At 45.9% G+C, this 115,343-nt stretch carries 99 protein-coding genes, 2 other RNA genes and 2 pseudogenes (2 of these 103 cut by a window edge); 16 read left to right on the top strand and 87 right to left on the bottom strand.

The genetic code is table 11. The features are described 5' to 3' along the window. Positions 1-227 carry the final stretch of a basic amino acid/polyamine antiporter gene (locus Ami103574_RS12865; RefSeq protein ID WP_163067370.1) on the top strand. 1,225 nt of this gene lie to the left of the window's left edge, so 227 of the gene's 1,452 nt are visible here — the last part of the coding sequence; its start codon lies beyond the left edge, outside the window; it ends in the stop codon at positions 225-227. A 134-nt stretch (positions 228-361) separates the two neighbouring features. Here Ami103574_RS12865 and carB read toward each other — a convergent pair whose 3' ends face one another. The 11 genes from carB to Ami103574_RS12920 all read right to left on the bottom strand — a co-directional run bounded on the left by carB (position 362) and on the right by Ami103574_RS12920 (position 16,438). Then, entirely contained in the window at positions 362-3,538 is a 3,177-nt protein-coding gene (carB, locus tag Ami103574_RS12870) for a carbamoyl-phosphate synthase (glutamine-hydrolyzing) large subunit (protein ID WP_163067371.1), read from the bottom strand. Further along, positions 3,538-4,629 (bottom strand): glutamine-hydrolyzing carbamoyl-phosphate synthase small subunit, encoded by a 1,092-nt coding sequence (gene carA / locus Ami103574_RS12875; RefSeq protein ID WP_163067372.1) that lies wholly within the window; start codon positions 4,627-4,629, stop codon positions 3,538-3,540. The genes carB and carA overlap by 1 nt, the downstream gene beginning before the upstream one ends. Before the next feature lie 308 nt (positions 4,630-4,937). Continuing rightward, positions 4,938-5,855: a hypothetical protein gene (locus Ami103574_RS12880; RefSeq protein WP_163067373.1), complete on the bottom strand. Its 918-nt coding sequence runs from the start codon at positions 5,853-5,855 to the stop codon at positions 4,938-4,940. A 152-nt stretch (positions 5,856-6,007) separates the two neighbouring features. Next, positions 6,008-8,617, bottom strand: coding sequence for a cation-translocating P-type ATPase (locus Ami103574_RS12885; protein ID WP_163067374.1), 2,610 nt, complete (start codon positions 8,615-8,617; stop codon positions 6,008-6,010). A 96-nt stretch (positions 8,618-8,713) separates the two neighbouring features. After that, positions 8,714-9,877: a THUMP domain-containing class I SAM-dependent RNA methyltransferase gene (locus Ami103574_RS12890; protein WP_163067375.1), complete on the bottom strand. Its 1,164-nt coding sequence runs from the start codon at positions 9,875-9,877 to the stop codon at positions 8,714-8,716. Between the two features lie 163 nt (positions 9,878-10,040). Beyond that, complete coding sequence (gene mreB, locus Ami103574_RS12895) at positions 10,041-11,063, bottom strand: rod shape-determining protein (RefSeq protein WP_163067376.1); 1,023 nt, start codon at positions 11,061-11,063, stop codon at positions 10,041-10,043. Between the two features lie 89 nt (positions 11,064-11,152). Beyond that, positions 11,153-12,088, bottom strand: a complete 936-nt coding sequence (locus Ami103574_RS12900; protein WP_163067377.1) for a bactofilin family protein — start codon at positions 12,086-12,088, stop codon at positions 11,153-11,155. A gap of 44 nt (positions 12,089-12,132) precedes the next feature. After that, complete coding sequence (locus Ami103574_RS12905) at positions 12,133-12,996, bottom strand: polysaccharide deacetylase family protein (RefSeq protein ID WP_163067378.1); 864 nt, start codon at positions 12,994-12,996, stop codon at positions 12,133-12,135. A 163-nt stretch (positions 12,997-13,159) separates the two neighbouring features. Then, positions 13,160-15,010: a hypothetical protein gene (locus Ami103574_RS12910; protein ID WP_163067379.1), complete on the bottom strand. Its 1,851-nt coding sequence runs from the start codon at positions 15,008-15,010 to the stop codon at positions 13,160-13,162. 285 nt (positions 15,011-15,295) lie between these two features. After that, positions 15,296-15,748 (bottom strand): hypothetical protein, encoded by a 453-nt coding sequence (locus tag Ami103574_RS12915; protein WP_163067380.1) that lies wholly within the window; start codon positions 15,746-15,748, stop codon positions 15,296-15,298. A gap of 159 nt (positions 15,749-15,907) precedes the next feature. Then, entirely contained in the window at positions 15,908-16,438 is a 531-nt protein-coding gene (locus tag Ami103574_RS12920; RefSeq protein ID WP_163067381.1) for a YcxB family protein, read from the bottom strand. Positions 16,439-16,615: 177 nt separating this feature from the next. On the opposite strand from Ami103574_RS12920, the gene spoIIID reads away from it, so the two are divergent. Next, positions 16,616-16,873, top strand: a complete 258-nt coding sequence (gene spoIIID, locus Ami103574_RS12925; RefSeq protein WP_163067382.1) for a sporulation transcriptional regulator SpoIIID — start codon at positions 16,616-16,618, stop codon at positions 16,871-16,873. 151 nt (positions 16,874-17,024) lie between these two features. On the opposite strand, the gene Ami103574_RS12930 is transcribed toward spoIIID, so the two are convergent. Continuing rightward, complete coding sequence (locus tag Ami103574_RS12930) at positions 17,025-17,903, bottom strand: GGDEF domain-containing protein (protein WP_163067383.1); 879 nt, start codon at positions 17,901-17,903, stop codon at positions 17,025-17,027. 156 nt (positions 17,904-18,059) lie between these two features. Between Ami103574_RS12930 and Ami103574_RS12935 the strand changes: the two genes are divergently transcribed. Continuing rightward, complete coding sequence (locus tag Ami103574_RS12935) at positions 18,060-18,305, top strand: helix-turn-helix domain-containing protein (protein ID WP_163067384.1); 246 nt, start codon at positions 18,060-18,062, stop codon at positions 18,303-18,305. 464 nt (positions 18,306-18,769) lie between these two features. Further along, the gene (locus tag Ami103574_RS12940; protein ID WP_163067385.1) at positions 18,770-19,783 is read left to right on the top strand and encodes a threonine aldolase family protein; all 1,014 of its coding nucleotides are present in this window, start codon (positions 18,770-18,772) and stop codon (positions 19,781-19,783) included. A gap of 185 nt (positions 19,784-19,968) precedes the next feature. Here Ami103574_RS12940 and Ami103574_RS12945 read toward each other — a convergent pair whose 3' ends face one another. Then, positions 19,969-20,568, bottom strand: a complete 600-nt coding sequence (locus tag Ami103574_RS12945; protein ID WP_163067386.1) for a HutD/Ves family protein — start codon at positions 20,566-20,568, stop codon at positions 19,969-19,971. A 366-nt stretch (positions 20,569-20,934) separates the two neighbouring features. On the opposite strand from Ami103574_RS12945, the gene Ami103574_RS12950 reads away from it, so the two are divergent. After that, positions 20,935-22,032 carry an HD-GYP domain-containing protein gene (locus Ami103574_RS12950; protein ID WP_163067387.1) on the top strand — a complete coding sequence of 366 codons (1,098 nt, stop codon included), beginning with the start codon at positions 20,935-20,937 and terminating at the stop codon, positions 22,030-22,032. Positions 22,033-22,092: 60 nt separating this feature from the next. On the opposite strand, the gene epsC is transcribed toward Ami103574_RS12950, so the two are convergent. The 6 genes from epsC to Ami103574_RS12980 all read right to left on the bottom strand — a co-directional run bounded on the left by epsC (position 22,093) and on the right by Ami103574_RS12980 (position 28,199). Next, on the bottom strand, positions 22,093-22,995 hold the full coding sequence (gene epsC / locus Ami103574_RS12955) for a serine O-acetyltransferase EpsC (protein WP_246213149.1): 903 nt from the start codon (positions 22,993-22,995) through the stop codon (positions 22,093-22,095). Positions 22,996-23,224: 229 nt separating this feature from the next. Continuing rightward, the gene (gene rbsB, locus Ami103574_RS12960; protein ID WP_163067388.1) at positions 23,225-24,133 is read right to left on the bottom strand and encodes a ribose ABC transporter substrate-binding protein RbsB; all 909 of its coding nucleotides are present in this window, start codon (positions 24,131-24,133) and stop codon (positions 23,225-23,227) included. Positions 24,134-24,205: 72 nt separating this feature from the next. Next, positions 24,206-25,174, bottom strand: a complete 969-nt coding sequence (rbsC, locus tag Ami103574_RS12965; RefSeq protein ID WP_163067389.1) for a ribose ABC transporter permease — start codon at positions 25,172-25,174, stop codon at positions 24,206-24,208. Next, positions 25,171-26,667 carry a sugar ABC transporter ATP-binding protein gene (locus Ami103574_RS12970; RefSeq protein WP_163067390.1) on the bottom strand — a complete coding sequence of 499 codons (1,497 nt, stop codon included), beginning with the start codon at positions 26,665-26,667 and terminating at the stop codon, positions 25,171-25,173. Before Ami103574_RS12970 ends, rbsC begins: the two co-directional genes overlap by 4 nt. Positions 26,668-26,679: 12 nt before the next feature. Next, the gene (rbsD, locus tag Ami103574_RS12975; protein ID WP_163067391.1) at positions 26,680-27,087 is read right to left on the bottom strand and encodes a D-ribose pyranase; all 408 of its coding nucleotides are present in this window, start codon (positions 27,085-27,087) and stop codon (positions 26,680-26,682) included. A 68-nt stretch (positions 27,088-27,155) separates the two neighbouring features. Next, positions 27,156-28,199: a LacI family DNA-binding transcriptional regulator gene (locus tag Ami103574_RS12980; RefSeq protein ID WP_163067392.1), complete on the bottom strand. Its 1,044-nt coding sequence runs from the start codon at positions 28,197-28,199 to the stop codon at positions 27,156-27,158. 161 nt (positions 28,200-28,360) lie between these two features. On the opposite strand from Ami103574_RS12980, the gene Ami103574_RS12985 reads away from it, so the two are divergent. Together Ami103574_RS12985 and Ami103574_RS12990 are read left to right on the top strand one after the other, a co-directional pair. Beyond that, positions 28,361-29,623: a YibE/F family protein gene (locus Ami103574_RS12985; RefSeq protein WP_163067393.1), complete on the top strand. Its 1,263-nt coding sequence runs from the start codon at positions 28,361-28,363 to the stop codon at positions 29,621-29,623. Further along, positions 29,617-30,369 (top strand): YibE/F family protein, encoded by a 753-nt coding sequence (locus tag Ami103574_RS12990; protein WP_163067394.1) that lies wholly within the window; start codon positions 29,617-29,619, stop codon positions 30,367-30,369. The genes Ami103574_RS12985 and Ami103574_RS12990 overlap by 7 nt, the downstream gene beginning before the upstream one ends. Before the next feature lie 18 nt (positions 30,370-30,387). Here Ami103574_RS12990 and Ami103574_RS12995 read toward each other — a convergent pair whose 3' ends face one another. The 30 genes from Ami103574_RS12995 to Ami103574_RS13140 all read right to left on the bottom strand — a co-directional run bounded on the left by Ami103574_RS12995 (position 30,388) and on the right by Ami103574_RS13140 (position 64,177). Further along, positions 30,388-31,218 (bottom strand): class I SAM-dependent methyltransferase, encoded by an 831-nt coding sequence (locus Ami103574_RS12995; protein WP_163067395.1) that lies wholly within the window; start codon positions 31,216-31,218, stop codon positions 30,388-30,390. 346 nt (positions 31,219-31,564) lie between these two features. Next, on the bottom strand, positions 31,565-32,266 hold the full coding sequence (locus tag Ami103574_RS13000) for a cysteine hydrolase family protein (RefSeq protein ID WP_163067396.1): 702 nt from the start codon (positions 32,264-32,266) through the stop codon (positions 31,565-31,567). 143 nt (positions 32,267-32,409) lie between these two features. Next, positions 32,410-33,756, bottom strand: coding sequence for an APC family permease (locus tag Ami103574_RS13005; RefSeq protein WP_163067397.1), 1,347 nt, complete (start codon positions 33,754-33,756; stop codon positions 32,410-32,412). A 342-nt stretch (positions 33,757-34,098) separates the two neighbouring features. After that, the gene (locus tag Ami103574_RS13010; RefSeq protein WP_163067398.1) at positions 34,099-35,487 is read right to left on the bottom strand and encodes a sigma-54-dependent transcriptional regulator; all 1,389 of its coding nucleotides are present in this window, start codon (positions 35,485-35,487) and stop codon (positions 34,099-34,101) included. Beyond that, the gene (locus tag Ami103574_RS13015; protein WP_163067399.1) at positions 35,480-37,774 is read right to left on the bottom strand and encodes a sensor histidine kinase; all 2,295 of its coding nucleotides are present in this window, start codon (positions 37,772-37,774) and stop codon (positions 35,480-35,482) included. Before Ami103574_RS13015 ends, Ami103574_RS13010 begins: the two co-directional genes overlap by 8 nt. Positions 37,775-37,810: 36 nt before the next feature. Further along, complete coding sequence (locus Ami103574_RS13020) at positions 37,811-39,121, bottom strand: dynamin family protein (protein ID WP_163067400.1); 1,311 nt, start codon at positions 39,119-39,121, stop codon at positions 37,811-37,813. A 253-nt stretch (positions 39,122-39,374) separates the two neighbouring features. Beyond that, complete coding sequence (locus tag Ami103574_RS13025) at positions 39,375-39,857, bottom strand: MarR family winged helix-turn-helix transcriptional regulator (RefSeq protein ID WP_163067401.1); 483 nt, start codon at positions 39,855-39,857, stop codon at positions 39,375-39,377. Positions 39,858-39,871: 14 nt separating this feature from the next. Continuing rightward, entirely contained in the window at positions 39,872-41,410 is a 1,539-nt protein-coding gene (locus tag Ami103574_RS13030; protein WP_163067402.1) for a DHA2 family efflux MFS transporter permease subunit, read from the bottom strand. 13 nt (positions 41,411-41,423) lie between these two features. Further along, positions 41,424-42,083: an HlyD family secretion protein gene (locus Ami103574_RS13035; RefSeq protein WP_163067403.1), complete on the bottom strand. Its 660-nt coding sequence runs from the start codon at positions 42,081-42,083 to the stop codon at positions 41,424-41,426. A gap of 15 nt (positions 42,084-42,098) precedes the next feature. Then, positions 42,099-42,947 (bottom strand): efflux RND transporter periplasmic adaptor subunit, encoded by an 849-nt coding sequence (locus Ami103574_RS13040; protein WP_163067404.1) that lies wholly within the window; start codon positions 42,945-42,947, stop codon positions 42,099-42,101. Positions 42,948-43,186: 239 nt separating this feature from the next. Beyond that, positions 43,187-45,802, bottom strand: coding sequence for a DUF4127 family protein (locus Ami103574_RS13045; protein WP_163067405.1), 2,616 nt, complete (start codon positions 45,800-45,802; stop codon positions 43,187-43,189). Positions 45,803-45,858: 56 nt separating this feature from the next. Continuing rightward, on the bottom strand, positions 45,859-47,013 hold the full coding sequence (locus Ami103574_RS13050; protein WP_163067406.1) for a toxic anion resistance protein: 1,155 nt from the start codon (positions 47,011-47,013) through the stop codon (positions 45,859-45,861). A 95-nt stretch (positions 47,014-47,108) separates the two neighbouring features. Next, positions 47,109-48,365 carry a 5-bromo-4-chloroindolyl phosphate hydrolysis family protein gene (locus Ami103574_RS13055; RefSeq protein WP_163067407.1) on the bottom strand — a complete coding sequence of 419 codons (1,257 nt, stop codon included), beginning with the start codon at positions 48,363-48,365 and terminating at the stop codon, positions 47,109-47,111. Between the two features lie 362 nt (positions 48,366-48,727). Continuing rightward, positions 48,728-49,561: a bifunctional DNA-formamidopyrimidine glycosylase/DNA-(apurinic or apyrimidinic site) lyase gene (gene mutM / locus Ami103574_RS13060; RefSeq protein ID WP_163067408.1), complete on the bottom strand. Its 834-nt coding sequence runs from the start codon at positions 49,559-49,561 to the stop codon at positions 48,728-48,730. A 104-nt stretch (positions 49,562-49,665) separates the two neighbouring features. Next, complete coding sequence (locus tag Ami103574_RS13065) at positions 49,666-50,340, bottom strand: hypothetical protein (RefSeq protein ID WP_163067409.1); 675 nt, start codon at positions 50,338-50,340, stop codon at positions 49,666-49,668. 384 nt (positions 50,341-50,724) lie between these two features. Continuing rightward, a complete protein-coding gene (locus Ami103574_RS13070; protein WP_163067410.1) occupies positions 50,725-52,593 on the bottom strand; it encodes a heavy metal translocating P-type ATPase in 1,869 nt (622 codons plus the stop codon). Positions 52,594-52,879: 286 nt separating this feature from the next. Beyond that, positions 52,880-54,313: an MFS transporter gene (locus Ami103574_RS13075; protein WP_246213150.1), complete on the bottom strand. Its 1,434-nt coding sequence runs from the start codon at positions 54,311-54,313 to the stop codon at positions 52,880-52,882. A 205-nt stretch (positions 54,314-54,518) separates the two neighbouring features. Continuing rightward, on the bottom strand, positions 54,519-54,842 hold the full coding sequence (pylSn, locus tag Ami103574_RS13080; RefSeq protein ID WP_163067411.1) for a pyrrolysine--tRNA(Pyl) ligase small subunit: 324 nt from the start codon (positions 54,840-54,842) through the stop codon (positions 54,519-54,521). 195 nt (positions 54,843-55,037) lie between these two features. After that, a complete protein-coding gene (gene pylD / locus Ami103574_RS13085) occupies positions 55,038-55,850 on the bottom strand; it encodes a 3-methylornithyl-N6-L-lysine dehydrogenase PylD (RefSeq protein ID WP_163067412.1) in 813 nt (270 codons plus the stop codon). A 38-nt stretch (positions 55,851-55,888) separates the two neighbouring features. Continuing rightward, positions 55,889-56,731, bottom strand: a complete 843-nt coding sequence (gene pylSc, locus Ami103574_RS13090) for a pyrrolysine--tRNA(Pyl) ligase large subunit (RefSeq protein WP_163067413.1) — start codon at positions 56,729-56,731, stop codon at positions 55,889-55,891. 64 nt (positions 56,732-56,795) lie between these two features. Continuing rightward, on the bottom strand, positions 56,796-57,806 hold the full coding sequence (locus Ami103574_RS13095) for a uroporphyrinogen decarboxylase family protein (protein ID WP_163067414.1): 1,011 nt from the start codon (positions 57,804-57,806) through the stop codon (positions 56,796-56,798). A 433-nt stretch (positions 57,807-58,239) separates the two neighbouring features. Continuing rightward, entirely contained in the window at positions 58,240-58,452 is a 213-nt protein-coding gene (locus tag Ami103574_RS13100; RefSeq protein WP_163067415.1) for a hypothetical protein, read from the bottom strand. Positions 58,453-58,629: 177 nt separating this feature from the next. Continuing rightward, a complete protein-coding gene (locus Ami103574_RS13105; protein ID WP_163067416.1) occupies positions 58,630-60,228 on the bottom strand; it encodes a histidine kinase N-terminal 7TM domain-containing diguanylate cyclase in 1,599 nt (532 codons plus the stop codon). Between the two features lie 147 nt (positions 60,229-60,375). Beyond that, positions 60,376-60,747, bottom strand: a transfer-messenger RNA (tmRNA) gene (gene ssrA, locus Ami103574_RS13110). A 16-nt stretch (positions 60,748-60,763) separates the two neighbouring features. Beyond that, positions 60,764-61,003, bottom strand: coding sequence for a permease of phosphate ABC transporter (locus tag Ami103574_RS13115; RefSeq protein ID WP_163067417.1), 240 nt, complete (start codon positions 61,001-61,003; stop codon positions 60,764-60,766). A 195-nt stretch (positions 61,004-61,198) separates the two neighbouring features. After that, positions 61,199-61,492 carry a hypothetical protein gene (locus tag Ami103574_RS13120; RefSeq protein ID WP_163067418.1) on the bottom strand — a complete coding sequence of 98 codons (294 nt, stop codon included), beginning with the start codon at positions 61,490-61,492 and terminating at the stop codon, positions 61,199-61,201. A gap of 23 nt (positions 61,493-61,515) precedes the next feature. Next, entirely contained in the window at positions 61,516-61,983 is a 468-nt protein-coding gene (gene smpB / locus Ami103574_RS13125) for an SsrA-binding protein SmpB (RefSeq protein WP_163067419.1), read from the bottom strand. 91 nt (positions 61,984-62,074) lie between these two features. After that, on the bottom strand, positions 62,075-62,584 hold the full coding sequence (lepB, locus tag Ami103574_RS13130; RefSeq protein WP_163067420.1) for a signal peptidase I: 510 nt from the start codon (positions 62,582-62,584) through the stop codon (positions 62,075-62,077). Positions 62,585-62,651: 67 nt separating this feature from the next. Further along, a complete protein-coding gene (gene lepB, locus Ami103574_RS13135; RefSeq protein ID WP_163067421.1) occupies positions 62,652-63,161 on the bottom strand; it encodes a signal peptidase I in 510 nt (169 codons plus the stop codon). 11 nt (positions 63,162-63,172) lie between these two features. After that, positions 63,173-64,177, bottom strand: coding sequence for an RluA family pseudouridine synthase (locus Ami103574_RS13140; protein ID WP_163067422.1), 1,005 nt, complete (start codon positions 64,175-64,177; stop codon positions 63,173-63,175). A gap of 196 nt (positions 64,178-64,373) precedes the next feature. On the opposite strand from Ami103574_RS13140, the gene Ami103574_RS13145 reads away from it, so the two are divergent. Continuing rightward, a complete protein-coding gene (locus Ami103574_RS13145) occupies positions 64,374-64,832 on the top strand; it encodes an MltG/YceG/YrrL family protein (RefSeq protein ID WP_163067423.1) in 459 nt (152 codons plus the stop codon). A gap of 88 nt (positions 64,833-64,920) precedes the next feature. On the opposite strand, the gene Ami103574_RS13150 is transcribed toward Ami103574_RS13145, so the two are convergent. Beyond that, on the bottom strand, positions 64,921-65,202 hold the full coding sequence (locus Ami103574_RS13150; protein WP_163067424.1) for a hypothetical protein: 282 nt from the start codon (positions 65,200-65,202) through the stop codon (positions 64,921-64,923). A gap of 122 nt (positions 65,203-65,324) precedes the next feature. Between Ami103574_RS13150 and Ami103574_RS13155 the strand changes: the two genes are divergently transcribed. Continuing rightward, entirely contained in the window at positions 65,325-65,762 is a 438-nt protein-coding gene (locus Ami103574_RS13155; protein WP_163067425.1) for a hypothetical protein, read from the top strand. Between the two features lie 80 nt (positions 65,763-65,842). Here Ami103574_RS13155 and fba read toward each other — a convergent pair whose 3' ends face one another. From fba to Ami103574_RS13175, 4 genes are all read right to left on the bottom strand, one after another. Further along, positions 65,843-66,772, bottom strand: a complete 930-nt coding sequence (gene fba / locus Ami103574_RS13160) for a class II fructose-1,6-bisphosphate aldolase (RefSeq protein ID WP_163067426.1) — start codon at positions 66,770-66,772, stop codon at positions 65,843-65,845. Positions 66,773-66,929: 157 nt separating this feature from the next. After that, positions 66,930-69,176 carry a carbohydrate-binding domain-containing protein gene (locus Ami103574_RS13165; RefSeq protein WP_163067427.1) on the bottom strand — a complete coding sequence of 749 codons (2,247 nt, stop codon included), beginning with the start codon at positions 69,174-69,176 and terminating at the stop codon, positions 66,930-66,932. 80 nt (positions 69,177-69,256) lie between these two features. Further along, complete coding sequence (locus tag Ami103574_RS13170; RefSeq protein WP_163067428.1) at positions 69,257-69,937, bottom strand: DUF4956 domain-containing protein; 681 nt, start codon at positions 69,935-69,937, stop codon at positions 69,257-69,259. Beyond that, positions 69,930-70,670 carry a polyphosphate polymerase domain-containing protein gene (locus Ami103574_RS13175; RefSeq protein WP_163067429.1) on the bottom strand — a complete coding sequence of 247 codons (741 nt, stop codon included), beginning with the start codon at positions 70,668-70,670 and terminating at the stop codon, positions 69,930-69,932. The genes Ami103574_RS13170 and Ami103574_RS13175 overlap by 8 nt, the downstream gene beginning before the upstream one ends. A 321-nt stretch (positions 70,671-70,991) precedes the next feature. Here Ami103574_RS13175 and Ami103574_RS13180 point away from each other — a divergent pair, with 321 nt between their 5' ends. Then, positions 70,992-71,507, top strand: coding sequence for a ferritin (locus tag Ami103574_RS13180; protein WP_163067430.1), 516 nt, complete (start codon positions 70,992-70,994; stop codon positions 71,505-71,507). A gap of 82 nt (positions 71,508-71,589) precedes the next feature. Here Ami103574_RS13180 and Ami103574_RS13185 read toward each other — a convergent pair whose 3' ends face one another. The 3 genes from Ami103574_RS13185 to uvrB all read right to left on the bottom strand — a co-directional run bounded on the left by Ami103574_RS13185 (position 71,590) and on the right by uvrB (position 78,118). After that, positions 71,590-73,023, bottom strand: a complete 1,434-nt coding sequence (locus Ami103574_RS13185) for a nicotinate phosphoribosyltransferase (protein ID WP_163067431.1) — start codon at positions 73,021-73,023, stop codon at positions 71,590-71,592. Between the two features lie 198 nt (positions 73,024-73,221). Next, a complete protein-coding gene (gene uvrA / locus Ami103574_RS13190; protein WP_163067432.1) occupies positions 73,222-76,065 on the bottom strand; it encodes an excinuclease ABC subunit UvrA in 2,844 nt (947 codons plus the stop codon). 76 nt (positions 76,066-76,141) lie between these two features. Continuing rightward, entirely contained in the window at positions 76,142-78,118 is a 1,977-nt protein-coding gene (uvrB, locus tag Ami103574_RS13195) for an excinuclease ABC subunit UvrB (protein WP_163067433.1), read from the bottom strand. Between the two features lie 527 nt (positions 78,119-78,645). Between uvrB and Ami103574_RS13200 the strand changes: the two genes are divergently transcribed. Together Ami103574_RS13200 and Ami103574_RS13205 are read left to right on the top strand one after the other, a co-directional pair. Next, positions 78,646-80,052 (top strand): citrate/2-methylcitrate synthase, encoded by a 1,407-nt coding sequence (locus Ami103574_RS13200; RefSeq protein WP_163067434.1) that lies wholly within the window; start codon positions 78,646-78,648, stop codon positions 80,050-80,052. A gap of 98 nt (positions 80,053-80,150) precedes the next feature. Next, positions 80,151-80,819 carry a prepilin peptidase gene (locus Ami103574_RS13205; RefSeq protein ID WP_163067435.1) on the top strand — a complete coding sequence of 223 codons (669 nt, stop codon included), beginning with the start codon at positions 80,151-80,153 and terminating at the stop codon, positions 80,817-80,819. A 27-nt stretch (positions 80,820-80,846) separates the two neighbouring features. Here the strand turns inward: Ami103574_RS13205 and Ami103574_RS13210 are convergent, their stop codons facing one another. The 7 genes and pseudogenes from Ami103574_RS13210 to Ami103574_RS13240 form a co-directional block, all read right to left on the bottom strand. Continuing rightward, positions 80,847-81,722: a helix-turn-helix domain-containing protein gene (locus Ami103574_RS13210; RefSeq protein ID WP_163067436.1), complete on the bottom strand. Its 876-nt coding sequence runs from the start codon at positions 81,720-81,722 to the stop codon at positions 80,847-80,849. A gap of 82 nt (positions 81,723-81,804) precedes the next feature. Next, positions 81,805-82,446 (bottom strand): TetR/AcrR family transcriptional regulator, encoded by a 642-nt coding sequence (locus Ami103574_RS13215; RefSeq protein ID WP_163067437.1) that lies wholly within the window; start codon positions 82,444-82,446, stop codon positions 81,805-81,807. 97 nt (positions 82,447-82,543) lie between these two features. After that, positions 82,544-83,494, bottom strand: coding sequence for an HlyD family secretion protein (locus tag Ami103574_RS13220; RefSeq protein ID WP_163067438.1), 951 nt, complete (start codon positions 83,492-83,494; stop codon positions 82,544-82,546). Between the two features lie 15 nt (positions 83,495-83,509). Beyond that, positions 83,510-84,516, bottom strand: a pseudogene (locus Ami103574_RS16060) (ABC transporter permease). Next, positions 84,513-85,250: an ABC transporter ATP-binding protein gene (locus Ami103574_RS13230; protein WP_163067439.1), complete on the bottom strand. Its 738-nt coding sequence runs from the start codon at positions 85,248-85,250 to the stop codon at positions 84,513-84,515. The pseudogene Ami103574_RS16060 and the gene Ami103574_RS13230 overlap by 4 nt, the downstream one beginning before the upstream one ends. 166 nt (positions 85,251-85,416) lie before the next feature. Beyond that, positions 85,417-88,962, bottom strand: a complete 3,546-nt coding sequence (gene nifJ / locus Ami103574_RS13235) for a pyruvate:ferredoxin (flavodoxin) oxidoreductase (protein ID WP_163067440.1) — start codon at positions 88,960-88,962, stop codon at positions 85,417-85,419. 587 nt (positions 88,963-89,549) lie between these two features. Beyond that, a complete protein-coding gene (locus tag Ami103574_RS13240) occupies positions 89,550-89,816 on the bottom strand; it encodes a pro-sigmaK processing inhibitor BofA family protein (RefSeq protein ID WP_163067441.1) in 267 nt (88 codons plus the stop codon). 91 nt (positions 89,817-89,907) lie between these two features. Between Ami103574_RS13240 and Ami103574_RS13245 the strand changes: the two genes are divergently transcribed. Continuing rightward, the gene (locus tag Ami103574_RS13245; protein WP_163067442.1) at positions 89,908-90,168 is read left to right on the top strand and encodes a DUF2508 family protein; all 261 of its coding nucleotides are present in this window, start codon (positions 89,908-89,910) and stop codon (positions 90,166-90,168) included. Here Ami103574_RS13245 and recR read toward each other — a convergent pair whose 3' ends face one another. The 4 genes from recR to ffs all read right to left on the bottom strand — a co-directional run bounded on the left by recR (position 90,169) and on the right by ffs (position 93,134). Further along, entirely contained in the window at positions 90,169-90,768 is a 600-nt protein-coding gene (gene recR / locus Ami103574_RS13250; RefSeq protein WP_163067443.1) for a recombination mediator RecR, read from the bottom strand. It abuts the gene before it with no gap. 36 nt (positions 90,769-90,804) lie between these two features. Further along, complete coding sequence (locus Ami103574_RS13255; protein WP_163067444.1) at positions 90,805-91,167, bottom strand: YbaB/EbfC family nucleoid-associated protein; 363 nt, start codon at positions 91,165-91,167, stop codon at positions 90,805-90,807. Between the two features lie 81 nt (positions 91,168-91,248). Then, the gene (gene dnaX / locus Ami103574_RS13260) at positions 91,249-92,934 is read right to left on the bottom strand and encodes a DNA polymerase III subunit gamma/tau (protein WP_163067445.1); all 1,686 of its coding nucleotides are present in this window, start codon (positions 92,932-92,934) and stop codon (positions 91,249-91,251) included. Between the two features lie 100 nt (positions 92,935-93,034). Beyond that, positions 93,035-93,134, bottom strand: an RNA gene (gene ffs / locus Ami103574_RS13265) — signal recognition particle sRNA small type. 198 nt (positions 93,135-93,332) lie between these two features. Here ffs and Ami103574_RS13270 point away from each other — a divergent pair. Further along, positions 93,333-93,893, top strand: coding sequence for a DNA-3-methyladenine glycosylase I (locus Ami103574_RS13270; protein ID WP_163067446.1), 561 nt, complete (start codon positions 93,333-93,335; stop codon positions 93,891-93,893). Between the two features lie 55 nt (positions 93,894-93,948). On the opposite strand, the gene Ami103574_RS13275 is transcribed toward Ami103574_RS13270, so the two are convergent. The 5 genes from Ami103574_RS13275 to Ami103574_RS13295 form a co-directional block, all read right to left on the bottom strand. Beyond that, a complete protein-coding gene (locus Ami103574_RS13275; RefSeq protein ID WP_163067447.1) occupies positions 93,949-94,632 on the bottom strand; it encodes a hypothetical protein in 684 nt (227 codons plus the stop codon). A gap of 80 nt (positions 94,633-94,712) precedes the next feature. After that, complete coding sequence (locus Ami103574_RS13280) at positions 94,713-95,717, bottom strand: AIR synthase family protein (protein ID WP_330587074.1); 1,005 nt, start codon at positions 95,715-95,717, stop codon at positions 94,713-94,715. An 88-nt stretch (positions 95,718-95,805) separates the two neighbouring features. Beyond that, positions 95,806-96,696, bottom strand: a complete 891-nt coding sequence (locus Ami103574_RS13285) for a hypothetical protein (RefSeq protein ID WP_163067448.1) — start codon at positions 96,694-96,696, stop codon at positions 95,806-95,808. Positions 96,697-96,733: 37 nt separating this feature from the next. Continuing rightward, a complete protein-coding gene (ligA, locus tag Ami103574_RS13290; protein ID WP_163067449.1) occupies positions 96,734-98,800 on the bottom strand; it encodes an NAD-dependent DNA ligase LigA in 2,067 nt (688 codons plus the stop codon). Positions 98,801-98,875: 75 nt separating this feature from the next. Next, entirely contained in the window at positions 98,876-101,167 is a 2,292-nt protein-coding gene (locus Ami103574_RS13295; RefSeq protein WP_163067450.1) for an ATP-dependent helicase, read from the bottom strand. A gap of 342 nt (positions 101,168-101,509) precedes the next feature. Between Ami103574_RS13295 and Ami103574_RS13300 the strand changes: the two genes are divergently transcribed. Together Ami103574_RS13300 and bioB are read left to right on the top strand one after the other, a co-directional pair. Continuing rightward, positions 101,510-102,382: a YitT family protein gene (locus tag Ami103574_RS13300; protein ID WP_163067451.1), complete on the top strand. Its 873-nt coding sequence runs from the start codon at positions 101,510-101,512 to the stop codon at positions 102,380-102,382. 151 nt (positions 102,383-102,533) lie between these two features. Further along, on the top strand, positions 102,534-103,511 hold the full coding sequence (gene bioB, locus Ami103574_RS13305) for a biotin synthase BioB (RefSeq protein WP_163067452.1): 978 nt from the start codon (positions 102,534-102,536) through the stop codon (positions 103,509-103,511). A 57-nt stretch (positions 103,512-103,568) separates the two neighbouring features. Here the strand turns inward: bioB and Ami103574_RS13310 are convergent, their stop codons facing one another. The 14 genes and pseudogenes from Ami103574_RS13310 to Ami103574_RS13375 form a co-directional block, all read right to left on the bottom strand. Then, the gene (locus tag Ami103574_RS13310; RefSeq protein WP_163067453.1) at positions 103,569-105,143 is read right to left on the bottom strand and encodes a hypothetical protein; all 1,575 of its coding nucleotides are present in this window, start codon (positions 105,141-105,143) and stop codon (positions 103,569-103,571) included. Then, positions 105,136-105,849, bottom strand: a complete 714-nt coding sequence (locus tag Ami103574_RS13315) for an ABC transporter ATP-binding protein (RefSeq protein WP_163068012.1) — start codon at positions 105,847-105,849, stop codon at positions 105,136-105,138. Before Ami103574_RS13315 ends, Ami103574_RS13310 begins: the two co-directional genes overlap by 8 nt. Before the next feature lie 22 nt (positions 105,850-105,871). Further along, the gene (locus tag Ami103574_RS13320; protein ID WP_163067454.1) at positions 105,872-106,414 is read right to left on the bottom strand and encodes a helix-turn-helix domain-containing protein; all 543 of its coding nucleotides are present in this window, start codon (positions 106,412-106,414) and stop codon (positions 105,872-105,874) included. A 421-nt stretch (positions 106,415-106,835) separates the two neighbouring features. Next, positions 106,836-107,120 carry an ethanolamine utilization microcompartment protein EutM gene (gene eutM / locus Ami103574_RS13325; RefSeq protein ID WP_163067455.1) on the bottom strand — a complete coding sequence of 95 codons (285 nt, stop codon included), beginning with the start codon at positions 107,118-107,120 and terminating at the stop codon, positions 106,836-106,838. Positions 107,121-107,156: 36 nt separating this feature from the next. Further along, positions 107,157-108,647 carry an acetaldehyde dehydrogenase (acetylating) gene (locus Ami103574_RS13330; RefSeq protein WP_163067456.1) on the bottom strand — a complete coding sequence of 497 codons (1,491 nt, stop codon included), beginning with the start codon at positions 108,645-108,647 and terminating at the stop codon, positions 107,157-107,159. A gap of 405 nt (positions 108,648-109,052) precedes the next feature. After that, positions 109,053-109,316: pseudogene (locus Ami103574_RS16100) on the bottom strand (BMC domain-containing protein); the annotation flags it as partial. 16 nt (positions 109,317-109,332) lie between these two features. Next, positions 109,333-109,599 carry a EutN/CcmL family microcompartment protein gene (locus Ami103574_RS13340; RefSeq protein WP_163067458.1) on the bottom strand — a complete coding sequence of 89 codons (267 nt, stop codon included), beginning with the start codon at positions 109,597-109,599 and terminating at the stop codon, positions 109,333-109,335. Then, a complete protein-coding gene (locus tag Ami103574_RS13345) occupies positions 109,577-109,897 on the bottom strand; it encodes a BMC domain-containing protein (protein ID WP_163067459.1) in 321 nt (106 codons plus the stop codon). The genes Ami103574_RS13340 and Ami103574_RS13345 overlap by 23 nt, the downstream gene beginning before the upstream one ends. Positions 109,898-109,957: 60 nt before the next feature. Then, positions 109,958-110,659 carry a hypothetical protein gene (locus Ami103574_RS13350; protein WP_163067460.1) on the bottom strand — a complete coding sequence of 234 codons (702 nt, stop codon included), beginning with the start codon at positions 110,657-110,659 and terminating at the stop codon, positions 109,958-109,960. Positions 110,660-110,669: 10 nt separating this feature from the next. Continuing rightward, positions 110,670-111,116, bottom strand: a complete 447-nt coding sequence (locus Ami103574_RS13355; protein ID WP_163067461.1) for a EutP/PduV family microcompartment system protein — start codon at positions 111,114-111,116, stop codon at positions 110,670-110,672. Then, positions 111,113-111,466, bottom strand: coding sequence for a BMC domain-containing protein (locus Ami103574_RS13360; protein WP_163067462.1), 354 nt, complete (start codon positions 111,464-111,466; stop codon positions 111,113-111,115). The genes Ami103574_RS13355 and Ami103574_RS13360 overlap by 4 nt, the downstream gene beginning before the upstream one ends. A 25-nt stretch (positions 111,467-111,491) precedes the next feature. Next, positions 111,492-112,283, bottom strand: coding sequence for a glycyl-radical enzyme activating protein (locus Ami103574_RS13365; protein WP_163067463.1), 792 nt, complete (start codon positions 112,281-112,283; stop codon positions 111,492-111,494). After that, the gene (locus tag Ami103574_RS13370) at positions 112,283-114,832 is read right to left on the bottom strand and encodes a glycyl radical protein (protein WP_163067464.1); all 2,550 of its coding nucleotides are present in this window, start codon (positions 114,830-114,832) and stop codon (positions 112,283-112,285) included. Before Ami103574_RS13370 ends, Ami103574_RS13365 begins: the two co-directional genes overlap by 1 nt. Positions 114,833-114,846: 14 nt before the next feature. Beyond that, a protein-coding gene (locus tag Ami103574_RS13375) for an MIP/aquaporin family protein (RefSeq protein WP_163067465.1) crosses the window boundary here: on the bottom strand, positions 114,847-115,343 show its 3' portion. Its footprint extends 280 nt past the window's final position; 497 of the gene's 777 nt are visible here — the last part of the coding sequence; the start codon falls outside the window, past its right edge; its stop codon occupies positions 114,847-114,849.

Here is a 115,343-nt window from a genome sequence, read left to right on the forward strand (position 1 = left end):
TCGGTACAATTTATGGTGCGTGGTTACTGTATGCCAGCGGAGTCACTTACATTCTGATTTCTTCTTTGCTGTACGGTCCTGGTATCCTCTTGTATCTGTACACCAGAAAAGAACAGAAGGTTGCCCTGCTGCCTTCCGTAGCCGACAAAGCTACATTTGTCATCATGGTTTCGGCTTTCCTTCTGTCTATCGTTATGCTGTACAACAAAACCATTCAACCATTCTAAGGTTTGATTGCTCAAACCGCTGCACATAAAAAGAGGCCCTTCCAGTACTGCCGGAAGGGCCCCTTTTATCTTCTCTGTAAATGGACGTGCGATTTCTTAAACCATGAAATGCGTTCTATTGCGTTCTCCTCTTATTAACCTAAGACACAGTAATCCAGCTGAGTCCCAGCTGCCTTTAACCCTACCGCTGTCATAAAGGCCTCTGCCGTATCCATACAGGTCAGCACCGGCAAACCATGCTCAATTGCTTTTCGCCGCAGCATGAAGTCCTCTCGCTCCGGCCGGTTAGCCACACTTGGCACATTGATGAAAATTTGAATCGCCTGGCCAATCATGCCTTTTGCTTCTTCCGCCTCCAAAGGCACCGCCTCAATACCATTTTCAACAAAATACGAATGAGTCCAAGGAGAACAGTACAGTTGATACCCCTGCTCCCGGTACATCTTTACCACTTTCAGCGTATACGCCGTCCGCTCCGTATCCCGCAAAGCAAAGTATACACCACCCTGAATCGGTATACGAATGTTGGCCGCTAGAAAGCCCTTGTAAATCGCCTTGGACAGCTCTTCGTCAATGCCCAAAACTTCTCCGGTGGACTTCATTTCAGGCCCCAGGGTTACATCCACATCAGTAAGCTTAGCCCCAGAGAATACAGGAACCTTTACTGCATACTTGCCGGACTTCTTGTAGAGGCCTGTACCATATTCAAACTGATTCAGCTTTTTCCCCAGCATGGCGGAAATGGCCAGCTTAATCATAGGCACCCCGGTAACCTTGCTAAGAATCGGCACCGTTCTGGAGGCTCGAGGATTCACCTCAATCACATAGACCTTTTGTCCATCGAAGGCATACTGGATATTCACTAGTCCCAGCACATTCAACGCCTTGGCTATGCGCTCCGTATAATCCAACACCGTATCAATAGTGGCCTGTGATAAGGTATGTGGCGGATACACCGTCATGCTGTCTCCCGAATGGACACCGGTCCGCTCGATGTGTTCCATGATGCCTGGAATCAAAATATCTTCTCCGTCACAGATAGCGTCTACTTCCATCTCCTTGCCTTGGATATACTTATCGATGAGAACTGGATGTTCTTTGGTCAAAGAAACGGCTTCTCTAAGGTATTTACCTAACTCCTCGTCGCTGTACACCACCTGCATGGCCCGGCCTCCTATAACATAGGATGGCCGCACTACTACTGGATAACTCAGCTGCTTCACCACTTTAAAAGCACTATCCTCATCCGTGACCGCACAACCCTCCGGGGTAGGAATACCCAGCTCCTGGAGCAAGTCGTTAAACTTTTCCCGGTCCTCTGCCAAATCAATGGATTTAAACCCCGTGCCCAGCAACTTGATACTCCGCTTGTGAAGCTGCTCCGCCAGATTTAAAGAGGTCTGTCCGCCAAACTGAAGCACCACGCCGTAAGGCCTTTCCTTTTTGATGACATTCATGACATTGTCCACGTGAAGGGATTCAAAATACAATTTATCTGATGTATCAAAATCCGTACTTACCGTCTCTGGATTATTATTCATTAAAATGGCCTCATAGCCTAATTCCTTGATAGCCCACACACCCTGTACGCAGCAATAATCGAACTCGATACCTTGTCCAATACGAATTGGACCTGAACCAATGACCAGTATCTTCTTATTAGCGGATATGCAGCTTTCATCCTCCCCTTCATAACAGGAATAATAATATGGGGTCACCGCATCGAACTCACCCCCGCAGGTATCTACCACTTTATAGACCGGATAAATATCGTTATAGACCCGCATATCCTGGAGTACCTCCCTGGACGTGCCAGTCAGCGCTAAAATTTCCACATCCGTGAACCCCATGCTTTCGGCATCCAGCAGCAGTTCTGCGTCCAGCTCCCGGCTGGCAAGAGTCTTTTCCATGGAAATAATATTTTGAATCTTATTCAGGAACCATCGGTCAATCTTGGTCTTTTCAAAGATTTTTTCTATATCATAGCCTCTTCTCATGGCTTCTGCCACACAGAAAATCCGTTCATCATCGCAGGCTTCTAGCTTTTTAATCAGTCGCTGGTTTTCCAACTTGGTAACGAAAGGTACCCGCAAGCCATTACATTTCACTTCCAGGGAAGTGACGGCTTTCAGCAAAGCACTTTCAAAGGTTCGGCAGATGGACATGACTTCGCCGGTGGCCTTCATCTGGGTTCCCAACTTTCTAGAGGCATTACCGAACTTGTCGAAAGGCCATTTAGGGAACTTCACCACACAATAATCCAAAGTTGGTTCAAAACAGGCACTGGTGCTCTGGGTCACATAGTTTTTTAGTTCGTCTAGATTGTACCCTAGAGAAATCTTGGCCGCAATCTTGGCGATGGGATAACCCGCTGCCTTGGAAGCCAGTGCAGAGGACCGACTTACCCGAGGATTAACCTCGATAACGATGTATTCACTGGTGATGGGATTCAAGGCAAACTGTACGTTGCAGCCCCCTTCAATCTTTAGGCTTCTGATGATTTTAAGAGAGGAGTCTCTCAGCATTTGATATTCTTCATCTCGCAGGGTCTGAGTCGGTGCCACCACAATGCTGTCTCCTGTATGGACACCCACCGGGTCTAGATTTTCCATACTACAAATGATGATGCAGTTATCCTTAGAGTCCCGCATCACCTCATACTCCACTTCCTTCCAGCCTGCTACAGACTTTTCCAGCAAAATCTGGCCGATGGCACTGCTTTCCAGTCCCCGCTGACAGTAGAGCTCCAGCTCCTGATCATTGCTGGCAATGCCTCCCCCAGTGCCTCCTAGGGTGAAAGCCGGACGAATAATCACCGGATAGCCAGCCTCTTGTACGAATTTCTGACATTCCTCCAGAGAGGTCGCAATAATGCTCTTGGGGATAGGTTCTCCGATTTCCAGCATCAAGTCTCGAAACTCTTCTCGGTCCTCTGCCTTGCGTATGCTATCCTTATTGATACCCAGCAGCTCAATCCCCAATTCTTGGAGCACACCTTTCTCGTCTAACTCCATAGCCAGATTGAGACCAGTCTGGCCCCCAAATCCAGCCAAAATCCCATCAGGCCGCTCTTTCTGCAAAATCTGCTGCATGGCCTCTTCCGTCAAGGGTTCCATGTATACGGTATCCGCAATGCCCCGGTCGGTCATAATCGTCGCCGGATTGCTGTTAACCAGAACCGTATGAATGCCTTCTTCCTTAATGGCCTTGCAGGCTTGGGTTCCCGCATAGTCAAATTCGGCGGCCTGTCCGATGATAATGGGTCCTGATCCGATGATTAACACTTTCTTCAAGTAGTTCTTCTTTGGCACTATAGCACACCGCCTTTCATCATATTCACAAATTTATCAAATAAGTACTGGTTATCGTTAGGCCCTGGGGAAGCCTCCGGGTGATATTGCACAGAGAATATGGGCAGATCTCGGTGTCTCATGCCTTCTACAGTGCCATCGTTAAGATTAATGTGAGTCACTTCCATCCCCTTTAAGATAATACTATTCGAATCCACGGCGTATCCGTGATTTTGAGAGGTAATGTAAGAACGATTGGTTTCCTTGTCGTAGACCCCATGATTTGCGCCTCGATGTCCATACTTTAATTTATAGGTCTTGCCTCCTGCGGCCAAGGCCAGCACCTGATGGCCCATGCAGATGCCAAAGGTAGGCACCGTGCCCATGATTTCTCTGGTGACAGCAATCGCCTCTGTGGCCTCCTCCGGGTCCCCCGGCCCATTTGTCAAAAAAATACCCTCTGGTTTCATGGCCAAAATTTCTTCGGCTCCTGTACCATAGGGAAATAAATGCAGCTCACAGCCACGGCTGTTCAAGCTCTCTAAAATACTTTTTTTTACACCGAAGTCCAACACAGCCACCCGCTTCTTGATGCCTTCCATGCTATCAGGAGCGGCTATGATCCGCTTTTCCTTGATGGATACCGCCTTCATCCAATCGTTGCGGAGCGCCGTCTCCTGACAGATTTTCTTAGCCTCCTCTACGGTGATGCCTTCTGTGCTGATAACACACTTGATCGTTCCTTCTTTACGTATTTTTTTGGTGATGCTCCGGGTGTCCACCTTCCAGATACCGGGAACTTTCATCTGCTTCAGCCACTGATCTATGTTCATGACGCTGTTGGCGTTGGAGGGGGTAAAGCATATGTCCTTTGCCACCAATCCGAAAGCATAAATCCCATCTGCTTCATTGTCTATGAGGCTGATTCCATAATTCCCGATGAGGGGATACGTCATGGTGATAATCTGACCCATGTAAGAGGGGTCCGTCAGAGTCTTCTGATACCCGGTCATGCCGGTGTTGAAAACCAGCTCGCCCACTCTGGTAGCCTCATATCCGAACCCTTTTCCTGTGATGACCGTTCCGTCTTCCAAATATAACAGCGCTTCCATGTTACGACCTTTCCTTTCCTGATTTCTCTGTACTTTTCAATAGCTTTTTCTTTTCCTGCACAATGCTTCCAATAATTATACTTTTTTTATTATTTTTATGCAAGCATTATTTATTATTTTTGAATAAAATTTGGCGCTAGCATAATTTTTTACCATCTCAATACTCATTGAGATTAGCACCTATGCTTCATACGCTAAAAAGACTGTAGACAAGTTTTTTCCTTATCTACAGTCCGATTTCCAAGTAGCGTAAACTTCTTCCAGCATTTATATATTCACAATACTATTTTAATTTGCTGTTTCATTCGCTATTGCGGGGTACCCTCTTGAGAAATGACTTTTCCCGTATTTAAATCTATTTTTAATACGATGTAGCGTTCTCCAGTCATATCCACTTTTCTACAGCCAATTGAAAAGAGATTACCTGTTATAGCGGGGTCTGAATCTACAAAAGCTCCCTTTTCATTCTTTTTCATATTGAAATAAAAATCTCCTTGAATTTGATCCACCAAGCTATATTCTTGTTCCAACTGCCCACGTTTTCGTATCACAAGTTTATAATTATTATCGAAAGTCGTTGTGGGATATCCTACGTAATATTCTTTGCCGTAATAATAATCCATACCTGTTGCCCGAGGCAGTGTCGCACCAATTACTTTGTCAGAAATAACCGGGCGGAAAGGATTACCGCTTTCAATTTGCAGGCCAGTCTTTTTATCATAGGAGTACTTCCAGCCAAATTCTTCAACAGCAAACCTCCATGTCAGCGGGAAATAGGTGATACCACGAAAGTTCAAAATGGGGTAGGATTCGTTCATGTTATTCAGATATCTTTGAGGATTTGTCGTATTTAACGCCAGACCATACTCGGCAACTGTGGCGGTCCCGGTTTTCTTATTTAAAGTCTTCGTTGAAATAATACTCAATTCTGTAGCCGCCGAATCGGCTACACCAACAAACAAAACGCCTTTATTACCATAACTGCGGCTTTTTTCATACCAATTGGCCTTTACTCCTAAGAATCTTGCATAGTCATAGGCCATCGGAAAATAGGTAATATCCTTGTATAACAGTAAGGGGAATTGATTATACTTACTCTCCATTGCCTGTCCATTAATAATAACCGGGAACTCTGGAATCGTAACTGTCACAGATTTAGCATATGCTATGGTTGGAAACAGTAGCATACATAAAATACACATTGGCACAATGGATTTCATTTTCACGTCGTATTCCTCCTGAAATTTTCTGAGCTTGCCTATATTTTTATGGTATATCAAATTTTATTTACTGACAATCCCTTTCTATCATCTGATGCAAAAAAACGCAGCCAGATTGGCTGCGCTTTTTAAAGCATAGAGTTTAAATTTATTTTATCTTATTTCACTTCATTCGTTTTTCTCTGGGTCAGCTCCCGAATAACCCGGCTTAACTGAATCAGCACGGTAGGTGCCAGCGCACAGCCGACAACATAAGTCAAATTACCCTGGGACAAATCCACCGTCTGGAACAAACTCTGGAGGGGATCAATCAGCAATACGGCAAACAATAACAACGTGCCCAGGGCAAATGCCCCTAAGCTATATACGTTGGTCAACAGGCCCATCTTAAAGATTGACTGCTTGCCTCTGGAGTTAAACCCGTGCCACAGTCGAGCGAAACAGAGAGTTGCAAAAGCCATGGTTGAAGCGGTGGCCGTGCTGATAGTCAGTCCTTGATAATAAGCGGCCAAAGTAAATGCAGCGATAAGCAATCCCTGTATGCCGATTTCTGTAAGAAAGTTCTTGGTTAAAATTGGCTCATCACTTCTGCGCGGAGGTTCCTGAAGCAAATCTGCTTTTGGTTTTTCCATGCTGATGGCAATAGCCGGCAGACTGTCTGTTATCAGGTTGATAAACAACAGGTGCACCGCCATAAACGGAATAGGCAACGCCATCAAGGAAGTATAAACCACTGCCAATATGCCCGAGGTATTGCCTGACAACAAGAATTTGATTGAATTCTTAATGTTAGAATAAATATTCCTGCCGTTAGCGATAGCCTTGACAATAGTCGCAAAATTATCATCTGTTAAAATCATTGAGGCCGCATCCTTGGATACGTCCGTTCCCGTTATGCCCATAGCCACACCAATATCTGCTTTTTTCAAAGCTGGTGCATCGTTAACGCCGTCTCCAGTCATGGCCACGATATGGCCCTTCTTCTGCCAGGCATCCACGATACGAATTTTATGAGCTGGAGTTACTCTAGCATAGACGGCAATTTCAGCTATATCTTTATCTAACTGCTGGTCAGATATTTCGTCCAGCTCCATGCCGGTCACGGCTCGCTGGCCCGGTCTCAGGATGCCCACCTCTTCGGCAATAGCTGAAGCGGTAACCTTGTGGTCCCCTGTAATCATTACCGGCATAATTCCTGCGGTCAAGCAGTCTGCAACAGCCGCTTTAGACTCCTCTCGAGGCGGATCCTGCATAGCCATCAGACCAATAAAGGTAAAGTCCGTTTCATCTCCTAATTCCAGGGTTTCTTTATTCAGCTTCTTCTGGGCAAAAGCCAACACCCGCAACCCCTTTTCGGAGTAAGCATGGTTCTGTTCCTGTGCTAATTGAATATCCTCCTGAGTGATAGGCCGTTCCTGGCCATTGCTGTAAATAAAAGAGGCTTGGTGAAGCATGGCATCTACAGCACCTTTAGTAAGCATCACCAGCTCACCACCAATCTGCTGGAGCGTGCTCATAAGCTTCCGATCGGAATCAAAAGGCAGCTCGGCTATTCTTGGATAGCGGCTGCACAACTGTGCATAGTTCTCTCCGTGTTCCTTCAAATAGTATTCCACCAGAGCCGTCTCTGTGGGGTCCCCTAAGACTTTTCCATCAGTCACCGAGCTGTCATTGCATAACAGAGCACTCAGCAGCAGACGTTCCTTGGAATCTTCCCCTTTTCCTGCCAGAAACAAGTCTCTCACAGTCATCTTGTTTCTCGTCAACGTTCCCGTCTTATCCGAGCAGATAATAGATACGCAGCCCAAGCTCTCTACTGCTTTCAGGTTCTTCATGATGGCGTTCTCTTTAGCCATCTTGGAAGTTCCCAGGGCCAGAGAGATGGTCACGATAGAGGACAGCGCCTCAGGAATGGCCGCCACCGCCAGAGCCACGGCAAACATCAGAGAGTCCAGTAAATCCATACCTCTGTAGATGCACAGGCCCAATATGCCGGCGCAGATAATCAGGATAATAAAAGACAACTTCTTGCCAAAGGCGTCCAGGCTGACTTGTAACGGAGTCTTCCGTTCTTTCGTCTCGTTCATCAGCTGAGCAATCTTCCCCAGCTCCGTGTTCATACCAATGCCCGTAACAACTGCCAGGCCTCTGCCATAGGTCACCTGCGTGCCAGAGAACACCATGTTATCCTGATCCCCCAACACCACATTGCCTTCAATGGCATCCGTGATCTTGCTAACGCTTTCCGTCTCTCCTGTCAAGGAGCTTTCGTTGACCTGCAAGGAATAGCTCTCCAAAAGCCGCCCATCTGCCGGAACCACATCTCCAGCTTCCAGCACCAAGATGTCTCCTACCACGATGTGGGCTGCTTCGATACCCCGCCGATGTCCGCCTCGCATAACTTTAGCCAAGGGAGATGACAATTTCTTCAAGCTGTTTAAAGACATTTCTGCCTTAAAATGCTGAGCTGTGCCCAACACAGCGTTCAGCACAATAACCACTAGAATGACCAAGGTACTCTCCAAATCTCCCGTAAAAATGGAGACGGCCGCCGCCACCAGCAGAATCAACACCAATAAATCCTTAAATTGAGAAAAGAACACGCTCAGAACCCCCTGCCGGCGTTCTTCTGCCAGCTGATTCAGCCCATACTTCTCTTCATTTGCTTTGATCTGCTCTTCATTTAGTCCTTCTTTGGAGGAATTCAGCTGTTCCAGCGTCTCCTCCGTACTCATTTTATAGAACATGTCTCGCACCCCAATCTTCATAATATGTTCTCTGTTAGTATGCTTATTTCGCCATATTCTATGCTATTTTCCAGCTTCTATCAACGTCTCCAATGTTAATGCACTGTTAATTCGTTGTTAATTTTCTTCTTTTTGGTTCTTCTCTTCTTCTTTCTTGACCTTGGCTCCGTGGAATTGATAATAGCAGACTTCCATGTTTCCATTGTACAGCTTTCTCCGTCGGTCAGCCATCCGCCCAAATATCTGCTTTTCTACGGTCTTGTCTGGCGTAATCATAAACAGAGACCAGCTGGGATTTTGCTTCATAAAGCTTTTAAACTTATTGAAAATTTTCCGAATCTGCTCCTTCTCCCCAATCCGCTCTCCATAAGGCGGGTTGGTGATAATAACGCCGCTCATTTCTGTAGCCTCCAACTCTGACACGTTCATCCGCTTAAATTCAATACAATCCTCTACTCCGGCATCCGCAGCATTTTCTCTGGCAGCCTCAATAGCCGCCGGATCAATATCATAGGCCTGAATCCGAATGTCTTTATCTTGCCGAATTTCCTCAAAAGCCTTTTTGCGCTCTTCTTTCCACAGTTTTTCATCAATGGCTTGCCAGCCTTCCGCAGCAAAGCGGCGGTTGAGACCTGGCGCAATATTTCTCTCCAGCATGGCTGCCTCGATAGGAATCGTACCTGATCCACAACAAGGGTCCACCAGCAAACGGCCTTCCCGCCAGAAAGATAACTGTACCATAGCCGCCGCCAAGGTTTCCTTAATAGGTGCTGTCACAGCACTCTGACGGTACCCTCTCTTGTGGAGACCCACCCCCGTCGTGTCTAGGGTAATGGTTGCCCGGTCCTTCAGCAAAGTTACCTTCACCACGTATTCTGCTCCGGTCTTTTCAAAACGCTCTACCCCATAGTTTTCTTTGAGTCGTTCGATAATGGCCTTTTCTGAAACGCTTTGACAGCTTCTCATGCTGAACAGCTTGGACTTTACAGAAGAACAATTCACCTTAAAATTCCCGTCCGCCGGTATCCACTCTTCCCAAGGGATGCCTTTGATGGTCTGAAAGAGATCTTCAAACTCTAAAGCTTCAAATTCAGCCATCTTGACCAGTACGCGGTCCGCACACCGCAGCCACAGGTTGGAGCGGACGATGGCCCGCTCATCGCCCATATAAGTTATTTTTGCATCTTCTGCCTTCAAAATCTTGTAGCCCAGCGCCTCAATCTCGCGCTTTACAACAGCTTCCAGCCCAAAAGTGGCTGTGGCAATCAATTCCAGTTTCATGTATCCCTCCGCATTTCTTTCTTGTGTACTTCCGTGGCTCGACCCTGTTTCTTATTCTCTCGCTTTCTTTTTCGTTGCGAGTTTCTTTGTTTTCATTCTTTCACATTTTTCTTCATTTGACAAGAAAAAAGCCCTCCTTTTGAGAGCTTTTTCCTGCTGCGCTTTAAAAGTTAGAGCGCTTTCTATTCAATTGATTGGTTTCCATAAATTCTAGAGAATCCAGGGCCTCGCCGGTACCGATGGCCACACAGGACTTCGGATCCTCTGCGATACGTACCTCAATACCTGTCCGTTCCTGAATTCGTTTGTCAATACCGTACAGCAGAGCTCCGCCTCCGGTGATAACAATGCCCGAGTTACTGATGTCCGCTGCCAGTTCCGGCGGTGTCCGCTCCAGTACCGAGTGAACGGCCTCAGAGATGGTCTGTAAAGGCTCTTCCAGAGCCTCCATCATTTCCGCAGAAGAAACCTCGATGGATTTTGGCAGACCGCTGACCAGATCTCGGCCTCGGCATTCCATCGAAATAGGTTCTTCCCTCTGATAAGCCGTACCGATGGTCATTTTCAGTTCTTCCGCTGTCCGTTCGCCAATGTACAGCTTGTGAACCTTACGCATATATTTTACGATGTATTCGTCAAATTTGTCTCCAGCAATTTTTACAGAAGAGCTGGCCACGATACCTCCCAGGGAAATCACCGCAATATCTGTGGTTCCTCCGCCGATATCTATAACCAAAACCCCGTCTGGTTTGGCAATATCCAGCCCCGCTCCGATAGCCGCTGCAATTGGCTCTTCCATCAGATAGACATCCTTACCGCCTGCCTGAGTAGCCGCCTCCCGCACCGCACGTTTTTCCACTTCTGTTACACCGCTGGGTACACAGACCATGATCCGCGGCCGGAAGAAACGACTGTTTCCACAGGTTTTCTTAATAAAATATTTCAACATGCGTTCCGTCACATCGTAATCAGAAATAACACCGTCACGCAACGGACGAACAGCTACAATATTAGCCGGCGTCCGCCCCAACATCTGTCTGGCCTGTTCCCCTACAGCCAAAATCTCATTGTTGTCCTGATTGATAGCTACTACAGAAGGCTCGTTGAGAACCACGCCCTTCCCTTTGATATAAACTAAAACATTGGCCGTACCAAGGTCAATTCCAACTTCTGACGAAAATCCCACTTGATTTCTCCTTTCAATTTAAAACTGCTCTTTAAGCAATGATCACTAAAGAGCAGCACAATAGTCTTCATTTTATGCTGTGCAACAGGTCAACTGCCTACGATCTGGCCAAAGATGCTGTCCTCTTCATTCTTAGAGAAATTGGTGTTGATGTAACCCTGCATTCTCGCACCGTACTGTACATAAAAGTTAGATACTGTAATATTTCCGACAACCACCGAGTTTGATAGAAACTCACCATTGCCCCCAATATTCACTTCGCCCTTTATTTTACCGTCTACTCGGGTGTTTTGGGCAGCAACATCTCCAACCAGCAGCGTGTCCTTATCCATCAGCAAAGCCCCCTTGGAATTAATATTTCCTTTGATTTGGGCCCCCTCCAGAAGGATATCTGTTGCTTCAATGTCACCTTGAACAAAACCCGATACACCTACATTCTTTGTCGTATCAATTTTGCCCTTAACTTTACCGTTTAATTCAATGTTTTCAAAAGATTTTATATTTCCTTCCACCACCGTGTTTCTCGTAATGATGGTGGTTCCTACTTCACCGTCCCCATAAGGTTCTTCCGGACCTGGCCCGATGGTATTTCCAAAGTTTCCGCCGCCGCCGAAACCGCCATTTCCATTGCCGGTCCCCCTAGGCGGCTCTCCATTAAAGGCACCAGAGAAGCTGTTTTGAGCAGACTGGCTAAAACCTGGTCGTTCATAAAAGGCTGGTTCCTCACCGCCGGAATTGCTCCACTGTGACTGGTATGTATCATTTCCTAAGCCTGGTTCTGTGCCCCCATAGGTTCTTCCGCCCACGCTCTGAGTATTAGGTGCACTCTGCTTGAAAGCCTGACTGAAATCCTGATTTAAGCGGTCGTTGCCAACCGGTTCCATTGGAGTCTGACGATCAGCCATATAACCTCCGCTGCTTTCCGGTGCTTCGACAGTCTCTTCGTCGATTCTTCCTTTATCCTGAGAAGAGTCTATTCCCAGAATTTCTCGCATCGCTTGGCTAAAATTTCCTTTATTACTCATTTTTGGCGCCTCCAATAAATTTCCTGTAATATCTATCTACCGTCTTAAAAGGTGATGGGTTGAACATCTGCTGTCAGCGTTTCAAAGGCATATCCATTTTCTTTATAAAATCCAATGATTTCCTTTAAGGCTTCACAGGCGCTGCTATTGCCGTTATCATGCATAAGCACCACACACGTATCCGCTCTTTTGGGCAGGCGGGTCCCTTTGGCTACCATAGCCTGTGCTGATATATTGGCCGAACCATCATCGGCACAGACATTCCAGTCGAAGTAGACCAGCCCCCTGGCCTCCACTTCTTGAATCAAATCCTTGTAATTATCCCTGTCAAAATCATTGATGCTGCCGCCAGGAAACCTTAAGATCGATGGAGCCTGTCCGGTCACCTGAAGAATTCGATTGTAGGACTGATTAAAATCGGCCACATAGCTTTCCACCGAAGCGTACAGCGTATTGTAGCTTCCTCTTGTAGAAGTGAGCACCCCGATAGCATGTCCGGCATCATAGGCTTTTTTAATGATGCTGTCCGCCGTCTGCTTTTCGCTGGTGTTAAAGAAGAAAGTGGCTGGCACTTGTTCCTCCTGCAACAGCTCTAAAATGGCATCGGTATTTCGCGAAGAACCATCGTCAAAGGTCAAGTAGACTACGTTCCCCTTTTCAGCATTTTTTTGCGCCGACACAGCAGGGTTCGTCGTGGTGTTTTCCTTTTCCATTCCCGACTGAACCACCTTCTGCTGGTCCGTACTAGAACTTATGGCAGGCAAATTCTGCTCTTCCTTTGGAGGGCTGCCCCAAAGATCCAGGGCACTGCCGATGAAAAAAGTTAGTAAACCTGCTATAATCATGATGATAGAAAGAGCTGTAAATATAATTAAACGTTTATAAAAAGCAACACTTCTTTCTTTCATATACACTCTTTCCTTATCTGAATTGTAAACATATACTAGAATAGTATCACAAATTGTTGCAGAAAACAAGAGATGTTTTTGCACCGTTCCCCACTGTTGGCAAGGTTTTTGCTCCCTCGCCCCCCTGCTCTGACGGTCCTAGTTTTATCAACATTCCCAGCCCTTAATTCTGCGTCGAATTGTACTCCTGTAAATGCTTATTATAAGCAGCTACCTTTTCGTTATGCTGGGTCAGCAAGTCATTATATTCAGCCCTCTTGTCCACCAGCTGCTGGGCATAAGTCTCGTCGCTGTTGGTTTCGTAATCCCGAGTCAGCTGTGCAATATCCGCATTGAGCTCCGACATCTTGGCTTCCATATCATCAATTTCGGTCTTTTCCGTCTTGAGTGTCTCTTCCAACGCCGCGGCCTTTGCGGAAGAGGCTGCTGCATCGTTCAGCTCAGAGGGGATGTCACTTTTAGTAAATTCGTGAATCAGCACCCCTACGGAAGAAACCGTCAGCACCAAAATAATTACAATGGCCCGAACCCACTTTTTCATGCTCTGCTTGTATTCCCGGTTCAATTCTTCAATCTTATCCCGCATCTCCTGCTCGTGCTTGCGTTGAAGCTCCTCAATGGTGCATCTTAGTTTTACGGTCTCAGCCTCCGCTTCTGCTGCTGCTTCCTCCATAACCCGATCAATGAGCGGTACATCTTCCTCCTCATCCTTCACCAAACGCAGCTCGTTGTTGAGCACGCCTTGAATGACCTCTTTATAGTCAATGCCTGTGCGGACATTTCGCTTAAAAAATTCCTTTCTGCGTTCCTTTTCCAGAGCTTCTAGTTCTCCCAGTTCTGCCGGGGGCGCTAAACTTTCATCCATCAGCACCGGGTTGCCCATCAGGGTAGAAGCCGCATGGGGGGCCATCCTAGTCTGTTCATCCTGCTTGATAAGCTTGCTCAACGTGTTAATCTCTCCGGCGATATAATCATCTGCAAACAGCTGATTGAACAGCTGGTACAGATTCAAACTCTCGTGGTACATGCCCGCATTGCTGAGAATCTTGGACACCACGATGAACTTGCCGGAAAACATCATCCGAAGCTTCGTGTTTACCGGATGATCTTCCGGTATAATGTCGTCTACCAGAACCCGAAACTGGGGCGCAATAGTATTGATGATGTAGTTGCAGGCGTTGGTGATAGCTAGCTTCTCCTCCATGGAACTGGCACTAACCCCGGTAACTTTCGCTAAAAGAACATTGTTGACATAATCGGACTCCTTGACAAACCAACGTTCCATCTTTTCGTATACCTGATTTTGTATCCTGGAAAAAGACAACTGTGGCTTCTGCACCGTTGCCAGCAGCTTGTGTATATGGATGATCTCCTCTAAAACCACTTTGCTGTTGGCGCCGCCTAAAAGTTCCCGAATTGGATAAAGGATATTATCCTTAAACTCGTTATATAGAAAGGCCATCTTGTTGTTATCGATGGCTTCAATCTTATTGCCGCTAAAAAATCCCCAGAACCGACCAACAGACACATTTAGAAGCTCGTTAATCAGATTCAGCATGATGGTCCACTGTTGAGCCATCGTGAAATTTCTATCAAAAATACATAAAAAAATGTACTGGGCTAAAAAGGAATTGTAATCTGTGGAATTAATGCTCTGAGGTTTGCTGAAAAACTCAATAAAGTCTCCCTTGTTTCCCAACCTGGAAGCAATTTCCGCGTCAGAGAACCAGAAGATTTTATACACATAGCTGTCGGCATTTTCCAAGGCCCAATTCATATTCTGTTCCGTCCGCTCCGGGGGGCCCAGCTTAGTCTTGTCAAATTTTGGTTTATATTTATCCGGGGCGCTTTCCCACTGTTGGTAGATGTCCCGCAGTTCCGCTTCAGTGCAATAGGTGGAAGCACCCAGAATTCTGTACGGATTATTGATGATCATATTGAAGTTGTCGCTGTAATCTTCACTTTTCTTTACATTAGCCATTAACGCATCGTATGGAGATTGTTTGCTCGCCACAATGATCCTCCTTTCTGCTCTCCTGAGTTTCCTTCCTATAATTTTAAAATATTTTGTTAAAATATGCTATACTAAAGTTGTAATTTTTGTAACTTTAATTTGAAATTGATATAGATAAAAGAACCTTGCCAGAAAACAGGTGGAAAATCTTGTGTTTTTGCAAACAGAGCCGAAGCCGCGGACTGTTGTCCACGGCTTCGGCTCTCCTATCGTCCTTCCGTTCTGCTGCTTGCCGCCTTTTCAGCGGCTAAATCCGAAAGCATATGCTGTAATTTCTGGCAAAGCTTATTTGTCCTGCTCTGCCTCTTCTTCTAAATCGGTGTCCTCTTGATTGCTTTCTACCTGGCTGTCATTCATGACTTCATCAGCAGCTGTGCCTTCTTCCTGATTTTCTAACTCTTCGTCAACAGCTTCTTCATCATCCGCTTCACAGGCTGCTCCTGCTGCTATAACAGACAGTTTTTTATTGGCAGCTCCTAAGCCCACCAGCGCACAGGTTATACCACCATACATGCCCAGTGCCTCAAAGATACTCGGCAGCAGCTGAGATGGAATCATACTGGACATAACCATCGCCGCTGGATAACCCTGCATCACATACTGATCTACCGTGGTCTTAAACACGTAGACATTGGCTGCCAGCATACCTATTCCCAGCACGGCCACCAGTGCCGCTACTACGTACAATAGCTTAGAAATAAAACATTTTCCCTGTTCCCCTTTTTTCTTACCTGTCATAAAAATAAATCTCCGTTTCTACCATTTCCATGGTTCTTATTAAAATTGCATGTTTTCACATAATATCATTTTACTGCTTTTTTGTGTTGAATGTATGAACAATTAATAAATTTTATGCAGTCAGTAATATTCCCTAAAGGATCAAGCCGCAACAACTTTTTATATTTTTTTATACCGGCCCTTAAATTTGTCCAGGATAAAGGTTCTGAAAGCCTCCTCCTTTCCCTTTGGCAAATCTTCCTTTCGTAAAACAGTGGCCGCATTAGAGCTGTAGTAGAATATGTAATAGCTCTTGGATTCAATCAGCTTGTAGAATTTTCCGTAATCGCGCTTGCTTTTTCCGGCTTCCATATCAGCTTCTGCCTTGAGGTGAGTATTATAAAAGCTTATGTGTGTCCAGCCGCCAAACAACCGACGGGAATCAGCCTTAACCTGCTGTCGATACCGAAGCTCAATGCGCAGGCAGATGGCAGCAAAGCCAAGGCTGAACAATAAAACGCTGAAAAGAGCAAACTTCCAGGCATTCATGGATATGCCTGCAGAAGCCATCATAAAAGAACCGCACACTGCCAGGCCCAGCATCAGTAAAAAAGTCTTGTAGTCTCTCCGAAAGGCGGCAATATAGAGGAATTTTTTGTAATCCTCTTTCTCCATGGTGGTGTCCACTTTAAAAAGAATGTTTTTATCCATCGTCTCTCCCTTGTATACAAATAATTTACGGCAACTCCGCATTCCATCATAGCTTTTATTTTACCATGCAAGCTTTTAGAAAACAATCCTCATACTTGTAAATTCTTCCGCATATATTGTGATATCGAACTCATTAGATCGAATCCAATAAATGATAGGGGCGGTGAAGTATTTAATATGAAGGATTACATAGAAGAAAGAGTCCTGGAACTGGCCAGGTATATTCTCGATACAAATGCTACAGTCCGGGCGACTGCCAAGAAGTTCAGGGTCAGTAAGAGTACAGTGCACAAGGATATTACCGAAAGGCTCCATGAGATCAATCCTGGTCTCGCCGCAGAGGTAAAAGCTGTCCTCGACACCAATAAGGCCGAACGGCATATCCGTGGAGGTCTAGCCACTAGAGAAAAATATCATTCCAAATCCTCCAAATAGAATGGAAACCTTTTGTATGGCGCCTGCCGGGCATTCGCACTGCAAGTGTGGTTCGGTGTGCAAACAGGAGAGGCTGTTTAACAAATTTATGGTTAAACAGCCTTTTCGTTGCCTTTATTTTATTACCTGTCTATAGGTACGTTTACTTTAGTCATTCGCCGTATATGCGAATCCGGTGCTTGCCATCGGCCTTCGACCGATACTGTGCTTCGTCTGCCCGGCGATACAATTCCTCAAAATTTTGGCCATGCTCTGGAAAAAAAGAAATGCCCATGGAACTGAGCACCTGGACTGCGTCTTCCTCTTCCAGCCACTGAATCTCCAATTGCCTGAAAATAAGGGATAATTTTTGATGAAAGGCCTCCGGAGATCCTACATGAGGAATAAATATAGCAAATTCATCGCCTCCCATGCGTCCCACCACATCCTCCCGATCCAGCACCTGCTCCAAGGTACCCACCACGCCTGTCAACACCTGATCGCCCATGTGATGACCATACTGGTCATTAAACCGCTTAAAATCATCCAAGTCGATCATAATGAAGGCGGCTTTTTCCAGCCTTTCTCGCAACAGTTTTTGGACAAGTTTTTCAAAACCTCTGCGGTTATAGGCTTTCGTCAGGGGATCCCGCAGTGCTTGTTTTTTCAAGAACATAAGCTTGATGATGTTGCCAATCCGCTTTCGCAGAATGGTTTCTTCGCAAGGCAAAAACAGGATATCTGCCACCTCCAGCTCTGCCATCTTGGCCGCCAGCCGCTTTTGACCAGGCCGGCAAGTCAGCACAAAAGCCATCATTTCATCTGTCTGAAAATGCCGAAGCTTTTGCTCCAGAAAAGCGCAGTCCTTTTCTGAGGAAGGAACCGCCTCCACAATCAGCTTCACCTGTCTTCTATATTTTTCCAGTGTCTGCTCTTCCTTTAAAATTTCCGCCGATTCTACTAGATAGTCATCTCCGAAGGTCTCTGTCATAACCTTCAAAAATGCCCGATCTTCACAGACGAGCACAAACTTTTCTTCGTTCTCTACCATCAAAAATTTCCCCAACTGAACTCGACTTTTATTTAAATACCATTGCATTTTTGACATATACGATGTGTCATTTCATTTATCATTATATCATATAATTTTTGTATTCACAATGTATTTTGGAAATTGTACTGGATACACTAAAATGAGGAGGAAACCATGTATCGCACAAGAAATCACAATGGCACCAACAATATTTGCGGCCAAAAAATCCGTGCGTTCCGGAAAGAACAGCCCATACGGTATTCTCAGCGGATGCTGGCCGATGAGATGCAGCTTCACGGCATCGATATGGATAAGAACGCCATACAGCGCATCGAAAGCGGCGAACGTTTCGTCACTGATATTGAATTAAAAGCGTTTGCAAAAGTTTTGGGCATGTCCTGCGATGAACTGCTAAAATAAGCCTTACTAAAACCGGGTGCTGCGCCGCTCACGGCGGATGCGTTGAAACCCAGTCCACAGTAAGGCTTTATTATTACAGGGCCCCGGTCTGCCCTTCCGACTACCAATCGATTGGCTTCCCTCTTTAAGTGAATTAGTAAGGTACCTTCAGGTATCCGCTTTGGAAGCCAACCGTTGCCGGGGATGGCAATGTCGTTTCTAGGAATCCTCCTTTTTCTTTAATCAGCTTAACAAAACAAGCTGCCTTCATTCTACGAAAAAGCCTCGCCCCTATCAAGAAATATTTACTATATTTGTCTGTCCACTTTCCCCGCTTTCATATATAATAGAATCAGTACAAATCAGTGATTTGTCTCTTTCTTGCATATGGTCTGCCCGTCAGCTTCTTTGCAGCTTGAGTAGACTAAAAGAAAACCATTACTTATTACCCTGATTAAATTTATAGCAACAGGAGGAACCATTCTATGATATTTTTACGATGTGATTATAGCGAAGGTGCTCACCCCCAGATTCTGGATGCCCTGACAGCTACTAATATGGAGCAGTCCGTAGGCTACGGAGAGGATCCCCATTGCCTCCATGCAGCAGCCTTGATCAAAGAGCGGATTGCCAGAGCCGATGCCGATATCCACTTTTTCGTAGGCGGCACCCAGACCAATTACACCTCTATTACCGCCTTTCTGCGGCCTCATGAAGCTGTTATCGCCGCGGCCAGAGCTCATATCTGCGTTCATGAAACAGGAGCGGTAGAAGCTCGGGGACATAAGATTATCACGACCCCAACCACCGACGCCAAGCTGAATCCAGATGATATTGATGAAGTAATCCGCATACATGAGGACGAGCATTTTGTCAAGCCAAAGATGGTCTTTATCTCCGACACCACCGAGTTGGGTACCATCTACAACAAGGCAGAATTGCAGGAGATCCGCAAGCGCTGCGACAAATACGGCTTATACCTGTATTTGGACGGAGCCCGGTTGGCCTCTGCCCTCACCTCTCCTGAAAATGATTTGACCCTTCAGGACATCGCTCAGCTGACAGATGCGTTCTACATCGGGGGCACGAAAAACGGTGCACTCTTCGGAGAAGCCTTAATTCTTTTAAATCCAGAATTGAAAAAAGAATTTCGGTGGATTATGAAACAAACCGGTTCCATGCTGGCCAAAGGGCGGCTTTTGGGTGTTCAGTTCGAAACGTTGTTTCAAGACAACCTGTACTTTGAGCTGGGGCAGCATGCCAATCGTATGGCAACAATGCTCCGGGAAGGAATTGCTGCCAAGGGTTACCGCTTTATTACCAATTCCCCAAGCAATCAAATTTTTCCAATCTTCCCAAATGAGTTGGTGGCAGAGTTGGAAAAGAGCATTTCTTTTGAAAAAGAAGGCCCTGTGGGAACACAGGAATACTGTATCCGCTTCGTAACCTCTTGGGCCACACCGGAAGAGGACATTCAGAAAGTCATCGATCTGTTATAAGCTGATCGAACAAATATCTGTTTTAAAGACATTCTCTGAAAACAGAACAAGATCTCAACACAAAAATGACAGGCATACCGCTCAATCAAGGGCTGTGCCTGTCCTTTTTTGCTTCTAAGTTCCTATTTTAACCTGCTAATTTTTTATGTATCTACGCGTCTTAAGCGTTTGTTTCATTCCCCACGCTATGACTCGTTGTAATACATCTGGGTCCAGATGACCTTGCCCTCTCCCCTGACATTTACACGTTGTACCGCACCGTAATCTCCCTGCAAAATCAGCAGTTCTCCCGGCGCTAGCTGACAAAATATCTTACCGAGCCGAATGTCACAAAAACCCTCAGCACAGTAAAAACCCTGACTCATCTTCTTATATCCCTGGCAGTCTTCTAAAACGATTTCTTTTCCATCCCTTGTCACAGGCAGTACCTCAGCGAACCCCTGGCTGCCCTTTCGCACCATCAGGTTGAAATCGGTAATTTTACCAAAACTTCTGGTCTGATACCCTCCGCTGAATCGGTCCTGCTCATAGGCTGCTAGTCTGCTGACCCGGATATCTTTGTGCGAAAGCACGACTTCCCCTTCCAGCACAATGAGCACCCGGTCGTAGTCCGGCAGGGGTGTAAAATCCGACTCCTCCATCTCTACCGTAGCGGAGCTGAGCCGCCACATAAAATCCCGCTGGTCATATTTGGCCGTCTCTGGATAGATTGCCAACTGGGTAGTAACCCCACCGGACCACTTGCTGATTTGATACGATTCCTTTGTAAATACCTTACATCTCATATACATCTTTCACCTTGCTAAAATTTATCTGCTATATGTTATCTGCTCTTTCTATCCTACAAATAGAAAGCCTGTTGATGTGACTTTCACTGAATAAATATACCATATCCTGCTAAATATGTCCACCGAGGCCGCCGCTGATTTTGAATAAAAAAGAATCAAATTTCTAGAAAATGGTTCTTTAAATTTAGGCAACAGAACCGACTCTTTTTTTAAAAAATACTATTTTTATCACAGCACAATCTATCTTTATTTGCAAAATTCGCCAGGTTGTGTTATCATATAATTTGTCTTGTTCACTTTAGAATTTCTCCGGATATTCCTGAAAAAGGCAAAGGATAAGATTTTTATCAAGGAAGGTTTCCCATGATTTTTGTACAGACAAATCAGCTTAAACCAGGTATGATAGTCGGCCAGACTGTAATGAATGAGGTATCGGTAGTTCCCCTACTTCAGACAGATCAGAAACTGACGATCCGATATATCCGAAGGTTGCGGGCTCTAAATATTCCAGGCATATATATTAAAACGAAATACAGTGAGGACATTATCGCCCGAGGCTTCGTAGATCCTGTTTTAAAACAGCGAATCACTACGGATTTAAAAAGCGTATGCAGAAATTTTGTATCGAAGTCCGCTATTACGTCACAAATGGCCAACACCTTAATAAATGTTTCCAGTTCCCTGATGGATCATATCCTCTCTAAAGATGAATACATTTTAAACATGGTCGAAATTAAAACTTTCGATAACTATACATATTCTCACTGCATCAATGTGGCGAGTTTAGCCACCTTGATTGGTATTCAGTTGGGTTACAGTCGCGTTTCTCTTCAAGAACTGACCTCTGCTGGTTTGATGCACGACTTTGGCAAATTGGAGATTCCCATTGGTATCATCAATAAGCCCTCCTCTCTAACCACAGATGAGTTTATTGTGATGAAGAATCACCCGACCCTAGCGGTCAACAAGCTGAAGAGCTCCATGAAGATTTCCCTGACTGTTTTAGACGGTATCGCCAGCCACCACGAAAAGTATGATGGCACAGGCTATCCGAACGGATTGAAAGGTGCTAACATTCCTCTGTGCGGCCGTATACTAGCCGTCGCAGACGTCTATGACGCGTTGACTACAGCTCGCTCCTATCGGCCTGCTTGGCAAACGAAAGATACCTTAGATTTCATGGCTAGCAATTCTGGCACCCATTTTGACCCGGACATTTTAAATGCCTTCTTTAAGACCATATCCGTCTACCCGGTAGGCACTATGGTTCGGCTGACAGACGACTCTATTGCCTTGGTTATCAAGAATACCCCTGGCTGCATGCTGGATCCTATTATCCGCATCCTATCCTCAAAGAAGCTGACTGCCGGCATGGAGATTAACCTAGCTCAGACAGAAGCGCTGCACATTGTCAAATCCATCGATGCTGACAGCGAAATTCCTATGGAAATTTTCGATTGAATAAAAAAACTGACCTTGCTTTTATCAGTAAGGTCAGTTTTTTACTATATCCGTTTCTTTTTATGCCTCTCTATCGTCTCCCCGCAGGTTCAACTCTGGATTCTTCATGCTGACCTTTGTATGAGGAGGAATCGATTCCGTAATAAACGCGCTGCCGCCGATGACGCAGTCATGACCGATGACAGTCTCGCCCCCTAAAATGGAAGCTCCCGAATAGATGGTTACATTATCTTCAATGGTCGGGTGGCGCTTAACGCCTGCCAGTGCCTGACCGCCCCTGGTGGACAGCGCTCCGATGGTCACTCCTTGGAACAGCTTAACATTATCGCCGATGATGGTAGTCTCTCCAATAACCACCCCCGTACCATGGTCGATAAAGAAGTATTTGCCGATACTGGCTCCTGCGTTAATGTCGATGCCAGTCCGGCTATGAGCATACTCTGTCATAATTCTAGGAATAAACGGCACCTTGCGGATATACAGCTCGTGGGCCATGCGATAAACAAAGACAGCGTATAAACCAGGATAAGAGAAAATAATCTGCTCCTTGCTTCCTGCCGCTGGATCTCCGTCATAGGCTGCCTGGATATCTGTCAGCAGCAGCTTCTGGATTTTAGGCAGCTGCTGTAAGAATTCCACCGTGATATCCTTCGCTTCTTCTACGATTTCCGGCGTTTTGCTGTTATTGGTGTAAACCAAGGCCAGCTGAATTTGTTTGGACAGCATTTCAAACAAATTGGACAGCCGCTGACCGATGAAATATGGCGCCAAGGTACAGTCCATCCGTTCCGAGGCAAAATATCCCGGGAACATAATGACCCGCAGTTCCTTCAGCAGCTGAATAATCACATTCCGATCCGGCAATCTCATAGAGTCTTTAGCGAGAAATAGCTCTTCTGTCAAATAATTCTTGGTAATATCTTCTACTATATCTTGAATGTTCTCTTTAAATTTATCTTTCAATTTTTACAGCATCCTTTCTTTTTTGAGCAGTAGCGCCCTTGCAAAATCAGCGATACCCTTTCAAATCTAATATAGTATACTACAAGACCTTCAAATCAGTCCAGCCTTTTGAGGAAAAACCTCCGGAAATCTACTGAACGAAAAAGCCATGATGAAGCATATATGGGCTGCCTCATCATGGCTTTTTCTCGTTTATTATAAGATTAATTCCGAAGGACCGGCCTGCCAGTTATTCGGTTACCAGTGAAAGATCTACTGGAATGGAAGCGTCTACCTTATCACCAGCCAGCACCTTCATAGCTGCCTCCACGCCAGAGGCGCCGATTTCCTTCGGCAGCTGCTGTACTGTAGCGGCCATATCTCCAGCCTTTACAGCGGCCAGCGCATCGTCCGTCGCATCAAAGCCAACGACCATGATATCTCTGCCAGAAGCCTTAATCGCTTCCAGTGCACCTAACGCCATCTCGTCATTGTGAGCAAATACGGCGTCAATCTCCGGTTGTGCCTGCAGGATGTTCTCCATAACAGACAGGCCCTCTGCTCTGTTAAAATTAGCAGTCTGCTTTGCTACTACTTCCAGGTCACTTTCAGCGATTGCTTCATTAAAGCCTGTGCCTCTGTCGATAGCAGCAGAAGCTCCTGGCACGCCTTCCAGTTCAACCACTTTGCCTGCACCGTTCAGTTCTTTGACGATGAACTCACCAGCCAGTTTACCACCAGCTACGTTGTCAGAAGCGATATGACAAACCACGTCGCCAGTCTCAGCGGATCTGTCAAGGGTGATAACGGGGATGCCTGCTTCATTGGCCGCAGCTACCGCACTGCCCACCGCCTTGGAATCGGTCGGATTAATCAAGATTAAATCTACTCCCTGAGTAATCAAGTCTTCCATGTTGGAAAGCTCCGTTGCAGAGTTGTCCTGGGAATCGAGAACTACCAGCTTAGCCCCCAGTTCATCGGCCTTGGCCTGGGCTCCGTCTTTCAGGTCCACAAAGAACGGATTGTTTAAAGTCGATACAATCAGACCGATAGTTGCAGTCGTGCCGCCTTCATCGTCCTGATTCGTCGCTTCGCCGCCGCAGCCAAACAGTCCCAATGCCATAACCAGCACCAACAAAACCACTAGAATTCTTTTCATGTTTCATCCTCCTAATTTAACATTAATACCATATATATTTAACCGCCCATGGATTAAATATCCACATAAAGTTTATCTGGCTGCCTTCTGTTTTCTGTCCAGCAGAACAGCAAAGAGAATCACCGCACCTTTGGCTACATCCTGATAATACGAGGGCACTTGAAGCAGGTTTAAGGCATTGTTTAAGATGCCGATAATCAAAGCACCGATGGCTGTTCCACCGATAGTTCCTACGCCGCCAGCCATGCTGGTGCCCCCCAGCACAACAGCTGCGATGGCATCCAATTCGTAACCAGCACCGGCTGTAGGCTGTGCCGAACCCAATCGGGCCGTGACCAAGATTCCTGCCAAAGCGGCCAGCATGCCGGAAGCCCCATAGACAAACAACTTTACCTTATCTGTCTTGATACCGGAATAAACGGTGGCCTCTTCATTGGAGCCCAAAGCATAGATGTACCGTCCTGTGCGCAAATGGCGCAAGATGTAATAAGCGATAATGAAGACCACAATCATGATATAGATAGGGATCGGCAAACCCATTATATAGCCTGAACCAATCTTGCCAAAAATCACGCTGTCTGCACCCCCGCTGGTGCCGATGGGTCGGCCTTGGGTATACACCAAGGTAGCTCCCCGCAGGAGAGTCATGGTACCTAAAGTCGCAATAAACGGTTGTAATCGACCCTTACTGATCAACAAACCGTTCACTACTCCGATAGCCAACCCTAAGAACAAGGTAATGAGAATGGTCAAAACCAGGTCTGTGCCGGAAGCGATAAGGCTGGCCGCAATGGCACCACAGATAGCCAGAACAGATCCCACCGACAAGTCGATGCCGCCGATGAGGATAGCAAAGGTCATACCTGTTGCGATGACAGCATTGATAGAGGTCTGTCTCAGCACAGTCAGCAGGTTTCTCCAAGTAAAGAACTTGTCGCTCAATAAAGACATGGCGAGAACTAAAATCAGTAAAACAATCAATGGTTTATTTTTTTGTATTCTGTCTTTTACACTGCGGTTAGACATTCCTTTCAATTTCATGACACACCCTTCCCTACGGCTAAACTCATGATACTTTCCTGATTGGCCTCTTCTCGGTTCAGCATGCCGCTGACCCGGCCTTCGTGCATGACCAGCACTCGGTCGCTCATACCTAAGATTTCCGGGATCTCCGAAGAAATCATAATGATGCTGACCCCATCTTGCTTAAACTGATTAATCAGGTTGTAAATCTCCTTTTTTGCCCCTACGTCCACCCCTCTGGTGGGTTCATCCAAAATGAGGATGCTAGGCTTAGTGAAAAGGTTTTTAGCAATGGATACCTTCTGTTGATTGCCGCCGCTCAAATATTTTACCAGCTGTTTGGAGCCGCTGGCCTTAATAGATAAATCGTTCATATACGCCTTGCTGGCCTGCTCCTCCTTTGATCGGTGCACACGGCCAAGAAGTCCGCTGACCTGGCGTAGAGAGGCTAAGGTGATATTCTCTCCAATGCTTAAGCCTAAGACGATGCCATTCGTCTTTCGATCTTCGGACACGTAAGCAATTCCTGCCTGTAAGGCATCTTTGGGAGAGGCAATGTGAAGCTTTTGACCATGTAGCAGCAGCTCACCTTTGTTCATCTTGTAAATTCCGTAGATCGTTCTGGCCAGCTCTGTTCGGCTGGAACCCATGAGCCCTGCTATGCCAAGGGTCTCCCCCCGCCGCAGGGTAAAGGATGCCTCCTTGACAAACTGATTTTGCAGGCCTTTCACCTCTAGAATCACAGGGCCTACTTCTCCGCAAGACTTGGGGTACTGCTCTTCTAGCCGTCTGCCCACCATCATCTCGATGAGTTTCTCCTCCGTAACCTGAGGCACTGGCACTTCAGCCACCAGTTGCCCATCTCGGAGCACGGTAATGTCGTCACAAATTTCAAAGATTTCTTCCAGCCGATGGGATATGTAGACGATGCTGTGATTTTGGGCCTTTAAATCTCCAATAACGCGAAATAGCTTTTTTGTCTCAGAAATGGTCAAGGCCCCTGTCGGCTCATCCATAATGAGAATCTTCGCATTTAGGGATAGGGCCTTGGCAATTTCCACCAACTGCTGTTTTCCCACACTGAGATTATTAATCAGCTCTCTGGGATTTTCATTTAGTCCCAGCATGGCAATCCACTTTTCTGCTTCCCCATATAATTTTTTCCAGTCAATCTTACCAATCTTGTTGAGCGGTTCTCGGCCCAGAAAAATATTCTCCCCAATGGACAAATGCCCAATCAGATTCAGCTCTTGATGAATGATAGCAATGCCTTTATCCTGAGATTCCTTTGTGTTCTTAAAATCCACCTGTTGGCCGTTTAGTAAAACCTCCCCGGCCGTTCGCTGATAAACCCCGGTAAGAATTTTCATCAAAGTAGACTTTCCTGCGCCATTTTCTCCCAGAAGGGCCATAATCCGGCCTTCGTAGATGTTCAGGTTCACCTGATCCAGCACGGTAACGCCGGAAAACTCTTTGGTGATACCCTTCATGGTCACAATCTTGTTATACATGTTCCCCTCCATTTAGAAAACTACACCCGACACGAGAATCACGTTGGCGTAAGGGGTAAATTCCCCCGTACGGACAGCACATTTACAGCTTTCTGTCTGCTGTTTAAAGTCTTCGTGAGGCAGATATTCCACCTCCAGCCCTACCTGATTTTGGCTGCACAAGTTTAAAACCTCCTGATGAAGATCCTTGCTGGCCGTCCTCATCTCCTCCGCCAGAAAGATTTTTTCAACTTTCTGCTCTGCCAACACGGCTTCCAGCACCTGCATAAAAGAAGGGATTCCCTCTGATACCGCCAAATCAATGCGCTGGACCCCTTCTGCCACAGGGAGCCCTGCGTCGCCGATGACCAGGCTGTCCTTGTGTCCCAACTTAGAAATGCAGTAAGAGAGTTCTGAGTTCAGTAAAAATGTTTTCTTCATTGGATTGTACCTCTTTGATCTTTATAAAAATTTTTATGGAGTTATCTGTATTTTATTGAAAGATGTTTCTATTTTGTAGACTGGCGCACGATGAGCTCCGTAGGGAGAAACAAGGTGCTTTCCGCTGCGGTCTGCTGGCTCTCATTCTTTGTGTCCCCCTCCCCGCGGAGTTTTTCAATATGTCGGATAAGCATCTCCGCAGCCCGGTAACCCATCTCATAATTAGGCTGTTTAATAGTCGTCAGCGGCGGCTCCACCAAGCTGGCCAGATAAATGTCATCAAAGCCTACCAACCCCATATCTCGCGGAACAGCCAATCCCCATTCTTTCAACTTTTTAATCACGCCGATGGCAATCAAATCGTTTCCACAGAAGATGCCATCCATGGGGGTCTTTTCTTGAAGCAGTTGCTCTGCCGCCTCAATCCCCCACTGCATCCGGTATTCTCCTACCTTGACGTACCGATGCTCCGGTCCAATGCCCCAATCCTCCAGCGCCTGATGATAGCCTTCCAGCCGTCCTCTAGCCGTAGCGGTGGAAATGCAGCCTGCGATATAAGCAATTCGCCGATAACCCTGTTTCAGCATATACGAGGTGGCCTGATAGGCCCCCGCTCTGTTATCCACTAATACCCGGCCGATGACGTTCTTGTTATCATAATCCCGGTCGATGAGCAGCACAGGAACTTTACATCGAGCTAAACCGTCAAAGCCTTCCTCTCGATCAGCGGAATGGGCGGAAATAATCCCGTCCACCATCTTTTCCATCAACACGTGAATGTATTTATCTTCGCGTTTAATCTTGTCATCTGTATTGCAGTAAATGACGCTGTAGCCCAGCTGACTGGCCTTATCCTCCACCCCTCTGGCAATTTCCGGAAAAAAGGGGTTAACAATGTCTGGTATAATCAGTCCAATGGTCCTGGTCTGTCGAGTAATTAAACTTCTGGCCATGGTGTTAGGCGTGTAATTATATTTTTGTGCGATGCGAAGGATGTTTTCTCGAGTTCCTTCGCTAATTTTCTTATCCTTTTTGTTCAGCACCAAGGAAACAGTGGCAATAGAGACCTGAGCCTCTTCAGCGATTTCCTTAATGGTAATGCTCTTCTTCATAGCAATTCCTTTATCTCGCTTCGGTTAAACGTTTAACCTAATTCGTACATATATTTTACTTTAAATAACTTCAAGTGTCAATCGATTCCAGCACCTTTTGACAAGGTGCTGGAATCGAGCTATAATTTGTATATCTTTTCAAGAGGATGTAGGGAGAACGTATGAGAGAACGAAATAAAGAAACGGAACCAATCGGAGCACAGAAATCAGCTGGATTATGGCACCGATTTAGGCTGACCCATCTGACTGGCTCAGCTAAATTAGCTGGCTCAGCCAGCCTGACAAAACAATTTAAGCCAGCTGCTGAAAAGCTGAACATTACACCAGGCTTCTTCGTTAGAAATATTTTCATCTTGGCAGTCAGCCTGCTGCTATTTTTTCTGGTTTCAACGGATTATAACCTGTACCAGACCACTATCGTCCAAGTGACAGCCACAACAGATACTTATGTTACCAGCAAGCCATCGGCAGTAGGTCAGGAAGAGCGGTATTATCGACAGGACATACAAGGCACGGTGAAAAATGGGCCTTATAAAGGACAGCCTGCTGTTTTAGAAAATACTTATGGTGAATCCCTGGTATACGATGACAAATATGAAGCGGGGACCTGTCTTTTTGTAGACTACGTAACTGAAGACAACGACACACTCACTGGCACCATTTCTGGGGTAAAACGGGATCATTATGTGGCGGCAGCAGTCTTGCTGCTAGTGGATCTGCTGCTCATTGTCGGTGGGCTCCAGGGCTTCTTTACGGTGCTCTGCCTAACACTGAACATCCTGCTGTTTTACATCTTGCTTCGGCTTCAATACAGCGGAATGAACCTGCTTCTGCTGTCAGTCTTCATGTCGGTGCTTTTCTGTGCCGTGGTACTGTTCCTCATTCACGGACGAAGCTGGGCCACCTTTATGGCGCTGTGTGCCTCCCTAGCTTCCATCTTCTTTGTGACGGCACTTTCCTATTTGGTCATGCGCTGTACCCCAGCAGTGGATTATGAATTCTTAGAATATCTGATTCACCCTTATGAGCGTTCCGATGCGGACTTACTGTTCCTCTCCGAAATCCTCATGGGCTGTGCCGGAGCCGTCATGGATATCGCCGTGACGATTACCGCCTGTGCCTCAGAGCTGTTGCGAAAAGACCCGGAAATTTCCCGCAAGGCACTAATTTCCTCCTGTCGTCAAGTCAGTGAGGACATAACCGGCACCATGATCAATGTGGTCTTTTTCACCAACGTGTCTGCTTGTATTCCACTGTTTGTCTTATCCATGCAGAATGACATTCATTTTCTCACGGTACTCCACTACCAGGTGTTTTTTGAAGTAGCTCGATTCCTTACTGGCAGTATCGGCACAGTCGCGGCCATTCCCTTTTCCATTCTGGCCGTCTACCTGCTTCACGGAAGGAGGGCTGCCGCATGTTAATAGTACTGCTTATTATCCTCATGGCTGCCATTCTCTTGATTGGCGGCGAGCGAACAGCTAAGTCCCTGGTTACCCTGGGCTTTAACAGCCTTCTGCTGCTGTGTACTATTTTCGCTATCAACCGGGGACTCCATCCCCTGCTGTGTACGTTGACGGCTTGCATCCTCATCAGCTTAGTGACTCTTTTTTATCAAAATGAAGTCAATATCAAAAGCAAACTGGCTTTCGCCGCTGTACTGCTGGTTATTGCCCTTATGCTGCCAGTGATCTTCCATCTGGTATCGCTGTCCAACATCCAGGGTTTTCCCGTAGACCAGCTGGCGATCCAGGACTCTAACGGATATTCCAGGAATATTCACCGGAACATGGTGTACATTCAAATATCCGTAGTTTTGATGGTCTTTATTGGTGCTATCATCGATACGGCCCTAGCGGTGGCTTCTGCCCTCTATGAGGTCCACCTGAACAATCCCGGTCTATCCAGAGGGCGGCTGTTTCAGTCTGGTATTCATATGGGCCGGGATATTCTCAGTTCCACAATCAACACCTTGTTTTTCATCTACATCGCAGAATATCTCACGTTGTTCATTCAGTTTATGAACGATTCCACCTTTGCTCAGATGATTAACTCCAAGCAATTCTGCCAAGAGTTTCTTTCCATTACCCTAAGCGGTGCAGGCTGCATCCTGATTATTCCCGTGGCCGCTTTGCTGGGAGCTTTGCTGTACGGACGAGAACACCGCTAATTGAATTGTAATTCGCTGTTATTTGTGCAAGAGAACCGCAATAGTCGGGCTATCTTTTGCATAAGGTTTCCCTGTCACGTCACCGAATACGTCAACCTTGTTAAAACCGGCTTCCTGTGCTTCTTTTATGAGCATTTCCAAGGTGAAGCAGCAATTCCAGATACAATATTCTCTGATTGTTTGGTCCGTAAGGACAAGGGTCTGTTCTAATGTCACGTGGCCGGGGTACTTATACTGTGCATTTAATGAAAGATATTTTTCTGCACTCCAGAAACCACCCTCATCATGGACTGCCCAGTTCGTTGTTTCCTGAAACTCATTGTACGTTATGATGGAAAATACATCGAATAAAAGCTTTCCACCTCTTTTTAAACTGTGGTATATTCTTTGCAGTATATCCCTTCTATTTTCAGTGGATAAAGCCCCATAATCACAGTAAATAAACGTGGCCAAATCAAAGGTCTCGTTAAAATCCATTTTCAGATAATCCTGCGAGAGATAAGTTATATCTAATCCGTGTTCCTCCGCGGATGCCTTGGCATACGCGATGGATCTCTTTGAAAAATCGATTCCAGTCACTTTATATCCCGCTTTACTGAACCTTTCAGCATATAGACCCGGCCCACAGCCAAGATCTAATAAGTGGCGGTATTGGGCAGGTGGGGTCATCTCCTGAATCCATTTTACAGACTGCTCAATAAAACTCCATTTTCGGCTTGCTCCTTCGTAATCTGGATTCAGATGAGCTTTAAGCATATACTTTGAAATATGTTCGTCATCCCAGAAGTTGACCTCACTTTGCTTATAAAGAGTTGGACGCTGCAAACACCTAAAAATATTGTTGTACATAAAGATCCTCCTTTGCATTAATCAAATAAAAAAAGCCGTAGAATTTACTCTACGGCTCATCTTGTTTACGTGAAAATCCGTTTAAGAGTAAAATAGAATCAAACAGCAGGTATAAAAACAGAACCGCTAAACGGTTGCTCTACACCTATTGAGTTGATTTTATTCACTCTTTTCCAGCCGCGCCTACACCACCGATTCTGTGGTATCCAACCCGCCGGACATTCATCACCTTTTCATTCAAATTATGTCTTTATCTTATACGCTGATGCTTTGGCTGTCAACAGAGATCTGCACTAAACCAGGGCATTGTTTGACTTAAACAATACCCTGCTTTGACAGTTCAATCTTATTTCAGTTTACCTTCCAGTACCGCAATCGTCTCTTCTGTAGACAGTACATTGCAGTACAGATTATTCATGATTTTCAGCTCTGCATCGTGAAGTTCCATACAAGCTGCCGCACAGGCATCTTCCACACAGATAACTTTAAAGCCGTCGTCTGCCAAGCCTCTCACGGTTCCTGCTACGCACTGGTCGGTGACAATTCCGGTTACCACCACTGTCTCAATACCCAGATTACGGATTAAACGAGAATAATTGGTACCAGAAATCACGCTGTCCGTCGTCTTGTTGACCACAATCTCACTAGGCAGCGGTGCCAGCTCGTCAATCATCTCTGCTTCTTCGGAGTTGACATAGAGGAAGATGCCATTCCAGCCTTCGGTCTTCTGCACCGGAGTCCGGTCTTCTCCGTCTGGTCTCAGGCAGGCGATTCGACCAAAGGTCACCGCCATATCCTTCTCTCGGAAATACTCCAGCAGCTTCACATTATTAGGAATAACGATGTCATCCAACCGATCGTGGAAAGGCAGCCACCGTTCCCATTCTCCCATTTCTCGGAAAGTGATCGATTCACCAATCTCTCTGGAGACAAATTCTTTCTGCATATCTACAATCAGCAGCGCCGTCTTTTTCGGGTCTACGATAATGTCAGGCCATTCGGTCATCGTTTCATAATAGTAAGATATATACTTTGGATTCGGTTTCATGGACATCCTCCTTGTGATTCCTGTGCTGTATTTTTTCATGCACGTCAATTTATACTTTATACTCTTGTAGCCGGCTTCCCTCTCAGGAACCTCTCTTGAATCAAGCTGCGGTACAACTACCGCAATATAAGGGTTTCTCAGGCTTATTCCTCATAGATTTTAGGTTTAATTTTAAAGCCCTTCGTGGATATAGCAGCGAAGACAAAGCCAATCAGCAGCCAACTGAATCCTACTACAAAGGCCAGCTTAGACAAATGAATCCACAGATAGCCGCAGATTAAGAAGCCCAAGGCAGGCAAAATTAAATATTTAAATACCTTCTTCTCTTTCTTGCGGAAGTAGAAATAAACAATTACGGACAGGTTTACACACATAAAGCCAAAGAGTCCGCCGAAATTCATCAATTCTGTAACCAGCGTTAAATCCAGCAACAGGGATCCTACGATACCAACCACGCACATAATCAGAATGTTCCACACTGGGGTCTGGAATTTCGGATGCAGGTAGGTAAAAAATTTCTTTGGCAACACCTCATCTCGGCCCATGCCGTACATCAATCTAGCGGCACTGGACTGACCAGCGATACCTGCTGTAAAGGTAGAAAGAATGACAGCAAAAGTATACAGCCCTGCCATCAGGGTACCCCCTGCCAACTGTGCTACTTCAAAGAGTGCTGTGTCCGTACTTTCAAAGGACATGTAGTCCGGCCACACGAGCTGAGCTACGTAAGCCTGCACGACGAAAATCATGCCCCCTGCCAAACAGGCGATAATAGCAGCCCGGCCAATATCCTTTTTCGGCTGGACGGCTTCCTCTGCCATGGTGGTAATGGAATCAAATCCCAAGAAGGAGAAGCAGGCTAATGCTCCTCCGGCCACCAACAAGTTCACATTGGTCACACCTGGATTAAAAAATGGCTTAGCGGAAATCAGGGTTCCCTCTCCTGCGCCTCCGAGAATGGCTTTGGCACAGACAGCAATGAACATAATAACGATGGCGCCCATAACCGCCACCAATATGAGGTTTGTCTTAGCAGCCATCTGTACACCAATGCAGTTGACCACCGTTACTACGCCAGCGATGATCAGCACCCAAACGAAATACGGTACCTCTGGCACCGCCGCATTAGCGTAAAGGGCCCCCGTGATGAATACAATCAGCGGTACCAGAACGTAGTCTAGATAGATGGCCCAGCCAGCAAAAAATCCCAAATGATGATTGATACCCTTCTGGGTATAGGAATACGTGGAACCGGCCACCGGAAAAGCGCCGGCCATCTTACCGTAGCTGGTCGCTGTAAACAGCATGGCTACCATGGCAATCAGGTAAGCCATAGCCAAGGTTCCCCCCGTAGTCTGGGATGCGTTGCCGTAGATGTAAGCCGGCGCGATAGGGGTCATAAAGGCGATGCCGTAAATGGCCAGGTCTTTCAGCTTGAGCACTCGTTTCAACTGCTGGGGTGAATCGGCATTTTTGATTTGCTCACTCATGAAAATTCTCCTCTCTCTTAAAAAACTGAATAATAGCGATTAGAAAAAAGCTTTTTACTGTCTATATAAAAAGCAAATTTCATGCCAAACTCTATTTATTTTCGTTCTTTGAGATAATAAGGGAATTTTCATCAATGGACAGGCAATGCCGTATTTAATAAAAGCAAAGCCGTTAAGACTGATAATACGCGTTTCCGGGTCTTCCCACAGCTCCAAGGCGGGGCTCAGCCGAATGTTTATAAATCACCCGGCTGGCTTCCGATGGAAGTTTTAAATCAGCGGTACTTTCAACCTCTAGTGCTACCTTTTCAGCCCATGTGCTACCTTTTCGTAGCATCTAGCTCAATGACTTTGTTTGTCCACGCCTAGTTGTTTCATCTTGACTTGCAGGTTCTTACGGGCAATGCCAATTTGGTCAGCAGTAGCGGTCACGTTGCCATGGTTCTGCCGGAGCATTTCCGAAATAAACTGGCGTTCAAACTGATTTCTGGCAGTCCGCAAATCCGTAGAAGAAAAAACAGAAGCGAAATCAGTGGCCTGAGGCGAAACCAGATTTTCAGTCCCTTGACGAAGTTCCTCCGGCAGCATCGCCTCGGTTATAATCTCCCCATTGGAAAAGACAATCAACCGTTCTGCCAGATTCTTCAGTTCCCGTACATTGCCTCGCCAGGAATATCGGAGCAACGCGTTTTTAGCCTCCTGACTGAGGTTCACTCTTGGCTTGCTCATTTCATCCGCATAGTAATCCAGATAATAGATTAAGATTGGTAAAATATCCTCTGTCCTCTGTCTCAGAGGAGTGGTGGTCAACGGCACCACATTTATACGGAAGAACAAATCCTCCCGGAAGCTGCCTTCTGCAATGGCTTCTTGCAGATTCTTGTTTGTTGCACAAACCAGCCGAAAGTCCACTTGGATGGTCTTGGTCCCCCCCACCCGTTCAATCTCTTTCTCCTGCAAAACCCGCAGCAGTTTGCTCTGGAGGGAGTACGGCATGTCACCAATCTCATCCAGAAACAAGGTTCCCCCTGCGGCCATTTCAAAGCGGCCCTTTTTGGCAGCGATGGCTCCCGTAAAAGCGCCCTTTTCATGACCAAACAATTCGCTTTCCAATACGCTTTCCGCCAGAGCAGAGCAGTTTACCTTAATTAGCGGACCGTCCCTGCGCTCGCTATTGCAATGAAGTAAATTGGCAATAATCTCCTTCCCCGTCCCGCTTTCCCCTGTTATGAGCACACTGGAATTGGTGGGGGCAATTTGAGCAATCTGCCTCTTTAACTCTTCCATAGAGCTGGAACAGCCAACTACGGCCAAGCCTTTAGTCATATCCTTCAATTGAGTCCGCAGCTGGGCATTTTCTTCATGAAGCCTCAAAAACTCCTCTGCCTTTTGAATGTTCAGCAGCAGTTGGTCAATCTCCACTGGTTTAATCATGTACGTGTATGCTCCATTTTCCATGGATTCCACGGCCCCTGTGATAGACCCCTCTCCCGTGAGCATCATCACCAGCTGATCTGGATTTTTCTCCTTAATTCTTTTTAAGACCTCTACTCCATTCATCTCCGCCATGACTACATCTAAAATAACCATGTGAAAGCTCTCCGTCTCCAAGCGCTTCAAAGCAGCCACCGGATCTGTACAAGTTTCGACGGCGTACTCTCTGGAGGAAATAATCTTACTGTAAATATTCAAAAAACTGGCATCATCGTCTATCATCAATATACTATACACGGACGTCTCCCTCCACATTGTTTTCTTCCGGCCCACCAGGCAACAAGATTCTCACCTCTACTCCATCCGGTTGATTTGTGACCTTAATACTTCCCCGGCTTCGAATCACTTCTTTATAAACCAGCCACAGTCCCAAGCCCGTACCTTTTTCTTTTGTGGTGAAAAATGGCTCAAAAATCTTCCCTAAGTTTTCTTCCAAGATTTGTGTACCGGTATTGCGGAAGTATACACAGACATTTCCTTCTTGGGTATAATTGGCCTGAATGGTCAATTTGCCCCCCTCTTCCATGGCCTCCAGGGCGTTGGTCATAATATTTAAAAAGATGTTCTTAAGAGAATCACTGTTGCCGAACACATTGACTGGTTCTTCTCCCGTGTTCAGCTGAACACTGATACCTTTTCGTACACATTCCTGCCGCACCAGCATATACAACTGGTCCAGCAACTTTCGACTGTCATGTAATCGGCTTTCTCCCCAGGAGGATTTGGAGAAATCCAGCATGTTGTAGACAATTTTTTCTGCCCTGGCAAGATTGGCATCCATCTCTCCCATGATTTCCTCCCATTCCTTGCCATCAGCACCGCCTTTCAATAGAAAGGAAGCCCCCTTGATTACAGCAAGAGGTGTTTTTAACTCGTGGGTTACACCGGCTACCATCTGACCGATAACGGCCATCTTCTCCGATTGAAACAGCTCTTTTTCCATGAGCTTCTCTCCCGTAACGCTCTTTTCAAAAACCACGATTTCCTTTAACTTGCCTTCTTCATCCAACACGGGATAACTGGCCACCTCAAAAATATCTCCGCCGCAGGCCACCTCCGATTTATGCTTATTCAGCAATCTCGCCGTGTCACCCACAGGACAGTTTCGGCAAGGCTCCTCCTGCCCTCGAAGGATTTGATAGCAGCATGCCAGGCCCCCCTCCTCCAGTCGGCCCTTATTAATCTTCTTAATGCCATAATCTCCATCTAAAATCATCATCGTATCATCGATACTGTTAAACACCGATTCCAGTTGATTCTTACTGTAAATCAATTCTCCCGTGTACTGCCCCAGCTTCTGCCCCATACTGTTAAAAGCAGAGGCTAGCATCCCCACCTCATCTGAGGTGTCCACCGGCAGCGGCACCAAATTGCCCTGATCCATTTTCTTTACATTTTCTGTGAGCTTGAGAATGGGGGCGATAATTCGCCTGGACAGTAAAGACCCCAAAATGCTGACCAGAATCAGCAGAATAAATAAGACAGCCCAGACTCCTACCGTCAGGTATTCCCGGCCTACCGAATATTCTTCCTTGTCGATTTCAATGCCCACAATCCAGTCGATGGTGTCCAGCCGCTCAAAGACCACCGCCTTTTTGCGACCTTCGGCATTGAAGCTGACCAAACCAGACTTATCGGCCTGCATGGCCTTTAAAAGCTGCTTCCGCACCGGACTTTCCTGATAATTTTCAGCATAATTAATCTGAAAGGTGTCACCCATGTTCCCTTTGATTGCTTCCATATAGGGATGATACACGACTCCGCCGTTTTCATCGATAATAAAGGCGAATCCGCTGTCTCCAATGCGGAAGTCCACAATGGACTGCACCAGCTTGTCCAGAATCACATCAGCACAGACTACACCTCCCGAGGTGCCATCCTGCCGGTAATAAGACTGGGAGCAGGTGATAATCCAGCCGTTTCCGCCGTAGTCGTAATATGGCTTGGTCCAGTTCGCACTGTTCAAATTGTGAGGCTGATTAGCGATGGTGTAAAAGGGATCCGTTCGCTGATCGTGGTCTGGGGCAAAAATCTGGTTGTCCAGATATGGGTATACCCGCATAAAGCCTCTAGCGGTGACCGTATACACATACGCCAGCTCTCCGTTTTGCCGAACCATGCTGGCCATGGCTGGAACCATGGCTTCGGTCTGGATAATCTCTGTAGCGATTTCCTCTGTCAAAGGAATATGACTGGGGAGATAGGTGCTCGTCTCTTTCCCGGAAGCTTCCAGCACATTTTGTCTGTTTCGCTGGTAGTCAGCCGAAAGCTGGGCAGAATCCACCGGATAGTGAGCCGTCTCCTGGGCCCACTGGGCCAGATTGTTCACTTCGCTTTCCACCTTCTGCAGGTCTTTTTTCATGGTCTGCATCTTTTCTGAAATAATCATATTCAGGCTGTCTTCTAAGCGTTCCTCTTCAAAAGACTGCACCATATTGATTAAAATAGCGGTAAAGATGGCAAAAGGAATAAGGCTGATAATCAGCACCGTGACAATAGTCTTTTTTACAAAGGAATTTCTCATGTTCCTGCCCATTCCTGGCTCAACGAGCCCTCTCTGCTAAAGTCGATTCTTCAAGTCCCTCAGCTGCCGGTTCAGTTTATTCAAGTCTTCCATCCGTCTGGCTACGGTGATTGTATTCTTCTCTCGGTACATGAGAATCAGATTCAAGGTACTTTCCATCTCCTGGCACAACTGCTGGACCTGACTCAAAAACTTATTCTTTAAGTTTTCCAGACTGTCTCCAGAAGCGGCTTGCTGGTATCCCTCTCCCAGATCCAGTTCGGCCAGTTCATAATGATATTCCAAGCCAAAAAGTTCCTTTGCCGAAGCAGACAGCTGCTTCTTCATCCGGTTCAACTCCAACTCCAGCAGATTGGAGGCATCGACATAGCGGCCTGCATCACCTGCCTCGTCCAAATTTAAGGCAGCCTGCCGGCCCTGTTCCTGTAGCTGATTCAAAACTTCCGTCATCTTCCGAAATCGCAAATCCATTTTGCCGATTGGCATTTTTAGGGCTGTCCAATACAGATTTAGTCGAGACAAAGCAGATCCTAAAATGTCTTTTAGTTTCCTGGCCGCAGATTCCTCCAGAATCTCCCGGACAGAAGTCTGACAATCCTCTTGAAGGCGGTCTGTCAGTTCTGCCAGACCTGTGCCAAATTTAGCACTCACTGGAAAAAGGGAAACCTGATCGACTTCCATGAGGCTGCACAATAGCTTGCGGCAATAAGCTATATAAGCGTCTAAATCTTCTGGGTCCACCTGATCAATCTTGTTCACGGCAAAATAAAATTTAGCGGCATGCTCCCTGGCATTTTGTAAAAAATCAATCTCAATTTGATTGATGGGGCTGTCCACAGAAAGCATAAAGATAACCGCATCGCTTTCCTTGACAAAGGCATAAGCCACATCTGAGTTATGCTGATGAGCAGAACCGACTCCCGGAGTATCCACAAAGGTTACGCCGCCCTCTAAGAAAGGCGCCGGCGTATGCAGGCTCACCGAGGAGACACATAGCCGATTCCCGGGGTTTTCTTGTTCGTTAATATAAGTTGGCAGCTGCTCCAAATCGATGGGCTGAATAATCCCATTATCAAAGTGTACTGACGCCGACGGCTCTCCATATTGAATCCTGGTCACCACGGAAGTTACCGGAACGATGCCCACCGGCAGCAGCTTCTCCTGCAAAATGGCATTGACCAACGTGCTCTTGCCCCGTTTAAACTGGCCGATGACAGACACGGTCATTTCCTGGGCCTCCAACTTGTGACGAAGTTTCTCTACCCGGGCTGCTTCCTGTCTGCATATTTCTGAACTATCTAGTAATTCCTGAATCTTATTTGTTATATCCATCACTGAATCCATCATATATTTAGCTCCTATCTAATTTCTGCCTCATACCATACAGACTGCACCGCTGACGACTTTCCCAACATGCCCCCACAGCGAACCCGCATAATATATTCTCTATTCTTCCACATATAGTGTACCACATTCCTCATTCCGGAGAAACCACAAAACCTTCTCCGCTAAAAATCCCCGCCCACGCGTCCATAAGAGGAGCATCGGCGGGGATTCCTTTATTCATTTATAGATTGTTTTTTCATTCCGATTTGATCGTTCATTTCAATTCTGGTTCTGATTCGGATTTTGCTTTCTGCACAATCTGGCAGATTTTCTCCAGGCCCTTGGTCACCAGCTCTAAATCCTCCTCTGGGACGTTGCGAATCAAGTCCGTCATCAACTGTCGCTTGATTTCCAATAAATTGTGGCGTTGTGCAAAATCAGGAGATAAAAAAATCTTTACACTTCTACGGTCTCCCGGTGCAATCTCCCGGATGACATCTCCCTGTCCTACCAGCCGATCCACCATGCCGGAAACCGTACTTTTGGACAGGCTCAGCTTATCGCTGAGTTCCTGAAGGCTGAGGCCTGGATGTTTCTGGAGTACAAAGGCTAAAAACAGCTGTGGCCCAGTAAACCCAAACTGCCTGGCTTTTTCAAAGGTATAATCTCCCAGCTCTTTACGGGCAGTCTTCAGCAGCCGAGCAATTTGCTCCGCTGATTCCACCAAGGGATTTTCCTCTTGTTTCTTTGTGTCCATCATCATCTCATTCCCTAAACCTTAAAAATTTCCTTTTGCTTCTGGGCCCTCAACAGGAATACCAGCACCACAGGAATTAATACAGTGACCACTGTAAACGCAATCGTGTAATTGATGGCATCCAGATAAGCCTGCTTTTGTAAGACCCCGGCGATAGCACTGATAGCAGATGCCTGGGCATCAGCAGTAGTCATGCCCGAAGTCAGATAAACAGCTTGTATCTGTTTTATTGTACCAGCTACTGCCTGATTTGACAAGGTCACGTCTTCCGCCAATCGAGCATAATTGCTGTTGGTTTGAGTCGTCATCATGGTTGCGACGATGGTGACGCTGATGGAACTGAATATGTTTCGCAGGGTATTGGTCAACGCCGAGGCTCTGCCTGTCAGGTTCAAGGGCACTGCATTCATGCCCACCGTATTAATCGGCATCATGGCTAACCCTAGGCCAATTCCCCGGATAAAAGACACCATCATAATCGTGCCGTTGGCCGTATCCGCACTTAAATACGTCAGATGGTAGGAGCCCCACAACAAGATAAACAGCCCCGGTATGGTCACCACTTTAGCCCCGAACTTGTCAAAGATTGCCCCGCTTATAGGCATGGTAATGGCCGCCGCAATGGCTGAGGGCAGCATCACCAGACCACTCTGCATAGCAGACAAGCCTTTGACATTTTGCAGATACAAAGGAAGAATGTAGCTGCCGCCCATAAGTGCCATCACCAGTACACAGCTGATAATCTGGCTCAAGGCATAATCATACAGTTTCAGCACCCGCAGGTCCAACAAAGGATTGGGGTGAGTCAGTTCGTTAATAACAAATAAAATCAAACTGAATATACCGATGGTCAGCAGGATGGGATAATGAATCTCCTTCCAGCTCAAGGTAGACCATTTCCCTACCACATATAAAGTACAGACGATGCCTACCACCGAAGTGATAAAACCAATTAAGTCAAAATTTCCTTGATAAGGCTTCTTCTCTCCCTCCCGGAGCAGCAGAAAGGCAAAGATAATACCGAAGATGCCGATAGGTACATTGATGTAAAACAGCAGTCGCCAGTCCAGGTTGGACAAGATGTATCCCCCCAAAGTAGGGCCCAAAGCCGGAGCTGCCATAGCTGCCACCCCCCAGATGCCCAGGGCCTTGCCCCGTTCCTCTACCGGAAAAATGGCAAAGACGATAGACATGCCCACCGGGCTCATCAGTCCGCCGCCGATGGCCTGAATTACCCGAAATAAAATCATAACGCTGTTGCTCCAAGCCATGCCCGACAAGGCGGATCCTACTGTAAACATGGTCAAGGCGATAATATATAACTTCTTAATGCCGATGGTGTCGCTTAAAAATCCAGTCAAAGGAACCACGGCTCCCATAGCTAAAGAATACGCCGTCACCACCCAGGTGATATCCGACAGGGTAACACCAAACACGGACATCATCTTTGGCAGCGCCAGGTTGATCAGGCTGCTGCTCAAAACACTCATAAAAGTTCCAATCAGCACCACCGACAAAGCCAGCCATTTGTAAAGCTCATCATTCTTCTTCAAGGTTAACCACCCCTTATCGAATGTGAATCTTGATTACGGCATTGGTACCCAGCAGAAGCCCATCGTAATTCTGACCCTCATCAAAGACAATTTTCACTGGCACTCGCTGAACCACCTTGGTAAAGGTGCCGCTGCTAGCTCCGGACAGAAGGGAAAAGGCAGAATTAGCTGCTTTTCCAATCGACTGAATCTGCCCCGTCATCTTCTGACCGTCCAAAGCATCTACGGTAATGTCCACCTGCTGGCCCACCTGCAACTTAGCCACATCGGTTTCCTCAATGTTGGCACTTATGTATAACTTAGCCGGATCAGCCATCATAATTAAGGTCTGACCAGTAGACACCAATTCTCCAGGGGTTGCCTGTTTTTTCAGCACAAACCCCGAAATAGGGGAACGAATAACCGACTGTTCCAAATTAATATCAGCCAAACTGCCCATCTCCTGACGGCCAATAATCTGATCCTCTACCAAGGTCTGTCCTTCTTCTACATTGAGCTCCAACAACTTCCCAGTCATCTGAGGAGAAACCTTTACCATATCCCCCGTTACCTTAGCATCTTCTGTCGTTACGAAGAAACTGCCCTGATACCAATAATAAATGCCGATGCAGCTCAAGGCCACCAGCATGGCGCCCACCACGGACCCCAGCAGCACTTTTCTTTTTGATTCCATATTTATTCACCAGCCTTATTCATCTAATGCAATCTCAGCAAACATCCCGACTTTGACAGCAGCATCATTCTCCAACATGTTTACCTTCACTAAAATATTCTTATTTTGGGCATCTACCACAGAATCCACCAGAGACACCTGCCCGGCAAAAAGCTTATCTGGCAGCTCTGAGATGCGGATAGTCACCTTCTGCCCCTGCTGTACCTTGTCGGACAATCTAGCTGGCAAATAAGCGCTGATATACGTCTTATCCGGATTGACGATGGTCATAAGCGTTGCTCCCGACGAAGCCATTTCCCCCGGATTAATCTTCTTTGCTGTAACTGTGCCAGATACAGGAGCCACAATGACACCATTGGAAGAAGTAGCGTTAATCAGGGCCAGACTAGCCTGTGCCTGCTTCAGCTGAGCTTGTGCTGTGTCCAGCTGTTTCTGTGCACTCTCCATGGCTTCCTTGGAAACCATATCAGACTGATACAACTCCTGCGTTCGGTTGTAGCCGCTCTGAGCGTTAGTCAAGTTAATATTGGCCATATCAATGGTGGACTGCGCCTGACTCATCTGAGCCGGCACTTCCTGCATATCAATTCGCCCCAGAACCTGTCCCTTGGTTACTACGGAGCCTACATCTACATTTAGCTCAGCAATTTTGCCCGAGGCTTTCGTGGATACATCTGCGCTCTCTACAGCGTCCACCTTCCCCGCCATCAGATAAGCCAACTGCGCCGTTGCTTGTTTCGCCTCGACGTCCTGACTAACCGACGGAGATTTTGTCTGTATGATAGATCTTCCCAAGAATATCAGAAGAATTGCTATAATCATGCAGCCTGCTATAAGCAGTATTTTCTTGTTTAGTCTTTCCATATTAGTCCCTTTCCTCGTCTCTTTTAGTTCGTATGCGAACTGTTCTTATACATACTAGACCTCTTGTGAGAAAAAGTCAAATATTATTTTTTCTACTTTTTGGCGACCCTTTTGAAAATTTATCATCAAAAATAAAACAAGTCCGAAAGAAAGCAATCAGCTTTCTTTCAGACTTGTTGATTTTATCATATTTCTATTTTTAAGAAGGTTCTCGTAACCTTGCGCCCTCTGGAAGCGCCTTACTGAAGCAGGGAAAGTCTTTTTAGCATGGCCGCCACTTCCGCTCTGGTGGCCGTACTCTTAGGTGCTAAAAGCGTCCCGCCGCTGGTTCCTGTCAAAATGCCAGTTCGGCAGGTCCAGTCCATAGCCTCCCGCAGCTCCGGCTCAACAGCAAATACATCCGCATAGCCGTAGACTCCCGTTGAGCTGCCACCCTCCATGTCCAATCCGGCAATTTTACCATACTGCCAGAGCATGTGCGCCAGCTCCTCTCTGGTGAGGGCTTCTCCTGCACCGAACAGCCCCTGGCTGTTCACCGAAGAGATACCCTTTTCCAGCGCCCAGGCCGCAGCAGGCTCATACCAACCCTTTACATCTGCTGGAAGAGCAGTGTTCTTTGCCGTCGGTTCCCCCGCCATCTGATAGAGGGCATAGACCATCATGCCTCGGGTCATGGGACTAGATGGCTGGAAGGTATTGCTGCTGGTACCGCTCATAAGCCCCTTTTCATAAGCGTACATAACATAGTCAAAATACCAGGCTGACAAATGCACATCCACAAAGAGGGAGGCCGCCTTGTCGGCATCCATCGTCAGCACCGCGGTAAAAAAGTTCGGCATCGCATTGGTGGCAAAGGTCACCTGCCCAGTCTGCTTGTTATAGATTACCGGCAGCTTCTGCAGCTTGCCGTTTTGATCCATGTAATATAAGTCGTAAGAATATGTCAGCTCACCTGCTGCTGGAATATAAGGCAGATCCACAGTCAGGGCGTCCTTGACCCCTTTTAAGGTGATGTCGCTAAGCTTCACGCCGATGTCAAAGTGAATCTCATAGGTTCGGAAAAACGGGGCGGAATAATTGCTCAGGTTAATCTTGCCGATAATCCCACATTCGCCATCTAAGCCCTTGAAATACCGACAACCGGTGAGATTATCCACGATATCCCCCACCGTCACGTTGTACTCTGAGGTTTTCAGCATGTTTTCCAAGGCGGCATTGACTGTTTTTACTTGTTCATCGCTCTGGTAAAAATTGCTGGTAGACCAGCCGTTACTGGTCAAGTAATCGTTAAATAAAGTCTTTCCGCCTCCTCGAATGTAGCTGATATCCTTTTCATAGGAGAAAATCAGCCCTTTTAGAAAGGCAATGTCTGCTGTATCGCTGCTGTTATCTCTGCTGTGCAGGTACAAATACCGAGAAACACCGTTGCACAAGGCAAGGCCGATAGAATTTCCCACCGTTCCCCAGCTGCTGTAAGCCAGCAGCATACTCATCTCACACTCTCTGGTCATCCGGTACTCCAAGTTGCCGCTGTAAGCCGAAGGTGCCGAATTAATAACGATAGTTGGGATGCCCTTGCTGATGTTGCCATTAATATAGTCGATAGCCTGGTCGATATATTTAGAATTCAAAATAGCTGTGGAGGGTGAAGTCAGCACGACGATTTCAATATCCGCTTTCTTGCGGTCTACTAAGTTGATACCGATGCTCTCCAGATGCTTTTCCAGATTTTCTTTTACCGTCTCCATATCATATACTGAGCCCGAGCCCGAGCTTTCTGTATTGCCGAAATAGGTGGCGGATGCATTAACATTGTACCCGTAGTAATCAATCATCAGGTTCAGCACGGCCATCATCCCCAGTTCATCAGCCCCAGAATAAATCAGGCCCCGTCCATCCAGTTTTTTCTTCAGATAGTTAACCTCGTTGGTCTGAATGGTGTTCTGGGGGTTAGAATCATCGATTCCAATGAAGTATTTCATCCGCCCGGCTCCATCCATAGAAAGCAGATAGTCGATAAGCTTCAGCTTCCGCTCCCGGGTTTTTAACGAGTGATTAATTTCTTTGGCATAGACAGAGTTATTCGCCAGCTTGCCGCCCTTTTCGCTCTTGGTGTAGTCGGCGATGATATTCTTCACCGTCAAATCTCGGCTCTTTAGCACGTACCGCCCCTGTAGGTTATACTGACGCATTGCATTGTATGTATTCAAATCTGCCCCTTGATAGCCTACCGTACAAGTAGCTAGTCGGGCCACCGTATCTACAATATAGACCTGATTGTTCTGAGACAGCTCCACCAGCTTGTCAATCATCTGATATTCATCACTGTAGCTCCCACCATACAACGTCCGTGAATTGACCAGTCCCCCGGAGAGCAGCTGATCCAGAGAAATGACGAAGTAATCGGTCTTCTGGTCCATCTCTTCAATCCAGGCCATCAGTTTTTTACTGTCTCCATAAGGCGTTCCGTTGGAGTTCAGCGGCTGGCCGTCCAATCGGGTCGCGCATAAATCCTCCTCCGGCATAATTACCTGAAATCCAGCAGATTCTGCTTCATAGATTACCCGGTCTACATTTACCGGTCGGTTGTCCAGTGGCACATAAGCCAGCACCGGTTCCTTTCCGGTGTTGGAAATAGCCGGGCCCGTGGCGTTGCTCAAATCAATAGTAGTAAGCGCCGAAGTGGTAACGGCGGCTGTTTTCTCCGCAGCTTCTGTGGTGATTGGGCTGGCATTAACCTCCGCGGCGGCAGCTGGTTTGTTCGTCGTATCCGCCCAAGCGGTGACGGCTCCTGCCGGTATCATCGTCAATATCAGGGCTGCGCAGAGCAGCCAGCTCAAAGCTTTCTTTTTCATCGTCCCTATCCCTTCTGTTCGTCATTGCTGTTTTAAAATTTGCTAAATTGCACCGATTATTTGCGAATATCCAACAGTTTTTGTTTTAGCTCGCCCTCCAGGCGATTTAGCTCCGTTTCCGCCTGGGCTCGCTTCTGACGGCCTTCCTCCTGGATTTTTGTCACTTCTTCCAAGGTAGAAATTAAGCTCTGATTGGTGCTGACCAGGGTCTCCATGTCCACAATCCCCCGCTCTGATTCTCGGGCAGTATCAATAGAAGCCATTTTTAGAGTATCTGCATTCTTTTTCAATAATTCGTTCGTCATATCTGTTACCGTGCGCTGGGCCTGTGCCGCTTGCTGAGAGTTGGCAATCCCCAGAGCCAACACCATCTGACTCTTCCACAGTGGAATGGTGTTAACCAAAGTGGATTGAATTTTGTCAGACATAAGGGTATCGTTGTTCTGAACTAAACGAATCTGAGGTGCCATCTGAATGGAAATCATCCGTGTTAGTTCCAGGTCATGAAGCTTTTTCTCAAAACGATTGCACAAGGCTGACAGGTCGTTGGCTGCCTGAGCGTCTTCCGGCAATCCGCTGTTTCTGGCTTTTTGCTCCAGAGCCGGTAATTCCTGCTGCTGCACCTGCGCCAGCTTCTGCTTCCCTGCCAGGATGTACATAGATAATTCCTTAAAATATACCTTGTTCATATCGTACATTTTATCCAGCATAGAGATATCCTTTAACAGCTGAATCTGGTGTCCTTCCAAAACAGTACAGATTTTACTCACATTCACTTCTGCCTTCTCATACTTCACCTTCATGGAAGCAATCTTGTTAGCCGAACGCTTAAAGATTCCCAAGAACCCCTTCTCCTCGTCGGCATCAAAGCTTTTCAACTCCAGAACCACATCCGATAAGGCCCCGCCGATTTCCCCTAAATCCTTGGTCCGCACATTGCTTAAGGCTGTCTCTGAAAAATCAGCAATCTTTTTCTGGGCACCGGAACCGTATTGAAGAATCAAATTGGAATTGCTCAGCTCAATCTTCGCTGCAAAGTCGTTCACCAGTTTCTGTTCTTCTGCCGTCAACGGCGTTTCCTGAATAGCCGGCTGCTGCTCAGGGCTCTCCACCATTTGAGCCAGTCCTGCTGCATCGGCACCTTCTTCTGGAAAAGGTTCTAGCGTCAGCGTAGGTGCCAGTATATCCATATCTTTTAGATTTTCACTCATACAATCTTCCTCCCTTTTTAATACATGCAACTTATCTGCACACATCGTATCTATTTTTTCCCTTATCTTTTATAAAAAGGCTGTTCTCAACCTCATCAAAGGCCACCAGATATTCCGCCGGGTCCTTTCATCTCGTTCTCGGTCAGTCCTTCCTGGGCTAAAATGGTTTCCAAAGCAGAAATATCGGAAGAGATATCCAAAATATCGGTCTGCATCAACTTTTTCAACAAATTCTGATAGGCTAAATTGATGGTATCCAGCGTCCCCTTAATCTCTTTTTTCATCTCTTCCACGTCAGCCATAGCATGTTCATCAAACTGCTGGTAAGCTTTGACCAGCTTTAAGGTGATCGGCATATAATAACACATAAACTTTCGGATTTCCGGCAGTTTCTCTGGATGTTCTTCCACATAATCAAAGATTTTTACGGTTACCAGCTCTAAATTATCCAGTTTCTGGGAAATTTCAAGCTCCGGTAAGGCATCATTGGCAGCCTTGATGGTCTGAATATAGCTCTTTCCCTCCATTATGGTCTCCCGCAAAGCCTGATGATCCGCCCACTTTTCTTGTTCTTGTTTCTCCACCTCCTGCCGTTCCTTGGCACTCTTAGCACTTTCTAAATACTGACAGTAGGTCTTGTAATCCGTCATTAGACAAGTCTCTTGTACATCCAAGTATCCCTCTTTAAACACACCTGCTTTAATCATCTTCCGCAGGTCCTGAATGATGTACTTGGACTCTTGTCCAGTGGCCACAGCCAGCTCCTCGATGGTACAGAAGCTGCGCCCGCTCAGTACCGCTTGGTATTGTTGGAACCTGCGTCGTCTGCTTTTCAGTTGAAAGCCCTTTGAGGTCAGCCACAAACTAAAAACAAAAGGAATTCCCGGCAAGAAACTCAGTATAGACATAGCCCCAAGCTTCCCCACAAATATCCCAGCACCTAAAAATCCGATCACCAACAGCCCTGACACCATGCTTCCTAAAATCCCCAGCACCACAAACAAGGTGCTGGTCCAGGCCCCCTCCTTTTTGGCAACCTTAGAAAGTGGTGTTAATCGCGATGGGTCAAAAGCCTTTCCTGCCATCCCATTTGTGCCTGCCATAGGCCGGTCCTTGGAGAGCCGAGGAAAGGCGTCATCATCCTGAGGGCTCCCATAAAAAGGCCCGCCTCCCATGTTGAAAGGGTCCTGCCCAAAAGAGCCTCTGCCCATGCCAAAGGGCCCTTGGCCAAAAGAACCGTTCATGGTCCGATTGATAGTTCGCTTCAAATCGTGAAACTCTTGGTTGTTCAATACTTTTCGGACAGTCCGGCCAATCTCTTCTCCAAAATCTATAAAATTGTCGTTTTTCATACTCCCCCTCCGCCAATCTTTATTTTACAGCAACGCTGTCTTAATCCTTCCTTGCAGCAACGCTGTTCCAATCCTAGGACTCATTATAATACGCAAGCCACGTCGCAGCGTATTTCAATGAATCCTCCCTTGCAGCAATGCTGTCTTAATCCTAGGATTCATTATACCACATCCACCAATCTCCGTCTGCCCTTTTTCACAAGGCGTTTCCCTGACCTGGAATGAAATTATTTCCATAAAAAGAACCAATCATTGCAAGAGACATACTCCTGAATCATTGGTTCCCGGCCTTGGTTTCTAAAATTATATAGTTCCCCTGATTGTACAGGAATTAAATTCTCTTTCTAGCACTCAAAGGCCGTCTAATCTCTCTCCCTTTGGCAGGCTGGACAAAACACGCTGCTTCGCCCGCTGATGACTGTTTTGTAAAGAGAAGCGCCGCAAATAGCACAAGGTTCACCGGCATGCCCGTAAACCTGTAAATACGGTGCGCTGCGGTATTTTCTCCCCTTGGTTTTTAGGTATTCCTCTGGGGTAATTTCGTTCTTTTCGATGAAGTATAAAAGCCGTTCTGGAATAGCAGCAGCAAGACGCTCCCAGTCTACATCGGCCAAGGTATTGGCCGGACGGTTGGGGCGAATATTTACAGCAAAGAGGATTTCGTCCGCATAGATGTTCCCAATCCCTGCCACCACCTGCTGGTCCAGCAGACATTCCTTGATTGTTTTCTTTCGTGAAGCACAGCAGGCTTTTAAATATTCTCCAGAAAAGCTTTCTCCAAAAGGCTCCGGTCCCAACTTCTCCATACCCGTGCAGATATCAGCTTCCCCCGCAGGAAGCAGCCAGAACCGCCCAAAGCGGCGGGTATCAATAAAGCGCAGTTCCTTTGCCCCCTCCAGCTGAAAAACTACGTGGGTATGCTTTTCTATCATTTCCTCTGGCGGCGTTAAAAGCAACGAGCCTGTCATACGTAAATGAAGTACAATCCGGTCTCCGCTTTGAAGTAAGATTTGCAAAAACTTCCCTCGCCTCTCCATTCCATGGATTCGCTGTCCTACCAACTCATCGCGAAACTGCGCCGATGTTGGCTGGGCTATCACTTCCGAGCGTTTGACCATAACCCCCTCTATTTGTAAGCCGCTGATCTGCGGCTCTAAAACTCGTTTTACTGTTTCCACTTCTGGCAATTCTGGCATGATAACACCTCCTTTCAGTTATAAAATAATGAATCCGCTTAAATTGGCACTCAAGAATAGTAAAGCAATGTTTCTAAAAGTTCGCAATCAGTTATCCTGCACAATTATTCGTTAAAAAACCAAGCAAGCAACTTGCATCGTCTTTTCTTCTCAGGCTCTTCCTCGCTTTCTTCACCTCGTTCACTTTCAGGCTTCCAGCGAGTTCTATAGTATAGTTTATCAGGGCCGATTGTCTTGTCTGAGCGTTCCAGCCAGAACTCAGGTGCCTGTGGGAAAAAGACAATATCTATAAATGCAATAAACAGAGACATAAGATTTATATCTTCCACTAGACTCTCATCAACATTTAAATGATATGTATTTCTCTCCGCGACAGTCAATTCCTCCTTTTGTACTAGAGCGCTTTGTACATCATTTTTTAAAATAGAAATATAATTATTACTGTGCAAATATAGCTCATATATCTCATTCTCCATCTCTATAATGCTATATGATTTCCAAAGTGTAGTTCTAGTTCTACCACAATATATCCCTTTATGATAGAATTTGTATGGAGGAAACACACCTATGCCTAAAATCAATTCCCAAAACGGTATATAAGTTAAGACTTTCAGCCACCAATTCTCCTGTTTTAATTCATACTCGATTTCATTTTCCTTATTAAAGGCTGTCAGTTTTTTTAAGGCATAGCCCAATGTATATTCAGCTTCTGCACGATATATATCACTTTCATACGTATATTTTTTTAACTTTAAATGCCTGACAAAAGTGAGCTTCATTGTTCCCCCATCTCTTTTTAATCAACAATACTCCAAGTAATTCCGTAACCAAAGAAATTGTCTCTTTTCTTCTATAAACGTATCTTTCATAACCGAGCCTATGTTGTCAGCTAATTGTACCACATCTTTGTGCATCGAACAAATACCAGCTATTTTTATCGTAATTTAGCTACTTACTGACCCATATAGTCTTTTTAGTGCCCGGATTCCTGCCTGTATAATAGGTATAAGAAGATACCTGTTTTCTACAAGATATATTTATACAAAAAACCGATGACTGTAATCCCCTGTCTCGTCAATCATCGGTTCTAGTCCTTTCAATCCAAGCCTTTTTCAGTAAGTTTTCTCTTCATGGTAACTATGCCATAGCTATAAAGCCCTTCCCTAGTCGAATTTTCTGTCGTACAATAGGGCAGCATTGAGCACTACCAGCACGGAGCCGGCATTGTGCACCAAGGCTCCAGTAATGGGATTCAGCACTCCTGCCACAGATAATATAATGGCAAAGAAGTTGATGACCATAGATAAAGAAATGTTGAACTTAATCGTCCGCAAGGTGGCAGACGATAGTTTTTTCAAATACGGAAGCTTCTGGATATCGTCTCCAATCAGGGCGATATCCGCCGCTTCTACAGCAATATCACTGCCCGCTCCGCCCATAGCTACGCCCACGCTAGCCGTCTTTAGGGCCGGAGCATCGTTGACTCCATCTCCAATCATACAAACCAAATGTCCCTCCTGCTCCAGTTGGGCGATCGCTTGAACTTTACCTTCTGGCAAAAGCTCAGCCTGCACCATCTGAATACCGGCTTTTTCTGCAAAGTAGTGGGCTGTCTGGGCGTGATCGCCAGTGAGCAAAACCACCTGCGTATTCATCTGCTGGAGCTCTCGAACCATGTTAGCGGCCGTTTCTCTCAGGGTATCAGATAAGGAAATAAGGCCTAAGAGCTTTCCATCCCCCGCCACCAGAATAAGGGCCTTGCCCTGTCCGCGGAAAATGTTCAGCTGCTGAATCACATGCTCCGGGATATGTATCTGCTGTTCTTCCAGAAATACTTGAGTTCCGCACAAGAGTTTCCGGCCTTGGGCTTCTGCTTGAATACCTTTCCCAGGAATCATTTGAAATCCACTGGCTGTGGTCAAATTCACCTGTCTTTCTCGGGCATGTTCCAAGATGGCTTTTGCCAAAGGATGCTCAGAATAAGCTTCTGCCGAGGCAGTCAATTGCAGCAACTGCTCTGGTTCTAATTGCTGGTCAAAAGACAGTACCTCCGAAATGGACAAACTTCCTTGGGTCAATGTTCCTGTCTTGTCAAAAGCAATACAGTCCACTTTTCCCATATTCTCCAAGGCCTCACCAGATTTGATAATAACCCCATGCTTCGTTGCCTGACCGATAGCTGCCATAATAGAAGTTGGCGTTGCTAAGGCCAGCGCACAAGGACAAAATACCACTAGAATAGTCACTGCCCGGGTCAAATCCCAGGTAACTAAAAAAGTGACCACCGCAATAGCTAAGGCGATAGGCACCAGCCAGGTAGCCCATTTATCTGCAATACGCTGCATAGGCGCCTGCTTGTTTTCCGCCTCTTGGACCATGCGAATAAGCTTTTGCAGAGAAGAATCCTCTCCCACTTTAGTGGCTTTTATATCAATGGAGCCAAAACAGTTGATGGTGCCGCAAAATACACTGTCCCCCGGCTCTTTATCCACTGGCAGGGATTCCCCCGTCATGATGGATTGATCCACTGAGGTATTGCCCGTCATTATTTCGCCGTCAGCCGGAATGGCCTCTCCCGGCAAAACTCGCAGCATATCCCCCTGCCGAATTTCTTCTGCAAGAATCAACTCTTCCTGTAACTCCGACCCCTGTCGGCTAATCCGCCTTGCTCGGGCAGGAGCCAGGCTAATCAGCTGTTTTAAGCCTTTTTTTGCCCGTTCCACCGTCTTATCCTCTAAAATAGATCCAATAGCCATAATAAAGGCCACCTCCCCAGCCGCAAACAATTCACCAATAGCAATGGAGGCGACCATTGCCACGGAAATCAGCAAGGCGGAGGATATCCACCGCTGAAAAATCAACCGGGTGATGGCTAAATACAAAAGGGGAAAGCCGCAAATGACCACCGTAACCCACGCAGGGTCCAGGGGAAGCCGGTTATGAGTGAGTAGTGCCCCTAAGCTGGCCGCTAAAAAAACAGCTCCTACGATAGTCATCGGAATTCCACTAAAAAATTGATTTATTCTTTGCATATACGTTCCCTCCCGTTTTGTTCCGTTCTCAGAGCTCTATCTGTTCAACCTGCATATAGAAGCTGTTCACTATTAGTAAATACTCTCACAAAATACAATAAGCATATCCCCCTATAGGGGATATGCTTATCTTATCACGTTTATTTTTCTTTGTCAACAAATCCCCCTATGGGGGTTATGCGCACTCGCAATTTGCCTTAGTTATGTTTTTAAATATTTTTAGGAAAACAGGCGCAACTAAAAATGAAACCTGCGGATTCCTAAATTAGCAGCATTGTAAAATACCTTATTGGTCTCGTGCGCACTCCTCTAGGGATTGACCCATAGTCTCCTTACCGAAAACAGCCACCACCAGAGCTACCACTGCGAATACCCCCGTCAAAAGCCCAAAGATATACACATACCCCCGCTCACTCCCATACATCTGATACAACAGCGGAACCACCAGGGGCGCCAGAAAAGCGCCAACCCGACCGAAAGCCGCCGCCCAACCGCTGCCACTGGCCCTGGCCGCAGTCGGATAAACCTCCGGCGTATACGTATACACACAACCCCAAGCCCCCAAGCTGAAAAAATATAACAGGCAGCCATAAGCTAAGACCTGCGAAACGGATTCCGCATGCCCAAACAGCCAGGCGGCCAAAGCCGTACCCGCAAAATAAAGAGACAGCACCTTTTTCCGCCCAATCCGCTCTACCAAAATTGCCGCACTGAAATACCCCGGCAGCTGAGCCAGACACATAATCAGCGTAAACTCAAAGCTCTTGACCAGCGCAAACCCTTGGGCCACCAGCAGCGATGGCGTCCACAGCACAAACCCATAATATCCGAAATTAATCCCAAACCAGATACACCACAGCACCGCCGTCCTCCGTAAATACGGCCTAGACCATAAAGCTCCCAGCGATAATCGGGAAGGATACTCCGCCTGCGGATGAGAGCTGGCATCTTGCCAATCCTGCCGCTCCACGCTTTGCAGCTCCCCTGGAGCACCCTGGAAGCCACCAACAGCTGTCATCATCTGCTGCGCCTGATCCTCCATCATTGCGACCAACTGCTCCGCTTCCTGCTGCCGGCCAGCCGCCTCCAAATACCTTGGTGATTCCGGCACAGCCTTTCTTAGATAGGCTGCAAATAACGCTGGTACAGCTCCTACCCAAAAGGCTACCCGCCAGCCATACACCGGAATCATCAGGTAGGCCACCAGCGCTGCCAAAATCCAGCCCCAGGCCCAAAAACTTTCAAGCAGAATCACATTGCGCCCACGGATATTCTTCGGTGAAAACTCACTGACCAAAGTAGACGCTGCCGGCAGCTCGCCCCCCAGACCAAAACCCGTGCAGAACCGAAGCACCAGCAACATGGGGTAATTGACAGCAAAGCCAGACAGGCCACTGGCTATACCATAGATAATCAGTGTATACATAACCACTGTCCGTCGCCCCCACCGGTCTGCCGCCATCCCAGACAAGGCTGCTCCTAGAATCATTCCCAACATACCAGAACTGCCCAGCATGCCGATTTGTCCGGCATCCAAGCCCCAATCGGCGCCAATGGCTGCCATAACACCAGAAACCATTCCTTGATCCATGGCATCAAACATCCAGCCAATCCCGGTTAAAAATAATATTTTCTTCATCATAGGCGTAGCCGGCAATTGGTCCATTCGCTGGGCCACCGTCTCTTTCCGAACTTGTCCCCCTTTTAGCCGCATTTCCATCTTTAATCTCCCCTTCTAATCCTCCAGTTACCTCTTCTTGCTCACCCAAATCAATATATATTTATATAAATATATATGTGTCTTGTCACATATGACATATTATCATAAAACTGCTTTTCAAGCAAGAAAAATTCCCCTCAATGCAAACTATTTTTATTGTCCAAACAGTTTGTATCAAGAGGAATCCGATGTACTCTTATCTCTTCTACTTGTGAAGTAAGTCGCTGCCATAATGAGAATCAAAAAAAGTCTTTGAATACTTTTCCAGTTTCCATTCCGGGACAGCACACTCTTTGCAGGGCCTTACCGCCCACTTGTTTCTCAGCCATCTGGCAGCTCTGGAATTTCTGGAATTATAAATCTGGAAGGTCTTTCCGCAGTGAGTGGTGACCGTAGCGTATTTTCCTTGGAGTTGAATCTCTTTAATGCCGTGAAGCACGCCGTTCCTGGAGGGCCACAGTTTCATCTTATTCAGCAGCACAAACAGTTCAATGTTTTTTCGATAATATCTTTTTTTGTTATCTGCCATATCCCTGCCTACCCATCCCTTCTTCTATTCTTGACCCAATCCTGACTCCCGCCTTGGGAGCACCAACTGAAATATGTGGAAAACCACAATACACCTGTGGGTTTAGTATGGCGAGGTGCCCGGGAGTCTCACCCGGCTTCATGGATTTAGAGTCCATGTGATCCATACGATCCGCACCCCATATCTGTGGTGAGTTCAGCCAGCAATTATTTGTCCCAGCATGATGGCCGTTCCGATTTCCAGGTTGTCGTGAACCGCCCGATCTTGATAATAACTGCGTGTCTCTTCATCCATGGAGTGGGGCACCCCCGGACTGGCATATAGAAGATCTGGATGAAGAAAGGCCTTCTTCATCCAGCCTCCTTGATTAGTAAAATCCAGCATGTATTGGTATTCTTTCAGCTGACTCGTTTCTGTGAGCTTATGACGGGATACATTTTGTACAGCTTCCATATCAATATCAAACAGATGAAAGTCAACCTTTTCTTTCAGCAATATCTCAGCCGCCTCTTTTCCCACGGCGCCATAACCAATCTGCAAAATCTTCTCCTGATAAATATCTTTTCCTTTTTTATTCATCAAAGCTTTCAAAGCATTGATGAAACCCAAAGCCGTGGCATAATTGTTGTCGGATGCTTTTCCGCTTTTGATATTCAAAGCCAGATATCTGGTATCATCCGCTAAAAAGAATATATCACACCCCTGTTTCGTTCCTTCCCAAATGCCGTCTACATCACTGCATCCCGTAACAAAGGCTTGAAATCCCATGGAGTACACAATGGCCGCCACAGATTGACTAAAAGCGCTAATAATGCCCTCTCCCTGGGTAACAGGCACGATGGCAATCCGATGATTGTTCCTGGCCTTTTCAAACTCTGCCTCTGTCAGATGCCAAGTCTTGCAGGTCAACTCTGCCAGATTCAAGCCAATCTTGTCCTGCAACTGCCGATTATAGTCATCCATTCCATCCAGCATATGCTCAATCCATTCCGTTCTCAATCTGGTCATGGTCCACCTGCTTTCCATCTTCCCGATCAGCCCGTTACTTATATATTTAAGGGCTGCCCATCTATAAAGGCAATGCTCTTTCCATAGCGCTTGATGGTCTTGCTTTGCTCCAGAGCCATAGTCAGCCGTTCAATGCCAAATCCGATACCTACCCAGGTATCAAAAACACCCCATTGACCGTCTAAGAAATGAGGGCCATAGGAACCGGAGGCTACTTCCAGGCCGTTTATCTCGATATCTATAGTGCTCCCATATACGGTGGATTCCTCTACTGCCAATTCATAGTTCTCCTGGGCCACACCCAAAGTCGCCATAGCTGCGTGAGCCAGTCGTTTTAATTCGTCCAGTTGTTCCCCATCCTTCACCAGCGCCAGTTCCACACAGTTCAGCATGGTAAACTCATTCATGTGCTGAGCCCCCTGAGACTCCTTGCGGAAACAAGACCCTAACTCAAAGATTTTTACCGGGCCGTTGGTAATCCGTTTTAATTCCCGCATGACTACATAAAGATTAGGCGCCAACATGGGACGCAGACATTTCTTACTGTCAAGCCAAAAGACTTGCTCGGATAATTTATGGTCTTCACTGATGGACATCTGGGCCAACATCTGCTTACTGATAATGGTCGGCGTCTCTACCCGAGTAAACCCTTCCCCCTTAAGCCAGCCTGCCAGCCTGCTCCCCACGTCTGCCGACTTCGTCACAAGCCGTTTTTGCAGCAGCTCTCGGATATTCTCCCGGCTCTGCTGAACCATATCCCGCTCCAACTGCTGAAAAGCTTGATCCCGTTCAACCGACGTAGGGAATCCTTTGTTCAGCTGATCTGCTGTCCCATTCAACTCGATGATCCGTTCTTTCTGTGTGACCGTGAAATATTCCATGCTTCAAATCCTCTTCCTTGTCCGTTTACGCCTCAACCTCTGCATCCTCATTGCGCATGCCCGATCAGTTATCGTAAAATTCTTCTACTGCTGCAAAGAAGGCCTCAATATTTTCCCATGGGCTGTGAGGCGGAATATCGCAGCCAGATGAAATGATGAAATTCTTATGGCTTCCACAGGCTTTTAATTTATCCAGCGTCTCCTGACGAATGGATTCCGGTGTCCCCATACAAAATTGAGATGCAGGGTCAATATTGCCCATGACAATAATGTCTGCTGGCACTTTGCCCAACACCGTCTCCATATCTACTGCATTGCCAAAGTGATATGCGTTAGCCCCACAAGTCAGAATAGAATCTAGCAGGTGCATAACGCTATTTCCGCAGTTATGATAAACTACTGCGAACTCATCATCCTGCACTGCGTCGATAACCTTTTTAACATAATCTGAGGAAAATTGCTGTATTAGTTTAGGTGATAAAATCCCGGCTAAAGGCTCTGCCATGCAGATACCATTCGCTCCGGCCGCTTTATATGCCTTTGCATACTCAATGATGAATTGAGTGGCCTTATCCAACACCTTATGTACCAGCTCCGGATCCTTTTTACATTTTATAAAAATATCGGTGATATCCATCAGCCGTCCTGTCAGGGAAAAAGGTCCTATACATCCGGCAAGGACTGGCCGGTCTGTAATAAGGGGCATAGTTTGCCGTATCCCTTCTACATAAATTGCCGTTCTCGCAGCTCCTACTTGGGGTACAGAAAGGGCATCGACTTCTTCATGGCTGCTCAACAGCTGCCCAATAATCGTCGGCACTTCATTGCCTACGCATTTCACTTGTGCACCAAAAGCCTCCGCTTCGACAGATAAGTCCATAAAGCTCAAGGCAATCCAAGAATCCACAGAGTCCGCCAGTTTCTTCATTCCTCTGGCTTGCACCTCACTGCTGCTCAGCAATTCGGCTACAGTCATACCCATCTTGCTGGCAATGGGGAATGAAAGAATCGGAATGGGCTTCTTCCGATCTGCCGCCAGCGCTTCCTCAAACCAAATCTTCATATTTCTTTTCATGTTGGGTCCCTCCTCGGACATCTTCTTAATCACGAGTCTCTCCTACTTGCCCTCAGACCCCAGCTACCAGATAGGGTTACATAAATTGCTCAGCCAAGGCCTTTTTCTTTCCGTTCATCTCCACTTATTTGCACCTAAATCTACGCTCCTATTGTAACATTCCTGATATTTTTATTGTAATATTATTATTTGCTTTTCTAGTAATCTTTTTAGGTGCTTCGAGCCTTTTCATCTCCCCATTCCTTTTCCTTATTCTGAAATGACTACTATTTTAAACGAGCAAATAGCTCTATAATTTCTTTTTTTACACGTCTTATAAACACTATTATACCAGGTCTGTAAAATTTTGAGATATTTTTATTTCTTTTCCACGAAAAAAAGAGGACTTTAAAAGTCCTCATAAGCTAAACTGTTTGCGTTTAAGAAATATACTCTATTCTGCACCTTGCTTATCTGCATAGTTTGCAAAAGCTTGTTTTCCCATCTCCGGCAATGCCCTGGAAGGTAAATCACCATAGTCGGTTGTTTCACCTGGATTGGAATCATTTGCAACTTCTTTACCAATGTCCACAAGCGACTTTGAAATCAAATTTCCTACATCTCTTGACTTCATATCCCCTAAGTCTACGTCATTATTTATATTCAAAACAAACACCTCCTTTTGGCATTAGTATAGCCTGTCCCCATATAATTATGTATTTTTCCAATTTTCAATACAGGACAGCTATATGCTATTCCGGTTTTCTTTGCTTTGTATATTGAACATATATCCCCCCTTGGAGCAAAAGGGCTGCTATTTTCTATTCAAATCATCCTCCTGCATTTAAAAAACAACCTTATTTTTTCCGCTGCTTTTCGCTAAGTATAGGTTATTGTCTGCGCTTTTTATTAAATCATCTTTCTTCATATTAGTGGTTGAGCAGTACACTGCACCAACACTAACCGTCAAGTTTCCTCCTGGTTGCTTATCTTGAAATTTAAAATCATACGTCTCTACGGTCTGTCTAATCTTTTCTGCAACCCGTTTAATCTCTTTTTCTGAAGTTTGGCAACAAATAACGGCAAATTCCTCGCCGCCGTATCTATATAAAATATCCGTTGGATGCAAGATTTCTTTAACAATAGTAACAATGGTTTGCAGAAGCTCATCTCCTGCCAAATGCCCATTATTATCGTTATAGGCTTTAAAGGAATCAATATCAAACATAATCAGGCCAAAGTGGTTAACCCGTCTGTCCGAATCCTGACTACAGGCCTGCAATCTATGTACACGATCAATTTCTTGTTGCAGCCTTTCATCAAAAAAGTATCGATTGTATGACTGAGTCAGCCAATCCTTCGTAGCTAAAGCTTGCAGCCTTTCATTAAGCTGCATCACTTTCTTCAGGTTACTTTTATACTCCGTAATATCTTTCTTTAAGATGATAGTTCCTATATGATTGCCACTGCTAAAAATAGGTGTGATCTCCACCATATAATAAATGGTGCACCCACCTACAAACCTGGATATTTCAAAGCTCATCTTTTTTTGTTTATGAACAGCTTCGTCCAAAAATCCTATAAGTTTTGACCCATCATCGTCATCATAATTTTTTCGAATTACCTCGTTTACATCAACTTTTCTGGCAACTCCGACAAAACCATTTAAAAAAGCTTTATTATAATCAATTATTTCAAAGTCTTCATTAACTACTACATAGATGTCCGAAATTAAATCGACAACGGTTTGCAAGGCAACCGGTATTACATTTAAAAAGTCAAACTTTAGCATCGCCAATATAAATAAACTGATGGTGACGGCAAAGACGATGTTTTCTATTGCAGTCGACCAATTAAAGATTTTAAAGGTGCTGACAGCATCAATAATCAAAGAAAGCGTGATTCCTGAAACAATTAGCAGCGGCTGCGTTGAAAAGACCCCATGGTTTTTTATAGAAAACACTCCAAAATAAACCATGCCAGCACCTATACACAGGTAGGAATAAATCGTATGTATCGTAAAATAAATACCATAATCCTGCTCAGAGGGAATCAGGCTAAAGGTTGTATAAAATAAATGATGTGTTTGATTCGTAAACAGCACCACAATAGAAATCATCGGAACAACCAAAAGCAGTCCATGCTTCCAAGTAAATTTTATTTTTGTGTGAGCAAATATTAAACCGCTAAAGAGGACAGAAATAGATACGAGAATGGCACCCAACAAATATAAACGTTCGCTTAGAAGTAACAACCACTTAATATCCTTAAAGGTTAGATATAAAAACACGGCGATGTTCCATATAAGTATGCTCGCTGTCATACTCAAGACAGCATAATGAATTTGTTTTTTTTGCCTTATCTTTGCTACTAATAATAAAAAATATAATACGATTACAATGGATAGAATTAAAAGTATGTAAACGATATTAACATTATCCAAATTTTAACATCCTCCTCATCCGTCAAAAAGGTCATTACCTTTAAAGAGTATAGGGTCTGTTTTTCTTGTCTTCGATGAGATAATTGTCCATAAGCTTTATCCCATTAATAAAAAATTTCCACTACCCAAAAAGGTACTGGAAATTTATGGTGGAGATGAGGAGAGTCGAACTCCTGTCCGAAAGCATTTCCACATGAATTTCTCCGAGCGCAGCCAATGTTTTAAAGCTTCGCCTTTTTAAGCGCCCGTTGGCAGGCTCATAAATTGGCTATCCTATTGTTCCTCTATGCTACTAGGAGCTCACACAGAGTTTTCCCGTATGTCGACGCCGGGTCATGCACCTACGGGTGAATGCAGGCCGACGACGCTACCGCTGTGCGCGGCGCTGAACTATGCAGCTAATGCGTAATTGTTATTATTTTTAGCGTTTATATTTAACGTGCCATTTTTAACGCAGACTTGGCAAACTGCGGCTCGCTTATCAGGCTTCTACACCCCCGTCGAAACCTTTACATCCCCAGGTTTATTGGCCCTGTTAATACATCTTTATCTTTGGATTCTCATCCAAAAATATGGCTACGGCTTTCACTGCCAGTGGAACACAAGTTACTACACACAAAAACTTTGCCGCACACCGCACCGGCTTCTTGGCCTTGCCGGAAACAGATGTGCCTAATACCACACCCATGGAGCACAGACCGACTTTCATCAGTGCCATGTCTTTCCAATCCATCTCGTCCATATACCGATCCGCATAATCCAATACGTCTTTCATCTTCGACCTCAATTCTTTCTCGATCTTACCTATAACGGATACAGATTATTATGCGCTGAGCTATGCTGTTTTATGTGAAAATAGGAATTTTTGATTTTACGCTTTCCTCTTTTTCAAATTGTGTTCTGTTTAAATTATACACCATAAATCACCGAAGGCAACATAAAGTTACAAAAATTGCCTAATCAAATTTTGTTAAAAATATGGTGTTATCTTTTCATCGATTATTTTCAAGATGGCTTCGTAGTCATCCATACATTCCCAATCCCCAGAAATATAGTATTTTACCACGTTGTAAATCTGCTCTTTATAGCCTGCCAGCACATCCTCCTTGGAAGGGCCTTTCGCCTTCATCCGCTCTACATCAGCCTCTGCATATTCGATTTTAATTTTACATCGCTTCTTTTCCTTGCCTTCTGTCACATCCATGACGGCAACATCGCAGTTAGTAGAAAAAGGGGCATCCGGAATAATTTTAATCTTTCTCATAAAAGAACTCGTCTCCTTCTCTCTTAATAGGTTTTCGCATCTCTGCGAACGGCCTGCTGCATCCTGCGATCTGCATCCTTTTTTGCGATGTCTTCCCGCTTATCATAGTTTTTCTTTCCTCTGGCCACAGCCAATTCCATCTTCGCCATCCCCCGGTGATTGAGGTACACATTGAGAGGCACCAGAGTCAGTCCCTTCAAGGTAGTTAGTCCGATAAGCTTGCGGATTTCCTGCTTATGGAGCAGCAGCTTTCTAGGCCTCAGAGGATCCACATTAAAGCGATTTCCCTGCTCATAGGGGCTGATGTGCATACCGTAAATAACCAGCTCACCGTTTTCGATTTTAGCATAGCTCTCCTTAATGTTAATCTTCCCTTTGCGAATAGATTTAATCTCTGTTCCGGTGAGCACCATGCCCGCTTCATATACATCTTCTATGAAGTAATCATGCCTAGCCTTCTTATTATTGGCAATTATCTTTTTTTCTTTCATTTTAGTTTTTTTCACCCCTTTTTATCAGCCAACGAGTCCATCGCCAGGATTTAGCCAATCTAAGCCTTCAAACGGCTTTCATCCCATACAACTAAAAAGTCTGAATCTGATTAAATGGATACAGTCTTACAAAAGCCTTACCCAGTACATCATCAATTTTCACACAGCCTACTTCACTCTGTCTGCTGTCCATGCTGGCAAGTCTATTATCTCCCATGACAAACAGCTCTCCTTCAGGTATTGTTAACCTGTCCACATCCCTGTCTGTATACCCATCTTTTGTATAATCTTCTTCCAAGATTTTATCGTTGATATACACCTCTCCTTCTTTAATCGTGAGAGTTTCCCCAGGTAAGCCAATAACCCGCTTAATAAGCATCTTTTCTTTGCCATTCTCCAGCTTCAGCCCCGTATGAAATACGATAATATCTCCTCTTTCTGGCTTTCCAAAATGATAGGACTGCTTACTTAATAAGATATAGTTATTTTCATACAATGTCGGCTGCATGGATACGTCTTTGACAATGGTCGGTTTTATAAACTGCATAACAATAACGGCTATTATTACTGCTATTAAAATTTCTTTAATGAATCCTTTCATCTCTAATCCCCTGATAAAACAAGTTCAGCTCTCATATTTTTTGAATTTTACAATAGCCGGCCTACTCTTAAAATGTTCTTATTTGGTTAAATGGATACAGCCTTACAAAAGCCTTACCCAGCACGTCATCAATCTTCACGCAGCCCACTTCAGCGACTCTGCTGTCAACGCTCACCAGCCGGTTATCGCCCATAACGAACATTTCGCCTTCTGGTATGACTAGATTCTCAACATCGCCGTCAGTGAAGCCATCCTTTGTGTATTCTTCATCCAGCGGCTCTCCATTAATCGAAACCAGGCCGTCTCTGATGGTAATAGCTTCTCCCGGCAGCCCGATGACCCGCTTAATAAGCATTTTTTCCTTGCCGTTTTCCAGTTTAAGTCCGGTGTGGAATACAATGATATCCCCTCTCTCCGGCTGTCCGAAGCGGTAAGCTTGCTTATTGAGCAAAACATAATTGTTAGCATACAACGTCGGCTCCATGGATGATTCTTTCACGATAGTCGGCTTAATAAATTGCATAATAACCAGTGCAATGACTACTGCAATCAGTATTTCTTTAATAAATCCTTTCATTTCCCGTCCCCCTAATCAAATAATTCCTGTCTTATGTCTTCCAGATTTTTTGGCAGCCTGCCCTCTATGTCTTTCCCTATCATATACTGGAGCGGTTCGTCTGCTTCATGAAAGGATAGCTTGTACGCATGAAGGAATTGTGTTGTCAATCTAAATCGTTTCTCAATCCTCCGGTTCACCGAAGGGTCCCCATATTTGGTATCGCCGATAACCGGATAGCCAGCTCCAGCTAAGTGTGCTCGAATTTGATGAGTTCTGCCTGTCACCAACTCTACCTCAACTAAAGTATACCCATTTTTCCAAATCAGCGGACGGGCGATGGTCTCCATCACCTTTCCACCTTCTTCCTCCATGGGCATGACTCTCACCATATTTTTACGACCGTCTTTCTCCATCTTGTCTTGAAGAATCAGTCCTTCTTTTAACTCCCCAGCTACTATAGTCAAGTAATACTTGCTCACATAGCCCTTTTCTCGAATCATCTTGTTGAGTGTCTGTAAGGAACTGCTGTTTTTGCCAAACATCACCAATCCAGTCGTATTGCGGTCCAGCCGATTGACTGGAGAAGGCACAAAAGTCCGCTCTCGATCTGGTCTGTAGTCGCCTTTTTCAATCAGATAGGAAATCACCTGATTGGCCAGGTGGTTTTTCTTCTCCGTGGAATCTCCGTGTGTCAACAAGCCAAAGGGTTTTTCCGCCACCAGCAACTGCTCATCCTCATAGGCGATATTAAACTGTCGCTTAGCCTTCTGGTCTTTCTTTACAGCTGTCAGGGAAGCCAGGTCTTCCTCGGTCATATACAAACTCAACTCATCGCCCTGGACCAAAACCGTCTCGGCACTTCCCCTCTTGCCGTTGATTTTTATATCCTTGCGTATCAATTTATAAATGTAACTCAAGGAAGCATTCTTTAAGTATTTTTTCAAAAACCTGTCCAGTCTTTGCTTATCTTCATTTTCTGTTATTACCAATTTAATCATGCGTTCGTTATACCATGTCTTTCCATATTCGCCCATTCTCCGCAGTGGTAAGATATGGTTCCATAAACTTTTCCTTGCAGCGAAGCTGTTACAATTAACAAAGTTCATTATAACATAATATTCTTCTAATATACAACGTAAGAAAAATTTAATAAAAAACTATGTTTTTATTCGCTAAAATATGATAAATTATTTGTATATACTGTTTACAGAAAACTTAGGGGGAATTGTTATGAGAAAAATTAAGGATATCTTATATGATACCAGCGATATATTGACCGCTTGTTTTATCGTTCTAGCCGCAAGTCTTGTCATTTGGGCCAGCATTGGAAATATCATGGACTATCCAGCTTTTGTGGCTGCTCAATCTCAAAAAGAGGAAGTCAACACCAACTTTGGCCTGGCCGTTCCCGTGGGAGACGGCACCAGTGGCGGAGCAGTTACTAACGGCGGCACCGGTGGTGACAGTGAATCACCCTACTCCATCTACATCAATTACGGCGAATCGACCAACACCATCGCCCAAAGGTTCGTGGATGTAGGTTTATTTGATTCCGTCAGTCAGTTCAACACACTTTTGACTGAGATGAATGCCGCTTCTCAAATCAAGGCGGGTAACTTCATTATTCCTGCCAATGCGACTCCAGAGGAAGTCATCCAAAAAATTATCACCACCCCATCGGGAAACTAGTTTCACTTGATGACACCAAACTGATTTCAAAAACAATTTTCCCCTTTTGCCTGCACCATCTGCCGGCAAAAGGGGAATTTTTTGCATCTTATTCGTCAAGCATTTTCAGCAATCCATCCAGCTTCTTCCGCTGCTCTGGCGACATCATCGGTCTCAATGATTTAATCATCTCCATCTGCTTGTCAAAAGCCTTTCTGTCCTTTTTCAATACCTGCTTTAATTTAAGTATCTCCTGCAACAGCTGATCGTCACTTTTCCCAGAATAATTTTCTTTCGCTTCCGAAATCATATCGGACGTACTCCGGGGGCTCTTCCCGCCCATGCCGATTTGCCCGGCTAGGTCCTTCAACATTTTGTCATCTATATTCATACACATGCCCTCCATATTTGATATTTTCTCTATACTATATGCACCAACAGCCCAATTATTGCATATTATAAAGCATATCATTTTATGAGCAGAGAGACTGTCTCACCTGGGAGGTACTGTTTATGAATCCTGTGGTCACCTTTGTTCTCTTTCTTCTTTTATATCAGGAGAACAACCATTTTCCAAACCATTTTGATACGTTCCAGCTGGAAAAGGTACTAGACCGGCTTAATCATACGGTCTCTTCCCTGGACCGGATCAACCATCTGAACGAACTGGCTCACGAGCCTCTGGTCAAGGGCAACATTGCCCATACCATCGAAGACTCCATACATACTGCCAAACCTTTATTCCCTGAAGGCCGCCCCCAGCAACACCTGGATACCCTCGAATCCCTTATGGAAAGCTTTAAAAAAATAGGTGGTCTCCAAAAGATGGCTCAGAATCTGGGTCCTATGCTGAGCATGCTGAACAACATGTCTGCCGTCCTTCCAAATGGGGAAGAGGAAGAAGAGGATGTACGTGACTACGGACAGCTTCTAAACGGATTCGACGAATAAGGCAACGAGCAAGCAGGTGGAACAACTCAAAAATGCGCAAAAAGGACTCTCCCTTTGGAGAATCCTCTTTTTGCTGCGTTCTACCGTTGACCGGAAGCGTTCAGTACATTTTTAATTTTGTGCTGCACCATGCGCTGGATAGCATCTCTAGCCGGTGCCAGATATTTTCTCGGGTCAAATTCTTCAGGTGCTTCCACCAAGAACTTCCGCACCTCTGCCGTCATGGCCAGCCGCAGGTCCGTATCGATATTTACCTTGCAGATACCATACTTAGCCGCCGTAGTAATCATCTCCTCCGGTACGCCCTGTGCTCCCGGAATATTGCCGCCATATTCGTTGCACTTGGCAACAAACTCTGGCAGAACCGTGGATGCTCCGTGAAGGACAAGGGGTGTATTCGGAATCAGTTCATGAATCTTTTTCAGCCGTTCAAAATCCAGATACGGTTCCCCCTTAAACTTATAGGCTCCGTGGCTGGTGCCAATGGCGATGGCCAAGGAATCCACCCCGGTCCGCTGTACAAACTCAGCAGCTTCCTCTGGATCGGTAAAAGTAGCAGAACGAACATCCACCTTGATATCGTCTTCTACTCCAGCCAGCTTGCCCAGCTCAGCTTCCACTACCGCACCCTTGCTGTGAGCATATTCCACCACTTGTTTAGTCAGTGCAATGTTTTCTTCAAAATCATGTTTTGATCCATCAATCATCACAGAAGAAAAGCCGTCATCTACACACTTCTTGCAAATCTCAAAATCTTCCCCATGATCCAGGTGCAGAACGATATCTAATCCCGAATCCTCTATAGCAGCCTCTACCAGCTTTAGTAAATAAGCCGGACGAGCATATTTTCTAGCCCCAGCTGATACTTGCAGAATCAGCGGTGCATTTTCTGCTTTGGCCGCATCCACAATCCCCTGTATAATTTCCATATTATTTACATTAAATGCGCCTACTGCATAGTCTTTTGTTAAAGCCTTTGCAAATATCTCTTTTGACGTAATTAAAGCCATCTCATTACCTCCTAAATTATCTTGTAATATGATAACATTATATACCATCTAGTCCTAAATTTACACCATTAATTCATCTGTGTCAAAAGAAAAGCAGCATTTATGCCAGCAGCTCACTGGACAAGCAAAACGGTCAGAGCCCTCCGGGGTCCCACTATTACTGCCCTGTAGTAGTGGCCCCGTTGTTTTCAGGAGCTGTCATGTTCCCTTTTGACGGGTTACCGGGCTGTTGCCCGGGGCTGCCGCCCATTCCTCCTCCGTTGAAGCCTCCGGCCATATCACCGCCAGACAGATTGGTGACGACAGAATCTGACGTAAAACTAGCCAGTTCTGTGCTGCCAGCCATGATCTTGTACGTCTTGCCTGTCTCGATAACAGAGGAGCTGATAACCACATGGGAAAACTCTTTTTCTGGTGTGAACGTCATAACCGTAGTGCCGTCACTGCTCACCAGTTTCACTTCGGTGCCTGCTGCCTGAGTGGTAACGGCAGTGGCTACGGAGTTCAGCGTACTGCCCGAAGAAGGGGCCTGCGCCATACCCGAGGACCCAGTGACCACCAGGGTTCCCCCTGTCACCTCAAATACACCGTCATAATCTAAACCGCCGTTACCGTTGTTGGTGGGCCCGTTTACGGCTACCGTGCCGCCGGTCATGTACCCGGAGCCGTTGATGTCAATGCCGTCTCCATCTGCATCGACATTAATCTTTCCCCCGCTGATATGCAAGGTTGAATTCACAGCCGAGGAGTTGGTGTCCGCCGTTGTCGTCGTGGTTTCGCTTACCGAAGTTTCAGCGGCGGCACTAGTATTTGATGTCTTTGCTGTAGCCCCTGTGGCTGGTTCTGTCATTCCGCCGCTGTTCCCAGCTGCAAATCCGCCGAATCCAGAACTGTCGTTGCCACCGGAAACATTGATGCCGTCATCGCTGGCTACTAAATCAATGTCCCCACCGCTGATATTAATCTGCGCACCTTCCAGGCCTTCGTAGCTGGCGGTAATGCCGATATCACCGCCATAGATGTTGAGAATGCCATCTGCATGAATAGCATCGTCCCCAGAAGCAAGCTGGAAGGTTCCATCTGCTATAGCAATGCCATCATTAGAATGAATGGAATCATCCTGGCTGTCGATGTTGAAGTTTCCGCCCTGAATAGCAATTTTTGTGCCTGCCTTTAAAGCCTTTATGCTCTCACTCTCTTCTGTCGCCGTAGAAGTACTCCCTGTTGATGTCGTTGTTGTGCTGTTATTCCCATTATTTGCATTTGTTTGTTCATTTATCTTACTAGTCTTACTGCCATTGTCCGGCCGAGGTCCGGCTGCGTTCATGGCTGCACTGCTAGTCCGATCAGCAGGTCTGGTCGCTTCCGTTCCATTCGGAGTCTGCATCTGCTGCCGATCTCCACCCTGAAAGTTCTGATTTTCCTTAGCAGACTTACTAGCTGCCGCAGCTCCGTCACCAGTCTTAATGGTGTAATCGCCATCTAAAGTCAGCAGGATGGATTCCGCTTGAATGCCATCGTTGCCGCTGGTGATATCAAAGGTTCCATCTGCAATGGCAATATAGCCCTTAGCGGTGTCCTGAGAATTAGTAGATTTAATACCATCTCCGCCGGCCTTGATGGTCAGGCTGCCGCTGGCGATGGCAACGCTGTCTTTGCCGACAAGGCCATCATCAGCCGCATTGATAACTAAGGTAGCTTCTGCAATTTCCACGTCATCCTTTCCAGCAATTCCGTCTTTATAATTAGCGTTGACCGTAAGCTTTCCGCTGCCGTTTATCCGCAAGTCATCTTTAGAAAAAATAGCGGCTGTGGGCTGAGAGGAAGTCTCTCCGCTTTCGCTGTCGGTGCTGGTCTCGATGTATTCGTAGGTGTAACTGGCTCCGTCTGTCACACTGCTATCAGTTCCTTCCGGCAACGAAATAATCACATTCTTTCCGCTGTTTTTTACATAAATAGGCGCTCCGTCTTTGCTGGTAATCTTAGCATTATTCAGCACCAGCACGACGTTCTCTTCATCGGCTGTATCATCTATGATGATAGCTCCATCGTTCAACGTGCCACTTAGCACGTAAGTGCCTCCTGCGTGAATCAGCAGGTCGCTTCCGCTGACCGTAGCACCAGTGCCCTCAAAGGTGATGCTGTCTCCCTTTAACGTTACCTGTTGATACGTTCCGGCGGTGTAGTCGGAATAAACCTTGACCCCAGCAGCTGCTTGGGTCAGGACTGCCAACTGGGCATCCTTTTCAGAGAGCAAGACCGCGGATGACTTGCTGCTTCCATCTGCTGCTTCCGCCGCTTCTGCGGTCAGCACAGAGATACCAAATCCTGATACAATCATGGTTCCCGCTAGGGCTCCGGCAATAAGTTTCTTTTTACTCTGCTGTACGAGTTCTCTGTTCATGTGGAGTACCTCCTATTGACTCTTTCGTCCTCAATTACTTTAATTTCCATTATGCTTCTATCATTCTGTGCTTTCATGCTTTACTCTCCGCCCAGGGTCATGGTTATGTTCAGGTTGCCGTTCCTCACCCGCAGTTCATCGATAAATTCCTTTTCTGAGGTCCCTGCCTTTAAGGTTACTTCATAGCTGGCTTCGTACAGAGACCCTAAATCCGTCGTCTTAATCCGTTGCAAAACATGTCTGCGTGCATATTGCTGAAAGACTTCTTCAAAGGCATTTTCGTAATTCAAGTCCTCTGGAATAATAATCTTTAATCTCTTTGATTTGCCATTATCCCCTAGATTTAGTTTCTCTAAAATCAACATGATTGCGGACATAAAGACTACGAAAAGGCTGCTGCCCAGATACATGCCTACGCCACAACCCACACCGGCAGCGGTGGCGAAAAAGATATAGCCGATGTCTTTAGCATCTCCCGGTGCACTTCGAAACCGAATGATGGACAACACTCCTGCCAGGGAGAAAGCCCTTGCTACATTGCTTCCTACAAAGAGAATAATAACAGCTAAAATAATTGGTAACATAATCAAGGTGATGGAAAAACTTTTCCGATTCATCGCGTATCGATTAGATATTAAATAGGCAGCTGCAATGATAATACCCAAACCCAAAGCTACAATCATGGCCAGCACCACCTCTAAATTAGTGGTTTCAGCACTGGATAAGGTGGTCGTTAAATTTTCTGTAATAGAATTAAGCATAAATAACCTCCTTTTCCTCTTCGTTCATTCGGATAAATTTTTTGTATTCTGCTCCGTACTTCGAGAAGCTGACACTGCGAAGTTCTTCTTCGGCCAACAGTTGAGTCAGCCACAGCGGCATGGCCTTAGACGTCTTAATCTCCATTAGCCACGTATTTCTTGGCAGCAGAAGATGTCCGTAGTCGCCATCTTCCAGTCGGAGATTTTCCCGCCGGGAGCGAACATTGGTGTCAAAGGATATTCTCAGATCGGCATTACCTTTTTCAAAGTAAGCCATGCGGTCGTAAGCAATAATTACCTTTGGATAAAGCTTATAATTCTGCACCATGTAGGATAGTTCTTTTAGAACCTGTACGTTCATATAGTCCTGCACCGCAATCTTCCCCCTATTTTCGATAAGACGTAAAGCGTCCTGAACCGTAATCTTTGTTCGCCTCTTGTTTACCAAGCCTTGCACCTTTTTCTTAATTTCCAAGAAGGCTATGTCTTCCTTCTTTGCCGCCCCGTACGTTCTCAGCCGAACCTTTTCTTTGTATAAGGGTTTAGACAGGGAGGTACGAATCAAATGATTATCTGCGGTGTCAAAATACAGGTTGCAGATGGAGTAGGTCTTGCGGCCAATATTATTCTTATCTGGTGTCATGTGCTTTTCTATTTCTTCCAGCACATGTATCATCTGTTTCTCTCCTACAAAATATTTTTTTTCGAATCTATTAAAAACTTCTATCGCCATATTACAGTCCTTTCTCTTCTTGCTTCTCAGCAATATTTTCCAACAACTTATGGTCCTATTATGCTCCCCCAATGTGTAGCCTCCAAAAGCGTTATGTGAATTAAATGAAAAGAAAATGTGAAGAATATGTAAATTGCGTTCGCCATCTCCTCTGCGCAGAAAGAATTATATTACCCAACAAAAGGGTGTATAGAAGTAAAATATCTCCAATTTTTATTTTCACCGAAGACAGGCTGTGATATAATTAAAGAAAGCACAAAAGTGAAGAAACTTTGCTTATATGAGTGTTGCTCAAGTTATAATAGAAAGGATGGAAATAATATGTTAAACCCAGAAGTATCCAGGTTATTAAACGAACAGGTAAATAAGGAGTTTTATTCAGCCTACCTTTATATGGCTATGGCAAATTATTATGCGGATCAGAATCTCAGTGGCTTTGAACACTGGTTTGTTATCCAAATGCAGGAAGAAAGAGATCATGCCCTGTTATTCCGTCAGTACTTATTAAACAATGGGGCGCAGGTTACTCTAACAGAAATTGCAGCTCCTGAAAATAGTTACGCCGACTTTAAAGAGCCTTTAACAAAGGCTTTAGAGCACGAGCAGTACGTGACAGAATCCATTAATACCATCTATGAAGCAGCTTACCAGAGTAGAGATTTCCGTACGATGCAGTTTCTCGACTGGTTTGTTAAGGAACAAGGCGAAGAAGAAAAGAATGCTGGCGATAATATAAAGAAATTCGAATTATTTGCAGGGGATCCTAAGGGCCTCTATATGTTGGACAACGAGTTCAACGCAAGAGTATATGCCGCCCCTTCACTAGTGTTAGACTAAGTCTTTTCTGCCTATAAAAATACCCGCTTGTTGCCCAGGTTTATTGACCTGATACAACAAGCGGGTATTTTTTATGTGATATTTAAAAGTTCTGGTGGGCTTCAATAAGCTGGTGCTTTGTCTGCCACAACTTTGGCGACAAGTCTACATAATAAATCTGCGGGTTCTCAAACCGCAGCAGTTCGTCCCACAGGGTGCTGATCTGCTGACGGCAATATTCCTTGATTTCATCGATGGAGGGACTTTCATACACGCACTGACCTGCTTTAAAAATTGGTACATGGAGGTCCTTCGCATAAAAATTCTCAATAGTTTTCCGCTTCCACACAGCCTGCGGATCAAAGATCTCATAAGGCTGGTCCTCCGAAATGGTCTCACCATCCAAAGTGATTACGTCAGCGATAACCCGGTTGGTATCCTTGTCAAAAAGACGATATACTGTCTTAAATCCTGGATTAGTAATCTTGCCCACATTCTCACTGATTTTTATTTTAGGAATCATCTTTCCGTCCTTTTCCAAAGCGGAAAGCTTATATACTCCGCCAAACACTGGCTCGGATTTGGAAGTAATCAATCGCTCGCCAACCCCAAAGGAATCGATACAAGCTCCTTCTAAAATTACATCTCGAATAATGAACTCGTCCAAAGAATTCGACACTACAATGCTGCATTCCTGCAACCCCGCCTCATCCAGCATGGCTCGGGCCCGCTTGGTCAAGTACGTCACATCTCCGCTGTCAATACGAATCCCCATCTTCTCCGGCTTCATTTCTTTGAAAATGCGAATGGCATTAGGAACGCCAGATTTCAGCACGTTATACGTGTCTACCAGCAGCACGCAGTTGTCTGGGTAAATCTCTGCATATTTTTTAAAAGCCTGGTATTCATCATCAAACATCTGAACCCAGCTGTGAGCCATAGTCCCCAGGGCCAAAATTCCGTAATCCCGTTCGGATATGGCACAGGCCGTGCCGATACAACCTCCGATATAAGCCGCCCGAGAGCCCAGTACTGCCGCTGAAGCTCCATGGGCGCGCCTGGTGCCGAATTCCATAACTCCCCGCCCCTTAGCCGCTCGGACAATACGATTAGCCTTGGTGGCAATCAAACTCTGATGATTAATCAACAGTAAAACCATGGTTTCCACAAACTGAGCTTGCATGAGTGGTCCTCTGACCGTCACCAGCGGTTCACCCGGAAAGATGGGGGTTCCTTCCGGAATAGCCCACACGTCACAAGTAAATTTAAAGCTTCGTAAATAGTCCAAAAATTCCTCGCTGAACATGTCTTTGCCTCGCAGATATTGAAGATCTTCCTCGGAGAAGGATAAATCCTTCAGATATTCGATGAGCTGCTCCAGCCCAGCCATGATGGCAAACCCGCCGCCATCCGGTATTTTTCTGAAAAACATATCAAAGTAGGCGATGTCATTAGCCATATCTGTCTCAAAATATCCATTTGCCATGGTCAACTCGTAAAAGTCTGTCAGCATGGTCAGGTTAAGTCCCTTTGTCATGGGATGTTCCTCCGTTTTCCTATCATTTATTTAGCAGCCTCTCTTAAAGAGCTGCTAAATTCACCGAAGCCCCTGCACCTAGTTAAGGCAGGGGGCTCCGATGCTTTTCTCCATTATGCCACCCTAAACTCCAAGTGTAAAGGGGGAATTCCAACAACTGGCTGTTTAGACACCTTCCTGGTAAGTGACTTTCCACTGTTATAGGAGTTTCTTTAAGAAGGCCCCTGTATAAGAATCCTTATTAGCGGCCAACTCCTCTGGTGTTCCAGTACCGACAATTGTGCCTCCCCGGTTTCCGCCGTCCGGACCTAAATCAATAAGGTAATCCGCCATCTTGATGACTTCCAGATTGTGCTCGATGACCACCACACTATTTCCTGCATCCACCAGCTTTTCCAACACCTGAATCAGTTTGTCCACATCAGCAAAGTGTAGCCCGGTAGTAGGCTCGTCTAAAATGTACATGGTCTTGCCGGTGCTTCTTTTCGACAGCTCCGAAGCCAGCTTAATCCGCTGAGCCTCGCCTCCTGACAGCTGAGTGGATGGCTGGCCCAGCTTAATGTAGCCCAGCCCCACCTCCTCTAAGGTTTCCATCTGTCGAGAGATGCTAGGAATATGCTGAAAGAATTCCGCTGCCTCAGACACATTCATATCCAACACATCAAAAATGCTTTTTCCCTTGTACTTGACCTCCAAGGTCTCCCGGTTATACCTTCGGCCTTTGCAGACTTCGCAAGGCACATATACATCCGGCAGGAAGTGCATCTCAATTTTGATGATGCCGTCCCCTCCGCAGGCTTCACATCGTCCGCCTTTTACATTAAAACTGAAACGGCCCTTTTCATATCCTCGAACCTTAGATTCCGGCAGCTGAGCAAACAAGTCTCGAATATGGGTAAACACCCCTGTATACGTAGCCGGATTGGAGCGAGGCGTCCGTCCAATAGGCGCCTGATTGATGTCGATGATTTTATCCACGTTATCCATACCCAGAATATCGTCGTGAGCTCCCGGTCGGTCTTTGGCCCGGTAAATCTTTTTTGCCAAACCTTTGTAGAGAATCTCATTAATCAAACTGCTTTTGCCGGAACCGGAAACCCCGGTAACACAAACTAGTTTTCCCAGAGGAATATCCACATCTACATTTTGCAGGTTATTTTCCCTGGCCCCGGTGATGCGAATAGACAGACCATTGCCTTCCCTCCGCTTCTCCGGCACCCGAATGACCTTAGCCCCAGATAAATACTGACCCGTCAGAGACCGCTGGCATTTTTTGATTTCCTCAATGCTGCCCTGGGCTACTACTTCACCACCGTGAATACCTGCACCTGGACCAATATCCACTACGTGGTCCGCCGCATACATGGTGTCTTCATCGTGCTCTACCACCAACAGTGTATTTCCGATGTCCGTCAAATGCCGTAAGGTTTTCAACAGCTTTTCATTGTCCTTCTGATGAAGACCGATACTAGGCTCGTCCAAAATATACAGCACGCCTACCAGACTGGAACCAATCTGAGTGGCCAGCCGAATCCGCTGGGATTCGCCGCCGGACAAGGTGCCAGAAGCCCGAGAAAGCGTCAAATAATCTAGCCCTACATCCACTAAGAAACCCAGGCGTGACTTAATCTCTTTGAGAATCTGATGCGCAATCATTTCTTCCTTGCTGGTCAGTTTCAATCCTGATACAAAAGCGATGGCATCCCGAATTGGCATATCCGACAGTTCGGCCAGATTCCTGCCGCCTACGGTTACGGCCAGCACCTCCGGCTTCAGCCGCTTACCGCCGCACTGTTCACAAGGGGTGATGCGCATGTATTGCAGCATCCGGTCTTTCATATATTCAGAATTGGTCTCTTGATACCGCCTCTCCAGATTATTGATAACGCCCTCAAAAGGGTGATCCCGATAAGATTCGGAATTATTATTCTTACTCTTATAATAGTATTTCAGATGTCTGCTGCCTGTACCATAAAGCAGTTCTTTTTTGAACTTGGCAGGAAGCTTGTTGTATGGTGTATTTAGGTCCACCCCGTGATCTTCGGCTAAAGCATCCACCATCTGCCGGTAGAAGCTGCCAGTCACATCCATGGAAGCAAAAATATTGCTTAGACATCCCTCTATAATACTCAACTCCGGCTGCTCAATAATCAGCTCCGGGTCGATGCGCTGAGTGAAACCTAAACCATTGCATTCCGGGCAAGCCCCAAAAGGACTGTTGAAGGAAAACATTCTCGGTTCCAGCTCCTCAATACTCACGCCATGTTCCGGGCAGGCCAGCTTTGTAGAAAATATCCGATCATAGATTTCTTCCTGATCCTTTTCTTGAATCTGAGTGACCACCAGGCCATTTCCGTGGGCGATAGACAGCTCGGTAGCCTCTGCCAGCCGGCTTTCTGCACCTTCTTTAATGACGATTCGATCCACCACGATTTCGATGGTATGCTTAAAGGTCTTTTCCAACTTGACCTCTTCTTCTGTTATGTTGACCTGCTTACCATCAATTCGGGCTCTGGTAAAGCCTTCCTTGCGAATCCGTTCCAGAATTTTCTCGTGTTCGCCCTTCCGCTCCCGGATAACCGGCGCCAGCATGGTCACTCTAGTCCCATCGCCTAACAGCATTAAACTATCTACGATCTGGTCTACCGATTGGCTCTTGATTTCCCGCTGACAGATTGGGCAATGTGGAATACCGATTCTGGCATACATCAGACGCAGATAATCATGAATCTCTGTGACCGTTCCCACCGTAGAACGAGGGTTCTTACTCGTCGTCTTCTGATCGATGGATATAGCTGGTGACAAGCCCTCGATATAATCCACATCCGGTTTCTCCATCTGTCCTAAAAACTGCCGGGCGTAGGAGGATAAGCTCTCCATGTACCGCCGCTGCCCTTCCGCATAGATGGTATCAAAGGCCAGGGAGGATTTTCCCGACCCGGACAGGCCGGTAAGAACCACCATCTGATCTCTGGGAATAGTAATGTCAATATTTTTTAGATTGTGCTCATTAGCACCTTTTATAATAATTTCGTTTGTCATCTCTTCTCCATCTGTATTCGTTCTTATTCTATCCGTTTCCTTCAAGCCTGGAAAGAACCCACCAATCAGTTAGGCCTTACAGCTTGACCTTATATTCAAAAATTAAGTCTCTCAGCTGAGCTGCCCGTTCGAACTGCAGGTCTCCGGCAGCCTGCTTCATCTCTTTTTCCAGTTTCTTCACATATTCCGCCAACTCTTTCTTGGTCAGTTCCAGCGGAGTCTTGCCGGCGTAATATTCCAGTTCTTCCTCGGCAGCCTTGGTAGCTTCGATGATCGCCCGCACGGCTTTCTTTACTGTGGTCGGTGTAATGCCATGCTGCTCGTTGTAAGCCTGCTGTATGCCCCGTCTTCGCTCCGTCTCGTCGATGGCCCTCTTCATGGCATCGCTGATACCGTCTGCATACATGATTACTCGTCCCTGAGCATTTCTGGCTGCCCGCCCGATGGTCTGAATCAGAGAAGTCTCTGTCCGCAGAAAGCCTTGCTTATCTGCATCCAAAATCACGACCAGAGAAACCTCCGGTATGTCCAAGCCTTCCCGCAGCAGGTTGATGCCTACCAGCACATCAAAGACACCCAGCCGCAGGTCTCGCAGGATTTCCATCCGCTCCAGGGTATCGATCTCCGAGTGAAGGTATTTAACCCGAATGCCCACGTTTTTCAAATAGTCGGTCAAACTCTCAGACATCTTCTTCGTCAGGGTGGTGATGAAGACCCGTTCCCCTTTCTCCGTCACGCTGTTGATTTCCCCAATGAGATCGTCAATCTGCCCCTCTGATCGGCGAATCTCAATACTCGGATCCAACAGACCTGTCGGTCGAATCACTTGCTCTGCTGAAATGCCGCCGCTGCTCTCCACCTCATATTTTGCCGGGGTGGCGCTGACATATACAGCTTGCCTAACCAGCTTTTCAAATTCTTCAAATTGCAGTGGCCGGTTATCCAAGGCAGAGGGCAGCCGGAAACCATAATCCACTAAAGAAGATTTTCTGGACCGGTCTCCAGCGTACATGGCGTGAAGCTGAGGAAGCATTACATGAGATTCATCGATGACCAGCAGAAAGTCTTCTGGAAAATAGTCAATTAACGTGTATGGCCGATTGCCTGGCGGCAGTCCGTTGATGTGTCGGGAATAGTTTTCGATGCCCTTACAACTGCCCACTTCCCGAAGCATTTCTAAATCATAATGAGTCCGTTGCTCGATTCGCTGGGCCTCCAGCAGCTTGCCCCGGTCCTTAAACCAGGTCACCTGCTCCTTCAGTTCCTCCTGAATCGTCACGATGGCTTTTTCCATATTTTCCTTAGAAGTAACATAATGTGAAGCCGGATAAATAGCCACATGGTTTCGCAAGCCCAAAATTTCTCCCGTCACCGGATTCAACTCCTTGATGGTCTCAATCTCGTCTCCGAACAGCTCGATGCGCACTGCATTTTCCGCTCCTGCCGGATAGATGTCAATGACATCACCTCTAGCCCGGAAGGTCCCTCTGGCAAAAGCCATATCGTTTCTGGTATACTGGATGTCTACCAGCTTTCGCAAAATATCGTGTCGGCTTTTCTCCATGCCCGGTCGCAGAGACAGCATCTGATTCTCATAATCAAAAGGACTTCCCAAGCCATAGATGCAGGAAACGCTGGCCACGATAATGACATCTTTTCTCTCTGCTAAAGCGGCTGTAGCCGAATGGCGAAGCTTTTCAATTTCATCGTTTATATCCGAATCCTTTTCAATATACGTATCGGTGGAAGGCACATAGGCTTCCGGCTGATAATAATCATAGTAGCTGACAAAATACTCCACCGCATTGTTAGGGAAAAATTCTTTGAATTCTCCGCAGAGCTGAGCCGCCAGCGTTTTATTGTGTGAAATCACCAACGTAGGCTTCTGTACCCGCTCAATAAGGTTGGCGATGGTAAACGTCTTTCCGGAGCCGGTGACCCCCAGCAGAGTCTGATGTTTTTTCCCCTTGCGAACGCCCTCTGTCAGCCGATCGACGGCCTCTGGCTGATCCCCCATCAGCTTAAAATCTGAAATTATTTTAAATTCTCCCATTTATTTGCCTCTTTCGCATAAAGAACACTTGTTTCCTTCTATCATATCACAGGTCTTTTCTCTTGTCCAGTTTTGATTGATATAACCCTTTTCGCTGTTCCGTCGGCCGCCGCTTATTTTTATTGATAAGGGCAAATATCTTTGCAGCAGCAACGTTCTTATTTTATTTATACCCTTGTTGCAGTTCTTTTATCATGGTATAATAATTGTATCTATTGATAGGTACGGCATAGCCGCAAAAAACCTTCGTTGGAAACTTGTTAGAACGCTGCTAGCGATATAGGCATACAAAACTTTAGGGTAAGTTCAGTCGATATTTTGTAATATCGATTTTATTAAATTTAAGATGGTATACAATTATACATTTTCAAAGCAGGGACCTTTCCTCTATGGAAATCAGTGCTTTCCCTGCATAAATCTGCCTTTACCCATGAAGGGTACAGGTAGGCTGAGATTACATAAAATATAGGAAATATCAACATATTATCTGGATTTCTTATATCATTAAATAGATTGAGGTGATGATTATGAGTGACAATTACGAAGCTTTTACAACAGAAAAGGAAAGGCTTATCGACCGGTTGTCCGAAGAAAAGGCCTTCTGTATGAGCAAGGCCAGGGAATTGAACCGGACTGACATCATTCCGGATTCCCTCTACATTGAAAAAGATGTGAAGCGCGGTCTGCGGAACGCCAACGGAACAGGAGTTATTGTGGGATTGACCAAAGTCGGTGAAGTTATCGGCTACGAGTTTGACCCACAGGGAAACAAGATTGCTATCGACGGCAAACTCTATTACAGAGGCTATGATGTGGAGGATATATTTAACAACTGTGTCCAGGAAAATCGCTTTGGCTTTGAGGAAGTTACCTATCTGCTCCTCTTCGGAGAACTGCCTACTAAAAGTGAGCTGGCCGAATTTAATACCATGCTGGGGTCCAAACGGGAACTGCCCCGAGGCTTTGCCCGAGACATGATTCTGACAGCTCCGTCCCACAGCATTATGAACAAACTGGCCCGGAGCGTACTGGCCATGTATTCCTACGATGACAACCCCGATGACACCTCTGTAGAGAATGTTCTGCGCCAGTCCCTCAGTTTAATCGGGCACTTTCCTGCCTTGATTGCTTATGGCTACCAGGCAAAACGCTCCTCTTTCTACAACGAAAGTCTTCATCTGCACAATCCGATTCCGGAGCTGACCACAGCAGAAAACATCCTGCGTATGCTTCGCCCTACCGGAGAATATACGGATATTGAAGCCAAACTGCTGGATTTGTCCCTGATACTCCATGCTGAACATGGCGGCGGTAATAACTCCACTTTTGCCACTCACTTGGTCTCCTCCTCGGGTACAGATACCTATTCAGCCATTGCCGCCGCCGTAGGCGCCCTAAAAGGGCCAAAACACGGAGGAGCGAATATCGCTGTTATTAACATGATGCACGACTTGTATCAAAATGTGAAAGATATTACAAATGAATCCCAGATTGAGGACTACTTGGTGAAGGTTCTCCGAGGGGAAGCCAACGACCATAGCGGTCTGATTTACGGCCTTGGACACGCCATCTATACCATCTCCGACCCTCGAGCCATCCTGTTGAAGGGGATGGCCAAGAAGCTGGCGGAGAGCAAAGGGCTGGAAGATGCCTTTCACGTGTACGAATTCATTGAAAGTCAGGGAGCAGCCCTCTACAAGGAGGTCAAAGGCATAGATAAACCAATGCCTGCCAATGTGGACCTATACTCTGGCTTCGTGTACCGAGCGCTGAACATTCCCGTAGATATTGCCACACCGCTGTTTGCCACCGCCAGACTTTCCGGCTGGTGTGCCCATCGGCTGGAGGAGATTATCACTGGTCGGCGGCTCATGCGGCCTGCTTATAACGGTGTACAGCCATACTTAAACTATGTGCCTATTCAGAACCGCTGATTCGCTAAGATTAGTTCGGACAATTCTTACAAAAACAAACCTCTTGACAATATATGTAAATTTATTTATATTTTACATATATTGAAAGGAGGTTTTTTATGTTTCCATTATTTCTTCTGAGCCTGCTCTATTCCCTAGCCATCCTCTTTAGTTTTCGGCAGCTGCCAGCCAGCTGGCTCTGCGATTATGGAGAGGCACCCGCGCGCTGCTATGACCAGACCCGCTTGCAAGGGGGGCTGCAATTCATTTTTATCTTCTGCTTTACACTGGTCAGCATGAGTTTGTTTCTACCTGCCACAGGAGCCAATTTGCTGTCTCCAGCGTCCTTTCTGCTGATTCTGCTGCTGGCTCACATCTGCTTGTCAGATATAAGTTATCAAATTATTCCCGATCAGCATGTGGGACTCATCCTGCTGATGGGACTTTTCATCTGGCCTCCAGCTGGATTGTTGAGTAAGCTGGTCGGGCTGACCGTCGGGGCCCTGCCCTTCCTGCTTCTGCTGCTGGCGGGTTTGCTCCTTCGGGGTCAGGAGTGGATTGGCCTAGGGGATGTGAAACTTATGGGCTCCTTGGGTTTTTTTCTGGGGGCTCAAGGGATTATAGCTGTACATGCCCTCAGCGGCCTTCTCAGCGGTTTGCTGACTTTCTGCCTGCTGATCATTCGCTTGCTGACAAGAAAAGGCGGCCTGCCAACCTTCCTTCCCCTGGCTCCCTGTATCAGCCTGGCTTTCGTTATCTGCTGCGGCTATCCACAGTGGTGGAGTTAGGCTCGGAGGCAGATATTCCGGCTTTACTTACACCGTTTTAACAGCAACCAATTCAATATATCCCCTGGTATCAATGGGCTCTAGTTGAATGCGCGGATTTTGATTATCCCAGGAATAGCCGATCAAAGTCGGATCATACTTCTCAATAGAAGCCTGTATTTCCTCAATAGCGAGACAATAGTCTTCTGGCTCAAAAGGCTCTCCTTGAAACATCAAGTATTTTGCAGCTGGCAACTCAATCAGGTCAAACCCCTCTGGTATCATGCCGCGGTAGTCCAAGGAGACTTCAACTCCTTGAACATATTCCGAGGTTCCTGCTTTTTTATAAGATGCCGGAAGCCAGAGACAAACTGGCTCTCCGCTGATAGAATGGATACTTTGAAGCAGCCCCCATACTTCACAGCCAACTTCTTCACAGTAGGCCCAATACTCTGCTGCCTTCACTCCTCTTTTGATAATAACCTTGCGAGCAGGCTTTTCGATGACTTGAATAAATACATTTTTCAGATTTTCCATAGCTTTTCTCCTTTCGACATGCCTAAACTTTACGCCGTAAGGGGTGAACAAATACACCGGCATGGGATTGGTGGCGTACTCCCTTGGATTGCAGCCAAATTCCCGTTGAAAGGCCCGTTGGTACCCGTCCACACTGCCAAAGCCCATTTCAAAGGCTACCTCCGCAATTTTGCAAGTGCTGTCTCGCAACTTTAGCGCGGATTTTGACAGCCGAAACTTGCGGATATAATCCGCAGGCGTCATACCAACCTGACTGACAAACAGCCGATAAGAATACCATGGAGAAAACAAAGATACCGTTGAAAGTTCCGCCAGCGTAATACTTTCAAATAGATTCCTTTCAATATAATCCTGCATGCGCTGTACCGCCTCTACCTGCTCCAACATACCAATCACCTCCTTACACCATTCATTATAGGTTTTTCAAAAGAAAGACTCTCGACCTTTTTTGCCCTTATAGCCCCTTGGCTCAGATACCACCCTCTGCCCCCTGTATCTTCTTCAATTCCTCCGTTACATAGGTGATAGGCCCGGCAAGATTGAACTGAATCATCATCTGGCTCAATTCCGCCATAGAAGGCTTCAGGCCTTTTCTAAACCAATGGCTGATGATACCCACCTGAGCAGAAGCCACGTACTCTAGCGCATATTCCAGTTTCAACCGGTTCCCTGGGCTGATGCCTTTGTCCAGACCAAAGGTATTCACTACGGTCTCCTGCATGATGGTCTTTAACCGACGAACGGTGCTGACCTCTGCCCGTTCCCCGAAAAACAGCTCCAGCAGGCGTTGATTTTCATAAAAGAATTTCCAGGGCAGGACGACCTCTTCAATGGTCTTTCTGGTAATCAACGCTTGCATTACCGGCAAGGCGTGGACCTTCAGCTCCTGAATGGCTTCCTCCTCGACCTTTTCTTTTAAGTCGTAAATATCTTGATAATGGGCATAAAATGTTCCCCTGTTAACTTGGGCCAGATCGCTGATTTCTTTAATGGTAATTTTTTCGATACGCTTTTTCAGATATAGCTGTAAAAACGCATCCCGTATTCGCCCCTTGGTCTCCTGAACTCGCTTAGATTCGTTCTTTCCTGCCATTGATGCTACTGGTTCCATAACGTTCTCCTCTCGGCTTCTTCCTGCCAGCTTCCTGTCTGACGGTTGCGCTCATTTTATATTTTGCTTTACCTTTGGATCATAGGGCGTTCATCCTCTATACTTTTACGTTCACCCTCTGACCTACCTGGAGGTCACTGTCTGCTGGCAACAAGATTTTTACCCGCAGGGTTTTCTGATTTCGGTTGGCCGCAGTCTGCATATCCTTTGGGGTATACTGGGCCTTCACATCCAGGTATTGAACAGTTCCTGTCAGTGTATGCCCTGTCCAGCCCACTTGGGCCTTTTGCCCAAGTTGAATCTGAGCTAACTTTTCTTTTGGATAATAGATGACCACATATCGCTCCGCCTGAGAAGAAATGTCCGCAATATCGTATCCGACAGCTACCACATCGCCTTCTCGATAATTCTGGCTCATAAGGATACCATCACATTGGGCCGTAATCGTGTATTTCTTCAATAAATCCTCTTGCTGGTGCAACTGACTTTCCAAAATGGCCACATCCAGCTGGGCACTGCTGGTGGCCGACTTGTCGCCGGCGTTCTTTAGCTTAGCAGCAGCCGCTGCCTCTGCCGCCGCTGCCGTATCGTCAGCCACCTTGGCGCTGTCCAACGCTTCCTGAGAAATGGCATCCGTCTCGTATAAAGACTTCGCCCGCTGGTAATCCGTTTTGGCCTTCTGGGCTAGAGCCTGAGCACTATCGTAGCTGGCTTGGGCAGCCGTATAATTATTATCCGCTACGCCCCCGGCTCCAACCTTGCTATTTGAGACAGCTAATTTGGCCTTTTGCAAGTTCAGCCTCAGCTGCTCCACCACATATTGCTGATTGGTATCATCGATAACCGCAAGAATATCGCCCTTTTTGATAGTCCCGCCTAATTGGATTGAACTCTCTCTGATCTTGCCAGAAACTTCTGTGGCGTGAGATACCATCACGCCCTCTACCTGCCCTTTATATCCACCGCTATTTTGAATCTGTGTGTAAAAGATTCCAGCACCAACCAAAACCAGCACGATTGCGGCGGCAGCTATTTTCTTTTTTTCCATCACACCTGCCCTCCTCTATATTCGTCGGTACCGCTTAAGCAGCACCGTATTGACCAGCATAAAAATCACCGATAACGCTGCTAGAAGTCCTATATCCGGCAGGATATCCCAAAAGCTGGCCTCCTTCATCATCACTGATTTCAACGCATCTGCCGTGTAATAAAGAGGCATCAGCCTCCCCACCAGTTCCAAGGGGTTTGGCAGGGTGAAAAGCCCGGTAAAAAAGGCCTGGGGCACAATAACCAAAGGAATGAACTGAATCATCTGAAACTCTGAATTGGCTGCTGTAGATAAGAGTATCCCCAAAGTCAAGGCCGCAATAGAAGTCACCAAGGTTATCAGCAGAACCAGCCAGATTGATCCCACCATGAAGACCCCCAGAACATAAATTAAATAACTAGTAATTACAGCTGACTGAACCAGATTGACCAGTCCATACCCCAGCACATATCCGCCCACCACTTCCCATCTATGAATGGCGTAGATAAGACTTTTTCCAATGTACCTGTAGTTCGTTCCTTTAAGAAGGAAATACCGGAAATCAGGAAAACAAAGAAAAACACCAGAAATCCCGTCAAAATAGAAGCAAAGTTATCAAATAAAGATAAGTCTTCGGCTCCGTATACATAGGTAATGTCAGCCATTCGGTCCTTGCGCACCGGCTGTATCCCCTTGCTGGCAGCCTCCAGTGCCTTGATTGCCCTGGCTGCCTGGGTAGAATCGCTGCCGTCCATCCAAACCTGAAGCTTACCGCTTTCTACTGTAGCCACCGCCGCGACCTGGCCTTTCTCTAATGGCTCCAGGTCCTGGCAATCTACAATAACCCCGTTATTTTCATAAAGAGCCTCCCGAAAAGCCTGAGATCCGTTGATAATGCCGATGGTTACTGTATCTTCTGCGGATTCAAAGACGAAGTACAGCAGTGTCAGAATCAGTAAGGGCGCCAGCAGCGTTAGGGCCAGCGTTCGCTTGTCATGTTTTAGTTGCAGCAAAATCCGCTTAGCTAAAGCCCATACCCTCATAACCCGCCTCCTTGCTCCTGACTAAAGTACAAGAACGCATCTTCAATCGTATCTGTCCCTGCTTTTTCCTTGATTTGCTCCGGCGTTCCGGAAGCCAGCAGCCGACCCGCCCGCATCATGGACAATTGGCCACATTTTTCTGCTTCATCCATCACGTGGGTGGTGATGAGAATCGTTACGCCCTCCTCTGCCATTCGGTATAATTCCCGCCAAATATTTCTCCGCAGCAAGGGGTCAATGCCTACCGTGGGCTCATCCAAGATCAATATCTGAGGTTCATGCAAAATAGCCATGGCCAGGGACAGCCGTCGCTTCATTCCTCCTGAAAAGCTGTCCAGGGGGTTATCTAAATTCTTGGTTAAGTCCACCACCTGAATCACCTCCTGAATACGCTTCTGCATCCGCTGCCGTTCTATGCCGTAGAGCTGCCCAAAAAACATCAGGTTTTCCCTAGCGGATAAATCTCCATACAATGCGTCAGACTGAGCCATATAGCCAATGTCTCTCATCAGCTGCAAGTTTGGCATCCTCTTGCCGCCAACCCACACCTCTCCTGCCGTCGCCTCCCAGATACCGGCGATAAGCTTCACCGCAGAGGACTTGCCGCAGCCAGAAGGACCCAGCAGTCCATAAATTTGTCCGTAGGGCACCGCTAGATGAATATTCTCTAAAATCCGTTTTTTTCCAAAGCTCTTTTCCACTCCACGAAGCAGGATGCAGCTTTCGTCCGCCATGTGCTCATCTCCTTTGCTTTCTAAATATAGCAAGCTTGATTCAAAAACCATTTATTTTTTACTTATTCCCAACAACATGTTGTATTATTTTTATCATATATAAAAAACAGGCAGATTGAAAGATACAATCTGCCTGTTTTTGTTGATTTCTATTTATTAATTTTCTTTATTCCATCGGATACTTGGAATCAGCCAGACGCTTGTAGCCTTCGTACCGATCCTTTGCATATTCTTCCGTCAGGTCGAACAATTTGTCCGCTACATCTGGGAATTCTCTGGACAGAGAAGAGTATCTCATCTGTCCCAGGATGAAGTCCCTGAAATTGGCTGTAGGCGCCTTGGAATCCAAGGTAAACGGATTCTTGCCCTGCTGCTTCAACTCTGGGTTGAAGCGATACAAGTGCCAGTACCCTGCATCTACTGCGTCCTTGATGTTCTCCTGAGCCTTGCCCATGCCTTTTTTCAGGCCGTGGTTGATACAAGGGGAGTAAGCGATAATCAGCGATGGACCATTGTAAGCTTCTGCTTCGGTAATAGCTTTCATCAGCTGATTTTTGTCAGCGCCCATACCTACCTGTGCGACATATACGTAGCCGTAGGACATAGCCATCATCCCCAAATCCTTCTTCTTAATCCGCTTACCGGAAGCTGCAAACTTAGCGATTGCCGCCACTGGAGTGGACTTAGATGCCTGACCACCGGTGTTGGAATATACTTCGGTGTCGAATACCAAGATATTGATATTTTCCCCAGAAGCCAGCACGTGGTCCAGTCCGCCGTAACCGATATCGTAAGCCCAGCCGTCGCCGCCCAGAGCCCAAACGGATTTCTTTACTAAGAAGTCCTTGTTGTCAGCAATGCGCTTGCACAGCATCTGAATCACCTCGTCAGAAGTTCTCAGGTTTTCAATGCACTTCATCACCTTGTCGCTCTTCGCTCTGGATTCAGCACCATCTTCCTTATATTCCAACCATTCCTCGATGGCTTCTTTCAAATCCTCGGCAATATCCAGCTCCATCAGAGCCTTCATCGTGTGTTCGATACGCTCCCGCATCTGCTTAGAGGCTAACAGCATACCGTAACCGTATTCTGCATTGTCCTCGAAGAGAGAATTGGCCCAAGCCGGCCCTCTGCCATTTTCGTCCTTACAGTATGGCATAGAAGGAGCAGAGGCTCCCCAGATGGAAGAACAGCCTGTCGCGTTAGCAATCAGCATTCGGTCACCGTACAGCTGAGTTACCAGTTTGATATATGGCGTCTCTCCGCAACCAGCACAAGCTCCTGAAAATTCCAAGTATGGCTTTGCCAGCTGACTGCCCTTGATAGTGGTCTTGCTGATCAGTTTATCTTTATTTGGAATGGTGACACCAAACTTCCAGTTTTCTGCTTCTTTCACAACTTCTGCATATGGTTTCATTACCAGAGCCTTTTCCTTGGCCGGACAAATATCCGCACAATTTCCGCAGCCCAAACAGTCCAGAGCAGACAGCTGAATTCGATAATGATGGTTTTCCATGCCCTTGCCGATAGCCGGAACCGTCTCAAAGGTGAACGGCGCATTGGCCTTCTCTTCTTCGTTGAGCACGACCGGACGGATAGACGCATGAGGACATACAAAAGAACACTGGTTACACTGAATACAAGTATCCTTATTCCATTGCGGCAAGTGAATAGCTACGCCACGCTTTTCGTAAGCGCTGGTGCCTGATGGGAAAGTGCCGTCTTCTCTGCCCTTAAAGGTGCTCACCGGCAGGTTCTCCCCTTCCTGGCTGTTCATCGGAATCAGTACTTCTTCAATGAAGGCTGGCAGCGGTTCTGGCTTACTCTTTGGATTTTCTGCATTAATCCACTCTGCCGGAATAGAAATCTTCTTGATACCGTTGATGCCTGCATCCACAGCCTTCCAGTTCATTTCTACAACGCTCTGGCCCTTTTTCTTATAGGTCTTTTCGATGCCTTCCTTCAAATATCCTACTGCCTGTTCCATCGGAATAACATTAGTCAGCTTGAAAAATGCCGCCTGCATTATCATATTGATGCGGCTGCCCAGACCAATTCCTTCTGCGTATTTCCACGCATCAATGGCATAGAAATTGATGTTTTTCTTTGCCAGCTCTCGCTTCACCTTTGCCGGCAGATGCTCACCGATTTCCTTTTCATTTTCCCACTGACAGTTCAACAGGAATGTTCCGCCCTTTTTCAGATCCTTGAGCATGTCATACTGCCGCAGGTATGCCTGGTTATGACAGGCTACAAAGTCCGCCTGATTAATCAGGTAAGTAGACTGAATCGGATGCTCTCCAAATCGCAGGTGAGAAATTGTCACTCCGCCTGATTTCTTGGAATCGTAGGAGAAATACCCCTGAGCATAAAGATTTGTCTTGTCACCGATAATCTTGATGGCTGTCTTGTTGGCACCTACCGTACCATCGGAGCCCAGACCCCAGAACTTACACTTAATAGTACCTTCTGGTTCTCTGGCAATGCCTTCTGTGTAAGGCAGGGATCTGCTTGTCACATCGTCTTCGATACCGATGGTAAAGTGATTTTTCGGCTTCTTATGGTACAGGTTGTCATAGATGGCGTGTACCATGCCCGGTGTCGTGTCCTTGGAACCCAAGCCATACCGTCCGCCGTAAACCTCTGGTGCATTGCGCTCCCCATACAGCATGGTCCGTACATCCTGATACAGCGGCTCGCCCAAGGCTCCCGGTTCTTTCGTTCTGTCCAGCACGGCAATCCGTTCTACCGTCTTTGGCAGAACATCCATAAAGTACTCCTTAACAAACGGTCTGTATAATCGAACTTTAATCAAGCCTACCCGGTGTCCTTCTAAAATAAGCTTGTTCATGGTCTCTTCAATGGTCTCACAGACAGAACCCATGGCTACAATGATGTTTTCCGCATCTGGTGCGCCCACGTAGTCAAACGGCTTGTAACTTCTGCCTGTCAATTTGCCGATTTCGTTCATATATTCTACAACGATCTCTGGCACGGCCTCGTAAAATTTATTAGACGCTTCTCTGGCCTGGAAGAAGATGTCTGGATTCTGAGCCGTCCCTCGGATAACTGGATGCTCTGGATTCAATGCCCGATCTCTGAACTCCTGTATAGCCTTCCAGTCTACCAGCTTCTTAAATTCCTCGTAACCGATGACTTCAATCTTCTGAATCTCGTGAGAGGTTCGGAAGCCGTCAAAGAAGTGCAGAAAAGGCACTCTGGACTTGATAGAAGCCAAATGTGCGATGCCTCCCAAATCCATAACTTCCTGAACTGAACCGGAGGACAGCATGGCAAAACCAGTCTGCCTAGTAGACATGACGTCAGAATGATCACCGAATATACATAGAGCATGGGTAGCTACGGTTCTGGCCGCTACGTGGAATACGCCCGGCAGTAGTTCACCAGCAATCTTATACATGTTTGGAATCATCAGCAACAACCCCTGAGATGAGGTATAAGTGGTGGTCAGGGCTCCTGCTGCCAGGGAACCGTGAACCGTCCCTGCTGCTCCGCCCTCAGACTGCATTTCTGCTACTTTTACAGTCTGTCCAAAAATATTCTTTCGTCCATACGCGGACCACTCGTCTACCACCTCAGACATGGTGGACGAAGGAGTGATGGGATAGATGGCCGCAACGTCTGTAAACGCGTAGGATACGTGTGCTGCTGCCGTATTTCCATCCATGGTTTTCATTCTACTCTGTGTCATTTTACCCTCCTATTCGTACAGTCTCCCTTGAGACTTATTTACGTGACGCTTTCCTGCGCCTTCCTTCCGTTAGGCTTTATGGTTTTTCAGAAAAAAGCAGTTCTTTTTGCTGATTCCAGCTAAACAGAACTAAAACCGCAAATTAGTTACTATTTTCTTGTTTATTTTTTAGAACATATTTTTCGCTAATGTATTTACTTTATACTAAATTTATATCGTTGTCAATATGTACTTATAAAAATACAATATACAAGGAACATTTAAAAAACATGAGTTTTTTCAGGGTTAGCCCATTTTATACTCGGCGTTTCCTTCCGCAACAGCTAAATCTGTTTTGTCACATTTCACAAACTTTTCAGGGATGATAGTGAAACTTCACAAATAATCCAATCTACTCAGCACCAATTATGCCCCCCCTACCCCCATACAAAAAAATTCTCTTCGGGAGCAGAGCCCGAAGAGAATATAGCAAATTAATCATATCATAGTTTTTTCCTATGGGGATTTTCTTAAAATTCTATGGCAGCAAAATCAGCACAGGAAAAGCTTCTGCTGCCTTTCTGGCCTCTGGCTTCCTTCTTCGTGCCTTATCCGCTGATAAAGTAAAGGAGAAGGATACCTGGTATGCCCAAGGTTCCTATGCCGAACCCCGTCAGTAGGTTTACCGGCAGGTGCACACCAAATCCTGCCCCTATCAAATTAATAGCAATAAGGATCACCCCGCCGCAGAAGCTATTGAGTACAGCTTTTAAAATCCATTTTCCTGAAAGGGCAAAAAACTTTCCTAAAAGAAAGATAATCAGCAAACCTGCTGCATAAGCTAGAAATATAATAACTTCCATTCCCGTGTCCATATTTTTCTCCCATCCTTTGTAATATTTTGTATAGAATATGCCGTCAGGGAACAAAATAGAAGCAAGAATACGTGAAGAAAGGAAACTACATATGATTCAATTCAGCGGACTGGCTGACAACGCCGAAAAAATTTATAAAAAAATAACAGGAGTGCCTCAGCCTCCCGATGAAAATCAGCTGTTGCTCTCCGATTTAAGGGCAGTTCATCACAAGCTGGCCCGATCAGAATCCATGTTCAACGAACTGACAGATAAAGACCTCCTCGACTGCGCTACCTACGATATTCTGGCAGAAAAGGCCCGCTATGCCTACTTAATTAAAGAGGCAAAAAAAAGAAACTTGCACTTTTAGTTACAAGTTTCTTCGTCCTTCCATCGCCTTTGACAAAGTGACCTCGTCGGCATATTCCAAATCTCCGCCTACGGGAATCCCGTGAGCAATCCGAGATACGGTGATGCCGGCGGGCTTAATCAGCCGGGCAACATACATGGCGGTGGCTTCCCCCTCAATGTTAGGGTTGGTCGCCAGAATGACCTCTTGCACATCGCTTTCCTGCAAACGGGTAATGAGGGATTTCAAATTAATATCCTCTGGGCCAATGCCATCTAAGGGAGAAATCGCCCCATGGAGCACATGGTACAAGCCCTTAAACTCCCGAATCCGTTCCATAGCCGCAACTTCTTTGGGACTTTCCACCACACAGATTACAGACTGATCCCGGCTGGTATCCGAGCAGATAGCACAAGGGTCCGTATCCGTCAGGTTACCGCAGACGGAACAATACTTCATGTTCGTCTTGGCATCGATAATAGCCTGGGCAATAGCCAAGGCTTCTTTGTCCTCCATAGCCAGGATATTGAAAGCCAGCCGCTGAGCCGTCTTGCTGCCGATGCCCTGAAGTCTGGAAAGCTCTTGAATCAATTTATTTAATGGTTTAGCGTAATATCTCATCTATTTTGCGTCCATTCTTTTACGTCGAGACTAGTCTTACATAAAGCCCGGAATATTCAGGCCTCCGGTAATCTTGCCCATTTCGTTCTGAGAAATCTCCTCCATTTGGCGCAAGGCTTCGTTGACAGCTACCAAAATCAAATCCTGGAGCATTTCTATGTCCTCCGGATCCACCACCTCTGGCTTTAACGCAATGTTAGTCACCTGCTTGGCCCCGTTTACTGTCACGGTTACCGCACCGCCTCCAGCAGTAGCTGTAGTCTCCATCTTTTCAAGTTCTGCCTGAGTCTCTTCCATCTGTCGCTGCATGGCCTGTACCTGCTGAATCTGCTTCTGCATATTTCCGCCCATACCGCCGCCTGCGCTAGGCTTCTTTCCTGCTCTCATACCTTTTCCCATAGTCTTTTCCTCCTTATTATATGCGCTTTCTGCGCCTGTTCTCTTTGAGTTCTTCTTGTTTTATCTATCAAGGCTGCCGCCTTAGATTAGCTCAATGGAAATCCCCAAGGCATTTTCTGCGTTTTGCTTAATGCGCTGGATATCCATGCCGTCTCCTTTGCCGTCATCCTGTCCCTTAACCTTGCAAATTAACTCTCGGCGGACTCCGGTGTGCTCTGCCATGCTCTCCTCCAATACTTGCTTTTTCTTTTCTACATAATTTTCAATAGTAGAACTGGAGGCCAACACAACAAAGTATCGGCTGTTGACTTCCGCCAACGCTGTTCCCGTACGAATTAGATTGAAACTGGCGCTGGAAGTCTCTCCTTCTTCAAAGACAGAGTGCCACAGGGCGTCTTTGTCTACTTGGAGTTCCGGTGAATTGTCCGCTGTTTCTCCGCTAGCCGCGCTTATTTCTCGCTCGCCTGGTTGAAGGGAGCTGGAAGCCGGAGCAGCAGCCCCTAGAGCTCCACTGCCTGAAGGTCCGCCTTTATCAGCCGATTGGTTGAACTCCGCCTGAGCGACTAATCCCGGCGCATAGGAGCTGGTCTGCTGCCCACCGGAGCCAGCCGGGATGCCGGAATTAGCTATCGGCTGAAGGCTGGGCTGGCCAGCTGGCGCCTGAGGCGCATAAGTGGTTTTTTGCAGCATGCCGGTGGCCATCTTGACGATGCACAATTCCAGCAGCACCCGTGGCTGGGTAGACCATTTAGCCTCTGCTAAGGTCTTCGACAACTCGATAATGCCGTTGTTGATTTCCGCCACATCCAGCCGCTGGCTCTGGCCGCAGATACGCTCAATATTCTCGCAGGACATGTTCAACAGGTCTTCTGCCCGGTTGACAAACTTGGTAATCAGCAAGTTCCGATAATGAGTCACCCAATCTTTCATAAACTGACGCACATCTTTGCCATCTGCCAGCACCCGGTCTAAAAGCAGCAAGGCTTCTCCTACATTGTGCCGGGTGACCGCATCGGTCATCTCTAAAAAGGTTTCCTCTCCCACCGTGCCCAAAATCTCCAGCACGTCTTCGCGGGAAATATCTTTGGACCCTGCTGACAGACACTGATCCAAAATGCTCAACCCATCCCGGACGGAACCGTCCGCATTGGCTGCAACCAGTGCTAAGGCCCCATCGTCAATCTGAATCCCCATAGTCTGGCAAATACTCTTCATGCCTGATTTCAACACCGTCTCTGGCACCCGCCGGAAGTCCAGCCGCAGACACCTGGAGAGAATGGTGGCTGGCAGCTTTTGCGGCTCCGTAGTAGCCAAAATAAACATGACGTTTTCTGGAGGCTCCTCCAGGGTTTTCAACAGCGCATTAAAGGCCCCCGAGGACAACATGTGCACCTCATCGATAATGTAGACCTTCTTTCTACCCACCACTGGCGGGTACTTGACGCTTTCTTTCAATTCCCGGATGTTGTCTACGCCGTTGTTGGAAGCGGCATCAATCTCTACCACATCCATAAAGGTGCCGTCTTTTATGGCTTTACAGTTGTCACAGACGCCACAAGGCCGAATATTTTCCGAAGTACAGTTGACCCCTTTGGCCAGGAGTCTGGCTGTAGTGGTCTTTCCGGTACCTCTCGTGCCGCAAAACAAATAGGCGTGACCGGTGGTATCCCCGGCAATTTGATTTTTTAATATTTTTACAATATGCTCTTGTCCTAAGACTGTATCAAAGGTTTCAGGACGATAGGCTCGATATAAGGCGGTATACATATTCTCAAAGTCCCTTCTTCCGCTTACGGCGGCTTTAACCGCCTTATTCCTGCCTGAACAGGGAAAAGAAAAAAACTGCCCTTTAAAAGCTCCGCCGACTTTGGAGAAGGCTTGTCTGCGGCACATAAGAGCTTCCACTTATTGCTGCTTCCTTCCGGACCTGACAAGGTTCGCAGAGTCTTATTGCGCAGGACCCTAACCAATCAGACGGAGCTTTTAAAAGGCAATTCATACCTATATAGTATACAAGCCTTGCTTGGCAAAGTCAACAAAAACCTGCAAGAACTACCTTCCTTATAAAATATCACTGTATCATTGACACAAAAACAACCGTTCTATACAATGATACTAATATCCTTATGTTTGTTTAATAAGTAAGATGGAAAGGAATAATTAAAATGGAACGTTGTCCATGGTGCGGAAAAGATGAATTGTACATGAAATATCACGATGAGGAATGGGGGATACCGGTTCGGGATGACCGCAAACACTTTGAATTCCTGGTGCTGGAATCGGCTCAGGCCGGGCTGAGCTGGCTGACTATCCTGCGAAAACGAGAACATTACCGGGAAGCTTACGACAACTTTCAGGCGGACAAGATTGCTGCATACAGTGAGGATAAAATTCAAGAACTCTTGAGTAATCCGGGTATTATCCGAAATCGAAAGAAAATCGAATCCTCAATCAACAACGCTCAGCGCTTCCTGGAAATCCAGCAGGAGTTCGGCAGCTTTGACCGCTACATCTGGGGCTTCGTGGATAACAAGCCCATAGTCAATCACTGGCATAGCCTAGATGAGATCCCTGCCGTTACAGAGCTATCTCAAAGGGTCAGCGAGGATTTAAAGACTAGAGGCTTTAAGTTTCTGGGGTCTACCACCGTCTACGCTTATCTACAGTCCACGGGTCTGATCAACGACCACCTGACTGGCTGCTTCCGACACAAAAAAGTGCGTTAGAAAAAGCCAAGGGCAACTGCCCTTGGCTTAAAATTTAAAATAATAGAATCTAGAACTATGCAAAATAGTTAAAATAGCTGCCGGAAGAAGAACTGTTCTTTATGTTGGAGCCGATAATGCTCATGTTTTCCTTCAATTTCTTCTGCACGTTGGCCTCAATATCCGAGCTCAAATCTGTCACTTTAGCGGCAAAAGAATCCTTGCTGTTTAGCACAGCCTTCAGGCTGTCCAAAGAAGCGGCGCTCATGTCCTTCTTGTTCATAATCAAGCTGCCATCCGTAAGGACAGTGATGCCGGCCTGCTTCAAGGCATCCTTGTTGTCTTGGGCATACTGCTTCAAACTGGCTAAAAACTGACGATTTTCTGTACCCCCTAGTTCATTTATGCTGGACAGCATACTGTTATAGTTGTTCACAAAATCCGTCGCTTCACTGACCACGGACTTCGTGCTGCCAGACTTCTCGGCCTTGCCAAACAGAGAGCTATCTCCGGTAGCCGTCAGCTTCGTACCGCTTTCCTGAACCTCTTTAGCACTGTTCTGAGCCAGCTTGCTGTAGGTCTTTAACTGAACGGTGAGAATATTCATATCCGTATTAGAAGAATTACTATTGGAAGTCTTGCTGGTGTTCAGCTTGCCATAATTATTAGCAAAAGCCGTACTCTGCAACTTACCAATGGTTCCTCTGCTGCCGGAAAAGTTTTTAATGCTCCTGTAGTTCGTGCCTGATGTGTAACTCATATGTTCCCCCTTACATCTAATTTAACAATCTCTTTATATATCCTAGAATACTTTTCTTTCCTATTATAAGTATATCGGCACTATTGCCCCACAACTTTATATAATTCGTCACTTTCTGGAGGAAATATTTCCTGCAAGGGCCCTTCTGCCCCCTCTCGGCACATAATGCCATGATTTTTTTCCCGAATGTGGCCGATGCAGCTGATTTGAATACCCGCTTGAGTCATAACCTCCTCCAGCTGCGCCTGGTGCTCCCTTGGTGCAATAATCAGCATGCAGCCGCTGGAAATTAACCTCAGGTAGTCAATGTGAAAAAAGGCACAGATCTTTCTGGTCACTTCCTTTACCGGCACCGCATCAAGCCGCAGTTCACAACCGGTTTCTGAAACCTGACACATTTCCCATACTGCTCCCAGAAGACCACCTTCCGTAATATCATGCATACCGGAGGTGCCGATATCTCCTGCCAAAACACCTTCCTTTACGACGCTGACCTGACCCAACAGGCTCTTAGCTTCTGCCAGTTCCTCTTTTGTACAGCAGCCCTGAAGCTGTTCTTCAAAGTCGGAAGCCAAAATCCCTGTGCCCTCAATGCCCGCCCACTTTGTCATCAGAATAACATCGCCGGGCTTCATATCTCTGGCCTGTTGGGATCGGCCTTTTGGGGCTTTACCAATGGCGGTAGAGACAATAACCGGTGTATTTACCGCCGGCGTAATCTCGGTATGACCGCCAATGATTTCTACGCCCAGCTCCGCCGCCGTCTGCCCCGCCTGCTCCATCATCTGGGCAATATCCGCCTCGGTCGTACCCACTGGTAACATGACCGCCAGCATAATGCCCAAAGGCTGTATACCGTTGGAAGCAATGTCATTGCAAGTGATATGGACAGCCAGCCGGCCGATATCGCTGGACGCCGCCGTGATGGGGTCGGTAGACATGACACATTCATACTCTCCAAAATCCACCGCTGCACAATCCTCACCAATGCCCGGCCGAACCATGACGTCCGGGCTTCTATATGTAATCTTATCAAAAACAATTTTTTTCAATAGTTCACTATCCAGTTTTCCAGCTTTCAGCATCTGCTTTTACCTCGTATTACATAAAAACTTTTTATTCTCTATTTTATCACATCTACCAGCATTATAACATCTACTATTTCAACTAAGCTCAGGATGTCTTCTTTGCCGCCGCTTCCATAATCGGGCTCCCCTCCTCTGTCGGCGGAGACCGCCTCTGAAAAGATTCTACCAGCAGCAACCCGGCAGCAAACGTATAAGCAACCTGCCACAGATCACTGTTATTAATAGCCTGAATCACTGAAGAATCGGCGCTATGCCAGAACAAGGATAGCCCGAGCTTTATTGTCGCTAACAAGAGAGAGGACAAACCTAGAACCGCCGATACTCCGCTAAAACAAAAGGCTGTCCGGCTCCTAAGAATATCCCTGATTCTTTCTGCCTGCATCCCCAGGGCACAGACTAATATTCTTAAAAGGTTGAACCCATATAGAAGGTACACAAAAGAATTACGCCGGCTAAAGGCACTCTGAAAAAAACATAGATTAACATAATCTGTCGCAAAGAGAAAAACCAGCAAAAAAAGATGCCATTGCAGACTACTCTTTCGCATCTGTCTTTCTGTATTCGCTTTCACACTAAACCCATCCACCAATAAAGTCCCCGCACCAAACATCAACAGGAGATCGGTATTGCCAGCAAGAACAGCCCCTGAAAAAGGCGAAAGCAGACCACTATCAGCAGGAAACAGCAGCGTGTACCAAAGCTTCATAAAACCCAGCAGAAAGAAAATCCCGCTCAAGATAAGCAGCTCTTTGCGAAAGGTGAGAAATTCACGCTGGCGGTAAAGCAACGCAATTTTTTCGCCCTGCAATAACAAGGCACACACAAACGCACTCATACTGGCCAGGACGTAAAGTTGAACTCCATCGAATTCCCCTAAAACGCCTGCCAGCAAATAATTTCCATAAACCACCAAGAAAATAGTAAAAAGAACGATTCCCTTGGCTATTCCCTCCCAGATTGGTCTCTGGTCTTTCATCAAACATTCCCCCTAACAGAAAAGGCAAAAATCTCGCTTATTCTATAGGTGTGCCGTCTTTAAAACTTATATTTATTTCATACCTTTTCATAAAATCTTCTTCGGTGATGATTTCTATACCTAATTCCTTGGCCTTTTTATTTTTAGAAGAATTGGACAGGGCATCGTTGTTAATCAAAGAAGTCGTCTTTGACGTCACCGAGCTGGTCACTTTGCCCCCCTTACTTTCAATCAGTGCCTTCAAGGCCTCCCGGTTTTCAAAGTGCTCCAGAGATCCGGTGATGACGAAAACCATGTCCGTGAAGATCTGCTCTCCAGCCTCACTGACTGGAACCTCTTCAAAAGTAATCTCTTTCAATACATCCTCTATAATCTGCTGATTTTTCTCATCAGCAAAGAAGCGGGCGTAAGCCTCGGCCATAATAGGCCCTACTCCATCGATTTCCACCAGTTCTTCCGGCAGCAGGTTCTGAATCCGCTGCCAGTCATAGTCTGCATTTTTACAGATGGTTTTAGCATTGGCCAGACCAATATTGGGAATCCCCAGGCTATACAACAGCCGAACAGTAGTAGTATGGCTCGCCTTTTTTACAGAAGCAATCAGCTTAGCAAAGGACTTTTCACCAAAACCCTCCATCTCGGTAATTTCCGTCTTGAAGTGCTCTATATGGAACAAATCGGCCAACTCCGTAATCAGCCCCTTGCCAATGAGCTTTTCGATGGTAGCCTCGGACAGACCTTCCATGTTCATGGCATCCCGGCTGACAAAGTGAGTAAAGGATTTAATCTGTTTAGCCAAGCAGGAATCGTTGGTACACACCAGCACCTCCACCTGGTTTTCGCTTTTAATCGCCGTGTGACCTCCGCAAACCGGACAGACCTCCGGAATAGCTACCAGCCCGCTGCGGGTGAGATTTTCTGCAATCTGAGGGATAATCATATTGGCCTTGTAAACCTCGATGGCATCGCCGATGCCCAGCTCCAATTGCCTCAAAATACTGATGTTGTGCACACTGGCTCGGCTGACCGTGGTTCCCTCTAGTTCCACTGGTTCAAAGATGGCTACCGGATTAATCAACCCTGTCCGGGAGGCACTCCACTCGATTTCCTGCAATATCGTTTCCTTCCGCTCATCCCGCCATTTGAAGGCTAAGGAATCTCTTGGAAACTTTGAGGTATTTCCCAGGCTTTCGCCATATTGAATATCGTCTATAAGCAATACCAGCCCATCCGAGGGGAAATCGTTGGTTTCCATCTGAGAAGCAAACCATTCTACATCCTCAGAAATAGTTTTCCCATCTGTCATCCGATGTGCTACCACCTGGAACCCTTGATCCGCCAGCCAATCCAGCTGATCATTTCTCGAGTTAGTCCGCAAAACCTTCCCCGCCGCCGCAGCCGTGCCTGCTCCACTGGCCTGTACCAGTGCAAAAGCAAAAAACTGCACATTCCGTTCCTTAGTGATTTGATTGTTTAACTGACGAACGCTGCCGCTGCACAAATTCCGGGGATTCTTATACTTCGCTTGAACCTCGCTGATTTGGCTGTTAATCTTTTCAAATTCCGAATAGGTAATGACTGCCTCTCCTCGAAGTACCAGTTTGCCCTTAAAAGGTATCTCCAGCGGCAGGTTAGCAAAGACTCTGGCGTTGTTGGTGATGACTTCGCCAATCTCCCCGTTTCCCCGGGTAACTGCCTTCGCCAGACGGCCCCCTTCATAGGTAAGGACGATGGTCAGGCCATCCAGCTTCCAGGACAACACACCGGCCTTGTCACCTAAAAAAGCGCTTAAGGTGTCTACTTCCTTGGTCTTATCCAAGGAAAGCATTCTGAACTCGTGGGCTTCTTTGGGCAGATCGCTCAACACCTCATAACCAACCTTGACCGTAGGGCTGGAGGACAGGACTACCCCAGTCTCCGCCTCCAAGGCCGCCAGCTCATCGTAAAGCCGGTCGTATTCGATGTTAGGCATAATCTCCCGGCTCTCCTGGTAATAGGCCTTAGCCGCCTGATTCAGCAGATCAATCCGCTCTTTCATCTCTTGTAGTTTTTGCACCTCCTGGTGCGTCAATCTGTTTGTCTCCTGATGCTCAGGCTGATTCATCTATACGTCCCTCATCTCTCATGAAATTTATCCTTCGATTCAGCTGTTAGTTGACTCTTCTGCCGGATGTTGCGCCTAAATCTTCTTGATTGGGGCGATATCTTTAGCCAGCTTTTTCAGCCCGGCAGAATCGAACATGACGCTGATAGTCTTCCCCTCTACGGCCACTACCATACCTTCCCCAAATTTAGCGTGGTTCACCCGATCCCCAGACTGGAAATCCTTTCCCTGATTGAGGGCGCCGCTCCGCTTAGATTCCTGTCTGGACGCGGCCAGCGGATCGAAAGGCATAGCTGGGCTGGCCTTGGCAAAGCCGTCGTTTCCGCCTATGCGGGAAGACGGAGCCTTCTGAGCTGCCGTGCCTCCAAACCCGGAGCCGCCGCCCCAACTGTTTCCAAAGCTGCTGCCAGCGCCAGTAGAAAACATAGCTGGCTTTTTCTCGTACACAGCATCCCCTTCTAAGAGGCTCTTATCTACCTCTCGAATAAACTGAGATTCCCTGGTATAGTCTGTCTTACCGTACATGGTACGCATCTGAGCACTGGTCATGAATAGCCGCTCCTTGGCGCGAGTCATGCCCACATAACACAACCGCCGTTCTTCTTCCAGCCCCGTAGGCGTATCCAAGGATCGCCAGCCTGGGAATAGGCCATCTTCCATGCCTGGCAGGAACACTACCGGAAATTCCAGCCCCTTCGCGCTGTGCATGGTCATCAAGACTACTGCATTTTCATTTTCATCGTGGTTATCTACCTCCGCCACCAAGGCAATCCGCTCCATAAAGTCCGACAGAGACAGCTGCGGATCCTCCTTTTCATAATCGTAAATAACCGATTTAAATTCCATGATATTTTCAATTCGGCTCTCGGCTTCTACTGTATTGGCATCCTCCAGGGCTTTTAAATAGCCCGTGTTAACCAGCACGCCATCGTAGATATCAGATACCCGCAGGTTGGCCTTTTCCTCACTGTATTTTAAAATGGTATCCACCATCTGCTGAACGCTGGCGATAGCCTTAGAGGGAAGACCCATGACCACCTCCTGATCCGTCAGGGTCTCAAATAAACTCTCTCCCCGAACCTGAGCTAGCGTCCGCAGTTTTTCCACCGTCTTGTCACCAATGCCTCGCTTTGGCTCGTTGATAATCCGTGCAAAGGACACATCGTCAGCCGGGTTCTGCACCAACCGCATATAGGACATGATGTCCTTGATTTCTTTTCGATCATAATACCGCAGTCCGCCCAGCACCCGATAAGGAATCTCTCTGGCGGACAAGGCCTCTTCAAAGGTTCTGGACTGTGCGTTGGTCCGGTAGAGAATGGCAAAATCCTTGTACTGGCGTTCTTTGGTTTTCAGCCGGTCAATCTCTTGGGCCACATAACGGGCCTCATCCTTTTCATCGTCAGCCCGATAATAACAGATTTTCTCCCCGGGCTCCTTATCCGTCCACAGCTTCTTGTGCTTTCGCTGCATATTCCGTTCCACCACGCTGTGAGCGGCTGCCAGAATATTTCCATAAGACCGATAATTCTGTTCCAGCTTGATAACCTTCGTATTTTTAAAGTCCTTTTCAAAGTCTAAAATGTTGGTAATATCGGCTCCCCGCCACTGATAGATGCACTGATCGTCATCACCTACCACACAGATATTATTGTGTGCTTCTGCTAGCAATCGGATAAATCGATACTGCATATAGTTGGTATCCTGATATTCATCTACCATGATGTATGCAAATCGCTTCTGGTAATACAGCAAGACTTCTTCGTCAGCTTCAAAGAGGCGAACGGTGTTGACGATTAAATCATCAAAGTCCATGGCATTGTTTTTCTTTAAAATCTTACAGTACTCGCTGTATAACCCCGCTAAAATCTTACCCTTGAAGTCCCCTTCGTTCAACCGCATAAATTCTTGGGGGCTGACAGCCTTTTCCTTGTTATCGCTAATCACACTGAGCACATAGGCGGGAGTAAATTTCTTGTCATCAATGTTAGCCGCCTTGATGCAGTTTTTAATGACGGTCTTCTGGTCGGTAGGATCATACACCACAAAGTCGTTGGTATAACCCAGGCGTTCAGCGTATTTTCGCAGGATTCGCAGACAGGCAGAGTGAAAGGTGAGGATCCACATGTTCAAACCTTCTCCAACTAAACTTTCCACCCGATCCCGCATTTCCTTAGCCGCCTTGTTGGTAAATGTCACTGCAAAAATATGATAAGGCGAAACCCCCTCATTCTTTATCAGATGAGCGATTCGTCTAGTCATGGTGCTGGTCTTTCCGCTGCCAGCTCCTGCTAAAATTAACAAGGGGCCTTCTTTATGTAATGCAGCTTCCCGCTGCTTATCGTTCAATCCATTTAAGTAGTCCATATTATCTCCCATAAAAAATTAGGATAAAATTTCTTCTATCCCTCACTTATGCACTAATCTTTAATTAAATGTTTCATTCTTTTAAAATTAGTTCCACGCTATTTCTTTCTTATCCATAGTATACCATATCTCACCATCCCATTACCAGCATAGAAAAAAGCCTTTTTCTGTATCATTTATAACAGAAAAAACAGGTTAGCAAAGAAGAAAAAAACGCGTAGGAATATTTTTCAAGAATAAGGTAATATTATGTATAATTTTGTGGTAAGATAAGAATCGGGACATCCCTCCGGGCTGTGGCCTCATTAAAAACACTTTATTACGTAAGGAGATTCCATTACCATGAAAAAATATCGACCACTTATTTCTACTTTTTTAATCATCATCGGTGCTAACATGATTCTGGCCTTTTCGGTGGCCTGCTTCATTCGGCCTCATGGCATCATCATGGGCGGAGCTACCGGCCTATCTCTCACCCTAGAGCATTACCTGGGACTGGATTTGTCTATGACGCTGACCATCTTAAATCTGCTGCTGTTCCTGCTGGGCTTCTTGTTTCTAGGCAAAAAGTTCGCGTTGACTACTATTTTGAGTACTGTTCTTTACCCCCTTTTTATCCATATATTTTTAGCTATTCCACAGCTGTCCTCCCTGTCAACAGACGTGCTGCTGTCCACTATTCTAGGCGGAATTTTTTTAGGTTTGGGGATGGGTCTGATTCTGCGCATGGGGGCTTCCACTGGGGGCATGGACATTCCTCCTCTCATTTTAAATAAAAAACTGCACATCCCCGTGGCCTTATCTCTCTATACCTTTGACACGGGTATCCTGCTGACTCAGGTAGGCTTTTCTACCGCTGAGCAAGTCTTGTACGGCATTTTATTTACCATCCTCACCAGCTCCATCGTCAACAAGGTGATTCTGTCTGGAACCCAACGATCTCAACTGTTCATCATTTCTAAGGAGTACGAGCAAATCCGCGATACCTTGCTCCATGATTTAAACCTGGGGGTTTCCCTTATTTCCATGGAAACAGCCATGACCCGGACCCCTCAGATGGCCGTACTCTGTGTTACGACTAACCGAAAGGTTTACAGTGTCAATGCGGTGGTCCAGAAAATCGACCCCAACGCATTTATCACCATCAGCAATATTAACGAAGTCAAAGGCCGAGGCTTTAGCATGGACCGGGAAAGCCATCTGCCCCATGCTTGAAAAAGAAGGCGAGAGTTTGAATAAACTTCTCGTCTTCTTTTTTGCCATATTGTAAACCATAATTTATTTACAGGTTTACAATTTATATTTTTTTATGCTATACTGGGGACGCCGATTGAAACTATTTTTAACAAAAGACGGGAGAAAAGATATGATAAACCACTTAAAAGAACAAGTCCTTCAAGGCTACCATATATCCAGGGATGAAGCCCTAGCTCTGTGGGAAGCGGCTCAACAGTCAGCCCAGCAGTTAGAAATTCTTTGCACCTGTGCTGATGACATCCGCCAATATTTCTGCGGGAATCACTTTGATATTTGCACAATCATCAACGGAAAATGTGGCAGCTGCTCAGAAGACTGCAAATATTGTGCCCAGTCCAGCCATTACTTGGCAGAGACACCAACCTACTCTCTGCTGAATACAGACCGTCTTTTATCTGGTGCGGCCTACAACCAAGAACGGGGAATCCTGCGGTATTCCATCGTTACCTCCGGCCGAACCGTAAATCCAGAGGAACTGGATCAGCTATGTGCCAGCTATCAGTCCATTCAGAAGAGTCAATCCATTTCCTTATGCGCCTCCCATGGTTTGCTGACCTACGAACAACTTTTACAGCTGAAGGAAGCTGGGGTTGTTCGCTATCACAACAACCTGGAAACCTCCAGAAGAAATTTTCCGGCGGTGTGCACCACCCATACTTATGATGACAAGATTGCCACCATCGAAGCGGCCCAAAGAGCTGGACTGTCTGTGTGCAGCGGCGGTATCATGGGCTTGGGAGAGACCATGGTCGATCGGATAGATATGGCTTTTGATTTAAAAGAGCTGGGGGTTCAATCTGTACCCATCAATATTCTAAATCCCATTCCACACACGCCCCTTGAAGACCAACCGATTTTAAGCCTAGACGAAGTCCGAGGGATTGTGGCTCTCTATCGCTTCATCCTGCCTACCACGGCTTTACGTCTAGCAGGTGGTCGGGAGCTCTTGTCCGACAAAGGTCGAAGTGTCTTTGCCTCCGGTGCCAATGCCGCCATATCTGGGGATATGCTGACTACTTCGGGCATCCGTATCAGCAGCGACCTGGAGATGATTCAAGATTTGGGATTTACCCTCTCTGCCCTCTGACGATAAGCTCCCTTTCTTAGGGGCTTTCTGCCCGGGGGCTCTGTTATAGCTTGCAAATTAAACATATAATGCCGCTTTTGTTGCCAAGCTCCGATACAATACCAATATCCCCGCAAGAATCAAGATAACCGCTAATAGCTGAATCCAGCCAGCAATAGCTATTAGGGAAGCGGTCAGGATGTAAAAAGAAAGCACCGAAACAATGCCGGTTCCTATGGTGGCAAGCACCGCGATGGACTGCTTCACCGCTTGATATTCACTGGTCCAGTCATATTTGGGAAATTTCAAATTAAAAAACAAGCCAGCGATAGAAATAAACACCGCATAGACCAACGGAATGGTAAACAGCGCAAGGGTTTCCAAAAATCCAGTCTGCAAACTTATAGCCAGCAACGTACAACTTATAAGAATGGACGGAATAAGGTAACTCAAACTTACAGCAATTTTGGAGTTAAAAATGACGATTGGCTTAACAGGTGCGGAGCACATAAGCCAATTGCTTTTTCCTTCCAGAGAAATGGCAGAGGAAGTAGCTGCTGAAATGGATACAAAAAATGTAACCAACCAAGGAGATATAGGTTGAATCCACAGCATGATATCCGGTAAGCCCATCTTATTGCCAGCTTGTTCTAGGTTAATGAATAAAAAAGCAATGGAAAAGACAATCATCAAGACCCCTCCAATACAAGTATTCATCGCGTAGATGGGCAAAGATACCAGGCGGCGCAGTTCTTTTTTATATAAGGCGATAAACGGCGAAGAGGCTTTAAGCGTTCCCAGGCGATAATCGCTTTTTGAACGGACTTCCACCAGGGCCGAATTAATCTTACTATAAAATACAGACAACACCATCACAAAAATCACGCTTGCCCCCATAGAAAGCAGCGCAAATTGCCCAAAGCTGACCCAGTCACTATTTGCCAGTGCATTGGTATACCACGCAGCTACCGGATAAATCCGGTAAACGGACCCGATCATCGAATCAATAAGGGCGGTCAATGCAGCTTCCTCCTGGGGTATCGCAAAGGAACCAACTACTAACACTAACATGGCTGCTGTGCTTAAGGCAATGGTCAACAAATTCTTATAGCGGAAACGAACCGATATGGCCGTAATAAGAACACCCGCACTTAAAGCGATTATCATTGGCAGCAGTGACGCCAGGAACAGAGACAACAGCAGCATCAGCCAAACGGATAAAGATATGCTGTAAGTTATGCCGTAAATAATCATAGATGGCAGCATAATTACGCCGGATATCAAAAAATTGACGACGTAAACCGATAGCAACCGACTCATAATCACCGTCGTATTTTTTACTGGCAGAGACATCACCATATCATAATCACCAAATCCAAAAAGTACACCGTTACTTTTGAGAAAAGTCATCACCAAGGTGCAAATTGCGCAGACAATTAATATAAGTGGAGGTAACACATCAGCCATACCGAAATACACGCAGACAATCGCAGCACCTGCACTATAGCCAACCATTATGATCAGAACGATCAACATTAATATACTCATGGCGATAAGCCGCCGCTTTTCTTTTTTATCATTTGTACGAAGGGTACGATTAATGTTAAAAAATCCAAGCAATTGTATTTTAAGCAAAAGCCAACACTTAGTCATTGCCTGCCACCTCCAAAAACATGCTCTCCAGGCTCTTATCTCCGCGCACTTCTTCCGTTATGCCACTTGCAATTAGCTTTCCGCCTTTTATAATGGCAATTTTATCGCAGAGTTTTTCGGCTACTTCAAGAACATGGGTTGAAAAGAAAATCGCTCCGCCCTCATCACATAGTTCACGCATCATACCTTTCAGCTGAAAGGACGCTACCGGGTCAAGGCCGACAAAAGGCTCATCTAATACCATCAATCGCGGCCGATGAATAAATGCCCCAATCAGAGCCAGCTTCTGCCTCATCCCGTGGGAGTAGGCAGAAATCATATCGCCGAGATTGGCCGTCAATTCAAAGCGATCGGCGTATTTCTTTATCAAGGTCTCCCGTTCTGTCTTGGAAACACTGAACATATCACCTATATAGTTCAGATATTGTATCCCCGTCAGGTAATCGTACAAATCCGGATTGTCCGGAATATATGCCGTAATAGATTTACACAATACAGCTTCTTTCTTAACCGAATGACCATCAATGAAAATTTCGCCACTGCCGAAATCCATAATGCCAACGATTGCTCGGATGGTTGTCGTCTTTCCCGCCCCGTTATGTCCAATAAATCCGTAAATATCACCGGCCTCTACAGCAAGGTTCAGGTTGTCCACCGCCTTTTTTCCGCCATGATAGGTTTTGGTAAAATCCCTAATTTCTAAAATATTACCCATGATAGGTTCCCCCTTACTTTTTCTCTTTTTTAGGTGGAGTCGTGATAATGGCAATGTTATGCAAATCACGCTCTGGCGTTTTTTCATTGGTCAAAAGCGGCTCAATGATCTTACCCATTTCAGTTAAGGCTGCAGTTAGTTCTTCGGTGGTAGCATATATAGGGGCGACAGAAAACCCAGAGCCATCTTGTAAAAGATTGATATCTGACCGAGACGTATACTGCCGAAATTCCTCTGTCAGCCCCATCACAAATTTGGTGAACAACATCATATACGCCGGTCCGTTATTTTCCTCCACCATTCTTTGCATATCCATTAACAAATCATCCGCCACAGCGTATACCCTTTCCACGGTTCCGCGAATTTGATTTTCTGCCACTACTTTTAAAATCCCATCAGCAGTCATCTTCTTTAAATAACGATATAACGTCGCATGAGTGATATCACTGTAGGTATCAGTCAGCTGCTTCGCCGTTGCCTGTCCTTTACTATATATTTCAAGCAGCAGCTTACACTTTGTCGGGTTAGCAACACACTCTGCCATATTTTCATTCACTATAAACGCCTCCTTTTACAATAATATCTATAAGATAATATTATCACAATGATACCATTCTAGCAAGTGGTTTTTCGTGGAATGAATCTAAAGAGTTCGTCTTCTGCGTTTATAAGCAGTATTCATATCCAATAAGTGACTTCCATAAACTCCGAGAAAACATTTCAACCCCAGAAAACCACATTTCAGCCCATATCATTTACAAAGAATATCAGACACTTTTAAAGATTTCTTAAAGAAAAGATAATTTAAAAAGATATAATAAAAAAAACACAGGACTCAAAAATGATATGCTCCTCTCGCAGCAAACAGTTTAAATACAAAAAACTATTTGCTGCAAGGGGAACATATCATTCTTAGAGATGTACCCAATAGACCCTTTTACCTTTGCCATCAGTATTGCTTATTTACCGACAGAATCTTATTTCTCTTTTGTTGCGGGCAGAATGCTTTCTACCTCTGCGTGTGGCCTCGGAATAACATGGACTGATATCAGTTCACCAACTCGCTGAGCTGCAGCTGCTCCGGCATCTGTCGCAGCCTTTACCGCACCTACATCTCCCCGAACCATAACCGTCACCAGTCCGCCGCCTACGAATTCCTTACCGATCAGCGTCACATTTGCTGCCTTTACCATCGCATCTGCTGCTTCGATAGATCCTACTAGTCCCTTTGTCTCAATCATTCCTAATGCATCATACTTCATTTTGTATCCTCCTAAATAATCCTTTATTTTATAATATTAGTTGCTCCCCTTCATGGCTGCTACAATCTGATCTACTAAATCAATTAGAGTGGTCTGATTCATGCCTTCTTCTACAGAGGCAGTGCATCCGCCGGATAAGTTGTAGTTGAATGTTGGATCAGCAGAAGCTAACGTTGTGCAATCCCTTAATCCATATGCAACTCTCTTGATGTTGATTAAGTGCATTGGGGTTACGTTTTCGGATACTGAGCTTCCGCCCCATGTCCCGCATCCTAGAGTGAAAGATGGCATTAAGCCTGTGCTTGCGCCTACTCCACCCATTGCACTTCCTGTGTTTACAAGAATTCTGGAGGCTGGCTTTGCTGCAAACTTCATGACCATTTCTCTGTCTTCTGTATGAAGGCTCATAGTATGTCCGATACCGTTTTGCAATAATTTAATACTTAACTCACATGCTTCATGCCAATCTTTTACTGTATAGAATCCCAAGACGGTGGTTAACTTTTCGAAGGATAACGGATATCCGTCACCTACGCCACCCTGTTCTCCGACCAGTACTTTTGTTCCTTCCGGAACACTGAATCCTGCTGCCTCAGCAATTACGACTGCCGCTCTTCCGACAAACTTTGCATTCATGTTGTGGCCATTCTTAAATAATAGCTTGCAAACCTTTGCCGTTTCTTCAGCTGTCATGAAATATCCGCCCTGCTTTCTCAGCTCTGCGATTACTTCATCTCTATTCCCTTCTTCACAGATAATTGACTGTTCGGATGCACAGATTGTGCCATTGTCAAAGGTTTTACTTGCAATGATATTTTGGATAGCCTGATGAATATTTGCAGTCTTTTCGATATATGCAGGAGAGTTTCCAGCTCCTACGCCTAGTGCCGGCTTACCTGCACTGTAGGCTGCTTTTACCATTCCTGGCCCGCCAGTTGCAATAATTATTGCGACTTCTTTGCTCTTCATCAGTTCATTTGTTGCCCCCACTGTCGGCATGGAGATGCATCCGATGATATTTTCAGGTGCTCCTGCCGCTACTGCTGCGTCAGCCATACATTGTACAGCCTTCTGTGTGCATTTTGCTGCGGAAGGATGTGGGGAAAATACAATTGCATTTCTTGACTTAATCGCAATTATTGCCTTAAAGATAGCAGTTGAAGTTGGGTTTGTGGATGGAACAATTCCCATTACTAGGCCCACCGGTTCCGCAATTTCAATTACTTTCTGAGCTACATCTTCTTGAATCACACCAATCGTTTTCATGTTCTTAATAGCATCATATAGAATAACGGAAGCCATATGGTTTTTGTATGTCTTATCTTCTACTTTACCAAAACCTGTTTCCTCTACTGCCATCTGTGCCAAACAAACCGCATTTTCTTGTGCTGCCTTTACCATATTGCGCAGAATTCTATCGATCTGCTCTTCGGTGTATGTGGCTATTTTTTCTGTCGCAATCTTTCCAAGGCGTGCAAGATCTCTTACTTCTTGTATGGAACGTAAATCATAATCAAAGTTTTCCACCTTATGATTCCTCCTTTCTCTTTTTAAGAACTATAGCCTGTGTTGTTATGAATGAATCTGATAGTATTTCTTGAATTCATCCATCAGTAAATTTTTATCTGCATTCGAAATTGCTCTGCCGGTAATGCCGAAATCACTGTATTCTCTTGCTAAAGTTCTTAACTTCGTCACTTTCAAGTTTTTCAATACGTTTAAGACCTGATTCAGTTCACCATTCTCCGCAAAATAATCGAGGGCCTCTTTCTGAACATCTTCTGCACTAGGCACTTCCGATTGTTCTGTTTCTATTTCTTCATTCAATACATCCTGAGCGCTTATTTCTTCAATTATTTCTGCGGTCGCACGGTCTTCCCCGTCTACTGCTATCCAGTCTGCATCGGCTCTGTCTGCGGGAACTTCTGATTCTCTGGCAATCATTTTAGATACTTCTTCGTGCGGCCTTGGAATCACATGTATCGAAATGACCTTTCCCACTCTCGCTGCTGCAGCTGCCCCCGCATCGGTGGCAGCTTTTACGGCACCCACATCGCCTTCAACTATAATGGTCACCAAACCGCCCTTTACAAAAACCCGGTCCACTAAACCAACATTTGCTGCCTTGAGCATCGCATCCGCCGCTTCAATTGCGGCTATCAGTCCTTTGGTTTCAATAAATCCAACTGCCTGCATTCAGCCACCTCTCCTTCTATTCAAAGCCACAGTCTTCGTCGATGATTCCTATGACTACCGCATCTACCGGTATGGTATCATCGCCTAACATTCTTCGAGCCGATGAGCCCTGAGTGATCATTACTCTATCACCAATCCCCGCACTGATAATATCTACTACAATAATCCGCTGACCGTCACTGCTTCCGCCGCCGATTAATTCGGCCTGCATAAACTTCAGTCCATTTAGCGAATCCGCTTTCCTCGTTGCCCAAATATTATCAATCAGTCTTCCTGTTAACATATATTTTTCCTTCTTCCAGTTTGCGCCTGATTTCCTGAATAGCTGATTCGACAGAAGCAGTATCGCCAAAGATGGCAATCATAATCATATTCTGCGGACAGCTTCCTCGAACGTCTTCCACGGTGACGCCCACTGCCTTTTCAGCCATATCAGCAGCACAAATCATCTCAATCATTCTGCCCTGTACAAGACCCACAGCCCCTACGCCATTCATTGCCGCTGCAGCAGTTGCTTTCATGCGTTGTTTCAGAATGTCCAGCGTCCCTGCAGAAGGAGCTTTTATAATCCTAAACTCCATCTTTACACCCTTTCTTAATCTGTTTAAACTGGCGAACCATATTATCACAAATAGCTACAGTTATCGCTTTCTCTGACATTCTTTTCCTCCAACAGCTACACAAATCACTTGGGACAGGCAGTTAATTACTTGATTCACTTGGGCAATGATTTCCTCACATCTCATGTGCTCCTTTTCATTGCCCTCATAAACTTCCATGACCATGGATTCCACTTCTCGAATCGCACATCGCAGCTGATGTAATTTTAAAATTTCTTTGCCTTTATCAAGCTGCATGTGTATTTCTGTTATATCAAAGCAATCCCCCATATCCTGATGGCAGTTATCAACATCAATACCACTGCACGCCTTGAAAAAAATCTTCTCCTTTTTTTCTTTTGATTGGATTTCCTGCCGGATGGTTGAAAATTGCTTGCCTAGTTTTAAGATATCCTGTGCTAGAAAAAGATCCAGTGCGATGGATTCTTTGCTGATTAATAGAAAAAGACTCTCGATTAGTTTCAATCGGTTTATCAATTTCTTCATTTTCCAGTGGTCTCTCTCCATCGGTTTCCCAGTATCGTTTATCTGAATCGGGGCCTCTTGGTTTTGAACAGCAACGGTTTTATCAGCTGGAATATCTACTCTATATAGGTTCATTCCTCGATCGGTTAAAAACTGTCTCGCTCCGGGAGTTAGCCTTGTTTCCGGCAGTAATTCATAGGTGGTAAAAGGTTCTTTTCTGTATATATCCCGTAATTCTTCTTCGGTAATAAACTTCATTTTTTCCCCCTTACTCATCGTGATTTTCAAATAGATATTTTTCCAAGGCTTCAAGACCGAGGCCCCTTGGAATACTTACTTTAAAGTAAGGTTCCAGGACTCCCATCCGCTTCAACTGTTTGATACAAACCTCTTCATTATCTGGTTTCAAATCACATTTACTGATAATTCCCACCACCGGACAATGAAAGATCTTGGCAAATCCAGGAGAATAAACTTCAATTGGTCTTGACTGATCCACTAAGATCAGTACATGGGAGGCATCTTGTGCTGCGGCAATAATATGCTTGTACATCCAGGCATTTTCAATATAGGATGCCGGTACATCTATCGTCTTAGCACCATACATCAGATCCGGCGTTTTTCGAAGCGAACCGTTATTGTTATTAAATGTATTTACTAGGGTCGTCTTTCCACAATTGGTGGGACCCACCACCATTACTCGTTTTCGTCTCATGTTCGCGTAATGGGTGCCGTCATAAAGGCCAACATATTTTTCAACGTGTTCACGACAGCAACCAGTGCTGTTTCAACACTTTGAACATCTCCAACAATGACAACAGATCCGGTAAACCGATCTAAAAATCCGATTTCAACCTGCGCAGTTTTAGTTGCAATATCTGCGGCTATAATGGCCGTCTCATATGGAGACAATGTCAATATACCAATCGCACCTTTATCGTCAATTCCCAAACGTTCATAAATGTCAGGCGTAGGAGAGGCAATTACATGGGCAATCGTGACTTGTTTGCCAGGCACCGACTCTTCGATAACACGCTGTATTCCATTTGTAACAATTTCTCCCATGTAGATGTCCCTTTCTATTCCTTCATCAGCCGCCGATTTGACAAGGCAATCCGGTTTTCTTGACGACTTCCAGCAGTTTACTCATGTCTTCCTGTGATAGGGGCTCGATGGAATTGAACTCATAATCTCGTTCCAATCCCTGATATTTGCTCTCTCCAAGTCTATGATAAGGCAGTAAGTGAATTTCCTTTACACCTTTCAAGTTTGCTACATAACAGCTAATGGCCTCTATTTCCTCTGCTGTATGATTAAACGTAGGGATTACCGGAATTCGGGCAATAAGCGGAATATTTTTATCACTTAGCTTCGCCAAGTTGGATAAAATCAAGCTGTTAGATTGTCCTGTAAAAATCCGGTGCTTCTCATCAGAAACATGCTTCACATCATATAAGATCAAGTTGACAAAAGGAATCAGGGGCTCAATTGTTTCAAAGCTTGCAAATCCACTTGTTTCTATTGCGGTATTAATGCCGGCCGTATTACAAGCTTCCAGAATAGCTTTGGCAAAGCCAGGCTGCGCCAGAACCTCTCCCCCAGACAAGGTAATGCCTCCCCCAGATCTCCTGTAATAGATGCTGTCCTTTTTCACCTCGCTCATGATCTCCGCTACTGAAACCGTCTTGCCTACGATTTTAGGCTCGCCTGCTTCCACAATAGGCTGGCAATCCATATCCTGTGTTTCTGGATTGCAGCACCATTTGCATTTAAGCGGGCATCCTTTTAGAAAGACAAGGGTCCTTATCCCTGGTCCATCATGAACGGAGAATCGTTGTATCTCGGTGATGATTCCTTTTGTATTGTAAACTGCTTGATTCATTAAAACACCTGCTCTGTTCTCGCAATAATATCATCCTGTAACGTTTTATCCAACGCTACGAAGTGAGCACTATATCCAGCAACTCGTACAACTAAGTTTTTATAAGCATCTGGATTTTTCTGTGCTTCCAGCAAAGTCTCTCTGCCAACCACATTATACTGAACATGCATGCCCTTCTGGTCAAAGAATCCTCTTACCAGTGCGGAGAGTTTTTCAAGACCTGCCTGTCCACTTAATGCAGAAGGATGAAATTTTTGATTAAATAATGTACCATTTGAAGCACTGGCGTGGTCTAGCATGGCTACAGAATTTGCAGCGGCAGTCGGCCCGTTTATATCTCTTCCCGAAATTGGAGATACGCCATCGGCCAATGGCTCACCAGACTTTCTTCCATCTGGAGTTGCGCCAGTTTGAGAACCCATCGGAACATTTGCAGACACCGGATATAGACCTGGCTGGAAAGAACCATTTCTCGGATTCTTATGCTTTTCTACTTCCTTGCAATACACTAAAGCAACTTCTTTTGCCATTAAGTCTACCGAATTAATGTCATTGCCAAACTTTGGAACAGCATTAATATCGTTCATCAATCTAGTGCACTCTACATTTTCTCCAGCAGCATTTCCAACTTTAGATAGGCCTTCCACTAAAGCAGTCAGCATGCTTGCCTGTTCCTGCGTAATCTTTTTGCCGCCTTCCGTTAACTTGCTTACTATATTTTCGATATCCGTTCTTGTAATGCTACCCATTGGGCTTGCTGTTACAGTTCCCATCCCTTCAAAGTTGCAGGCCATAGCTGCCTTTATCTGCTGAATGGTGTAAAGCTTCTTGTCGTATACTAGTTCCTTTAATACTTCCATGGAATCGGCAACATTGGCTACACCAACACCCTGAGGACCTGTAAAGTTATAAATTGCGCCGCCTTCCTGTACCGACTTGCCTCTTCCAATACAATCTTCTACCATGGAGGACAAGAAAGGTAATGGGGCTCTTTCACTGTGTGCCAAATCTACTGCATTGTCTGCATTGGCCAATAGAGATACAAAGTATTCCATTTGTTCTTTATAAGCATCCATTAATTGATCAAAGGTGGTGAAGCTCGTTACATCTCCCGACTTAGGACCTAGCTGCAAGCCATTATCACAGCCATTGTTCAGCATGAGTTCCATTACTCTGGCCAAATTGAAGAATGCCGCATCATGCCACCCTTCGGTTTTACCGCCCTTCTGAGGTTCAACACAGCCAATAATACCATAATCTCTTGCATCCTCAAAAGTTAAGCCTCTGCTAACAAGAGCCGGGATAATCACTTCATCATTGTAATAAGCAGGCATACCTAACCCAACTCTGCTTACTTCAGCAGCTTTCATCAGGAATTCATCCGGTGACTTATTCCAAACACGTATTGAAATGGACGGCTGCGGTAATTTAGTATGCTCTGTGGCTTCTAAACAAGCAATGGATAATTCATTGGTTGCATCTAACCCCGTCTTATCCTGCCCACCAACAATTAGATTCTGGAACATTGGATATCCGCCAAATCCCTTTGTGGAACCTTCATCTCTAACTTTGTTAATATCATTAAACTTGACCCATAGACAATCAAGCAATTCCTGTGCACTTTCCTTGGTCAATTTATTGCTTTTAATGTCCTCAATATAGTATGGGTACATGTATTGGTCAAATCGAAGAGGAGAAATGGAGTGACCATTGGATTCAATTTGAATAATCGCTTGTACAAACCAAAATGACTGAATGGCTTCATAAAAATCTTTTGCAGGCTCTGCCGGTACCCTTTTACAGTTCTGCGCAATTCTAAGAAGTTCCTGGCTTCTAATACCGCTTGTCTGTGCTGCCAGGCTCTCAGCTAGCTCAGCAAAACGCTGTGCAAAACGAATAGCTGCTTTTGCCGTAATAATAACAGCTTCTAAAAAATTTCTTTTTTTAATGAAATCAGGACAGTTTCTATCCGCATTTTCCATCTCATCGGTTGCTTCTTTGATGATGCCATTGAATCCTACTTTCAGGACCTTTGCATAATCCACCCCGATATGACCTACTCCGTTAAAATAGTAATTTCCTACTGTAAACATATTGCGCTCAATAGCAGTTCGAGTTTCCGGATACATATATTGAGTTGCCAACTCATTGACTGTTTTACCATCCCAATAAGTAAAGGCTTCTCTCAGCTTGCTCTTTGACTCTTCACTAATCTCAAAAACATCACCTTTTCTAAGCCCCAATGTTTCAAATTCATCTAAAAGCCATTTATAAGAGTATTCAGGAAATGCTTGAGTTGAAAAGGGCGCTTTAGTTAAATTTCCTACAATCAATTCATTCTCTCTGATGACGATAGGAAGGTTATGCAGTACATGCTCCAACGCCTTTGCTTTCCTCAAAACAGTCGGTAGATTTTCTGTTGACCGATAGGATTCGGTAACTAGAGCTGCTCTTTCCCATTCAATCTGCGGCTTTCCTTTAAATAGTTCATCAATTAACCCCTGAATTCTCGGGCTTACACTTACATTTGATATATCTAAAATTTTCATAATTTACCTCCCAATTAGATGAAACGTTTTCCGATAACGTTTTTGTAAAGAGCACCTGCTATTAACCCTCCGGCAATGGTGGCAAATATAGGTATAATTAAACCGTAGTAATGCGATCCTAAAGCCTTATCTCCCCATCCACTCATTAAAAGAAATAACCTTGGTCCCAGATCTCTTGCCGGATTCATGGCAAACCCCGTTAAAGGGCCTAATGCAATACCGGCGAAAGTAACACTTGCACCAATCATAATAGCTGGAATGCCTCCCGTAGGCGCCGCACTGTTATTGGCATCTGTAGTCGCAAATATAACTAATACTAGAACAAAGGTTAAGAACATTTCGTTGATAAAGGCTGTAAACATACTTACAGATGCACCAGCCTGGGTAACAAAGATGCCCCCCGCACCCAAACCTTCCGTGGTTCCGCGAATGATACCATTTGCACTTTCAAACGATAAAATGTTTGCCCTGAACAGAAAATATACCAATGCTGCTGCAGTGATACCACCGA

This window comes from Aminipila butyrica, assembly GCF_010669305.1.
Lineage (GTDB): Bacteria > Bacillota > Clostridia > Peptostreptococcales > Anaerovoracaceae > Aminipila > Aminipila butyrica.

What these genes read in the sequence shown, in the direction of transcription:
- Ami103574_RS13065 (WP_163067409.1), bottom strand. Translation starts at nt 50,340, where the DNA reads ATGAAGCTCACTTTTGTCAGGCATTTAAAGTTAAAAAAATATACGTAT.
- Ami103574_RS13285 (WP_163067448.1), bottom strand. Translation starts at nt 96,696, where the DNA reads ATGAAAGACCAGAGACCAATCTGGGAGGGAATAGCCAAGGGAATCGTT.
- Ami103574_RS12920 (WP_163067381.1), bottom strand. Translation starts at nt 16,438, where the DNA reads ATGGATAAAAACATTCTTTTTAAAGTGGACACCACCATGGAGAAAGAG.
- Ami103574_RS13275 (WP_163067447.1), bottom strand. Translation starts at nt 94,632, where the DNA reads ATGAGTTACACATCAGGCACGAACTACAGGAGCATTAAAAACTTTTCC.
- Ami103574_RS13165 (WP_163067427.1), bottom strand. Translation starts at nt 69,176, where the DNA reads ATGAACAGAGAACTCGTACAGCAGAGTAAAAAGAAACTTATTGCCGGA.
- carA (WP_163067372.1), bottom strand. Translation starts at nt 4,629, where the DNA reads ATGGAAGCGCTGTTATATTTGGAAGACGGAACGGTCATCACAGGAAAA.
- pylSn (WP_163067411.1), bottom strand. Translation starts at nt 54,842, where the DNA reads ATGGCAGATAACAAAAAAAGATATTATCGAAAAAACATTGAACTGTTT.
- Ami103574_RS13230 (WP_163067439.1), bottom strand. Translation starts at nt 85,250, where the DNA reads ATGGCGGACGAAAGCTGCATCCTGCTTCGTGGAGTGGAAAAGAGCTTT.
- Ami103574_RS13340 (WP_163067458.1), bottom strand. Translation starts at nt 109,599, where the DNA reads ATGTTAACAGGAAGACTGATTGATAATATTTGGGCAACGAGGAAAGCG.
- Ami103574_RS13355 (WP_163067461.1), bottom strand. Translation starts at nt 111,116, where the DNA reads ATGAGACGAAAACGAGTAATGGTGGTGGGTCCCACCAATTGTGGAAAG.
- Ami103574_RS13020 (WP_163067400.1), bottom strand. Translation starts at nt 39,121, where the DNA reads ATGATGGATTCAGTGATGGATATAACAAATAAGATTCAGGAATTACTA.
- Ami103574_RS13055 (WP_163067407.1), bottom strand. Translation starts at nt 48,365, where the DNA reads ATGAAAAACGACAATTTTATAGATTTTGGAGAAGAGATTGGCCGGACT.
- uvrB (WP_163067433.1), bottom strand. Translation starts at nt 78,118, where the DNA reads ATGGGAGAATTTAAAATAATTTCAGATTTTAAGCTGATGGGGGATCAG.
- eutM (WP_163067455.1), bottom strand. Translation starts at nt 107,120, where the DNA reads ATGAAGTATGATGCATTAGGAATGATTGAGACAAAGGGACTAGTAGGA.
- Ami103574_RS13000 (WP_163067396.1), bottom strand. Translation starts at nt 32,266, where the DNA reads ATGAAACCGAATCCAAAGTATATATCTTACTATTATGAAACGATGACC.
- lepB (WP_163067420.1), bottom strand. Translation starts at nt 62,584, where the DNA reads ATGAAAGGATTCATTAAAGAAATTTTAATAGCAGTAATAATAGCCGTT.
- pylD (WP_163067412.1), bottom strand. Translation starts at nt 55,850, where the DNA reads ATGACCAGATTGAGAACGGAATGGATTGAGCATATGCTGGATGGAATG.
- Ami103574_RS13220 (WP_163067438.1), bottom strand. Translation starts at nt 83,494, where the DNA reads ATGGAAAAAAAGAAAATAGCTGCCGCCGCAATCGTGCTGGTTTTGGTT.
- Ami103574_RS13280 (WP_330587074.1), bottom strand. Translation starts at nt 95,717, where the DNA reads ATGCTGAAAGCTGGAAAACTGGATAGTGAACTATTGAAAAAAATTGTT.
- Ami103574_RS13015 (WP_163067399.1), bottom strand. Translation starts at nt 37,774, where the DNA reads ATGAGAAATTCCTTTGTAAAAAAGACTATTGTCACGGTGCTGATTATC.
- Ami103574_RS13050 (WP_163067406.1), bottom strand. Translation starts at nt 47,013, where the DNA reads ATGAGTGAAAATCTAAAAGATATGGATATACTGGCACCTACGCTGACG.
- Ami103574_RS13025 (WP_163067401.1), bottom strand. Translation starts at nt 39,857, where the DNA reads ATGGACACAAAGAAACAAGAGGAAAATCCCTTGGTGGAATCAGCGGAG.
- Ami103574_RS13045 (WP_163067405.1), bottom strand. Translation starts at nt 45,802, where the DNA reads ATGAAAAAGAAAGCTTTGAGCTGGCTGCTCTGCGCAGCCCTGATATTG.
- Ami103574_RS13370 (WP_163067464.1), bottom strand. Translation starts at nt 114,832, where the DNA reads ATGAAAATTTTAGATATATCAAATGTAAGTGTAAGCCCGAGAATTCAG.
- Ami103574_RS13295 (WP_163067450.1), bottom strand. Translation starts at nt 101,167, where the DNA reads ATGGACTACTTAAATGGATTGAACGATAAGCAGCGGGAAGCTGCATTA.
- smpB (WP_163067419.1), bottom strand. Translation starts at nt 61,983, where the DNA reads ATGAAAGAAAAAAAGATAATTGCCAATAATAAGAAGGCTAGGCATGAT.
- Ami103574_RS13150 (WP_163067424.1), bottom strand. Translation starts at nt 65,202, where the DNA reads ATGAATATAGATGACAAAATGTTGAAGGACCTAGCCGGGCAAATCGGC.
- Ami103574_RS13115 (WP_163067417.1), bottom strand. Translation starts at nt 61,003, where the DNA reads ATGAAAGACGTATTGGATTATGCGGATCGGTATATGGACGAGATGGAT.
- rbsD (WP_163067391.1), bottom strand. Translation starts at nt 27,087, where the DNA reads ATGAAGAAAACATTTTTACTGAACTCAGAACTCTCTTACTGCATTTCT.
- spoIIID (WP_163067382.1), top strand. Translation starts at nt 16,616, where the DNA reads ATGAAGGATTACATAGAAGAAAGAGTCCTGGAACTGGCCAGGTATATT.
- rbsC (WP_163067389.1), bottom strand. Translation starts at nt 25,174, where the DNA reads ATGAAATTGAAAGGAATGTCTAACCGCAGTGTAAAAGACAGAATACAA.
- Ami103574_RS13145 (WP_163067423.1), top strand. Translation starts at nt 64,374, where the DNA reads ATGAGAAAAATTAAGGATATCTTATATGATACCAGCGATATATTGACC.
- Ami103574_RS12915 (WP_163067380.1), bottom strand. Translation starts at nt 15,748, where the DNA reads ATGACAGGTAAGAAAAAAGGGGAACAGGGAAAATGTTTTATTTCTAAG.
- Ami103574_RS13095 (WP_163067414.1), bottom strand. Translation starts at nt 57,806, where the DNA reads ATGAAAAGAAATATGAAGATTTGGTTTGAGGAAGCGCTGGCGGCAGAT.
- Ami103574_RS13310 (WP_163067453.1), bottom strand. Translation starts at nt 105,143, where the DNA reads ATGACTAAGTGTTGGCTTTTGCTTAAAATACAATTGCTTGGATTTTTT.
- ligA (WP_163067449.1), bottom strand. Translation starts at nt 98,800, where the DNA reads ATGAATCAGCCTGAGCATCAGGAGACAAACAGATTGACGCACCAGGAG.
- Ami103574_RS13155 (WP_163067425.1), top strand. Translation starts at nt 65,325, where the DNA reads ATGAATCCTGTGGTCACCTTTGTTCTCTTTCTTCTTTTATATCAGGAG.
- Ami103574_RS12945 (WP_163067386.1), bottom strand. Translation starts at nt 20,568, where the DNA reads ATGAGATGTAAGGTATTTACAAAGGAATCGTATCAAATCAGCAAGTGG.
- Ami103574_RS13120 (WP_163067418.1), bottom strand. Translation starts at nt 61,492, where the DNA reads ATGAGAAAGATTAAAATTATTCCGGATGCCCCTTTTTCTACTAACTGC.
- Ami103574_RS12995 (WP_163067395.1), bottom strand. Translation starts at nt 31,218, where the DNA reads ATGTACAACAATATTTTTAGGTGTTTGCAGCGTCCAACTCTTTATAAG.
- uvrA (WP_163067432.1), bottom strand. Translation starts at nt 76,065, where the DNA reads ATGACAAACGAAATTATTATAAAAGGTGCTAATGAGCACAATCTAAAA.
- Ami103574_RS13350 (WP_163067460.1), bottom strand. Translation starts at nt 110,659, where the DNA reads ATGAAGTTTATTACCGAAGAAGAATTACGGGATATATACAGAAAAGAA.
- Ami103574_RS13245 (WP_163067442.1), top strand. Translation starts at nt 89,908, where the DNA reads ATGATTCAATTCAGCGGACTGGCTGACAACGCCGAAAAAATTTATAAA.
- dnaX (WP_163067445.1), bottom strand. Translation starts at nt 92,934, where the DNA reads ATGTATACCGCCTTATATCGAGCCTATCGTCCTGAAACCTTTGATACA.
- Ami103574_RS13210 (WP_163067436.1), bottom strand. Translation starts at nt 81,722, where the DNA reads ATGTTGGAGCAGGTAGAGGCGGTACAGCGCATGCAGGATTATATTGAA.
- Ami103574_RS12885 (WP_163067374.1), bottom strand. Translation starts at nt 8,617, where the DNA reads ATGAAGATTGGGGTGCGAGACATGTTCTATAAAATGAGTACGGAGGAG.
- recR (WP_163067443.1), bottom strand. Translation starts at nt 90,768, where the DNA reads ATGAGATATTACGCTAAACCATTAAATAAATTGATTCAAGAGCTTTCC.
- Ami103574_RS13175 (WP_163067429.1), bottom strand. Translation starts at nt 70,670, where the DNA reads ATGGCGATAGAAGTTTTTAATAGATTCGAAAAAAAATATTTTGTAGGA.
- Ami103574_RS12970 (WP_163067390.1), bottom strand. Translation starts at nt 26,667, where the DNA reads ATGTATAACAAGATTGTGACCATGAAGGGTATCACCAAAGAGTTTTCC.
- Ami103574_RS13300 (WP_163067451.1), top strand. Translation starts at nt 101,510, where the DNA reads ATGAAAAAATATCGACCACTTATTTCTACTTTTTTAATCATCATCGGT.
- Ami103574_RS13345 (WP_163067459.1), bottom strand. Translation starts at nt 109,897, where the DNA reads ATGGAGTTTAGGATTATAAAAGCTCCTTCTGCAGGGACGCTGGACATT.
- Ami103574_RS12935 (WP_163067384.1), top strand. Translation starts at nt 18,060, where the DNA reads ATGTATCGCACAAGAAATCACAATGGCACCAACAATATTTGCGGCCAA.
- rbsB (WP_163067388.1), bottom strand. Translation starts at nt 24,133, where the DNA reads ATGAAAAGAATTCTAGTGGTTTTGTTGGTGCTGGTTATGGCATTGGGA.
- Ami103574_RS13365 (WP_163067463.1), bottom strand. Translation starts at nt 112,283, where the DNA reads ATGAATCAAGCAGTTTACAATACAAAAGGAATCATCACCGAGATACAA.
- Ami103574_RS13035 (WP_163067403.1), bottom strand. Translation starts at nt 42,083, where the DNA reads ATGGAATCAAAAAGAAAAGTGCTGCTGGGGTCCGTGGTGGGCGCCATG.
- Ami103574_RS12980 (WP_163067392.1), bottom strand. Translation starts at nt 28,199, where the DNA reads ATGAAGAAGAGCATTACCATTAAGGAAATCGCTGAAGAGGCTCAGGTC.
- Ami103574_RS13200 (WP_163067434.1), top strand. Translation starts at nt 78,646, where the DNA reads ATGAGTGACAATTACGAAGCTTTTACAACAGAAAAGGAAAGGCTTATC.
- Ami103574_RS13005 (WP_163067397.1), bottom strand. Translation starts at nt 33,756, where the DNA reads ATGAGTGAGCAAATCAAAAATGCCGATTCACCCCAGCAGTTGAAACGA.
- Ami103574_RS12890 (WP_163067375.1), bottom strand. Translation starts at nt 9,877, where the DNA reads ATGAAACTGGAATTGATTGCCACAGCCACTTTTGGGCTGGAAGCTGTT.
- Ami103574_RS12985 (WP_163067393.1), top strand. Translation starts at nt 28,361, where the DNA reads ATGAGAGAACGAAATAAAGAAACGGAACCAATCGGAGCACAGAAATCA.
- Ami103574_RS13270 (WP_163067446.1), top strand. Translation starts at nt 93,333, where the DNA reads ATGGAACGTTGTCCATGGTGCGGAAAAGATGAATTGTACATGAAATAT.
- Ami103574_RS12930 (WP_163067383.1), bottom strand. Translation starts at nt 17,903, where the DNA reads ATGGTAGAGAACGAAGAAAAGTTTGTGCTCGTCTGTGAAGATCGGGCA.
- Ami103574_RS13205 (WP_163067435.1), top strand. Translation starts at nt 80,151, where the DNA reads ATGTTTCCATTATTTCTTCTGAGCCTGCTCTATTCCCTAGCCATCCTC.
- Ami103574_RS13255 (WP_163067444.1), bottom strand. Translation starts at nt 91,167, where the DNA reads ATGGGAAAAGGTATGAGAGCAGGAAAGAAGCCTAGCGCAGGCGGCGGT.
- Ami103574_RS13180 (WP_163067430.1), top strand. Translation starts at nt 70,992, where the DNA reads ATGTTAAACCCAGAAGTATCCAGGTTATTAAACGAACAGGTAAATAAG.
- Ami103574_RS13170 (WP_163067428.1), bottom strand. Translation starts at nt 69,937, where the DNA reads ATGCTTAATTCTATTACAGAAAATTTAACGACCACCTTATCCAGTGCT.
- Ami103574_RS12950 (WP_163067387.1), top strand. Translation starts at nt 20,935, where the DNA reads ATGATTTTTGTACAGACAAATCAGCTTAAACCAGGTATGATAGTCGGC.
- Ami103574_RS13215 (WP_163067437.1), bottom strand. Translation starts at nt 82,446, where the DNA reads ATGGAACCAGTAGCATCAATGGCAGGAAAGAACGAATCTAAGCGAGTT.
- fba (WP_163067426.1), bottom strand. Translation starts at nt 66,772, where the DNA reads ATGGCTTTAATTACGTCAAAAGAGATATTTGCAAAGGCTTTAACAAAA.
- Ami103574_RS13185 (WP_163067431.1), bottom strand. Translation starts at nt 73,023, where the DNA reads ATGACAAAGGGACTTAACCTGACCATGCTGACAGACTTTTACGAGTTG.
- Ami103574_RS13140 (WP_163067422.1), bottom strand. Translation starts at nt 64,177, where the DNA reads ATGGGCGAATATGGAAAGACATGGTATAACGAACGCATGATTAAATTG.
- Ami103574_RS13040 (WP_163067404.1), bottom strand. Translation starts at nt 42,947, where the DNA reads ATGGAAAGACTAAACAAGAAAATACTGCTTATAGCAGGCTGCATGATT.
- bioB (WP_163067452.1), top strand. Translation starts at nt 102,534, where the DNA reads ATGATAAACCACTTAAAAGAACAAGTCCTTCAAGGCTACCATATATCC.
- Ami103574_RS12900 (WP_163067377.1), bottom strand. Translation starts at nt 12,088, where the DNA reads ATGAGTAATAAAGGAAATTTTAGCCAAGCGATGCGAGAAATTCTGGGA.
- Ami103574_RS13070 (WP_163067410.1), bottom strand. Translation starts at nt 52,593, where the DNA reads ATGCAAAGAATAAATCAATTTTTTAGTGGAATTCCGATGACTATCGTA.
- Ami103574_RS13360 (WP_163067462.1), bottom strand. Translation starts at nt 111,466, where the DNA reads ATGGGAGAAATTGTTACAAATGGAATACAGCGTGTTATCGAAGAGTCG.
- nifJ (WP_163067440.1), bottom strand. Translation starts at nt 88,962, where the DNA reads ATGACACAGAGTAGAATGAAAACCATGGATGGAAATACGGCAGCAGCA.
- Ami103574_RS13240 (WP_163067441.1), bottom strand. Translation starts at nt 89,816, where the DNA reads ATGGACACGGGAATGGAAGTTATTATATTTCTAGCTTATGCAGCAGGT.
- mutM (WP_163067408.1), bottom strand. Translation starts at nt 49,561, where the DNA reads ATGCCAGAATTGCCAGAAGTGGAAACAGTAAAACGAGTTTTAGAGCCG.
- lepB (WP_163067421.1), bottom strand. Translation starts at nt 63,161, where the DNA reads ATGAAAGGATTTATTAAAGAAATACTGATTGCAGTAGTCATTGCACTG.
- Ami103574_RS12940 (WP_163067385.1), top strand. Translation starts at nt 18,770, where the DNA reads ATGATATTTTTACGATGTGATTATAGCGAAGGTGCTCACCCCCAGATT.
- Ami103574_RS12990 (WP_163067394.1), top strand. Translation starts at nt 29,617, where the DNA reads ATGTTAATAGTACTGCTTATTATCCTCATGGCTGCCATTCTCTTGATT.
- Ami103574_RS13075 (WP_246213150.1), bottom strand. Translation starts at nt 54,313, where the DNA reads ATGGAAATGCGGCTAAAAGGGGGACAAGTTCGGAAAGAGACGGTGGCC.
- Ami103574_RS12905 (WP_163067378.1), bottom strand. Translation starts at nt 12,996, where the DNA reads ATGAAAGAAAGAAGTGTTGCTTTTTATAAACGTTTAATTATATTTACA.
- pylSc (WP_163067413.1), bottom strand. Translation starts at nt 56,731, where the DNA reads ATGGAATATTTCACGGTCACACAGAAAGAACGGATCATCGAGTTGAAT.